The organism is Flagellimonas rhodophyticola, assembly GCF_049332665.1.
In the GTDB taxonomy this organism is placed as follows: Bacteria; Bacteroidota; Bacteroidia; order Flavobacteriales; family Flavobacteriaceae; genus Flagellimonas.
Map to the genome: position 1 here is coordinate 3,551,287 of NZ_CP186326.1, position 115,343 is coordinate 3,666,629.

The following is a 115,343-nucleotide window of genomic DNA, read 5'->3' on the forward strand; positions in this document are numbered from 1 at the left end:
TATTTTGACCTTCCCGAGACTATTCCCACGCATTTTAATTTAAAAGGTGAAGCGGATGGCTACGGGCATAAATCAACACTTTGGATTATTCCTATTATCAGTGCTGCACTGTATTTTGGTCTTGGTTTTTTTGTAACTAAAATGAAGCCTTACAATATGAACTTTCCAGTAAAGGTCACTGAAAAAAATGCTCCGGAATTGTATGCTTTGGGAATTCGTATGATTGCCGTAATGAATCTTGCCTCCGTAGTTGCCTTTTTGTTGACCACACTAATCATCATTTTGCACATAAAAGGGGTTGTTGGCACCTTGGATGTACAACTGTTGCTGGGCTCCTGGATTGTTGTGGCATTACTTCCGTTTCTATATATGTATAAAATGTTTACGCTCCCAAGTCGATGAAAATCTTGCTTACTGGTGCCAACGGATATATTGGTATGCGCTTGTTGCCCGGTTTGCTGGAGTTGGGGCATATGGTAGTCTGCGCAGTAAGAGATGAAAAACGATTTTCCATCGATGCCAGTGTTCGTGCCCAAGTAGATGTGGTTGAAGTTGATTTTCTGAAGGAAGGCGGACTTGCAAACTTACCCAACGACCTTGATGCCGCTTACTACTTGATTCACTCCATGGCCTCCTCTACTTCCGATTTTGACCAAATGGAAGCCCAAGCGGCAAAAAACTTCAATGCGCACATGGCTAAAACTCGGGTTGAACAAGTTATTTACCTAAGTGGAATTGTCAATGAGGAAAAGTTGTCCAAACATCTAAGTTCCCGAAAAAACGTGGAGAACATTTTATATCAAGGAAATTTCAATTTAACGGTACTTCGAGCAGGAATCATTGTAGGTTCTGGCAGTTCTTCGTTTGAAATTATTCGGGATCTCTGTGAAAAATTGCCTATCATGATTACTCCAAAATGGGTATTGACCAAAACGCAGCCCATAGCCATTCGTGATGTTATTCAGTTTTTGACTCAGGTTTTAAGAAACACAGAAACCTACAATCAATCTTTTGATATTGGTGGTCCCAATGTGCTGACGTACAAAGACATGTTAAAACAATATGCCAAGGTCAGAGGATTTACAAATTGGATTCTTACGGTTCCGGTGATGACCCCAAAACTCTCTTCGTATTGGCTATACTTTGTTACTTCAACCTCCTATAAATTGGCAATAAACCTAGTGGATAGCATGAAAATGGAAGTAATAGCTTCCGACAACCGATTACAACAGCTTTTAGGTATAAAACCCCTAAGCTATCCCGAAGCCATTGACAAAGCCTTTAAAAAGATTGCACAAAACCAAGTTGTAAGCAGCTGGAAGGATAGTATTGCCAGTGGTCAAATCAAGGAAGGGTTAACAAAATACATTCAAGTACCCAGATATGGGGTTTTGGTGGATAAACAGTCCAAAAGAACTAAAAACCCAGAGCAGACCTTAGAAAACATATGGAAGATAGGCGGGGAAACGGGTTGGTATTATGGCAATTGGCTTTGGAAAATCCGTGGTTTTCTGGACAAGGTTAATGGTGGTCCCGGACTTCGAAGAGGGCGAACGCATATAGATAAATTGTTCCCTGGTGATGCACTCGACTTTTGGCGGGTACTTTTAGCCGATAAAGAGGCAAAGCGGCTTTTGCTCTTTGCTGAAATGCGCATGCCCGGTGAGGCCTGGCTCGAATTCCATATTGACGAAGACAATATTCTGCACCAAACGGCCACCTTTCGCCCTAAAGGCTTACGCGGACGTTTGTATTGGTATAGTGTGCTCCCCTTCCACTATTTTATTTTCGGCGGAATGATCAAGAATTTGATCAAAAGCTAGCTTCTGGAATGATCCTTGTTACAAATTCCTGTTAAAGTCGTCTGCCTAAATGCAACCCTTTTGTTATTTCGTACGTCTTTAAATAGATAAGCAATCAAAAAACGAACTGATGTCCAAATTCAATACAGCCACAATTCTATGCTTTTTGCTCCTATGTGGTAGTCTTTCAGCCCAGACCATAACTTCTAAATTGATCGATGCAAAAACCCAAAAGGGAATTCCCTATGCAACGGTGCAATATGGCGAGCATCAAGGTGTAATCACCAATGAGGAAGGCCGTTTCAGCTTTATTTTGGATGAAACCTCAACCCAGGACTCTATCTATATCTCTTCCATGGGATATCAAAAAACGGGTTTTGCACTAGGACAGTTACAAGATAGTGTCATTACCATCACTCCCAAAGCCATTGAACTTACCGGAGTGTATTTGTTTGATAAGGAATTGGATGTGGATGAGATTATGGAACGGGTTGAGGAACGCATGCCCACAAACTATAACAAAGCGCCGCTTAAACAGCGTTTCTTTTTACGGCAATCCAGCTTTAATACATTGCAGAAAATGGATATCGAATTTAAAAAATCTACCATTGCGGAGCTGGATGAGCCTTTGATGGACAGTATCATATCCATTCTTCCAAAAAATTCGGCCTACTACACCGAAACTTTGGGTGATTACTACCAAAAGGGAGAGGAAAATAAGTTGGAGATCATAAAAGCGGCCGAACTGTACGATAAAAGCAACGAAGGTTCGATGGAAGCGCTGTCCGACAAAATGGAAGCCATTTTTAAAGCCAATGTAAAACCAGACTCTTATCTAAAGATAAAATCAGGAATTTTTGGCGAGAAGGTGCAACTGGATTCGATTTTTGAAAATGAAGAAGAAACCGATGAACTGGAAGCTGAATTAAAAAAACCTGAGAAAAACTACTTTTTGGGCAACCGAAAGTACATTATGAGCGAGATTACCGATCAGTTCTTTGGAAAGTCCAAATTGGATGTGGCCAAAAAGCTCAACCGTTACGAGTTTGAACTTTTAGGGTATTCTGAGCTGGAAAACCAAGGAGTCTATGTGGTGGGGTTTGCTCCTAAAAGAGGTGCTGATTTTCAAGGCAAGCTGTTTGTGAACATCGAGGATTTTGCAATAATGCGTATGGACTACGAAAATGTAAAGACCATAAAAAGCATAAAACTATTAGGCTTTAGCTACCAAGAACTGAAATACTTTGGCAGCACCATTTTTTCCAAGTTTGATGGAGACAAATACCAGCTGAAGTTTATGAACTTCACCTTTGGGCGTAAAATGGGGGTGGACCGACCCTTAAAAGTGATTGAAAAGAACAAACATGTTAAGGGCCGAAGAAAACAGAACGAACTCTCCCTGGCTCTGGACATTGTTAATTACAATACCGAAAAGTACGAATTGGTGGTATACAACTCGGATAAGGTTTCCAAAACCAATTTTGAGGCCTTGGAAGAGGACGAAACCGTTGAGGCCACCTATTTATCGGCTTATGACCCTGATTTTTGGAAAGGCTATACCATTATGGAGCCCAACCAGGCCATTCGAGAGTTTGTGGTTGAGGGCGAACAATAAATTTTACTGCAAAAGGGTTTTAGCCTGTTGTTGGTATTTACGGCTTAGACCACGAAATTTAGTTACATAAATGTTAGTGCTTTTCCCTGGGAGGCTATCACTGCTGGTGTAATACAATTGTTTCCCATCCTGGGTCAAATAGGGATATAGATCACTCCCTGAGGTGTTTAATTCTTTAATGTTTTGGGGCAACGTCCATTCATTCTCCTCTCTAAAGCTAATATAGAGGTCGCCATAGGGTGAAACATTTGCTTCGCGTTGTGAGGCTTCAAAAATAATCAGGTCACCTGCGCTGTTGATCTCCAGGTTCCATTCCCCTTTAGGGGAATTCAATGTGTTTCCCATATTTACAGGAGGTCCAAACTCTCCATATTTTAATTCTGAAACATACAGATCGCCCTGACCATAGCCTCCGAGTCGGTCCGAGGCAAAATATAGGTTGCCATCGCCATCGGTACGAGGACTATACTCCGTGTTTTCCGAATTTATGGGATAGGATAGTACGGTGGGTTCTTTCCATTGACCGTTTTTATCTTTGGTCACCATCCAAATATCCGCGGAGGTTGATGTATACGATACGGGTCTATTGGAAATAAAGAACAAGGTTTTCCCATCCCTTGACAGGTGCGGGTCGCTATCGTCATAAATACCCGAAAATGGAACGATTTCTGGAGTGGACCACTGGTCATTGTTTTTTACGGAGCGATAAATGGCGCTTTTCATATCGCCACTGCCCCATTCTTGGTTGCTTCGGGCAAAGTAGAGTTCGTTGCCATCTGCCGTAAAGGTGCAGGAATATTCTACAGCGGGTGTGGAAATGTTATCCGGTTCAAATTTGATGATATCTTTTTGCTTGCCGCATCCCAACCAAACGAATCCGACAAAACAGTATAACATCCGTATTCCAAATTTTGAATTTCCCATGTGCAACTAGTGTTTAAAAAAGGGGAACCAAAATGTGCAATACTCTGCCAAGTTTGCAGGTTTTATAAAAGTAATGATAATCTTACAAACCATCATTATGTGTTTCGCTAAAGAAAAAACAGCCCTTTATTGCTTTGGCAATTGTAACCATTCTTTCCATAATTGATAAGACTGGCGCTCATTTCCTTCGCCATCCAACAGGCCATTGTCGCGCCATACTCGTAATATATCCGGTGGTGATGGCGTATTTTCATATAAGAGATCGTAGTCCCTATACACAAACCAAAGGGCGAACTCCGCATTCAGTGCATTAAGCTGATTCATGAGTTTTTCAACATAGCCTCTTTGCCAATCTTCGGTACTTCTGGCGCTCACTCCTAAATTTTCGATAACCAAATCATCGGCAGAAAATCCAGTCTCGGCAACAGCAAAAGGTTTTGAGGGGTCTAAATTTCTGAAGTCCTCCAACCAATTGTCCGCAAACAAATCTGGATTTGCATCACGTGTCAAATCCCCATAGTATAAGAACGGATAGGTACTCATGGCGATATAATCGGAATGTGCTACAAGCATTTCTGAAATCTCCAATACTTCCGCTTTGCTTAGGTCGAAAGCCTGATCTTGTATACTAAGAAAAACGGGCAAATTTGGATAATCAACCTTTAACGCGGTATAAACGGCTTCCATTAAATTCAAAAACTGTGCAAAAGCGGGGTCATCTTTTTTAAAAGATGCATTGGTCTCGATTCCATAACCAAAATAGTCCGGATTCACCTCGTCTATCAACCGTTTGCAATATGTAATGAAAGTGGAAACAACAATGGGATCATCAAAATTCTTTTCCTCCCAAAATGGAGGTAAGGGTTGATGACTACCGGAATTGTTCCAATACTTTGCCAAATTTCCCCTGCTCTGGTCGGTCGGCGTTGTCGTAAGAACAATCTTGGTATCGGGCGATTTAGCATTTTTGGCTACATTGATGGTATTTTGAACCTCTTCTGGAAATGGTAAATCATTCATGACCTCATCCCAAGGAACTCCATAATCCAGGTGATTCAAAAATATATCACCATCCGCAATAACATTCTCAAAAGTCTCGGTGAGGGCGTTCACATCATAATCGTATGGAAAAGCTGTAAATCCCATAAAAAAAGACCTTCCAGTGGGTTCTTCAATATCCTGCTCAGTAGTCTTGTCTTCTGAACAGGAATAAACCAGCAAAATCACTAGAAATATAGAGGTAATGCGCTTTGTTCCAACCATGGTAACAAAACGAATCTCACAAGGAAATTATTGTCGAAAACTTCCTGATTTTCAGCTTTTAAGCCTTGGGTAAAAATACTTCTGCCATCATGCAACGAGCAGAACCTCCTCCACAGGTTTCAATGACATCCAATGGACTGTGAATGATTTCGCAATGCTTGATTATCGCATCCATTTGGTCTGGACGAAGACTTTTATATGCCTGCGAACTCATCACCATAAAACGCTCGTCGTCAGCTCCAATAACCTGAAGCATATTACCAGCAAAGGCATGCATCTGTGCTTCGGTAATGGCAATTACTTCTTTACCATCTTTTTTAAGATGCTCCACCACATTTTTGCGCTCCTTTTTATCATCAATGGTGTCCAAGCAAATAACTGCAAAGGTTTCGGCCATGGCCATCATTACATTGGTGTGGTAAATAGGCAACCGCTGACCGTCAACAGTTTGGTTAGCAGTGAAAATAACAGGGAAACAGTCAAAATCTTCACAGAATTCTATAAAAAGCTCCTCATTGGCACGCTCTGACAACGCACAATATGCTTTTTGATGGACACGGTCCTTTAGAATGCTGCCGGTTCCTTCCAAGAAGACACCTTCCTCCTCAGCAGCTGTGTAGTCTACAATATTATCAATTCGGAATCCTTCCTGCTCTAAAATGTCAAAAATATCTTCCCTTCGTTCATTTCTTCGGTTTTCGGCAAACATGGGATATACGCAAATGGTACCACTATTATGAAACGATATCCAATTGTTTGGAAATATGGAATCTGGAGTATCCGGTTCCTTGGTATCATCGATTACAATAACCTGGACCCCATGGCTCCTTAGTTTTGCCACAAAATCATCAAACTCTTTCTGAGCCTTGGCATTGATTTCGTCATTGCTCACAGTCATTTTCTCTTGAAAATAATTGTTGACAGCCGTCTGTTCGTTCATTCTAAAACCTACCGGCCGAACCATTAAAATGGTATTGGTTACCTGCATTTTTGTGTGTATTACCCCTCGATTGCGCTCGAGATGACGTTAAAACTTATTCTCTTATCAGTGGCATTGTGCTGCATCTAAGCAGCCCTTCTTGCTTTGCAATTTCAGCATACGGAATTTCTTCCACCGTAAAACCTTGTTCCCTAAGCCAGTCGTTCAACCTTTTGAAGTTCCGTTCTGAGACAACGACTTCTGGCGAGATGGAGAACACATTGCTGAACATCTGGTACATTTCATCTTTGGTGATTTCGAAGATGTTTTCTTTCCCAAAATAATCAACCAGCCATTGGTATTCCTCTTCAACTAAAAAACCATTTTTATGCAGAATGGCCTTGTCTTTCCCTACCGGTTGAAAACAACAGTCTAAATGCAAAGCATTGTCCTTGGCATTGGTATTGGATTTCCGAAGTTCAAAGGATTTCACTTTTTTGTTTGGAAATTGAGCCGCAATGAATTCAACGGCCTCCTTGTTTGTTCTCGCGGTAATGTAATCCGGATAGTCCTCTCCAGTGTAGGTCCCGATGAAAATATAATCGTTCCAGGGCATTACGTCCCCACCTTCAATATGAACTTCTTCTGGTGGACGAACGACTTTCTTTGGGTCGATTTTATCTAAAACATGTTGAATGGCCTCAAACTCTCTTTCCCGATCTGGAAGAATATTTGAATGAAACAATGTATCCTCAATCACAAAGGCAATATCCCTGGAAAAAATCTGGTTGCAATCTTTTAGAACAGAAGGACGAAAAACTTGCACTCCATGCTTTTCAAACACCCTGGCGAACGCATCCATTTCTTTGACCATATCCTTTTCCAACGGATAGGTACCCGCCAAAATGTGTTCCAAAGACTTTGGATCATAAGCCTCTTCTGGCTTTGGAGTTGGACCACAGCTTTCGGCTGTACCTAAGATTACAGCTTTCAGAGGGCTTGTTTCGTTTTGAATATGCAATTGCATCATATAACCGTCATTTATTACCGAATTAAGGAATTCAATTGAAGGAAATCCTCACAAATTCTATGGCAAAACTAGCGCTTTGTTATCGATTTTCCATCGACTAAAACAGAAAAAAACTTGAAGCGATTAAGGTTTTCCATCATTTGGCTGTGGTTTTTCCTTTTCACTCATAACTATTTGATTTATAAATAGTTAATACTCAGTTAGTTTTAAAATATCCTTCTAAAAACCATCCAAATTTAGACTATTATCATTACATTTAAGTAAGGAAAAAGCTTTTGGGGATGAAAAAAATTGTTCTTCCATTCTGTTTCATTGCGCTGATCAGTATCGGCCTTTTGTCCATGAACAAGTTTCCGCAAAAATTTGACTTTTCTAAGCCTTTGAATTCAAAAAAGAGCACTCCTCAGGAACATCAGGCTAGATATTCGGATTGTATTAGTCTGAAGGATGTTTCAAACATTGAAGCTAGGGATATTGACATTCCTCTTGAACAAAAGAATATATTGTTTGATGAAGTCAATGCACAGCTTAGAAAATATTCAAGTTCTTTGGATTCCACTATCAAAAACTTAAACACCATTGAAGCCCATAAATTTTTGCACAGTGAATTCCAACGTAGCCAAAAGCAAATCAGTGCAGATTCTTTGTCTGCGATTAAAGTCTATTATCACAGGGGAATCATGAGCATATGCCATGAACGTGATAAGATGTTAAACTCCATATCTGTTGGTAGGGTTGCTAAAAGGTGATAAAAAAAGGGCAATCATAACTGATTGCCCTTTTTTCAATGCTTAATCTTTAAATTATCTTTTCTTTACTTCGACGAATGGTCTGTGGTTTTCTCCAATATATATTTGTCTTGGTCTTCCTATAGGCTCACCTCTTAAACGCATTTCTCTCCATTGGGCAATCCAACCGGGCAATCTACCCAACGCAAACATTACGGTAAACATTTCCGTGGGTATTCCCAAAGCTCGGTAAATAATACCGGAATAGAAATCCACATTTGGATATAGTTTTCTTTTTACGAAGTATTCGTCCTCCAAGGCCTCTTTTTCCAATCCTTTGGCGATATCCAGAATTGGGTCCTCTATTCCTAAGCTTCCCAATACTTCATCGGCTGATTTTTTAATAATCTTGGCCCTTGGGTCAAAGTTTTTATAAACACGGTGTCCAAAGCCCATTAATCTAAATGGATCATTTTTGTCTTTTGCTTTGGCCATATATTTTTTGGTGTCTCCTCCATCTTCTTGAATAGCTTCCAACATTTCCAAAACAGCTTGATTGGCACCTCCATGAAGTGGTCCCCACAAAGCTGAAATACCAGCAGAAAGTGATGCGAACAATCCAGCATGGGAAGATCCTACGATACGAACAGTTGAAGTGGAGCAGTTTTGCTCATGATCAGCATGTAAAATCAACAATTTATCCAAAGCATCAATGGCAATGGTATCCTTTTTGTATTCTTGGTTTGGTTTTTTGAACATCATTTTATGAATGTTCTCCACATAACCGAGGGTATCATCCCCATAATCCAAAGGAAGGCCCTTTTTCTTTCTTTGTGCCCAAGCTACCAATACCGGGAATTTAGCGAGAATCCGTACTATGGAATGGTACATTGCTTCTTCGGATGAAACATCGACTGAAGTTGGATTAAATGCCACCAATGCACTTGTTAGCGAAGACAATACACCCATTGGGTGTGCTGACTTTGGAAAACCATCCAAAATCTTTTTCATTTCTTCATCTACGTGTGACTCTTCCTTAATATCAGCATGGAAAGTCGCAAGTTGCTCCTTGTTTGGTAATTCACCAAAAATCAAAAGGTAAGCTACTTCCAAGAAATCAGCCTTTTCAGCCAAATCCTCGATAGAATAACCTCTGTAACGTAATATTCCTTTTTCTCCGTCCAAAAAAGTAATTGCACTCTCACACGAGCCGGTGTTTTTATACCCCGGATCTATGGTCACCATACCACTGGCAGCGCGCAGGGTTTTTATATCGATGGCCAATTCATCCTCAGTACCTTTTATTACCGGGAACTCGTATTTCTCACCTCCATATTCAAGTATTGCTTTGTCAGACATTTTATGTTTTAAAAGATTAATAAAATAGAACCGGAAATTTACGAAAAAGCATAGGTATTAACAATTTCCCGGCTTCATTTATGGTATTGTTAACTATACTTTTTGTAGGTCGAAAATTAATTGGGCAGTTTACTGCAAATGATATAAATAATTGTAATAATTATCTACGGCTTTTTTCCAAGTGAAACGCTTTTTCTTGGCAGCGGACTGAATTTTCTTCCAGGTGGGTTTGTCGTTTTTGTAAATATCCAATGCCACATCGAAAGTATCGAGCATACTTTGTATTTTTTTGTCGTACGTATCCCCGTCAAAACTAAAGCCTGTTTTCATGTGGTGAACGGTGTCTTTAAGACCTCCAGTATGGTGCACTAAACATGGATTTCCGTTTCGCATGGACAACATCTGGCTTATTCCACAGGGCTCAAAAAGACTGGGCATAAAATACAAATCAGATTCAAGGTAAATGGAATCGATCAGGTTTTCGGATTGTCCATTCGTAAATACAAAGTTTTTATGCTCATAGCTAAGCTTTCTGAAAAGTTCTTCATACTCCGGCGCACCAGTACCTAAAAGCATAAATATACCATCCACTTTTTCCAGTTTTTTCAAAATTTGAACAAAGGCTTCTGGTGACCTCTTGAAGAAGTAAAACTTCTGCTCTGTTAATCTGGCGACGCTTGAGACGATGAATTTTGGTCTATTGTCCACAAACTCCATGATTTTTTCTCCTGTATGCGCCAAAAAGTCGGCCTTATACTTCTTGGATTCTTCTTGCAACCATCTGAAAATTGCTTTTACGGTATTGCGATAGATAAATCCTTTTTCTTCTATATTGATGTTTTTATAGTTACAACCATTCAATATTCCTACAAGCCTGTCTTCCTTATCAGCCCGTAATAAATCTTTTTCCAGCCCTTCACCTCCAATAAATTCAGGCGGGGAACTTGGCAGCATCACATCATCTTTATAGGATGGTGAAACGGTATGTACGGCATCGGCAAAACGAATCCCCACTGCCATCAGATTGATACAATCTTGATAACGATAGTCCATCAACGCTTTATAATCGAAGACAACATCAGGGAACCAATTTTTTAAAGAGGAGTAATTATCATCGAAAGGTCGTATTCCCTGGATGGCTAAATTATGGATACTGTAAACAAACCGAATGTCCTTTAGGTTTTTGTATTCCTTATGGTACTCCCTTAAAAACAGCAACAGACTTGAGTGCCAATCATGCAAATGGATGATGTCCACATTTCCGAAAGAACCTTTTTTAACGGCTTCTGCAACTGCCGTGCAAAAAATGAAATACTTTATAGCATCGGTGTAAAAGGGCTCTTCTGGATCATTGTGATAAATATGGGCTATGTCACCAGCCTCAATTTCAGGATGGTGCAATACATAATGAACAATATTTGGGAATTCTTTCTTGGGTTTTACCTCATAAAGTTCAGCAGTGTATTTTAGCCCCCTAAGCATAAAGCTAAGCTTGGTCTTAAATAATCCTTCTTGGTGCAAACGTCCGTAGGATGGAACTACAACATGCACTTTATCACCATGTTCAGAAATTTGACGGGGAACATCCCGCACTACATCGCCCATTCCACCGGCCTTGCAATTAGCCAGTGCATCATTTTCCGCTGCAACAAAGAGAAAGTTGTTCATACGTTAGGTTAGTTTTTGCTTGATTTTACTTGGTTTGTCAATCAATTTAACCAAAGTTTATTGTTGAAACAAAAAAAAGCCTTTCTCAGTTCGGAAAGGCTTTCTATATACTATTAAATTATCATCAATTAATTTACTTTGAATGCTTTTTCCTGAGGATAGTAGGCTGTACTTCCCAGCTCTTCTTCGATTCTAAGCAATTGATTGTATTTTGCCATTCTATCACTTCGTGATGCAGAACCAGTTTTAATCTGCCCCGTATTCAAAGCTACCGCTAAATCAGCGATGGTGTTATCTTCAGTCTCTCCAGACCTGTGTGACATTACTGAGGTGTATCCTGCATTTTTGGCCATGTTCACAGCGGCAATAGTTTCAGATAATGTGCCGATTTGGTTTACTTTAATTAAAATGGAATTGGCAATTCCGTTTTCAATTCCTCTAGATAACCTTTCCACATTGGTTACAAACAAGTCGTCTCCAACCAACTGTACTTTGTCTCCTACTTTGTCGGTTAACATTTTCCAGCCGTCCCAATCGTTTTCATCCATTCCATCTTCGATGGATATTATTGGATACTTTTCACAAAGGTCAGCTAGGTATTGAGCTTGCTCTTCAGATGTTCTTACTTTTCCTTTATCACCTTCAAATTTGGTGTAATCGTATTTTCCATCAACGTAAAATTCAGCTGAGGCACAATCCAAGGCAATCATTACATCATCACCTAAGGTGTATCCTGCTTTATCAACAGCTTTGGCAATAGTATCCAATGCGTCCTCGGTACCGCCTTCCAAAGTAGGGGCAAAACCACCTTCATCGCCAACGGCTGTGCTCAATCCTCTATCGTGCAATACCTTTTTCAGGTTATGGAAGATTTCAGTTCCCATTTGCATGGAATGACTAAAGTCTTTTGCTTTTACGGGCATCACCATGAATTCTTGAAATGCAATGGGAGCATCTGAATGCGACCCTCCGTTGATGATGTTCATCATGGGCACTGGAAGTGTATTTGCACTTACCCCGCCAACGTAACGATATAAAGGCATTCCCAATTCGTTAGCCGCTGCCTTTGCCGCTGCCAGGGAAACTCCCAAAATAGCATTGGCGCCAAGTTTGGATTTATTGGGTGTGCCATCCAAGGCAATCATGGTCTCGTCTATCTGATTTTGTTCAAAAACCGATGTTCCAACCAACTCTTCAGCTATTATCGTATTTACGTTACTTACAGCTTGGGCAACTCCTTTTCCCATAAAAGAATCTCCTCCATCTCTCAACTCAACGGCTTCATGTTCTCCTGTAGAAGCGCCTGAAGGCACCGCTGCTCTTCCTAAAACCCCATTTTCAGTGATTACATCTACCTCAACGGTAGGATTACCTCTTGAGTCTAAAATTTGTCTTGCATGAATGTTGATAATAATACTCATCTACTTCTATTTATGGTTGAAAATTTAGTTCGGCAAAGATACAAAAGGTGCGCCTTCAAATTTCATGAAAATTGTCATGAAACGTTATGAATAACATAAAAATAACCTACAACGATTTAGTTCCTGCTGGTTTTGATCGCTTCAAAAAACTCGTCGAACAAATAATCTGCATCATGTGGTCCAGGACTGGCTTCAGGATGGTATTGCACAGAGAACACTTCTTTATCCTTCATTTTAATTCCCGCAACGGTATTATCATTTAAATGGGTATGGGTGATTTCCAATTCAGGATTTGCTTCGGTTTCTTCCCGATTTACAGCAAAACCATGGTTTTGGGAGGTTATCTCACCTTTTCCTGTCACTAAATTCAAAATTGGGTGATTGATTCCTCTGTGCCCGTTATGCATTTTATATGTAGATACGCCATTGGCCAACGCTAATACTTGGTGCCCAAGACAAATACCGAACAAAGGTTTATCGGAAGATATCATTTGTTTTGTGGTGGCAATTGCATCTGTCAAAGGCTCTGGATCTCCAGGTCCGTTGGATACGAAATATCCATCAGGATTCCACTTTTGCATTTCTTCAAACGCAGTATTGTATGGAAATACTTTGATATAAGCTCCTCTTTTGGCCAAATTTCTAAGGATGTTCTTTTTTATTCCGATATCCAAGGCTGAAATCTTGAACTCAGCATTTTCTTCGCCAAAATAATACGGCTCTTTAGTAGAAACTTTGGAGGCCAGTTCCAAGCCTTCCATACTAGGCACTTTTTTAAGCTCTTCCTTCAGTGCATCAATTTCATCCACTCGAGTAGAGATCAAAGCGTTCATGGCTCCATTATCACGAATGTAGCTTACCAAGGCCCTGGTGTCCACATCCGATATGGCAAAAAGATTGTTTTTATCCAAAAACTCTTGTAAACTCATATCAGCGCTTGGTCTTGAATATTCATAGCTAAAGTTCTTAACTATAAGTCCTGCAATCTTAATTGAATCAGATTCAACCTCGTCTGCATTGGTGCCATAATTACCAATATGGGCATTTGTAGCAACCATAATTTGTCCAAAATAAGAGGGGTCGGTGAATATTTCTTGATAACCGGTCATTCCCGTGTTGAAACATACTTCACCTACAGCGGTGCCTTCTTTGTCACCCACTGCTTTTCCATAAAAAATAGTGCCGTCGGCCAAAAGTACTAGTGCTCTTTTCTTTGATTGATACTTCATTGCGCTTTTTTTCAATTTTGGTTTAACAAAAAAACATAAAAAAAGGATAAGTTTTCACTTATCCTTTTTTCAGTAATTCAATAGTAATTAACATCTTTTATTCTTCTGAATCGTCCGCTACTTTTGTTTCAGCTACTGGAGCTGCCGCTTCCACTTTTTTACCGCCTCCTCTTCTACTTCTTCGAGTAGTTTTCTTGGCAGGGGCTTTACCGGCGTTGTACAATTCGTTGAAATCGACCAATTCGATCATTGCCATATCAGCGTTATCACCTAAACGATTACCCAATTTAATGATTCGGGTATATCCTCCTGGTCTGTCTCCAACCTTCTCGGCAACCGTGCTGAAAAGTTCAGTAACAGCTTCTTTACTTCTAAGGTTACTAAAAACAACTCTTCTGTTGTGCGTACCTTTTTCGGTAGTTTGATTGTTTTCGGTCTTCGCCTTAGTAATCAACGGCTCTACAAACTGCTTTAAAGCTTTTGCCTTAGCAACGGTAGTATTGATTCTTTTATGTTCTATTAAGGAACTGGCCATATTGGCCAACATTGCCTTTCTGTGGGCTGCTGTTCTTCCTAAGTGGTTAAATTTCTTTCCGTGTCTCATGGTATTTGTTTTATCATCTTGCTACCAAACTCGAATACTATCGAGGAGCAAAATATGATTACTTAATCTTTGTCTAATTTATATTTTGACAAATCCATTCCAAATTGAAGTCCTTTGTTGATAACCAACTCTTCCAATTCGGTCAATGATTTTTTACCAAAGTTTCTAAACTTCATCAAATCGTTTTTGTTGAAGGAAACCAAATCTCCCAAAGTATCTACTTCCGCAGCTTTAAGACAGTTCAATGCCCTTACTGAAAGGTCCATATCAACTAACTTGGTTTTCAACAACTGACGCATGTGCAATGATTCTTCATCATAGGTCTCAGTCTGTGCGATTTCATCGGCTTCCAATGTAATACGCTCATCAGAGAACAACATAAAGTGGTGAATCAAAACCTTAGCGGCTTCTGTCAATGCATCTTTTGGATGGATAGAACCATCGGTGATGATTTCAAAAACCAATTTTTCGTAATCGGTCTTTTGCTCTACCCTAAAGTTTTCGATGCTATATTTTACATTCTTTACAGGAGTGTAAACAGAATCGACCGCAATGCTACCTAAAGGAGCATTGGATTTCTTGTTTTCCTCAGCTGGAACGTATCCACGACCTTTTTCGATAATAACCTCAAGGTTAATACTTACTTTAGGATCCATGTTACAGATAACCAAATCAGGATTCAATACTTGGTATCCTGAGATAAATTTTTGGAAATCTCCAGCAGTCAATTGTTCTTTTCCACTCACTGAAACTGAAACAGTCTCGCTCTCTACATCATCAATCTGTCTTTTGAAACGAACCTGCTTAAGGTTCAAAATCATTTCCGTAACGTCTTCAACAACGCCAGGAATAACAGAAAACTCATGTTCAACTCCATCGATACGCACAGAAGTGATCGCAAAACCTTCCAAAGAGGAAAGAAGTACTCTTCTTAACGCGTTTCCAACTGTTAATCCATAACCAGGTTCCAAAGGGCGAAATTCAAATTTCCCTTCGAAATCTGTTGAATCTATCATTATAACTTTATCGGGCTTCTGAAAATTAAGTAATGCCATATTGGATTAATGTTGATTTTATTTAGAGTATAACTCGACGATTAATTGTTCCTTGATATTTTCAGGAATCTGCATTCTTTCAGGAACAGCTACGTATGTACCTTCCTTCTTTTCAGAGTTCCAGGTAATCCATTCGTAAACGCTACTGTTATTGGCCAATGAATCATTTATGGCCTGAACGGATTTTGATTTTTCTCTAATCGCAACCACATCTCCAGCTTTTAGAGAATAGGAAGGAATATTTACAATCTCACCGTTTACGGTAATGTGTCTGTGTGAAACCAATTGACGAGCTCCTCTTCTTGAAGGGGACACTCCCATTCTGTACACCACATTATCCAAACGTGACTCACATAATTGAAGTAAAACCTCACCGGTAACTCCTTTGCTACGGTTGGCTTTATCAAAAAGGTTTCTAAATTGTTTTTCCAAGATACCATAGGTATACTTGGCTTTTTGCTTCTCCATTAACTGGATTGCATATTCAGACTTTTTACCACGGCGTCTGTTGTTTCCGTGTTGTCCTGGAGGGTAACTTTTCTTTTCGAAGGCTTTATCGTCTCCGAATATCGCTTCTCCAAATTTTCTAGCGATTTTTGATGTTGGTCCTGTATATCTTGCCATCTTCTTTAGTTTTGAAAGTGCGATTATGAATTAAGGCTTATCCTTCGATAATCTACACTGCACCTTCGTGAAGACCCTTGTGGGCCCATTATGATTATTAATTAAACTCTTCTTCTTTTTGGTGGTCTACAACCGTTGTGTGGTAGTGGAGTTACGTCAATGATTTCAGTAACTTCTATTCCTGAATTGTGAATGGAACGAATCGCAGATTCTCTACCATTTCCAGGTCCTTTTACATAAACCTTTACTTTTCTAAGGCCAGCTTCGTGTGCCACTTTTGCACAATCCTCAGCAGCAACCTGGGCAGCGTAAGGAGTGTTCTTTTTAGAACCTCTGAAACCTAGTTTACCTGCAGAAGACCAAGAAATCACATCTCCTTTTTTATTGGTCAAGGAAATGATGATGTTGTTGAACGATGCGGTAACGTGTGCTTCACCTACAGATTCTACAACTACCTTGCGCTTCTTTGTTGTTTTAGTACTTGCCTTTGCCATATTTTTTAGTTTCTAGTGTTAGTTCTTAGTTATTGGAATCCTAGACTTTTACATTTCAAACAGATTCTTCTAACGTCTAAATACTAATGACTATTAATTATTATTTAGTTGCTTTTTTCTTGTTAGCAACTGTTTTTCTTTTTCCTTTTCTCGTCCTAGAGTTGTTTTTGGTACGTTGACCTCTTAATGGTAATCCTGATCTGTGACGAATTCCACGGTAACAACCGATATCCATCAAACGCTTGATGTTCAATTGTGTTTCTGAACGAAGTTCACCTTCGATGGTGTAAGAGGAAACCGCTTCACGGATTTTTCCTATTTCATCATCATTCCAATCAGAAACTTTTGTGTCCTCACTTACTTGGGCTTTTGCCAAAATCTCTTGAGCCCTACTTTTTCCAATTCCGAAAATATAGGTAAGTGAAATTACTCCACGCTTTTGTTTAGGTATATCTACACCTGCAATTCTTGCCATAATTACCCTTGTCTTTGTTTAAATCTAGGATTCTTTTTGTTGATTACGTATAATCTGCCTTTTCTGCGAACTATCTTGCATTCGGCACTTCTTTTCTTAACTGATGCTCTAACTTTCATCGTATTAGTATCTGTAAGTAATTCTTGCTTTTGTTAAATCATATGGACTCATTTCCAATTTTACCTTATCGCCCGGAAGCAATTTGATATAATGCATACGCATCTTTCCAGAAATGTGTGCCGTTACAACATGACCGTTCTCTAATTCAACTCTAAACATTGCGTTAGACAATGCTTCGATTATAGTTCCGTCTTGTTCTATTGCTGGCTGTTTTGCCATAAATTATGCTACTTTTCTATTTTTACCGGTTTTCATCAAACCATCATAATGTCTGTTCAACAAATAAGAATTTACTTGTTGTACGGTGTCAATAGCTACGCCCACCATAATCAATAGTGACGTTCCTCCATAAAACAATGCCCAACCTGCCTGCACATCCATCAACTTAACCACTACTGCAGGTAAAACTGCCAATAGCGCCAAGAAAACTGATCCTGGCAATGTAATCAACGACATTATCTTATCTAAATAATCTCCAGTTTCCTTACCTGGTCTAATTCCAGGAATGAAACCACCACTTCTTTTCAAATCATCGGCCATTTTGTTCGTAGGAACTGTAATCGCCGTGTAGAAATATGTGAATATGATGATAAGTACTGCAAACAATATATTGTAGGCCAATCCGAAAATATCGGCAAATTGAACTTCCATCCATTGTCCAACAGCAGTATTGTTAAAAGTTCTTCCCAATAAACTTGGGGCAAACATAATTGCTTGCGCAAAGATGATCGGCATTACTCCAGAGGCATTCAACTTTAATGGAATGTACTGACGCGACCCCATAACATTCTTTTCATATCCTCCTGAAGCTGTTCTTCTAGCATATTGCACTGGAATCTGTCTTACCGCCATTACCAACAGCACACTAGCCAAAATCACCAAGAACCAGATGATTACCTCAATCAGGATGAACATAATACCTCCGGTATTGTTCGTTGTTCTTGAAATAAATTCTTGAACGAATGATTGTGGCATGGTAGCGATAATCCCAATCATAATTAAAAGTGAGATACCATTTCCTATACCTTTATCGGTAATCTTTTCACCAAGCCACATCGCGAAGACACATCCTGTTACCAAAATAATTACCGCTGGCACAATGAAATCCAAACCTTTACCTAAAATAAAAGCACTATCTGGAACCCCAAGAGCTCCTAAACCAAACAAATACGCCGGTGCCTGAACTATACAAATCGCTATGGTCAACCAACGTGTAATCTGGTTAATGGTTTTTCTACCACTTTCTCCTTCTTTCTGAAGTTTTTGCAAGTAAGGAATTGCTATCCCCATCAACTGCACTACAATAGATGCAGAAATGTAGGGCATGATACCCAAAGCAAAAACAGATGCATTTGCAAACGCACCTCCAGTAAAAGCATTAAGAATTCCCAAGATTCCATTCTCGGTATTTGAGGTCAATTGTGCTAATTGGGAAGTATCTATACCAGGAAGAACAATTTGTGCACCAAAACGGTATACCAATAGTAGACCCAAGGTAATAATGATTCGTTGCCTTAGCTCTTCAATCTTCCAAATATTTGATATGGTCTCAATAAATTTCTTCATGCTTTGTTTTTCCTTATAAGCTTATTGCTTCACCTCCTGCGGCCTCGATAGCCGCTTTAGCAGAAGCAGTAAATTTATGAACAGATATTTTTAGTGCGGCCTTTAATTCACCATCTCCTAAAATCTTTACCAAGTCGTTTTTGTGTGCCAACCTGTTTTCAACAAGTATCTCTAAAGTAACTTCTTTCTTAATCACACCGCTATCGACCAATTCTTGCAATTTGCCCAAATTGATACCTTGGTATTCTTTTCTGTTGATATTCTTGAATCCAAACTTAGGAACTCTTCGTTGCAAAGGCATTTGACCACCTTCAAAACCAATCTTTTTAGAGTATCCAGATCTGGACTTGGCACCTTTGTGTCCTCTCGCAGCAGTTCCTCCTTTTCCAGAACCTTCTCCTCGTCCTAAACGTTTTCCATCTCTGTTTACAGCGCCTTCTGCTGGTTTAAGATTATGTAAATCCATGTACCGTTATATTTTAAGCTTCCTCAGTGGAAACCAAGTGTTTTACCTTATTTATCATTCCAAGGATATTAGGCGTTGCATCGTGTTCAACAACATGCCCAATCTTGCGCAAACCAAGGGCTTCCAAAGTCCTTTTTTGGTTTTGGGTCCTTTTGATAGCGCTCTTTACTTGTTTAACCTTAATCTTTGACATAATATCCTTTATTTATCCCTTAAAGACTTTTTCCAAAGAAATTCCTCTTTGCTTGGCCACAGTGCTCGCATCTCTCAATTGCAATAGCGCATCGAAAGTAGCTTTTACCACATTGTGAGGATTGGAAGATCCTTGTGACTTTGACAATACATCGTGTACTCCAACAGCTTCCAATACCGCTCTTACTGCACCACCGGCTATAACCCCGGTACCATGTGAAGCTGGCTTAATGAAAACTCTTGCTCCACCATATTTTCCTTTTTGCTCATGCGGAAGAGTACCTTTATTCAAAGGAATACGAACCAAATTCTTTTTGGCATCCTCGATAGCTTTAGCGATAGCAGTTGCTACTTCTTTAGACTTTCCTAAACCATGTCCCACAACACCATTCTCGTCACCAACAACAACAATTGCTGAAAAACCGAATGCTCTACCACCTTTGGTAACCTTTGTAACCCTTTGGACACCGACCAAACGATCTTTCAAATCCAGTCCACCTGGCTTAACTATTTCTACGTTCTTGTATTTCTGGTACATAGTTTATTTAGAATTTTAGTCCTGCTTCGCGTGCTCCTTCTGCCAATGATTTTACTCTACCGTGATATAGGTTTCCACCTCTATCGAAAGCTACGTCCTTAACACCTAGTTTAAGTGCTTTTTCCGCAATTGTTTTCCCAACTAGGGTTGCAACCTCACTTTTGGTGCCTTTTGCGTCTACATCCTTATCTCTTGAGGATGCAGCTGCCAAAGTAACTCCCTTGTCATCATCGATCAATTGAGCATATATCTCTTTGTTACTTCTGAAAACAGACAATCTTGGTCTTGCTTCAGTACCAGAAGAAATTTTTCGTATTCTTCTTCTGATTCGTAATCTTCTTTCAGTCTTAGATAATCCCATAGTCCTGCTAATTATGCTGATTTACCTGCTTTTCTTCTTAATTGCTCACCAACAAACTTGATTCCTTTTCCTTTGTAAGGTTCTGGCTTACGAAAAGCTCTGATCTTGGCAGCTACTTGACCTACCAATTGTTTGTCATGAGATGTTAGTTTTACAATTGGATTCTTTCCTTTTTCGGAAATGGTCTCAATTTTTACTTCTGGAGCAATATTCATCACAATGTTGTGTGAAAAACCTAAGGCCAAATCCAACTTCTGCCCTTGGTTGCTTGCTCTGTATCCTACCCCTACTAATTCCAACTCCTTGGTCCATCCTTTAGATACACCTGCTACCATATTGTTGATAAGGGAACGATACAGCCCGTGTCTCGCTTTATGATCTTTTGAATCAGATGGTCTTGCAACATGAACGCCTCCATCTTCAACCTTTACCGCAACTCCTGAAAATTCTTGGGTCAATTCGCCCATCTTACCTTTTACGGTAACTACATTCTCGTTCACTTCAACAGTGACACCTTCGGGAATTGTAATTGGATTGTTACCTATTCTAGACATTTTTCTACTCTTTCTATATTAATAAACGTAGCACAAAACTTCGCCACCAACGTTATCTTGTTTGGCCTGTTTGCTAGTCATTACACCATGAGAGGTCGAAACTATAGCAATACCCAAGCCGTTTAGAACTCTTGGTAATTCCTCTGATCCAGCATATTTACGCAAACCTGGCTTACTTACCCTTTGCAATTTCTTAATGACTGGTTCTTTGGTAAATTTATCGTACTTCAAGGCTATTTTAATATTTCCTTGAAGGTTATCTTCTTCAAACTTATAGCTCAAAATATATCCTTGGTCGAACAATATTTTGGTAATCTGCCTCTTTAGGTTTGAAGCTGGTACGTTAACCACCCTGTGACCTGCTCTACTGGCATTTCTTACTCTTGTCAGATAATCTGAAATTGGATCTGTTAGCATTTTTCTTCTTTATCGGTTTACCAACTTGCTTTTTTAACTCCTGGAATCAAGCCTTGATTGGCCATCTCCCTGAAAGTAACCCTTGAGATACCAAATGTTCTCATGTATCCTCTTGGTCTTCCAGTCAATTTGCAACGATTGCGCATACGTACAGGAGATGCATTTTTAGGTAGCTTTTGCAAAGCTTCGTAATCTCCAGCTTCTTTTAGCGCTTTTCTTTTCTCAGCGTATTTTGCAACCATTTTGGCCCTTTTTCTTTCACGGGCTTTCATTGATTCCTTAGCCATATCAGTTCTTTTTAAAGGGTACTCCCAATTCGGTTAACAATGATTTTGCTTCTTTATCTGTTTCAGCAGAGGTAACGAAAGTGATGTCCATTCCGTTAATTCTGTTGATTCTATCAATATTGATTTCTGGAAAAATAATCTGCTCGGTAACGCCAAGGTTGTAATTTCCTCTTCCGTCAAAACCGTTGGCCTTCACTCCCTGAAAATCCCTAACCCTTGGAAGGGCAGAGGTTATCAATCTGTCCAAAAACTCATACATACGCTCACCTCTTAGGGTCACTTTGGCCCCAATTGGCATTCCTTTTCTCAATTTAAAGGAAGCAACGTCTTTTTTGGAAAGTGTGGCAATAGCTTTTTGTCCGGTAATATTGGTCAATTCTTCCACAGCATGATCAATCAGTTTCTTATCCGAAACCGCTGCACCGACACCACGGCTAACCACTATTTTTTCCAATTTAGGAACCTGCATTACATTTTTGTAACCAAACTCCTCGGATAGTGCTTTAACAACACGCTCCTTATATTCTTGCTTTAATCTTGGAATGTAACCCATAACTAAATTACTTCTTTGGATTTTTTGGCGAACCTTACTTTTTTTCCATCCCTTTCTTCATATCCAACTCTTGTAGTATCACCAGATTTTGGATCAATCAACGAAAGATTGGAAATATGTATAGGTGCCTCTTTCTTTACAATACCTCCCTGAGGATTCTTTGCACTAGGCTTCTCATGTTTAGATACGGTATTGACACCTTCTACGATAGCTTTGTTCTTATCGCTGTCAACTTTAAGCACCTTCCCCTCGGATCCTTTGTGATCTCCGGTGACGACTCTTACTGTATCTCCTGTTTTTATTTTCAACTTCATCTTGCTGATATTTCTTTTAAAGTACCTCTGGAGCTAGTGAAACAATCTTCATGAACTGCTTATCCCTAAGTTCTCTAGCGACAGGTCCAAAAACCCTTGTTCCCCTCATTTCCCCAGTTGGGTTTAACAATACACAAGCATTGTCATCGAAACGAATGTAAGAACCGTCAGGTCTTCTTACTTCTTTTTTGGTTCTAACCACAACTGCAGTTGATACTGAACCTTTTTTTACAGTTCCATTAGGTGCAGCTTCCTTAACGGTTACTACAATCTTATCTCCCAAAGAAGCATATCTTCTTTTTGTTCCCCCAAGTACGCGGATGGTCAAAACTTCTTTTGCACCGGTGTTGTCCGCAACTTTTAATCGTGATTCTTGCTGTACCATAATTATTTAGCTCTTTCAAGGATTTCAACCAATCTCCAGCACTTAGTCTTGCTCAATGGTCGGGTTTCCATTATTTTAACGGTATCGCCTTCCTTGCAATCGTTCTTTTCGTCGTGGGCAACATACTTTTTGGTCTTCAGAACGAACTTACCATACATCGGGTGCTTCACTCTTTTTACCTCGGAAACCACAATTGATTTCTCCATTTTGTTGCTGGTAACAACCCCTATTCTTTCTTTTCTTAAGTTTCTTTTTTCCATAAGGCAGAACCAATTATTGTAATTCCCTTTTTGTTAATTCTGTTGCAAGTCTTGCCACCGTCCTTCTCGTTTTCTTAATCTGTAAAGGATTTTCCAAAGGCGTAACGGAATGTGCCATTTTTAAATCAGCATGTTGCTTTTTTAAATCGGTCAACTTTTCCTTTAGTTCTTCAATTGAAAGTTCTTTTATTTCTGCTTGTTTCATCTTCTTTTCAATTAAAAATTAAGCGGAATAATCCCTAGCTACGATAAACTTGGTTTTCACTGGCAATTTTTGAGCTGCAAGTCTCAATGCTTCTTTTGCAATATCCATAGGAACTCCTGCAACTTCGAACATAATCCTTCCAGGCTTAACAACGGCAACCCAATATTCTGGAGCACCCTTACCTTTACCCATACGTACCTCTAGAGGTTTCTTCGTGATAGGCTTGTCCGGGAAAATTTTTATCCACAATTGACCTTGCCTTTTCATATACCTTGTCGCAGCAATACGCGCAGCCTCTATCTGACGGGAGGTGATGAAGTGAGAGTCCAAGGATTTGATACCGAACATTCCATTGGAAAGCTGGTGTCCTCTTTGGGAATTCCCTTTCATACGTCCCTTCTGGGCTTTACGAAATTTTGTTCTTTTTGGCTGTAACATTTTACCTTTACTTTATCTTATTACTTTCTACGACGTTGTGGTTTTTTACCATCACGCTTGTCGCCTTTACCTTGACCTTTGGACAATCCTACTAGTGGGGAAAGTTCTCTTTTTCCGTAAACTTCACCCTTCATGATCCAAACTTTGATTCCCAATCTTCCGTAGGTTGTATGTGCTTCATGCAAAGCATAATCCACATCAGCACGGAAAGTTGACAGAGGAATTCTTCCTTCCTTGTAAGATTCCGAACGTGCCATTTCAGCTCCGTTCAAACGTCCAGAAATCTGAATTTTGATACCTTCTGCATTCATACGTATTGCAGCTGCAATCGCCATTTTGATGGCACGACGGTATGAAATTCTGCTTTCAATTTGTCTTGCGACACTAGCAGCAACCAAGTTGGCATCCAATTCAGGTCTCTTGATTTCATGAATATTGATCTGAACCTCTTTGTTGGTGATTTTCTTAAGCTCTTCTTTAAGTTTATCAACCTCTTGTCCACCTTTACCAATGATAATACCAGGTCTAGCCGTAGTAATAGTAATGGTGATCAATTTTAGAGTTCTCTCTATAATTACCCTTGACACACTGGCTTTTGCCAAACGTGCATGGACATATTTTCTAATCTTATCGTCCTCTGCAAGTTTATCGCCGTAATCATTGCCTCCGTACCAGTTGGATTCCCATCCTCTGATAATTCCTAAGCGATTTCCTATCGGATTGGTCTTCTGTCCCATATTATACTCTAGCTTTGAACGTTGTTGTTAGATTCCAAAATCATGGTAACATGGTTGGAACGTTTTCTAATTCTGTGTGCTCTTCCTTGTGGCGCAGGTCTAAGTCTTTTCAACATAGTTCCTCCATCCACACGGATTTCCTTAATAAAAAGATCAGCATCCTCAATACTTGCATCTTCATTCTTAGCTTCCCAGTTGGCAATTGCTGAAAGCAATAATTTTTCCAACTTTCTTGAAGCTTCTTTTGGGTTGAACCTTAAAATAGCCAAGGCCATTTCTATCTGCTTACCTCTGATTAAATCAGCGACCAAACGCATCTTTCTTGGTGAGGTTGGGCAGTTGTTCAACTTTGCGATAGCAAGCTGTTTTTTCTCTTCTTTTAACCTTTCGGCCATTTGTCTTTTACGAACTCCCATAGCTTACTTACTTTTTACCTTTGTTTTTAGCTCCTGCATGACCTCTAAAAGATCTTGTAGGTGAAAATTCTCCAAGCTTGTGACCCACCATGTTTTCAGTAACATATACAGGAACAAATTGTCTCCCGTTGTGCACCGCGATGGTCTGTCCTACGAAATCCGGAGTTATCATTGAGGCTCTCGACCATGTTTTGATAACCGTTTTCTTACCTGAATCTATATTGTTCTGGACTTTCTTTTCCAGACTATGATGAACGTAAGGTCCTTTTTTTAATGAACGTGCCATTTACTTTTTCTTTTATTTCTTTCTACGTTCTATGATGTATCTATTGGTGTCCTTGGTCTTAGAACGCGTTCTAAATCCTTTAGCAGGAATACCGTTCTTAGATCTTGGATGACCTCCTGAAGCTCTTCCTTCACCACCACCCATTGGATGATCGACGGGGTTCATAGCTACTGGTCTAGTTCTTGGCCTTCTACCCAACCATCTGCTTCTACCTGCTTTACCAGATACTAACAATTGGTGGTCAGAGTTGGAAACAGCTCCAACAGTGGCCAAACAATTGGCCAAAATCATTCTTGTCTCACCAGAAGGCAATTTGATAGTAACAAATTTTCCATCCTTAGCCATCAACTGAGCAAATGTACCAGCACTACGTGCCATAACAGCACCTTGACCAGGCCTTAATTCGATACACGAAATAATGGTACCCAAAGGAATTTCACTTAATGGAAGTGCATTTCCAATTTCTGGGGAAGCCTTTGGTCCTGAAGAAACCTTCTGACCAACTTGCAATCCGTTTTGGGCAACTACATATCTTTTTTCACCGTCTTTATACTCAATTAGAGCGATAAATGCAGTTCTGTTAGGATCGTACTGGATGGAAACCACTTTGGCATCCATTCCTTGCTTATCTCTTTTGAAATCGATAATACGATACCTTCTTTTATGACCTCCACCTCTATGGCGAATCGTCATTTTTCCTTGACTGTTCCTACCACCTGACTTTTTTAACGGAGCAAGCAAGCTTTTTTCCGGCTTATCAGTAGTAATCGCGTCAAATCCGTTTACTACTCTAAAACGCTGTCCAGGGGTTATCGGTTTTAATTTTCTAACTGACATTTCTAGTCTTTATAGATTACTGTAAAAATCAATAATATCACCTTCCACCACATCTACAATTGCTTTTTTCAAAGCATTGGTTTTTCCGTGTTGGATTCCTGTTTTTGTATAACGACTCTTACGGTTTGGACCATAATTCATGGTTCTCACCTTTTCTACAGAAACACCATAAGTAGCCTCCACAGCTTCTTTAATTTGAAGCTTGTTGGCTGTTGGGTCAACGTAGAAACCATAACGATTGAAAAGCTCGCTATCAGCGGTCATTTTTTCCGTAATGATTGGTTTTATCAACACACTCATGATATTCTTATTTCTTAAGGTTCGATTCTATTCCTTCCAAAGCACTCTCCGTCAACACGATATTGTTTGCATTAACAATTTTGTAAGTACTTAATTCTGAGTTGATTACAACTTCAGAACGCTCCAAATTGCGCGACGACAAATATACATTATTATTGGAACCGCCCAACACTATTAGAGACTTTTTGTTTTCTATACCCAAAGAGCTCAAAAATGCTTTGAAATCTTTTGTCTTTGGTGCCTCAAAATTGAAGTCCTCAACAACTGTGATTGCCTTCTCTTTTGATTTCAATGTCAACGCTGATTTACGAGCCAAACGCTTGACATTTTTATTCAATTTTTGGGAATAATCTTTTGGTCTTGGGCCAAAGATTCTACCACCACCCTTAAAAATTGGAGATTTGATACTACCTGCTCTTGCAGTACCTGTTCCCTTCTGCTTCTTAATTTTACGGGTACTACCGGCAATCTCTGCTCTTTCCTTGGATTTATGAGTACCTTGTCTCTGATGGGCCAGGTATTGCTTTACATCCAAATAGATGGCATGCTCATTAGGCTCTATCCCGAATACATCATTAGAAAGGTCAACCTTTCTACCTGTATCTTTTCCTTTGATATCTAAAACTGCAACCTTCATTACTTCTCAATTGTTACGTAAGCATTCTTGTGACCAGGAACAGCACCTTTTACTACGATAAGGTTTTTCTCTGGAACCACTTTCAATACTCTTAAGTTTTGAACTGTAACTCTATCACCACCCATTCTACCGGCCATTTTCATTCCTTTGAAAACTCGGGCAGGATAAGATGCCGCACCAATGGAACCTGGAGCTCTTAATCTGTTATGCTGACCGTGTGTTGCTTGACCAACACCAGCAAAACCATGTCGCTTAACAACTCCTTGGAATCCTTTTCCTTTTGATGTACCAATTACATCAACAAATTCACCTTCTGCAAAAAGGTCGGCACCAACGGTGTCTCCCAATTTGTATTCTCCTTCAAAATCACGGAATTCAACGACTTTCTTCTTTGGAGAAGCACCTGCTTTTTTTACATGGCCCAATTCGGCCTTGTTTGCACGTTTTTCTGCCTTGTCATCGAAACCCAGTTGAAGGGCATTGTACCCGTCGACCTCTTCGGTTCTGACTTGGGTAACCACGCAAGGTCCAGCCTCAATAACGGTACATGGAATGTTCTTTCCATTTTCGTCGAAGATGCTGGTCATGCCGATTTTTCTTCCTATTAACCCAGACATATATATTAATTAATTGTTTACTTTTTAAAGCGCCAATATCTTGGCAAAAAAATTGGGTCAAAGAAAAATTCTGTGACCCAGATAAGTTTTCTTTTTCCCGTTTTTCCTTCGCACGCAGCTCAGGACATGTTCACCTTTCCTTTAAAAGGCGTGCAAATTTACACTTTTATTTCGACTTCAACACCACTTGGAAGCTCTAATTTCATTAAAGCATCGATAGTTTTTGAAGAAGAGCTATAAATATCCAATAATCTCTTATAAGAACTTAGTTGGAATTGCTCTCTCGATTTCTTGTTCACGTGAGGTGAACGCAAAACTGTAAATATTTTTTTGTGCGTTGGCAACGGAATTGGTCCCGTAACTACTGCACCTGTTGTCTTAACTGTTTTCACAATTTTCTCAGCAGATTTATCCACTAAATTGTGATCATAAGATTTAAGCTTTATTCTAATTTTTTGACTCATCTTGCTGAAAAATTAAGCGGTTACACCTTTAACTGATTTAATAACTTCTTCTGCAATATTCGTTGGAGTTTCTGCGTAGTGTGAAAATTCCATTGTTGAAGTAGCTCTACCTGATGACAATGTTCTTAATGAAGTAACATAACCAAACATTTCAGATAAAGGTACTTCACCTTTTACCACCTTAGAACCAGCTCTATCACTCATATCACTAATAGTTCCTCTACGTCTGTTCAAGTCACCAACAATATCACCCATGTTTTCTTCAGGTGTTAACACCTCAATCTTCATTATAGGCTCCATCAATACTGATCTAGCAGACTTAGCAGCAGCTTTGTACCCCATTTTTGCAGCCAATTCAAAGGACAATGAATCTGAATCCACAGGGTGGAAAGAACCATCCTTTAAAGTAACCTTCATGCTATCCATCTCAAATCCAGCTAAAGGACCATTCTTCATGGCTTCCTTAAATCCTTTTTCTACAGATGGAATATATTCTTTAGGAATATTACCTCCTTTAATTGTGTTTACAAATTCCAATCCTACCACTTCATCACCAGCTGGCTCCATAGTAAAGACGATATCAGCAAATTTACCACGACCACCAGACTGTTTCTTATAAACTTCTCTATGGTCAGCAGATTGTGTAATTGCCTCCTTGTACTCAACTTGGGGCTGTCCTTGGTTCACTTCAACCTTAAACTCACGACGCAAACGGTCAACAATAATATCCAAGTGAAGCTCACCCATACCAGAAATAATGGTTTGACCTGAGGCTTCATCCGTTTTTACCTGGAACGTAGGATCTTCTTCAGCCAATTTTGCCAAAGACATACCCAATTTATCTACATCAGCCTTTGTTTTAGGCTCAACCGCAATACCGATTACTGGATCAGGGAAATCCATGCTCTCAAGAACAATAGGATGTTTCTCAGCAGACATAGTATCACCAGTCTTGATATCCTTAAATCCTACGGCAGCACCAATATCTCCAGCTTCTATGTACTCAATAGCATTTTGCTTATTGGAGTGCATTTGATAGATACGAGAGATACGCTCTTTCTTACCTGAACGATTGTTCAAAATGTAAGATCCAGCGTCCAATCGACCAGAATACGCTCTAAAGAATGCCAAGCGACCAACAAATGGGTCAGTAGCAATCTTAAATGCTAAAGCTGAAAATGGCTCTTTTGGATCTGGCTTTCTTGTAATCTCGTTTCCAGTGTTTGGATCAGTACCTACAATATCATCCTTATCAATAGGTGATGGCAAGTAGCGACAAACAGCATCCAGCAAGAATTGAACTCCTTTATTTTTGAATGAAGAACCGCAAATCATTGGAATGATCGCTCTATCCATAACGGCAGCCCTCAATGCGGCATGTACTTCTTCTTCGGTGATAGAATCTTCATCTTCAAAGAATTTTTCCATCAACTCCTCATCATATTCAGCAACCGCTTCAATTAAAGCAGCTCTATACTCCTTAACTTCGGCTTTCATTTCCTCAGGAATATCGACAACATCAAAAGTAGAACCGAAGCCCTCTTCATGCCAAACGATAGCTCTGTTCTTTGCCAAATCCACGATTCCTTTGAAATCAGCTTCGTCTCCAATAGGCAAAACAATTGGAACCGCATTGGAACCCAACATGGTTTTAACCTGATTACAAACCATTAGGAAATTAGATCCCTGACGGTCCATTTTGTTAACGAAACCAATTCTAGGCACTTTATAGTTATCGGCCAATCTCCAGTTCGTTTCAGATTGTGGCTCAACACCATCAACTGCACTGAACAAGAAAACCAATCCATCCAAAACACGCAATGAACGGTTTACCTCTACGGTAAAATCCACGTGTCCGGGAGTATCAATAATATTAAAGTGATATCCTTTTGCATCAGCTGTAGGTTGACCATTTTCAGTAGGAAACTGCCATGTACAAGTTGTAGCCGCAGAGGTAATGGTAATACCACGCTCTTGCTCTTGCTCCATCCAGTCCATTGTAGCTGCACCATCGTGCACCTCACCGATTTTATGACTTACACCAGTATAGAAAAGAATACGCTCTGTAGTAGTAGTTTTTCCAGCATCAATATGAGCTGCAATACCAATATTCCGTGTATATTTTAAATCTCTTGACATTTTACCAACTAGAATCTAAAGTGTGAGAATGCTTTATTGGCCTCAGCCATTTTGTGTGTATCAACTCTTTTCTTGACAGCAGCGCCTTCTTCTTTTGCAGCGGCCAAGATTTCGGCAGCCAATTTTTGCGCCATAGATTTTTCATTACGCTTTCTTGCGTAGCTGATCAACCATTTCATAGCGGTTGAAATCTTTCTGTCAGGACGAATCTGCATAGGAATCTGGAACGTTGCCCCACCTACTCTTCTACTTCTTACCTCCACGTGTGGCATTACATTGGAAAGTGCATCCTTCCAAAGCTCCAATCCGTTTTTCTCTTCGTCTGTATTTTTCTCTTCAACAACATCAATCGCATCATAAAAGATTTTAAATGCAACTGATTTTTTTCCATCCCACATCATCATGTTCACGAAACGCGTCACCAATTGATCATTAAATCTTGGATCCGGCAACAACGGCCTTTTCTTTGCCTGTCTTTTTCTCATTTCTTCTTCTTAAAAGTGTTAATTACTTTTTAGGACGTTTTGCACCGTACTTAGATCTACGTTGTGTTCTTCCTGCAACTCCTGCAGTATCCAAAGCACCACGGACGATGTGATATCTAACTCCTGGCAAATCCTTTACTCTTCCACCTCTTACCAATACTATCGAGTGCTCTTGGAGGTTATGTCCTTCTCCAGGGATATAAGCATTCACTTCCTTACCATTTGTAAGCCTAACCCTAGCAACTTTTCGCATTGCAGAGTTTGGTTTCTTAGGTGTAGTAGTGTAAACACGCGTACAAACCCCTCTTCTTTGAGGACACGAATCCAAAGCAGCCGATTTACTCTTCTTGGTAATTGTGACTCTTCCTTTTCGTACTAATTGTGAAATTGTTGGCATTAAAAATTTCTATTAAATAAAAATAACCCTCTTTTTGAGGGCTGCAAATGTAGTGATATTTCGGAATAATTCAAATGCCTTGCAATTTTTTTACAAGAATATTCCAACCTCATTGACGATCAAAGGCAAGGTTACATTTATCAGGAATTAACAACAAAGTGAAAAATTATCAATTCTGGATGGAAAACACGCAAAATATGACAATGAAAAAGGAGCTAAATTTCTTACTTATATATTAAGGTATAAACAATAAGTTGAAGAAACACTTAAAATGAGGTTTGTTCATTGGAGTTTACAAAACTCACCAACTTGACCAGATCTTCCTTTTCTTTAAAATTGATATTGTTATCCTTAATAAACTTTTTAACCTCAGTTTGTTTTTCCTTGGAAACGAGTTCCATGAAAGATTTTTTAGAATTCTTGACTCGCTGAGGATTCTTATCACCTATTCCTATATAATAGGAGTTAGAATTCAAAAATTGTGGAGGCACAGGCTCATGGAATGAGGTTTCGGGTTTTTTGCCCTCTTTGAAATTTTTAGCCTTTTTATGATATAAACTATACCGTCCGTTTGATACAAGCTCGGACAGATATCCTTCAATTAAGTTCTTTTCAGTATCCAAAAAACTTCGTAGCACATATATTTCATTTCCAATCTCAAAAGACAATCGAGTGCTTTTAGAGATAGCCTCAACCTCATGCTTTTCAGTTTTCTTTGCCTCTATTTCATCCGCATAGGCATTATACCTCATAAGGTAGCTTCCATAGTATTGATCACCCAAGAATACTTTTCCCATTTGGAAATCTTCATTATAATACATAGAACCCCTTATGTCGGATATTTTAATTGGTTTTCCGTTCCAATTCCTAAGCCTATTTGTCAACTCATTCATATGAGCGGCCATGGTTGTGTTGTTCCAAACAGGTCCAGCTGAACTTAATGCACTTGATCCTTGCTGCGAAAAGCCGTGGCGAGGAAAGAATAGTCCATTGAGTAAAAGCAGTAAACCTAGAAGATGATTGGTTCTCATTATCTTATTTTAGGATCAATCTACAATTATTAAAACTTTAGGAGGTACTTCTAAATCGGGGAGCTTCAAATCATAAAACGATTTTATCAAAACGTTCAACAATGCATATCGAGACACAATCATTCCACCTTCCTAATAAAATTTACAGAATTTGCATTAGTTAAAAACACAGGCTTAAACCCATGGATAGTTAGAAAACCCACAACTTATGGTATTGTTTTATCTATTCTTAACAGCTCCTATAAGCCTGAAATTACATTCTCAACATTTTATCAATACTACAATTAAGACATCAATAAATTTCTATAATCCACATTGAGACCTACGTAATTGCAAAGATCATCTTAAAATTTTAGTAAAATTAGTTTGGATTATTAACATGAAATTATGATTTTAGCGCCTAGCTAATTCAAATAATTTTAAAATGAGAACAAAACTTAATGGATTGTTAACGCTGTTATTGGCGTTTGTTGTGCAAATTTCCTTTGCACAAGACAAGACGATTTCAGGTACAGTTACGGATTCCTCTGGTCTTCCGTTGCCTGGGGTCAACATTGTCGTCGAAGGCACCACTAATGGTACCCAAACAGATTTTGATGGTAACTATTCAATCAGTGCCAGTCAAGGTCAGACACTACTTTTCACCTATATAGGGCAGCGCCCTGCAAGTAGGGCGATCGGCGCGGAGAGCGTTATCAACGTTCAGATGCAGGACGATACCCAGGCCCTTGAGGAAGTTGTGGTAACGGCCCTTGGTATCAAGAGAGAGAAACAAGCATTGGGTTATGCGGTTACCGAGGTAGGTAGCGAGGACCTAGAGCAAAGACCCGATGGCGATGTTGCCAGGGTGCTCCAGGGAAAGGCCGCCGGGGTACAGATAACAAACCAGAGTGGACTTTCCGGATCGGGAACAAATATTATAATCCGTGGTCTATCCACGTTCAGCTCCAGTAACCAGGCGCTGTTCATCGTGGACGGTGTACCTTTCAGTACGGACACCAACTCGCAGGGTAGACAGGGTGACCGTCAGGATTTCATCAACGGTAACAACGGTTCGAGTAGGTTCCTTGACCTTGACCCGAACAGTATCGAGAGCGTGAACGTGCTTAGGGGTCTTGCGGCCGCCACACTTTATGGTTCACAGGGACGTAACGGTGTAATCCTTATCACCACCAAGGGTGGTTCATCAAGCGGTGCCGGTCCAAAGAAGACCGAGGTAACGGTAAACTCCTCCATTTTCTTCAACGAGATAGCATCACTTCCGGATTACCAGAACGAATACGGTAACGGATTTGACCAAGCATTCGGATGGTTCTTCTCCAACTGGGGCCCAAGCTTCAGGAGAGAGGGAGCAGCAGGATGGGGAGGACAAGCTGCCATTGATGACAATGGTACCCTTGCCCACCCATATTCGACATCAACATCTGCTATCCAAGCAGCCTTCCCAGAGTTCCAAGGTCAACGCTATGACTGGAGACCTTATGATAGTGTTGGAAGGTTCTTTAAGACAGGGACCGTGGCCAACACCTCTGTCAACGTAAGGGGAGCCTCCGATGACGGAAAGATAGGGTACAACGTGAACTACGGTTACCTTAAGGACAACGGTTTCACACCGAACAACAGTGTTACGCGTAACACCCTTTCAGTAGGTGGTAGGGCGCAACTCAGCAACAAGTTCTCCGCAACGGGTACATTGAACTATGCAAGGACCAAGTTCACATCGCCACCGGTGGCACTCAGCCAGGGTAACGGTTCAACAGGAACAGGTTCCTCCGTGTTCGGTCACCTTTGGTTCACACCAAGGAGTATCGATGTACAGGGACTTCCTTTCCAGAACCCTATCGATGGAAGCAGTGTCTACTACAGACAGAACAACTCCATCCAGCACCCATTGTGGACGGTGAACAATGCCGGTTCCTTCCAGGAGACCAACAGGGTGTTCGGACAGGCATCCATTATGTATGACATCAACGATAACCTTAACCTTGTATACAGGGCGGGTATCGATATCTATAGCGAGAACAACACCAACTTCCAGAACAAGGGAGGTATCGGTGGTGGAGCCAGAACGGTGAGCGGTTTCTATGAGACCTGGAACAACACCAACACCATCTGGGACCACAACTTCCTTTTGAACGGAGACTATGACATTACCGATAAGATCGGGACCACCTTCAACGTGGGTGCCACTTCAAGACGTGAGATCTTTGACCAGAACGGTGTGGCCAGTGACGGCCAGCAAGTGTTCGACGTGCTCAGACACTTCAATTACCTTAACCAGAACGAGATCCAACTTTTTGTTGAAAGAAACCTCGTAGGTCTTTACGGTCAGGTCGATTTTGACTATGACAGTTGGGTATATGTGACCTTGGCCGGACGTAACGACTGGGTATCCAACTTCTCCCAAGAGAACAGGAGCCAGTTCTACCCATCTGCCAGTGTGTCCTTTATACCGACCGCTGCCATCGATGGCCTAAAGTCGGAGAATGTGCTCAACTACCTTAAGATCCGTGGTGGTCTAGGGGTATCGGCAAACTTTGAGTCGTCCAACTATCCTATTGCAAGTACGCTTATCCTTGACACTCAGGATGTACAGGACGGATCTGGAGCGAACATCGTGACCAACGAAGTGGGTACAAGAACAGGTAACCCTGCACTTAAGCCAGAGACCTTGGAAGAGATAGAGATTGGTATCGAATCCCGCTGGTGGGACGGACGCATCACCTTGGATGCTTCTGTATATCAAAGGAACACCAACGACCTTATCCTTGACAGACCATTGGATCCAGCTGCCGACCTTGGAACAAGAAGGGTAGCTGTGAACATCGGTGAGATCCAGTCGGAAGGTGTCGAAGCCGACCTTGGGATCAACTGGTTCAGGGGCAAAGAAGAAGGTGACTTCAGCTGGAAGACCAACCTTAACTTTACCGCCTACGAGACCACGGTACTTGACCTTGGTGTCGATACCGACCAGGTTGTTTATTCTGGTTTCTCTAACCTTGGTAATGCTGCGATCGAAGGAGAAGCATTAGGTGTATTTTTCGGTAGTCGTATCCTAAGGGATGCCAACGGGGACTTTGTAGTAGGGGCCGATGGTAACTACGTACAGGACCCGAACGATGGTATCATCGGAGATCCAAACCCGGACTGGGTGGCCAACGTAAGGAACAGTATCTCCTACAAGAACTTCACCCTTGGTTTCCAGTGGAACTATACACAGGGCGGGGATGTCTACTCCAGTACAATTTCCACTCTTATGGGTAGAGGATTGATTACTGAGACTGTTAATAGAGAAGATACTTATGTTCTTCCAGGTGTTGATGCCAACGGAAACACTAACAACTTGCAAATAAACAACTCAACCTTCTGGTTCAGTAACATCCTTTTCGGACCAAGTGAACTACAGGTATACGATGCCACGACCGTAAGGTTACAGGAGGCCTCGTTGAGCTATGCGCTTCCAAAGAAGTTCTTGGACAAGACCCCATTTGGAAACTTGACCTTTACCGTTTCAGGTAACAACCTATACTTCAGGGCCATCAATACCCCGAAAGGTGCAAACTTCGACCCCAACACGGCCGGTCTGGGTGTATCCAACGGAGCTGGTTTTGATTTCATCAACGGACCAAGTGCAAGAAGATATGGTCTTAGTGTAAAGGCAACATTCTAAGAACAAAAAATTAAAAGATAATGAAAAGAATAAGTAAAAACATATTTACAGCATTTTGCGCAATGGCGTTAGTGTTGGTTTCCTGTGAGACCACGGAGTTGGATCTTACCGCGAACCCCAACTTCTTGACCCCGGAGCAATCTTCTCCCGATTTCCTTTTGAACTCGATCCAGGAGGATTTCGTGAGACAATTTGAAGGGGATGCGGACAATGATCCCAATGATAACTGGGCATCCGGTGGTAACACAACCGGTGACGGTTTCAACGAGCTCGGGATGGAGCTTACACGTATCGTGAACATGAGCGGTAGGAACTATGTGAGTGTATACCAGGGAAGTGACATGTCGGATGAATGGGACAATGCCTACAGGTTATTGGCCAATATCCGTACCATGGAGCCTTTGGCAACAGAAGCAGGACTTACGCACCACATCGCGATAACGCAGTTCATCGAGGCATATCTTTTTGTGACCATGGTGGACTTCTTCGGGGACGTTCCCTATTCTGAAGCTGCCATCGCGGATGACAACTTCAACCCTGTAGCGGATTCGGGGGCATCCATCTATGATGCTGCTCTTGTTCTGTTGGACCAGGCGATAGCCAATTTTGGAACTGACCCTGCGGCCAAGCCACCGACGGATTTCTATTATGGTGGTGACGAGGATCAGTGGATCAGGGCCTGTAACACCCTTAAGATGAAGATCTACCTTCAGAGAAGGTTGGTCGATGGAAGTGCACTGGCAAGTTTCGATGCAATCGTTACCGGTGGAAACTATATCACCGATACCGCTGATGACTTTCTGTTTGCTTGGGGCGCTACCAGTGCTTCACAGCCTGATAACAGACATCCACGTTATGGGATCAACTATACTGTTTCAGGAGGTGGTGATTATATGTCCAACTGGTTGATGAACCTTATGGACACCACTGACGATCCAAGGATGCGTTATTATTTCTACAGACAGAATGCCACGGTACCTGGTTCAGGAACTACTCCTCCAGATGAAGAGACTTTGAACTGTTCTTTGGAAGCTGCACCGCAGCACTACTTGGACGGAGGCTTTACCTTCTGTAACCTTCCCAATGGATATTGGGGACGTGACCACGGAGATGCTGACGGTATTCCACCAGATGGTCTTCTTAGAACTGTCTATGGTACTTACCCTGTAGGTGGTAAGTTCGATGATGACACTTTTGCTGAAATTGGATTGGTGGCCGGTGCCGCAGGTCTTGGTATCACCAACCTGTTGACCGCTTTCGGTGCCGATTTCATGATCGCGGAGGCCGCAATGGCATCAGGGGATGCCCCAGGTGCAAAAGCTGCAGTGCTTTCAGCACTTGACAAGTCAGTTGCCAAGGTACAGGCTTTCTCATCTACAAGATTGGCGGGTGCGGATGCTTCTTTCGAGCCATCGGCAGCTGACGTTACAGCTTACAGTGACGCCGTTGATGCAGCTTGGGACGCCGCCGATGCGGACGGGCAGTGGAACATCCTTGCAGAGCAGTTGTGGATAGCCAGCTTCGGTAACGGGGTGGATCCTTACAACTTCTATAGAAGAACTGGGTTCCCGACAACACTACAGCCGAACCTTGAGCCGAACCCGGATGTTTTCATTCGATCTATGTACTATCCGACTAACTCGGTGAACAACAACTCGAGCATCAGCCAAAAACCAGATCAGCAACAGCCTGTATTCTGGGATACAGCTGGGGTTCCTGCGGCCAATTAATAAAAGTGCAATGAAAACAAAATTAGAATACATGAAAAATTTAAGATTATATATAGCTCTGGCACTTGTGGCACTTGTGGCTTCGTGTAGCGAGGATGACAAGGTGACTGTAGGAGTTCAGGAGACTGTTGCTAGAGGGGCTGTCCTAAGGACCGTATCCTTTGAGAGCACGACCTTCAACGTTTTCGATCCTGCATCAATCTTCGGTGTGACCATCGAGGAACAGGATCTTGAAGACGGGGACCTATTGTCGAACATCGAGATCTATGTAGGTTTCGTTGACAACACAGATTCCAACGGAACCACTTCGGCAACGGAGACCCTTGTAAGCACTGTTGCGGCCTCAGAATTCACTTCTGGGCCAAATGGGCTGCCAAGGACCAGTTTCTCGGTATCCCTGGGTGATGCGCTTTCAGCGCTTGGTGTTGCAAACACTCCGGCCAATGTGACCGGTGGTGACCAGATCAACATCCGATTGGTGGTAAACCTTACCGATGGAAGATCTTTCACAGATGTGGATGCAACAGGTAACGTATCCGGTGGATCGTTCTTCTCCTCACCATATGCCTATAGGGCGGGAATCAATTGTATCCCAACATCACCAGTAACCGGTGATTATACATTGACCATGGATGATAGCTATGGCGATGGATGGGACGGTGCCTTTATTACGGTGACAATCGATGGTACCAGTACAGATTACACTGTTTCTACCGCGCAAGCGACTACTAACACTGAAGTGATCACCGTACCTGGTGGTACCACTGAATTGGTATGGACGTATACTCCAGGAAACTTTGAGGGTGAGCATTCTTATGAGTTGGAAGCTCCAACAGGTGAAACTGCTGCGGCCGATGGCCCTGGCCCAACTCCTGGTGAGATTGTTTTGAACATCTGTAACTAGTATTTCAGAAAATACATGGCTTTCACAAGCCTTGGAAAAGTTAAAGGGGCATCTATATGATGTCCCTTTTACTTCTTAATCATTTTCTTTAATTAACAAAATACTAAGGTTAGTTTTCAAACTAAAAAGCGACGGTAACCCCAGTGTGTTTTTCTTAAAATTGCTATGAGAAATTCTATGAAACGTATTACACTTATTTCATTTCTATTATGTTTTGGCATGATTCATTATTCATGCAACAACGATGACAATACAACCACTGATGACACACCGCCAATGGACGACAGCGTCATAACTGATGATGATATTGTTACAGACGATGATCCCATAATTCCACCTGACAAAGCTGGTCAGGTTGAATTTTTCAATCCAAGTAAGGTTGACGATGGATATGTACTTATCAATGATGCAGGTAACGACCGGGTATATATTATGGATAAGGAAGCTAACATCCTCCATGAATGGGATTTACCATTTGGCATTGGAAATGATGTAGAACTGCTTTCCGATGGACGTCTTTTAGGAATTATGAAAGCTGAAGACCCGGATATTACCTATGGCGGTCAGGGTGGAAAATTACAGTTTGTGAATCCAGATAGCACAGTCGAATGGAATTTTGACTATTCTTCTCCTGAATATATAACCCATCACGATGTTGAATTGCTTCCCAATGGAAACCTTATTACCCTAGTTTGGGAACAACGGACTGTTGAACAGGCTGAACAGGCAGGTTCAAGCCTTACAATCCCCATTTTCCCTGAAGCAGTCATAGAAATCAATCCAACAACCGATGAAATTGTTTGGGAATGGCATGCATGGGATCATATTATCCAAGATCATGATGATACCAAAGAGAATTTTGGCGTTATCGCAGATAATCCTAGACTTATTGACCTCAATTACGTCACCGATAAAGAGGGGGATATTATGCACGCTAATGGTATTGAATATGATGAAGTCAATGACCTTATTTACATCAGTGTTAATTTTTATCATGAAGTTTGGGTAATTGATCATAGCACTACAACCGAGGAAGCTGCAACAAATGCTGGAGGAAATTATGGCTTTGGTGGAGATTTAGTTTACCGCTTTGGAAACCCCGAAGTATACGGCAATACTATGGGTGAAAGACGTTTTTATAACAATCATCACCCAAGACTACTTTCTGGAACCGATATTGGCAAATTTTCAATTTATATGAACGGTGGGGATTTGAACCAGTCCACCGCATATGAACTGTTATTGCCTAATCCATTTACCTTACTTCCAAATACGGACAATGAGCCCACTGTTGCATGGAGTTTCACGGATACAGATCTATATGCTCCGAGAGTTTCCGGTTTGGTAAAAATCCCTACAGGCAATAGACTTATTACTGAAGGTGATTTTGGGGTTTGGGAAGTCTCAGAACCCGGAGAAATTCTTTGGAAATTTGAAGGCCAGGGCTTTTTCTGGAGAGCCTACCATTATGATAGGGACCATCCCGGCATTATTGCCTTAGGACTTTAGGACTCATTAGCTGTGTTAAAAAGAGGTGCACGAAAGCCATCTCTTAGGTAGGAAGCAATTATTTATAGTATATTTCGTCCATGATTACGTTGGTCAAAAAGAACTCGTTTTTCCTAGTCTCATTTTTATTGGTTTCATTAATAGGTTGTGATACTAGCTCAAAAAATACAGAACCTCGAAAATCGTCTGAAACCAAGTTGCAAGAACAACCCCTGTTCAAAAAAATCGATGCTCAAACAAGTGGTATTCACTTCTCCAATGCACTACAGCATGATGTGGCTACCCTGCACAATCTTTTCGATTATGACTACTTCTACAATGGGGCTGGCGTGGGAGTAGAAGATTTAAACAATGATGGGCTTTTGGATGTAGTTTTCTGCGGGAATCAAGTGGAAAATCAAGTATATTTTAACCAAGGCGAAATGACATTTAAGGATGTCACTCAAACCTCTGGTATTAACCAGGGTAAAAACTGGTCCAATGGCATCACCTTTGTCGATATCAATAGTGACGGTTGGATGGATATCTATATTTCCCAAGGTGGCCCAAATTCTAGAGAAAACCGAAAAAACCTGCTGTTCATCAATCAAAAAGATGGGTCTTTCATAGAAAGTGCCGAAGAATATGGCTTGGCAGATATGGGCATAAGCACACAATCTGCCTTTTTCGATTTTGACAAAGACGGTGATCTTGATTGTATTGTCATGAATGAAAATGAGCTCTATGGTCTTGATCCCATAAGCTTAAGCCGTTATGTGGAAGCAAATGAAGAGAATAAGTATTTCAACTCCTCCCATCTGTACCGAAATGATAATGGGAAATTTGTGGATATAACCCGAACAGCAGGACTTGAGAAACCCATCTTTGGGCTTGGGCTCATGATTTCCGACATTAATGAAGATGGATGGATGGACGTCTACATGGCCAGCGACTATTACCTGCCCGACGCCATGTACATTAACAATAAGAACGGGACATTCTCAGACCGAATAAAAGAAACTACAAATCAAATTTCATTTTACGGAATGGGGATTGATGTGGCTGATATAGACAATGACAACCTTCAAGACATTTTTGTTTTGGACATGGCTGCCAATGACCATGTAAGGTCAAAGACGCTTATGGCTTCCATGAGTACAGGTCGGTTTGATTATTTGGTCAATAAGGCCGATTTTCAATACCAGTACATGTATAATTCGCTGCAAAAAAATATTGGCGGATTAAAATTCAACAACATATCGCAGATGTCAGGTGTTGCCAATACCGATTGGAGTTGGTCTGTTTTGATGAACGATTTTGATCTTGACGGTCAAAAAGAAATTCATGTTACCAATGGATATAGACGCTATGCACTTGACAACGATTTACAAAGACAAGTTTTTGAAGCTAGACAAAAATATGGTGCCAATGTTCCCTTGGATGTAAAAAACAGGCTTTACGAGTCCATGCCTTCTGAAAAATTGCCCAATATCATGTATAAGCAAAAGTCAGAGCTCAACTTTACAGACATCTCTTCTGAATGGGGTTTAGCTGATTTTTCGTTCAGTAATGGAGCTGTTTCAGCCGATTTGGACAATGATGGTGATCTTGACCTGGTGATAAACAATATGGATGACAATGCCTTTGTATATCAAAATCTTTCCGTAGAGGAAAAAAAAGGCAATTATCTAAAGGTTATCGGCAAAGGAGAATCCTCTGAAGAATTTGCAAAGGTTAAAATCGATATTGGCGACAACTCCCAAGTAATCGAAATAAAAAGAGTCCGAGGCTATAGATCATCCCAAGAGAACAGCGCCCTTTTTGGGATTGGAGCAAGTTCCATGGTAGATACAGTCACTATCTATTGGAAGAATGGCAAAATGCAACAGAAATTTGACGTGCCGGCAAATACAACGCTTACTTTGCTTAAAAATGAAGCCAAACAATCTTATAATCCGAAAGATTTCTCTCAGAAGTACTTCAAACAGGTAACCGGTAAACAACTGGGGTTGGATTTTGTTCACAAAGAAAATGCGTACGACGATTTTGAAACGGAAATATTACTCCCCTACAAACAGTCCAACCTAGGTCCATTTATCACAAAAGGTGACATTAACAACGACGGACTTACAGATTTTCATGTGGGTGGCGCTTCTGGGCAGGCGGGGCAGATGTATTTACAAACCACTAGCGGATTCGCCAAAATTAACTCTCCGTCCCTTGCCACTGACAGCCAGTTTGAAGACATGGAGTCCATGTTCTTCGATTTTGACGGAGATAACGACCTGGATCTATTCATAGTTAGTGGCGGCAACGAATTTGCAGAGCATTCCTCATACCATATGGACCGAATCTATTTAAATGATGGAACCGGACACTTCACCAGATTGGAAAGTGATGCCTTGGGCAAATACCCCAAAAATGGGAAATCAGTAAGTTTTATTGATTTCGACAAGGATGGAGACAATGATATTTTAGTGGGCAATAGGGTGACTCCCCGCATGTATCCAAATCACCAATCCTCAGCGCTTTTTGAAAATGTCAATGGAGAACTTATTGAAGTCACAAAGGATATTTCGCCCGATTTTGAAGATTTTGGAATTGTCAACGACATTCAAGTTACCGATGTCAATAATGATGGTTGGCAAGATTTTATTGCGGTTGGTGAATGGACGGGAATTGGTGTTTTTATAAATGAGCAGGGTACCTTCAAAAATATCAGCTCCGAAAATCCAACACTAAAAGAAAAAGGATGGTGGTTTTCGATTCATGAGACTGACATAAACAATGACGGCTTAAAAGATTATGTGGTCGGTAATGCAGGACTCAATATTAAATTCAAAGCGTCTGTAGAGAAACCCTTTAAAATATATGCCACCGATTTTGACAATAACGGCACCAACGATATTGTACTAAGCAAAAAATACAACGGAACCTATGTACCTGTGCGTGGTAGGGAATGTTCATCTCAGCAGATGCCCTTTATTAAAGAAAAATTTGAAACCTATACAGAGTTCGCCAATGCGAGTCTAACCGATATTTATGGTGAAAAACTAAATACCTCCTACGAGAATAGTATAACGCAATTCGAGTCATTCCTTTTAATTAACAAAGGAGAACTAAACTTTGAGAAAAAACCACTTCCCGTGAATGCCCAATCCTATCCCCTACTTGATTGCGCCTTTATCGATTTGAACAACGATGGGTTTGAAGATGTCATCACTGCTGGCAACATCTATGGGACTGAAGTTGAAACTCCTCGATTAGATGCTATTTCAGGGCTTATTTTACTTTCTAATGGAAAAGATGGTTACCAAAGCGTGCCACATCAACAATCGGGTCTCATGCTGGAAGGAAATGTAAAGAGCATAGAACTTATTGAAGGAAAGAATGGTCAAAAATATTTAATCAATACAACCAACAATGGTCCTTTAATGGTACATAAAATTTCTTCTTAGCTAGAAGTGGTTTACATTGCAGGCCGATAATATCATACTATGAGCAACCAAATCTATGGGATTCGAGCAATACTAGAGGCGATTGAGGCTGAGCAACCCATAAATAAGATTTTTCTTCAAAAGGGATTGGGTGGAGAATTGTTTAAATCTCTTGAAACTGTAATTCGTAAAAACGGATTAAGCAGTTCCTATGTTCCAGTTGAAAAGTTGAACAGATTGACGAAAAACAACCATCAGGGAGCAGTTGCCAACATCTCCCCTGTTCAATTTCACAACTTTGAAGAACTGGTTGAAGCCGTTCTTGAAAAAGAAGGAGTACCACTCTTTTTACTATTGGATCAAGTTTCAGATGTTCGAAATTTTGGGGCAATCATGCGTACAGCTGAGTGTTGCGGAGTTGATGGAATTATAATTCCCAAAAATGGGGCTGCGCCAATTACGGATGATACTGTAAAAACGTCAGCAGGAGCAGCATTTAAAGTTCCTATCGCCAAAGTGGATCATTTAAAGGATGCCATATTCTATTTACAATCTTCGGGAATAGAAATTATTGCTGCAACGGAAAAATCGGAAAATGACCTTTATGCAGTAAGTCTTAAAAATCCTTGTGCTATTGTGATGGGGGCTGAAGACAAAGGTATTTCAGCTTCCATACTCAACCTTGCAGACCATAAAGCCAAACTTCCATTATTGGGTGAAATAGGGTCATTAAATGTTTCTGTAGCCTGCGGGGTGTTTTTGTACGAGGTGGTAAGACAGCGTATGCAATAAGCTACCCTTCTTTATCTTTTTTATAATGGTAGGTGATTTCAATCTTGTTATCTGATTCCTCGGAACGGTTTTCAATAAAATTCCCATTTTCATCAAAGTGCTTTAAAAAAGGGTCATCGTCCTCATTGTAGTCTTCCCGCTCCCATGGATATTTCCTTTCATTGGGTATCTTCACTTTCAGTAAAATGGCCAATATCAATCCCACAATAAAGCCAGATAGGTGTCCTTCCCAAGAAATGCCTTCTTCAATAGGAAAAATGTACCAAATCATACTTCCATAGATAAAAACAACCACCAATGATAGTGCCACCAGCCTAAAGTGTTTGGCAAATACTCCTTTAAAAAAAATAAAACTTGCTAAAACATAAATTACTCCACTGGCACCAATATGATAGGAATTCCTTCCAATAACCCATGTCAAAATTCCGGAAATTAACGTTCCCCATATCAATGTTCTTAATGCAACAGGTCTATAGAAATAAAACAGGAAGAATATCAAAACTGCCAACGGGATGGTGTTATTGTATAAATGCTCAATTGAACCGTGGATAAAGGGACTAAAAAGCACACCTCGGAGCCCAGAAAAATTTCTCGGTCTAACCCCGTATTCATTGAAGTTAGCACCAAACTGAAGTTCCAACCAGAAAACTGTCCATATGGATAGCACCGCTACAAGTGGCGCAATCAATACACTATTGGAAAATTTAAAATGATTTGTCTCAGCCATGCTATTTTGCAATCAATTATCCGGCCATGTTATGAAAATACACATTTTGTCAGGTTTTGCTTAAAAAGCATTGAAACAGTCGTAATGGCTCCTATAAAATTATCTTATTTTTATCAGCATGAATGAACCCTTGGCGGAGCGGATACGTCCAAAAACTTTAGAAGATTATATAAGTCAACATCATTTGGTGGGCGAAAATGGATCATTAACCCATCAAATTAAGAATGGCATAATCCCCTCTTTGATATTGTGGGGTCCACCTGGAACCGGAAAAACTACCTTGGCCAACATTATTGCCAACGAAAGTCAAAGACCTTTTTATACATTAAGCGCTATTAGTAGTGGTGTTAAGGATGTAAGGGAAGTTATAAACAAGGCCAAGCAGGCCGGTGGTCTATTTACTTCAAAAAATCCAATTCTGTTTATTGACGAAATTCATCGATTCAGTAAGTCACAGCAAGATTCGTTGCTGGGTGCGGTCGAAAAAGGCTGGGTCACCTTGATTGGAGCTACCACTGAAAACCCAAGTTTTGAGGTGATTCCTGCGCTTTTATCTAGATGCCAGGTCTATATTTTAAATCCGTTTGAAAAAGAAGATTTAGAATCGCTGCTGAATAGGGCCATGAAAACAGATCCTATTCTAAAGTCCAAAAAGATAACGCTAAAGGAAATCGAAGCCCTGCTCAGGCTTTCTGGCGGTGATGGACGTAAACTTTTGAACATTTTTGAACTCATTGTTAACTCTGAGACGGGAGAAAAGGTTACAATTACCAATGACCTAGTGCTTCAAAAAGTGCAAAAGAACACCGTACTATATGATAAGACGGGTGAACAGCATTATGATATTATTTCCGCCTTTATTAAGTCTATTAGGGGAAGTGACCCCAATGCTTCAGTATATTGGCTGGCCCGGATGATAGAAGGTGGTGAGGACGTAAAGTTCATTGCCCGCAGAATGGTGATACTGGCATCTGAGGATATTGGAAATGCAAACCCTACGGCACTTGTGTTGGCAAACTCAGCATTTCAAGCAGTAAATACCATCGGGTATCCAGAAGCTCGGATTATTTTAAGTCAATGTGCTACCTATTTAGCCAGTTCCGCAAAAAGTAATGCTAGTTATATGGCTATAAAAAGTGCGCAGCAAAAGGTACAAGAAACGGGTGATTTATCTGTTCCGTTGGCGATTAGAAATGCTCCAACCAAATTGATGAAGGACATAGGATATGGCAAAGGGTATGATTATGCTCATGACCACAAGAATAACTTTGTGGAATTTGAGTTTTTACCAGATGAAATTTCAGGAACAACTTTTTATAAACCCGGAAAGAATCCAAGGGAAAAAGCCATTAAGGAATTTCTTGAAAAACGCTGGAAGGATAAATACCGGTTTTAGAACTTAATATTCAATTCTTTTGTTTTTCCGTCTCCATCTGCATACTCCAAAATCCATTTTCCATCTTGTTTGGTTAGCATGCCATTTTTACCATCATGGTTTACCAAAAAGATTTCATCTACGGAGGTTTTCATCAATTTCATGACTACTTTGGGAGTACTATCAACAAGCTGATATCCATTCTCTGTGGGTTGTGCATACAAAATACCTTTTTGAATAGGTTTTTCGCTAGTCGACCCCTTTACGTAAGATGATTCTTCTGGTTTGACACTTTTATAGGTTTGATTTTCAGGAGTGGTCTCTTGAATTACAACTTCTTCTTCCGGTTTTTCTGGCAACTGCTTTACATCGTTCTTAAAACTAACAGTAATAGGTTGCTCTTTTTCGGTTTTCTTTTCCTGTTCCTTCGAAGGTGTGTAGACATAATCCATCCCCTGGAACGAGATAAAACATTCGTTTAGGACTTCTTTATAGGCACTTTTATAATCTTTCACCTTACTATGGCCTTCAATAGTACGAAAGACTTCGTTCAATTGGCAATCTTTAAGGACAAGCACCGTTTTGGTTGCGAAAAGTGAGGAATTATCCTCAAGATCAGCAATCAATCCTAAACATCTGTTATTTGCTAAGTCTCCCGGAAGGGCATCATCATAAACAGCATTAAAACCATTTTGTATCAAAAGATGCTTAACCATGGTGCTGGTTTGATGTCGGTTTGGGACTTTGTAAGCATCAAATTGCTTAGGCACAATTATGTACTTATATTTATTCAATTGTGCACTCATCGACATGCTTAGACTTACTGTAAATACAGCTAATATTAATATTCTCAGTTTCATATAATGTGACAAATCAATTATCGTTCCAAGATATAATATTAAATCCGAATTGTAAAGAAGCGTAGTGGCTGTCAGCAATATTTCGGTAACCCAATAGATTATCTCCCAACATGTAAAAGTTAATAGGCCCCAGTTGAAGATTTAGGCCTAACCCTATATTGGTCAATGAGTATTTATCAGCAGTATATGTGGTTTTAAATGAAAATCCCCTGCCCAATCTCTTTTGAAAAAAGCCTGTTACCGCCGCTTGAACGCCACGCGGACGTTTCATAAAAAATAACTGTCCTCCAAGGCTATTTCTGTAGAACGCGTCATTTTGGCCTCCTTGGGCATTGACTCCGCAACCACAGTTCTCATCAAAAACACCTCCTTCGCCAAAATTATATCGTATGGAACCATAAACTTTTAATGGTCTAAAGGAAATGTAACCCTCATCGTTTTCCTCATAAGGCAAGGCCTCCTCCAACTCATCAACCAGATCTTCCCAAAGGTTATTGTTCAGGTCTGGTATATCCTCTGGTAAAAAGACTGTTATTCCTTCGTTGTTCGCACTTCCTCTTACCGTGTAGTTTTTAATATCCTTGGAATTATATATAAATCCAAGATCCAACATACTTCCCGTTATTGTGGTTTGAGGATTTAATTGATATGTAAACCCTGCATCAAATCCAAGCCCTAAATTACCTCCGAAAAGCACTCTTTTCATGAATAATTTGGTCAAATCCCTTTGTGTTGTTCCTGTATCCTCTTCCAAAATATCTATTATGCCTTCCACACCGGATGTTTGGAGCTGCATATCGGCCGTGATACTGGTTGAATAGATATTGTCCTGCCCCTGAGTTGTCCTAAAAGACCCCGAGTTCTGAATGGTTTGAAACTGGAATATACTTGAATAAATCTTCGCTCTAGCTCCCACGGTTAATGTATTGCTAACCTTTCTGTTCACCCCAAAGTGAGTCACATTGACCATTTCCCCACGCAAGCTAAGATCACTGAGGTCAAAACTCCTACCTATATTGTTGCCGCCATTACCTTCAAACGCCAAAATGGCTAAATCTTTTGGCCAATACACAATAATATCGGTCTCTCCGTACATTCCAAAGCTATAATAATCATCTGGTCTGTTCTTCCCTCTAAAGCCAATATTAATTCCATCAATCTGACTTGTTGTACTGAAGTCATCCTTTCTGCTCATTCCGTCTATCAGCCTCTCCCTAACTTTAGTAGTGAAATCGATACCATCATCCGCAAACAGGTCATTTACCGTGACGCCGCTTGTTCCAACCTGAAAAGACAATCCTGACAATACAGGAACTCCAATATGCCATTTCTGAAAGGTCTTGACTCCAGGGTTTACCAACAATGATTGCGGAATCTCATAAAAATCATATAGCAATTGCTTGTTTTGGGCCTGTAAGAACATGCCCATAAACAAAATGGCCCAAAGTATGCTACGCGGAATTCTCATTGTAATCTGAATGTAAATTCTGCGGCGGACCGTAAAATCAATTTGGGGTCTGGCAATGAAGAAACACTTGCTGAGTCGCCAAGATTGCTTGCACTTATCCTGAGTCCCGAAGTTGTAGTCAGAATTTCAATATTTTTACCGCCCGGACCATAGAACACTTCGAGTGAAAATAAGGGTGCCGGAGCTTGGTCTACATCAAATACTTGGGCATCCAGCACATTCCCTTCGGCATCCAAAAATTCAATGGTTATGTTAAGGTCTTTACTTGTCGTATTTTCAATTTCATAGGTGATTGTCCCTTCCAATAAGCGTTCCGCCACAAACTCTTCGTTAAAAGCTTCAAAATTGACAATCTGGGAATAAAAATCAGTAAAGTTTCCAACTGCATTTATGTGCTGTTCTTCGGATTCAAGGTAGAATATGCTCGAAGCAACGGTTGGAGTGACTTCTAAATCGTCAAATTGGTTAAAATCCTGTTTTTCAGCGCATGAAAAAATAAGAAAAAGGGCAATTACCGCCAGCAGAGGTGGAAAAAATAGTCTTCTCATAGGTTAAAAAGCATTTCTAGTATAACAATTGAGGCTGGCTATGCCCTATTATAACTTTATAAAATGCTTTTTATTTCAATAAGACTATCAATCATTTTGCATATATCGTGAACAGGTTCTTTGTGCGCATTAAAGTGCAGAGCGTGCAACCCTGCGGATTGGGCTCCAATAATGTCTGCCTCAAGGCTATCCCCGATCATCAATGCTTTTTTTGGAGCAACATCAGCTTTTTTCAAAGCCAATTCAAAAATATATGGATGTGGTTTTTTGACACCCGCTGTTTCAGAGTTTATTACATGGTCAAAATAATGATGGATTTTAGAACCCTTTAGTTTTTTCTCTTGAATCTCCTGGAATCCATTTGTAATAATATGCAGATTGTAATGGGGTGACAGGTATTCCAAAACATCTTGGGTGTGTGGAAAAAGATGGGTGAAAGAAGACAAATGTTCAATATAATCATCCGCTAACCCATTAATCAATGCATCTGAAACGGGAACATCTATTTTGTCAAAGGTTTTTTTAAGCCTCATATAGCGTAATTCTGATTTGCTTATTCTATCTTCTCGATACAACTTCCAAAATTCCAGGTTAATCGGAATATACGTACTTAGAAAGTCATCCAGTTTCACCTTCAGTTCTTTCTCTTTTAAAATTTTTTGAAATGTGAGGGCCGAATTTTTTTCAAAGTCCCATAAGGTATGATCTAAGTCAAAAAAAATGTCGGTAATATCACTATACATAGTACCGCTTTAAAAAGGCTTGATAAAGTTCGAACCAATTGATTTTATGCTCACTTCCTAGTAATTCGTTGGAAAAAACAGCAATCAAATCTCCCTTTACTTGTTTGACTTGCCTGTACACCTGATCCATGATTTCAAAAATTTCATCTTTTCGCTCATAATTAACAAGGGCATAGTCATGAATTGCAAACGGATGTACTTTCAATGGTTGGCGCACTTCCATGTTGATGTCATAAAAATAAAAAGGGGTGCAAGTGCCTGCCCTAAAACCTATTTCATGAGTATATCCCATAGAAAAATCGTCTGTAAACTCTGTTTCTATTAAATTTCTATAGGTGCTTGGGACATTAACACGGTTGTACCTCAATCGAGAAAAGGTAACAGGTCTATTGATCAAATCGGCCAAAGTCCTCTTCTCTTCTTTCAAAACCTTTTTATCTGTTGAGGACAAAAACGAAGTGCTCAAAGAAACCTCACTATAATCCGCCACCGATTTTATTAGGTAGCGAAATTTGTTATTATTGGCTGAAACATTTTTGTCATGCGCCGAATATTTGGCCAATTGAAAAAAGAACATGGTTTTTATGGGAAACTTTTTGTGGATTTCAATCAACTCATAAAAATTGTTATAAGGGTCCTTTTTAATCCCCAAAAAGACTGAAAATCGTTTTACCATCGATTTCAGTTTAAACTTTCCAAGATCAAGCAAAAACCCACCTAAACTTCTTGTAAATCCTCTTAGAGCATAGCAATGAGAGGTGGTTACATTGATTATAGAGGTAAAGGAATACGTCCTCTTTTTGGTTTGAATATCCGGAAAACGCTCTTTTAGAGCCAACAATAACCTTTGAGCCCACATATCAATAACAGGTTGTTGTAAAAACCCATTTTGATAGGCTATACTTTCCTTGGCAGGAAACCTACCAACACTATCTTTAACATGGGGCAGGTACTCCTCATAGCGACTCAACAGAAAAAAACTGGCCGAAAATATGTCATAAGGAATTGCACTGCGTTCACCGCATGAAAAAAAACAGGGTACCCCATCCCATACGGATACTTTTATCTCCAAATCATTTATTCCTTGCTCAAAAAGTAGATCATTGCTGCGAATAAAAAATTCATTCTGCAAGGGCTGCTTTGAATAAGTGATTTTTGGTCCTGAATGTTTAATAAAGTCTTCAACCTTAGTGGTGAATGTTACCTCAATCCCCAATATCCTATCAAAAAGTTGCCTGGTGGTATAGGTCAACCGATTTGTGATTTTATGTGTGTATATCAATAACATATCTACTAAAGTATTCCCTTATCTGCAAAACTCAGATAGTTGTGCTGTGTCAATATTAAGTGATCTAATACTTTAATATCTAAGGCTTCCCCGGCTTTTTGCAATTTTCTTGTGATTTGTTTATCGGCTGCGCTCGGTTTTATGGTTCCTGAAGGGTGGTTATGCGCCAACAGGATACCAACTGCTCCCAAGTCCAAAGCTTGTTTCAGCACCAATCGCACATCCACAAGAGTACCAGTGATACCCCCTTTGCTCAATTGCGATTTGTGTATAATCTTATTGGAATTGTTCAAATAAACAATCCAAAATTCTTCGTGCTCCAATTCTCCCATTAACGGATATAGCAGTTCAAAAGCGTCTTTACTACTCGATATTCTGTATATTTTTTCTGCATCATCTCCTCTTCTCCTTCTACCTACCTCTAAAGCTGCAGCTATCGAAACCGCTTTGGCTTCGCCAATACCTTTAAATTGTTTGAGTTGATTCACCGAAAGTTTCCCTAGCTCATTTAAATTATGGTTGACCGATGCCAAAATACGTTTAGAAAGTTCTACAGCACTCTCCCTTTTATTGCCAGAGCCTATTAAAATGGCTACCAGTTCGGCATCCGAAAGCACGGAACGCCCCTTTTGCACCAATTTCTCTCTGGGCTTGTCGTCATCTGCCCAATGCTTAATGGAAAAGGATGCGATTTTCTCTTGCATAGTCTAAATATATAAGATTATTTTATGTAATTTATTACAGAAATCATCTCAAATGAAATCACTCTTTGAAACCGAGTCTCATTCTGAAATTTTGAGTCGCATCAATACGTTGAACGAATCTTCAAAAGGGTTATGGGGTAAAATGGAGGTTGGCCAAATGCTTCTTCATTGTCAATTTCCATTGAATTTGGCATTGGGAAGATATGAAATGAAAAAGCCAAACCCAATTATGAAACTAATTTTTAAAAGTTTCAAGAAAGGTCTGTATAACGATTCTGTGTGGAAACCCAATATGCCTACGGCCAAACCATTTAAGGTCGTGGATAAAAGAGAATTTATAACGGAAAAAGAAAAACTAATTACTGCTGTAAACGATTTTCATCAAGAAAAGAGTAAAAAGGAATGGGATCCACATCCAGCTTTTGATCATTTTACTCCCGAACAATGGGGTAAAATGCAGTACAAGCATTTAGACCATCACTTACGACAATTCGGTGTTTGATTTCCTTACTCAACGAGTCTCATCCTCATCTTGAATTTCTTGACGTTCAATTTTAGGGCGGGAATCATTTATCATTCTATCTTCTTCCAAAACAACGTTGGAAATGCCAAGCATAAAAGCAGCTAGCAGAATAGAAGTAAGTCGTCGAAGTCTTTTCGGCAAGGTTTGCATAAAAAAAAGGATAGGCGATTTCACCTGAAATAGGAGTCAATTACCGTTCCACCATGCAATCGACTGACAAATTGCCCCTTAGGGCATCTTACAAGAAAAGTGTTTTGACCTTTTCAAAATCCAATCCCCCATAATTTCCAGAACTCATCAACAGCAATGTAGAGTTGTCGAAATTCTTGGCAAAAAGGTATTCTTGAAAGGCTCCGGGGTCGGTAAAAATTTGAACATCATCTCTTTTTAATGCTTCGGAAATTTGATGCTCCGTTACTTCTGCCAGTTGTTTAATCTTAACCGCATTGGGGGAATAGAAAACCACTGCTTCATCAGCTGCATCCAAGGCACCTTCATATTCCTTTAGGAATTCCGCGTTTAAACTGCTATAGGTATGCAACTCCAAACAGGCTATCAATTTTCTATTGGGGTATTGTTCTTTAACAGCCCCGGTAGTTGCCTTAACTTTACTGGGAGAATGTGCAAAATCTTTAAAAGCAACTTTTTCTGTGTTTTCAGCGATTTTTTCTAAGCGTTTTGATGCTCCTTTGAATGAGCCAATGGCTTCATAAAAATCATCCTCGTCCACACCCATATTTTGACAAATCCATTTAGCACCCGCCAAATTATTGAGGTTATGCTGTCCAAATATTTCAATGGGCATTTCTCCTTCAGGAGTATCTAATAAAGTGACACCATTCTCCACGCGATAAGATGGTGTCGTGTAAGGAAATTTTCGAATTGAATTCTCAGAACGCTCTACCACTGTTTTCACCGCTATATCCTCTTCATTGTAAGTTATTGAACCTCCTCTAACAATTCCATCAACAAAAATTTGGAACTGTTCCACATAATTTTCAAATGTTGGAAACACGTTGATGTGGTCCCAAGCAATCCCGCTCAGCAGTGCTATATTGGGTTGATACAAATGAAATTTAGGCCTTCTATCGATGGGTGACGACAAATATTCATCGCCTTCCAAAACGATAAAATCATTTTCTTCAGTAAGATGTACCATACGGTCAAAACCCTCTAACTGCGCTCCCACCATATAATCCACGGAAATATCATGATAGTCCAACACATGAAGAATCATCGAGGTGATAGTGGTCTTGCCATGACTTCCACCAATCACGACCCTTGTCTTGTATTTGGATTGTTCGAATAGAAACTCAGGATAAGAGTATATTTTTAACTCCAACTCTTGCGCCCTTAGCAACTCTGGATTATCCTGTTTGGCGTGCATTCCCAAAATCACCGCATCTAAGTCCGTTGTGATTTTTTCTGGAAACCAGCCAAATTCCTCGGGCAGTAAACCTTTTTTTTCCAAGCGGCCTTTGGATGGTTCAAAAATAACATCATCACTCCCTGTAACCCTGTACCCCTTATGTTCCAGGGCCAGTGCCAAATTGTGCATAGCGCTTCCGCCAATGGCAATAAAATGGATTTTCATCGCTTCGATTTATCGATCAAAAATAGACATTGACAATGCCAATACAAACTAAGATATAATCTTATTAATTGCTAACTTGGTTTAAAATTAACCACTATGAGACATTTTGTATGTTGTTTATTACTTTCTCTGTCTTCCACTATATCCGCTCAGAATGCTGATTATCCAATCAAATCATTCTTAGAAGAAGGAGTTAAAGCTCCGAATACACATCATTTAGGAGAAGCATGGCTAAACTTCTTACTTCAGGAAGAGGATGGACTGGACTACAATATTACTCAAGCGACATTTAGTCCAAATTCAACTTTAGATTGGCATAAACATAGTACTCCCCAAGTATTGATTGTGTTGGAAGGAAAAGGATATTATCAAGAGAGAGGAAAAGATCCGATAATTATAAAAAAGGGAGATGTTATTCAATGCCAAAAAGACACGGAACATTGGCATACATCATCCAAGGACAGCAAGGTATCCTATCTCGCCATTTACGGAAACTCCCCAACTATTTGGACTGAAAAAGTCACGAGGGAATACTACGACAGCGTAACGAAAAAAATTGACCAGAAATAAAATCAAACAAGTATCTATTAATATGAATTTAGAAGATATTCCTAGCAAAGAAATTATACCCGGCTACCACGGCAAACTCGTCCATGGAGAAAAAATGAGTTGGGTTTTTTGGGATGTGGAAAAAGGCGCACAGGTGCCTGAACATCATCATGTTCATGAACAAATCATGCATGTTGTGGAAGGTAAATTTGAGTTCACTGTTGGTGGGAGCACCAATATTCATGGCCCTGGGGATGTTGTACTAATTCCTTCAAATGTTCCGCATGGCGGAAAAGCATTGACCGCATGCCGACTTATGGATATTTTTAGTCCCGTAAGGGAAGAATATAAGTAGTATGAAGATATCTTTTTTAGGAAAAAATGCCCTTGTCGGGGGAAGTAGCAAAGGTATTGGAGAAGCCATAGCTAGACAGCTTGCTGAAAGTGGAGCCAATGTGACCCTGATGGCCAGAAATGAAGAGCGCCTGAAAACAATTGTGTCAGAATTGCCGGTGGAACCCGGACAAAAGCATCAATATCTGATTGTTGATTTCTCGGATTTTGAAGTTTTCAGTACAAAACTCAGTTTATTTTTTGCTGAAAATGATGTCGATATTCTCATCAACAACACCCAAGGTCCGGAAGCTGGGGGAGCATTGGAAAAAAAGGTGGCCGATTATCAGAACGCCTTTGACCTGATTTTTAAATCAGTTGTGTTTACAACGGAGTTGGCGCTAAAAAACATGCAAAAAAATCAATGGGGCAGAATCATAAATGTGGCCTCAATTTCCGTGAAGGAACCTCTCAACTATTTGGCACTATCCAATTCTATAAGGGCAGCGGTAGTAACTTGGGCCAAAAGTCTAGCCATTGATGTAGCCAAAGATGGTATCACCGTAAACAATATCCTTACCGGATATTTTGATACCGACCGTATTGCCCAACTGAATATCAAAAAGGCTGAAAAAATGGGTGTAACTCCCAAAGAGGTTCGTTCTGCAATGGAAGCACAAGTGCCTATGCAACGTATTGGTGACCCGGCCGAATATGGATATTTGGTCTCATTTTTGGCTTCACAACAGGCAGCGTACATCACTGGCACCAATATTCCTATTGACGGCGGACTATTGAAATCCTTGTGATTATTTTCAAAATAGAAGTGATACCCCTATAAAATTATCGAATTCATAAATTTTAGTTAATTTTATTGCTTAACCACTAAAAATTCAACTTTATGAATTCAAAAGTTTCTATGGTGGCGCGCATCCTTTTAGGTTTGTTCGTTCTTACCTTTGGCTTAAACAAATTCTTTGGGTTTATCCCATTTGGGGAAATGCCTGAAGCCGCCACAAATTATTTTGTTGGTGTTGGCCCCACTCATCTTCTAGAGATTGTAGGGATTATTGAGATTTTAGCAGGTCTTGCCTTTATTTTGAACAAGTATGGCGCTTTGATGGCCGTTATCCTTATGAGTGTATCGGTTAATGCAGTATTGTTTCATGCTACATTGGCTCCCGAAGGCATTATGGGCGCTCTAATACTTATTGTTTTAAACATCGTTGTTCTTATGGGCTATAAGGACCGGTACAAAGAGATTTTACGAGCTTAAATATGATAAAAAGGCCTTCTTTAAGAAGGCCTTTTTTGTTTCTACAACATTCGTTTTTTGATTATAAGCTCATTTTATCCTTGAAGATGTAGGATTGTCTTCGAGAAACTTCAATTTCCTCTCCATTTTTCATTTGGAGTTTTAGTTTACCATTGAACCATGGTACCACTTGATTGATGTAATTGGTATTGACTATCTGTTGACGGTTAGCTCTGAAAAAACACTGATTAGGTAATTTTTCTTCAATTTGGTTAAGCGATTTGTACAACATGGGTTTTTTATCTTTAAAAAATACCCGGGTATAGTTTCCTACAATCTCAAAATGGGAGATTTCACCAATCTTAACCAACCAGCACGCTTCCCCATCTTTTATAAAGATTTGGCTTGTTTCCGATAGTTTTGATGAGTTCTCCTCTTCTTGCTTTTCGTCCAACCTTGCTTTAACCTTATCCAAAGCCATGGCAAAGCGCTTTTCATTTATAGGCTTCAGTAGATAATCCAAAGCATTGTATTCAAAGGATTTTATCGCATACTCATCAAATGCAGTTGTAAATACAGTTATTGGCACATTGTCCAACATTTCCAGTAATTCAAAACCATCCTTTTCGGGCATATTGATGTCCAAGAAAATTAAATCTGGGGTTTGCTTTTTAATAAGCTCAAACCCCATGTCCACATTTTCCGCCTCACCTACAAGCTCAATCTCATCGTGTTTTTTAATGAGTTCTTTAAGCTCATTGCGGGCCAACCTGGAATCTTCTACAATAACCGTCCTAATTTTCATTCCAATGGTATTTTAATATCCGCCACTACTTCACCATCAATTTCTTGCAAACTGAATGATGCTTTATCCGCATATAGCAACTTTAACCTTTGCTTAATATTTTTAAGCCCTAATTGGGTGGTGTTTTTTTGAATTCTTAGCCTTCCTGTATTCTTTACTTTAATTTTTATGAGTCTATCCTCCTGTTTTGCCTCCAAAACAATTCTACCTCCATCTTTTAAGTTCGAAATTCCGTGCTTGGTGGCATTTTCTACTAGCAACTGAATGATCATCGGTGGAATTTGAAGTTGCAATACACTTTGATCAATGTCCTTTATAAACTCCAAACGGTCTTCGAATTGAATTTTTGACAGGTCAATATAATTGTCCACAATTTCCAACTCTTCTTGTAATGAGATGGAATTCACATTATTCTTGGTAAGTGAATACCTCAAAATCTCCGAAAGTTTGGTCAACATATCCCTTGATTTTTCCACATCTTCCAACATCAACCCTCTGATATTATTCAAGCTGTTGAACATAAAGTGTGGATTTATCTGGCCCTTAAGGGTATTTAATTGTGCTTGTTTTAGATTGGTGCTCAATTCAAGTCGTTCAATTCGGTCTCGATTAAGTTTCAGGAGCAGCTTAATGACCAAATAGGTAATTGTCCACGCTCCTACTATAAACAGCGAGTTGATGATATGTATAAACACCCCATCGTACATTTTAAACATTTGAATTTCTTCCTCGGTAAGACCTGGTCCGTATTTGGCGTATACATACCCAAACATGAAATTCAATCCGCCAAAAATGATACAGGTAATCAAGAGCGACACAACTATTTTCGTCAACTCCTTTATCCCAAAAGCCTCAAAACTTATGTTTCGTTTTAGATACCACCTTAATATCGAAGTGGAAAAGACACCGATTAAAATTCCAAAAATTATGGAGTAGACAATAAGCTCAGTGCTTATTTTTCTCATTATAAAAATGGAGAGGCAATTGATAAATCCCCAACCTAAAAATTGGAGTATCCAAAAAGAATAGTTGTTTTTTTTTCTACTAAGATCCATTCGTCAAATCGTCAATTATCCAAAAATAGTTTTTGTTGGAAGAAGTGAATTTAGGGATTTGCGTCTATTCTTTTCTTTTTCAAGTCAGTGCAACAGCTTTTTTCGGGTTTTAAAAATGCTATCCACATAAAGGTCGAGCCTGTGTAAAAGAATGGAAAAAAGTCAATATCCCAGTTGTTCCATTTACCTAAAAGAGCAAAAGTGGTCAATAGGACTCCAATAATAAAAATAAACTTCTGTGTTTTATTTAGTTTTTTCATCTGTATGGTTTTTAAACTGCTAATTCTTAAACAAGAATGCTGATAAGTAATGTGATCAGTAATTTGGCTAAAGTTATCATCGTAACCGTCTTTTGATATTTATACACCAAAAATACACTGCTAACACGCGTAGGGAAAGAGGATTATGACCAGTGGTATATTTGACATTATGAACGGTAAGCATAAAAAAAGGAGCCTAAAAAGGCTCCTTTTATTGTTTAGTTTTAACCAATTAGTCTTTGAGTGGTGTTGGTATTTCTTGTTTGTTCAGATGCTTGGCATAGAAGCCCATCATGGCTTTATAGAGCTCTAATCTGTTTTCTTCCTTTCCAAAACCGTGACCTTCATCATATTTGACCATATAAGGAACATCGTATCCTTTTCCACGCAAGGCACTTACGATTTGGTCGGATTCATCAATATTAACCCTTGGGTCATTCGCTCCTTGAACTACAAATAGTGGTTTCTTAATTTTATCTATTTGATATACTGGAGATACTTCCTCCATAATCTTTTTTTCCTCGGGGTTATCCTCATCATACCAAATTTCTTTGATGATCTTTAAATAAGGCTTCCAATATGGAGGAATGGTTTTCATAAAGGTGAAAAGATTGGAAACACCCACATAGTCTACTCCACAGGCATATAGGTCCGGCGTTTTGGTTAGTCCCCGAAGAACGGCATAGCCTCCATGACTACCTCCATAAATGGCGGCTTTACTACCATCTACCCATCCTTGATCTATTACATATTGTAATCCATCTTCAACATCATCCATTGCTTTTCGTCCAATTTGCTTAAATCCTGATTCCAGGAACTCTCTTCCATACCCTCCGGAAATACGGAAATTAACTTGTAGCGTGGCATACCCTCTACTCGCAAACAATTGTGACTCTGGATTGAAACCCCATGAGTCCCTTATTCCTTGTGGACCACCATGAGGATTTACAATAACAGGTACTTTTTGCCCGGCCAAGGCAGCCTTTGGTAAGGTAATATAACCGTGCAAAGTAATTCCATCCCTGCTTTGAAAAGTGATAGGTCTCATTTCAGACATATCCTCTTCTCGCAATTGAGGCATGGTGTTATAGAGCTCCTTAAGCTCATTTTTAGCTACATCATACGCATAATATACCCCATATAGACGATCACTATCCACATAGACCATAAAGAGATTTTCATCTTCGGTGGTGTCTAACACACGATATTGTTTCCCCGGAAGTTCCGTTTTCATTTTAGCGTCCAACTTTTTGTAAGGTGCGCTTATTGGGACCACAATACTTTTTTCTCCCTCAAAGGAAAAATAATCGATGGAATAGTTCCCGGTACGTGATAGTCCCAAACCTTGAACATCATAATAATCGTTGGTAAAAACTTTCTCTATAACCTTGTCCTCTTTTAGGTCGTAAAGTACTATTTCGGCCTTATCACTTTGCAAGTTTGAAAGTACATAGGCATCGTGTGGATTTTCCGTTGCATAGTTAAAATCCAAAATGTTGAAGTTATCTTTCCAGTTAAGGCTTTTCAGCAACCTATATGCTCCGTTTCCATCTTCATAATAGACATCTTGCTCAACACCATCCCTAATCTTGACATAGCCTTTTAAGTTTCCGTCCTTATCAAAGTTGTATCCAAAAATGGGGTTGTTTGGATCATCATTGCTAAAAATCTGATTTAGCTCGCCCGTATTCAAATTAACTTTGTAGGGTTCAAAGACCTGAGGGTTGTTTTTATTCATGGAAACAATGATGTTATCCTTGTCCTCTCTCAATAGCTCAGTAAACTGGGCACGGACTCCATCAAAGGGAGTAAGGTCTTTTAAATTGCCTCCGTCAAGGTCAACGGCATAAATATGGTAATTTTCATCACCGCCCTTGTCCATGGAATAATAGAGTCTACCATTGTTAAGCCATCCGTAACCTCTTACCAATTCATCCTTTTCTTCTATAGCTCTTTTTGATACTCCTGTTGCAATATCCTTCACATAGATATGCTGTTTCCCGTTTTCATCGCTTTCTCGGTACGAAAGGTATTTTCCATCAGGAGAAAATCTGAAAGTAAAGGCCTTGGGATTGGCAAAGTAATCTTCTACAGTATATCTGTAATCACCTTCATCTAAAGATGCTAAAGAAATAAGTTCATCATTGGAGCTGACCAATTCTGGTTTGCCCGGTAAGCTTTGTTCTTCTTCAGGACTACTTGTTTGTTCCTGTCCATAAGTGGTCAATCCTGTAAACAAGAACAGCAGGGAGCCACAAAGAAGTTTAAAATTCAATGTTGTTTTCATAAGTGTTGAATTAATCGTTTTTGATTGAAATTTGTATTTAATCTTTAATATGACCGTTTTTTTGAGCTTTTGTTACAAATTTTAACGGTAAGTAAATGTAGTATGATATGCTCCAAGGTACAATTAGCTTATGATAAGCGGTAAATTAGCTTTGATAAATGGAATTATCTTTTTTCGGGTGGAAACTTGGAAAATACTTTTTTTACAACCGCTCTTAATCTATCTTCCCGAACACTCGGAGAAGCATTCTCGCGATATCCACTTTCACTTGTTGCCTGCCAGAACAGGGCATCTCTTTGTGCATCGACAAAATCAAATTGTATTTGACGTTGAATTCCGGAATTCCCTAAAGGCAATCCAACCGAAATGCCACCCCCTACGTTACGGCCGGTTCCGCCTACTCCAACGCCAACTGCATTGTTAGGTGCATTGCGATACTCGCTGCTAAGGATATTTACGAAAAAATCGGGCTCCTCCGCCAGTAAATACCCTTTGGATTGCAATGTTGAGTCCAAAGCACGAATCAAACGCTTTTCATCAAGTTCGCTCAAACCTGATTCAATATCGGAGAAGTAATTGTAACTGGCATAACTTGAAAAGTTCGTTTTCTTGTCATAGTCATAGTTCACCCTCACACCTGCACATGAGAGCAATAGACCGCATACCCCTATCAAAAAAAAGCACCGCATGATCAATTTTCAAATACCTTTAAAATTAATCAATATTCACATTCAAAAAAGAAATGGAAGGGGTTATTCGTTCAACAGCTTCCAGAGCCCATCTTTAAGCTCCTGTATTCCTTGTTGGGCAACGGAAGAAATAAAAAGATAGGGAATGTCTTCCAAATCCTTATCAAGTTCAATCATCATTTCGGCGATGAGTTCATCATCCAGCATATCGCTTTTGGAAATAGCAACCAATCTTTCCTTATCTAAAAGCTCTGGATTGTACCGTCGTAGTTCGTCCAGCAAAATCTCATATTCCTTTGAAATGTCATTGCTGTCCGCTGGAATCAGGAAAAGTAAGGTGGCATTTCTCTCGATATGACGCAAAAAATAATGCCCCAACCCTTTGCCTTCGGCAGCTCCTTCTATGATTCCGGGAATGTCTGCCATCACAAAACTCTTAAAATCACGATGCTCTACAATACCTAGATTGGGCTTTAATGTAGTAAACTCGTAATCCGCAATTTTAGGTTTAGCAGAAGTCATTACAGAAAGTAATGTAGACTTTCCGGCATTGGGAAATCCGACCAAACCAACATCTGCCAATACTTTTAACTCAAGGGTGACCTGGGATTCTTGTCCTGGAATACCAGGTTGTGCGTATCGTGGAGTTTGATTCGTAGGGCTTTTAAAGTGCCAGTTGCCCCTGCCACCTTTTCCGCCTTCGGCTACAATCTTTTCTTCTTGGTCTTCAGTAATCTCAAACAGCACTTCGTTGGAATCAGTATCTCGAATTACTGTTCCGAGCGGTACCTCCATATAGACATCGGCTCCATCGGCACCGGTACTTCGATTTTTGCTTCCGTGTTCTCCGTGACCAGCCTTAAAATGCTTTTTGAACCTATAATGCACCAAGGTCCAAAGATTCTTATTCCCTCTTACAATAACATGTCCTCCGCGACCACCATCTCCACCGTCAGGTCCGCCTTTAGTGATATACTTTTCGCGATGAAGGTGCACAGAGCCTTTACCCCCATTTCCGGAGGCTACATTTACTTTTACATAATCAACAAAATTACCCTCGGTCATTGTTCCAACTATTTAGCTTTTTTGAATTATGTAGATGATATTTTCCTCTTCAGGTTCACTTTTTTTATTCATGCAAAGTGGAAAGTCATTCATCGCTGTTAATTTTTCAACTGCTTTTTGAGAACGAAAATTATCCTTTGCCACAAAAAACAAAATTCTATTCACATGTCGAAACGCATATTCCATCATCAATCTTTTCACCGCCATGTTATAGTTCCCTCCCCAATACTTTCGGATTAAAAATGTCCATCCAATTTCCACAGCATCCTCAAAATTGGCTCGCACTTTAAATCTTGAGCTACCGATAATCGTATTTGCCACTTTATCCTGAATAACCAAACATCCTTTTGAATTCAAAGAATCCTCAAAAAAATCCTTAAAACCCGGCATAGTGCATCTTTTTTTATCAGGATGCTGTTCCCAGATACTTGGGTCGGAAGCCGCGTTGAAAAGCGCGTCAAAATCTTCAGCCAGTAAGGGTCTTAAATCAACTAAGTTGTTGCTCAAGTGAGGCTGTAGATCAAAACCCATCGGTACGTTTAATTTAGAAAATCAAGAAAGCACATCGATTACCTTGCCCAACCGGTCGGTAATCTCTGTAATCTCCCCAATTCCATTTACAGAATGGAATTTCCCTTGTTTTTCATAATAGGCTCTTAAGGGAGCTGTTTTTTGATTGTATTCATCAAAACGGTTGCGAATTTTACCCTCATCTTGATCATCTGGGCGTCCACTATCCTTTCCTCTTTCTAACAACCGATTCACCAAAACATCGTCATCAGCCTCTAGAGCGATTGTCGCATCTACCTGCATGCCTTTGGATTCCAAAAAGTTATCCAAGGCTTCGGCTTGCGCTGCCGTCCTAGGAAAACCGTCAAAAATAAAACCAGCAGCCTGCGGGTTTTTCTCCACTTCATCCTTCAGCATGTCTATGGTAACCTCATCTGGCACCAAATCTCCTTTGTCCATATAGGATTGGGCCAATTTGCCCAGCTCCGTTCCATTTTTTATGTTGTATCGGAACACATCTCCGGTAGAGATATGTTTCAAATTGTATTTTTCTTTTAAAAATCCCGCTTGGGTACCCTTGCCAGCGCCCGGCTTTCCAAAAAGCACTAGGTTGATCATATGTGTTTGGTTTAATTGGTATACTTCTCTCAAATTTCTTCCTAATTCATTATAATCCAGACCATATCCTACTATAAAGGTATCTGGGATTTCAAGGCCAACATAATCTATTGCATATTCCCCATTATAGACTTCTGATTTGTAAAACAATGAAGCTATCTTAAATTCCTTCACATTGGTTTGGGAAAACAAGTGCACCAGCTTCTTTAGAGTTCGTCCGGTATCAATGACATCTTCTAAAATGATAACACTTCTACCCTCAATATTCTCAGGCACATCCAATAAGGTCTCCACAATACCTGTTGATGTCAAGCCCTGATACGAGCTCAACCGAACAAAAGATACTTCGCAAGGGTGCTGATAGGCCTTTAGAAAATCGGAAACAAACATAAAAGCCCCGTTAAGGACACCAACAAAAATTGGCACCTCATCTTTATAGTCATTAGCGATTTTGGCGGCCATTTTATCAACGGCTTCCAAAATCTGACTCTCCCCTAAATAGGGTTTGAACACCTTGTTATGAAGCTTTATCAACTTGTCGTCCATTTAAATAGGTTGGCAAAGATAACATTTTTAGGGTCTCTAATCCCTTTGGTTTTTTATCCCTTCGCGGAATTCATGTATTTTTGCTTTCATTCCAAATCACGGACCAATGCGTTTTTTTTCTTCCAACTTTAAACTTGGAATTTTAGGAGGAGGTCAATTAGGCAAAATGTTGCTTTATGAGACCCGAAAATGGGATATTCAAACCAAGGTTATGGATGCTTCAGATGAAGCTCCATGCAAAATAGCTTGTGACCATTTCGTTAATGGAAGTTTGCTTGATTTTAATGCTGTTTATGCTTTTGGAAAAGATGTTGATGTACTTACCATCGAAATTGAAAATGTAAATGTGGACGCGCTTGAAAAACTGGAAGATGAAGGCGTGAAAGTGTTTCCACAAACCAAAGCACTACGTATTATTCAAAACAAAGCAACCCAGAAGCTTTTTTATACGGATAACGATATTCCGACCTCACCCTTTACTCGATTTGCCTATACTTCTGAAATTGAGGATAGCATTTCCAATGGAGGGCTACAATTTCCTTTCGTATGGAAAAGTGCCCAGTTTGGATACGATGGACAAGGCGTAAAAGTGGTACGGCAGCTTGACGATTTAAAAGGATTGCCAAATGTAGAGTGCATTGCTGAGGAAATGGTCCATTTTAAAAATGAATTGGCCGTGATCGTTGCACGAAGCGAAAAAGGAGAAGTGGTAACCTATCCCGTGGTAGAAATGGAATTCCATCCGGAAGCCAATCAGGTGGAATACGTTATTTGCCCCGCTAGAATTGAAGATCATGTTTCTCGGAAAGCGCAGGAAGTAGCGCTTATGGTCTCGGAATCCATTCAACATGTAGGATTGCTTGCTGTCGAAATGTTCCAAACCCAAGATGATGAAATTTTGGTGAACGAAGTAGCGCCGAGACCACACAATAGTGGACATTACAGTATTGAAGCAAGCTATACCAATCAATTTGAACAGCATATCCGCGCCATTTTAGGATTACCTTTGGGCAAAACAGACAGTAAAGTGGCTGGGGTGATGGTAAATTTGGTGGGAGCAGAAGGACATACCGGAAATGTTGTTTATGAAAATATAGAATCCATATTAGAAATGGAGGGCGTTACTCCGCACATTTATGGCAAAAAACAAACACGTCCTTTCCGAAAAATGGGACATGTGACCATTGTAGACCAAAACATGGCGCGAGCAAGGGAAATTGCGCAAGAAGTAAAGCAAACAATTAAAGTTATAGCAGAAAAATCATGAGCAAAGTAGCAGTTATTATGGGAAGTACCAGTGACCTCCCGGTTATGCAAGATGCAGTTGATATTTTAAAAGGATTTGACATTGAGGTTGATGTGGACATTGTATCGGCACATAGAACTCCTGAAAAACTGTTCGATTTTGGAAAGAATGCCCACAAAAATGGATATTCCGTTATTATAGCTGGTGCCGGAGGTGCTGCGCACTTACCCGGAATGGTTGCATCTCTTTCGCCGTTACCCGTAATCGGAGTTCCCGTAAAAAGCAGTAATTCCATTGATGGGTGGGATTCCGTCCTTTCCATTCTTCAAATGCCCGGAGGTGTTCCCGTTGCTACAGTGGCGTTGAACGGAGCAAAAAATGCAGGAATCTTGGCTGCTCAAATCATCGGCAGTGCCGACAAATGTGTTTTGGACAAAGTGGAAGTCTATAAACAGGGGCTTAAAGAAAAAGTCATTAAAGGGGCTGAAGAAGTCAGAAATAAAAAATAAAGCCTCCTAACAGGCTATTCCAAGCAAACAAAAACTAGTTATCCCAAAAATATATAATGAGCAACCCGCTATTAAACTCATTTGACCAGGCTCCTTTTGAGCAAATAAAAAACGAGCATTTTAAGCCAGCTTTTATTTCAGCAATTGAAAGTGCAAGAAAAGAGATTGATGCTATTACAAACAATTCAGATGCGCCCACATTTGAAAACACTTTGGAGGCTCTAGATTTTTCAGGAGTGCAATTGAATAGGGTTTCAAGCGTGTTTTTCAACCTAAATTCAGCAGAGACGAATGCCGAAATTCAGAAAATAGCGCAAGAAGTATCGCCTTTGTTGTCGGAATTCAGTAATGACATTACATTGAATGAAAAGCTTTTCCAGCGCATAAAATCTGTCTATCAGCAAAAGGATAGTTATGAACTGTCACCTGAACAACGGACCCTTTTGGAAAAAAAATATAAAAGTTTTAGTCGCAACGGAGCGAATTTGGCCGAAGCCGAAAAAAAGCGATTGCGTGAAATTGACGCTGAACTCTCCAAACTAAAATTGAAATTTGGAGAAAACATACTCGCCGAAACCAATAAATATGAGTTGTTATTAACCAATGAATCAGATTTGGATGGATTGCCCGAAGGGGCAAAAGAAGCAGCCGTCCAACTTGCAAAATCAAAAGGCAAAGAAGGCTGGCTGGTAACGTTGGACTACCCCAGTTATATTCCATTTATGAAATATGCCAAAAACAGGGAATTGCGCAAGCGATTAGCGCTTGCTTTCGGCAGTAAAGGATTTCACGGCGACGAATTGGACAATCAAAAAAATGTGCTTCAAATTGTTTCTTTGAGGCATGAAAGGGCCAATCTTTTAGGGTACAATACCCATGCTGACTTTGTTCTGGAAGAACGTATGGCAGAAACTCCAAAAAAAGTGTTGGGGTTTTTGAATGAATTGCTTGAAAAAGCAAAGCCAGCTGCTCAACGAGAATTTGCAGAGCTTGAAACCTACGCAAAAGACTTGGACAATATTGATCAATTGGAAAAATGGGACAGTGCTTATTATTCAGAAAAATTGAAACAAAAATTGTTTGATTTGGATGATGAAAAGCTCAAACCCTATTTTAAGCTTGAAAATGTCATAGATGGGGTTTTCAAAGTAGCTGAAAAGTTATTTGGACTGACTTTCAAAGAAGTTTTTGATATCGAGAAATACCACGAAGAAGTTAAAACTTTTGAGGTATATGATTTGTCCGATAATTTTATTTCACTGTTTTATGCCGATTTTCATCCTAGGCCTGGTAAACGAGGTGGGGCGTGGATGACATCATACAAATCGCAGTATCAGTTGAATGGTAAAAACAGTAGGCCGCACATCTCCAATGTTTGCAATTTTACCAAACCCACGGAAACCAAACCTTCATTACTTACCTTTAATGAAGTAACCACATTATTTCACGAGTTCGGGCATGCTTTACATGGTATGCTAGCCAACACCACCTATCCTAGTTTGTCGGGCACTTCGGTTTATTGGGATTTTGTAGAATTACCTAGTCAGATCATGGAAAATTGGTGCTACGAAAAAGAGGCACTCGAACTGTTTGCTTTCCACTATGAAACAGGTGAATTGATTCCTATGGAATTGGTCAAAAAAATAAAAGATTCTGCCACCTTCCAAGAGGGCTTGGCAACCTTGCGTCAATTAAGTTTCGGTTTCTTGGATATGGCATGGCATGGAACGAATCCTTCGGACATAACTAACGTCAAAAAATATGAGACCAAGGCATTCGAGGGAACCAATCTATTTCCAGAAACAAAAGAAACCTGCATGAGTACGGCTTTCGCTCATATTTTCCAAGGCGGTTATTCCTCTGGGTATTACAGCTACAAATGGGCCGAAGTTTTGGATGCTGATGCATTCGCTTTCTTCAAAGAAAATGGCATTTTTAATAAAGATGTAGCTGACAAATTCAAAGACCATGTACTCTCCAAGGGAGGAACAGAAAATCCGATGGTTCTATATAAACGTTTCAGGGGAGCTGAACCTAAAATTGAACCTTTGTTGGAAAGAGCTGGGTTGATTAAGAAAGCAGATTAGACTGTTTTTAACTCGTTTTCATAGTGTTAATCTTTATTTAAAGTCTAAGATCATGAACTTTTCGTGATACTTTTTAAAGTCGTTTGTAATGGACAAAACATCGAATCATTAACTAAAATCCATTACTTTTGGTACTTCTTGAAAAAAAAATGGTGACGCACGAACTTCAACCTGAAAACTGGATAGATCAATATGCAGATTATCTCTTTAATTATGCGGTAGCTCGTGTAAGTGATGCAGAAATTGCAAAAGATTTAGTACAAGAAACTTTTTATGCCGGCTTAAATTCGGCAAAAAATTATAAAGGTGATGCCGCCGAACGCACATGGTTAATCGCTATTCTAAAGCGAAAGGTTATCGATCATTATCGAAAGATAAATTCAAAAAAAGGTAAGGCGGAAGTTAGGGTCAATTACAATGCTAGCTCCGACTCAGAAGGAGATTGGCTCGAAGAACAAGTTGCTGACCCGTTCGGCAAAGGTGGTGATGACACCATTGAAAACGAAGAACTCGGTCTGGCAATTCAAGAATGCATTTCAAAACTTCCAAAAAAACAATCCTTGGTTTTTAAGATGAAGACTATTCAAGGAATGAGTACGGAAGATATTTGTAATGAACTCGGAATTAATCCGTCCAACCTATGGGTAATGATCCATAGAGCCCGAACTGCTCTTATGGGTTGCCTGAATCAAAATTGGTATTAGTTATGAAGATTTCATGCGAGGAGGCCTCGAACATATGCAATAAATCGCAATACAAAGAAGCTGGTTTTTGGGAGATTTTAAAACTACGTGCACATATTCTCATGTGCAAGACCTGTGCAAAATTCACCAAGGAAAACACCGCTTTTACCTCGCTCTGCGAACGTGCAGGACTTAATGTTCTTTCCGAAAACGAAAAAGACGCCATGAAAAAGGATTTGGAAAAACATCTTTAGCCAAAGCCGATAAGCAGCCATAATATTCCGCACCATATAATTGGAATACCTTCTACCCAAAAAGAGACTAAATAGTTTTTTTGCATATTTTTCCCGTAAAAGAACACTACAAGTAAAATAAGGCTCACTACGAATCTTGACCAAATTTCTGTTTGGTATAATTCATCCTTTAGAAATGTAAAAAGGAACCATAAAATAGTCAAAAAGATACCTAGTCTTTTGGTCCTTTCGATTCCAATTACCTGGGGCAAAGTTTTCAATGCCTTACTATCCCATTTAAGGTCCCTAATCTCGAAGGGCAGAAGCAGCACAATCACCAACACAAAACGTTGGCAAAACAACACCCAGATATCCCATGTCAGGGCCGCCTGTTGGTCCAAAATTGGCAGAAATACGGTAAATCCCACCCAAACTAGGGCCACTATGTAGATTTTGAACCCACCAAGGCTTCGCAAGTTCTTTGCGTTTGGTAAAAATGGTATGGCATAAAGTGCAGAAATCAAGGATAATATTAATAGAACCATCCAAATTTCCTGGTCAAGTTGAAATAGAAAATATAAAGCTGGTACAAAGCAAACAAAGCTAAAAACTTGGATACTTCGGTGATAGGTGTTGGAAACTATCAGATACTTTTCTGCTTCTACCCCATATTTTACAAAATTATAGCATACAATAGTTCCAAAAAACGTAAACCCAAGTAGTGAACTATTTGGTGATATCCCTAGCAGAACTATTGTGGACAATATCAACGAAACCACTGCAAAAGCCACATGCACACTAGCATTAAGGTAAAAATCAAATAACGTTTTTAATAGTTTCATTCTAAGGAAATCCGGCCTTACACTAAAAGGTTGATTATTGGTTAACAACTTTGGCCCTGCTGTTTTCAAAATTGCCGATTTTCATCGAATTAATCCCTAATTTTGTGCACTTTATTGGATTGAACTATGAATACAGATGTGTTTGCCTTACGGCATATCGGTATTACCGAAAAAGACCTTCAATCGATGTTCGAAATCGTTGGAGTAAACAACATGGAACAGTTAATCAATGAAACTATTCCTGATGAAATTCGATTAGAAAAACCTTTGGACGTTCCACAAGGTATAAGCGAACATGAGTTTCTTACCCATATTCAGCAATTAGCAGATAAAAACAAGGTTTTTAAGTCCTATATCGGGCTGGGTTACCACGAAAGCTTAACTCCTTCGGTTATAAAGCGAAATATTCTTGAAAACCCTGGTTGGTATACGGCCTATACACCATATCAAGCAGAAATAGCACAAGGAAGACTGGAAGCTTTATTGAATTTCCAAACCATGGTAAGTGACCTTACCGGGATGGAATTGGCCAACGCCTCGCTTTTAGACGAAAGCACTGCCGCTGCAGAAGCTATGACCATGTTGTTCGATGTTCGCTCTAGACAGCAGAAAAAAGAAGGAACTACCAAGTTTTTTGTATCCGAAGAGGTGCTACCGCAGACCCTAAGTCTACTTGAAACCAGATCTACTCCGTTAGGCATAGAATTGGTTATAGGAAATCATGAAGAATTTGATTTTTCTTCCGATTTCTATGGCGCCCTTCTGCAATATCCAGGAAAACACGGTCAGGTAAATGATTATGCCAGGTTTGTGGAAAATGCCAAGGCCAGTGATATCAAGGTTGCCGTTGCCGCCGATATTTTAAGTTTGGTTCTACTCACCCCTCCAGGAGAATGGGGAGTCGATGTTGTTGTCGGCACCACCCAACGTTTTGGCATTCCTTTGGGGTACGGTGGTCCGCATGCCGGGTTTTTTGCTACAAAAGAAGATTACAAAAGAAGTATTCCGGGCAGAATTATAGGCGTCACTAAGGACACCGACGGCAATAGGGCATTACGTATGGCTTTGCAAACCCGGGAACAACATATAAAAAGAGATAAAGCAACTTCCAATATCTGTACCGCTCAGGTCTTATTGGCTGTAATGGCTGGAATGTATGCTGTTTATCATGGACCGGAGGGACTTAAGTATATTGCCAATAAAGTGCATAATTATGCCAAAATGGCCTCTGATTTCCTTTCAGAAGTGGGCTTCGAGCAACTTAATGCGGTTTACTTCGACACCGTCAAATTCAAAGTAGATGATGTTCAAAAGTTGAAGGAGACGGCAGAAGCTAGTCAAATCAACCTGAATTATATTGATAACGAAACCGTTTCTATCTCTATAAACGAAGCTTTTTCAGAAACAGATTTTAAGCAACTGATAGGTTGTTTTATGCAGAGTCAAGGCAAAAAACCCGATGCTTCGTTCACAAAATCTACAGAACAGATTCTTCCTGCTTTATTGGAACGTAAATCACCTTTCTTAGAACACGAAGTTTTCAATTCGTATCACTCTGAAACAGAATTGATGCGTTACATCAAAAAGTTGGAGCGAAAAGATTTGGCTTTGAACCATTCCATGATTTCATTGGGAAGTTGCACCATGAAGCTGAACGCAGCATCCGAAATGCTACCATTGAGTTGGGCCAACTGGGGGAATATCCATCCGTTTGTACCCCTGAACCAAGCCCAGGGTTATCAACTGGTTTTAAAAGAACTGGAATCTCAACTAACAACAATTACCGGCTTTGCAGCCACCTCCTTACAGCCTAATTCTGGTGCACAAGGTGAATATGCAGGCTTAATGACGATTCGAGCCTATCATCAATCTCGTGGTGAAGGGCATAGAAATATTTGCATTATTCCTGCTTCAGCGCATGGAACCAATCCAGCTTCAGCTGTTATGGCGGGAATGAAGGTCATCGTCACCAAAACCGACGAAAAAGGAAATATCGATGTAGCTGACCTTGCGGATAAAGTAGTTCAGCATTCAGGAAATTTAGCTGCTTTGATGGTAACATACCCATCCACACATGGTGTATTTGAATCTTCTATTGTTGAAGTGACGAAATTGATCCATGAACATGGCGGACAGGTATATATGGACGGTGCCAACATGAATGCCCAAGTCGGATTGACCAATCCAGCTACGATTGGAGCCGATGTTTGCCACCTCAACCTTCATAAGACCTTTGCTATTCCGCATGGCGGAGGTGGTCCTGGAGTAGGCCCAATATGCGTTGCAGAACAGTTGAAACCTTTCTTACCGTCCAATCCGGTTATTAGTACTGGAGGTGACCAAGCTATTACCGCTATTTCAGGAGCACCGTGGGGAAGCGCACTGGCCTGTCTAATTTCGTATGGATACATTAAAATGTTAGGGACGGAAGGTTTGACTGAATCTACAAAAATTGCCATCCTAAATGCCAATTACATCAAAGACCGTCTTAAGGGAAAATACGATGTGTTATATACTGGGGAAAGAGGTCGCGCCGCACACGAAATGATTGTTGATTGCAGACCTTTTAAGGCTCACGGAATCGAAGTAGTGGATATCGCCAAAAGACTAATGGATTATGGTTTTCATGCCCCGACCGTTTCTTTTCCAGTGGCAGGAACTATGATGATTGAACCTACGGAAAGTGAAAGTCTTCCTGAATTGGACCGGTTTTGTGATGCAATGATTGCTATACGAGAGGAAATCGATGAGGTAAGCGCAGAAGAACCCAATAACGTTCTAAAAAATGCACCACATACGTTGGAAATGCTAACTACCGATAATTGGAACTTCCCATACAGTAGACAAAAGGCTGCTTTCCCATTATCTTTTGTAGGAGAAAACAAGTTTTGGCCATCCATCAGAAGAACCGATGAAGCCTTTGGGGATCGTAATTTAATCTGTACCTGTGCTCCGATAGAGGCCTACGTAGAGGCATAGGCAAACAATGATATTTATTGATAAAAAGCTCCGGTTTTGCTTTAAATTCTGGAGCTTTTTTTATTGAACACCCATCAAAACTTTAGTTGAACATCGTAGGGTATTTTCTAGAGAAGAAATTAAATCGACCTATGCCAACTATCTTAAATCTGTAAAATCTCAACTATGAATATCGGTATCACGGGCACTGGATGTTATATTCCGTCCATCATCACTAAAAACGAAGACTTTTTAGAACATGAGTTTTTAGGAACTGATGGTGAAAATTTCACACATGAAAACACAGTTATCATTGAAAAATTCAAAGCCATCACAGGGATTTTGGAGCGAAGGTATGCTTCATCGGACCAGAATACATCAGACCTTGGGTATTTAGCTTCAAAAAAAGCAATTCAGGATGCCGGAATCGACAAAGAAGAATTGGACTATATCATATTTGCCCACAATTTTGGAGATGTTACATCTGGAAAAGTGCAAGGAGACACACTCCCCAGTCTCGCTACTCGGGTAAAGCACCTGCTCCAAATAAAAAACCCCAAATGCGTCGCTTACGATATGCTTTTTGGATGCCCTGGCTGGATAGAAGGGGTAATTCAAGCGAATGCTTTTATAAAAAGTGGATTGGCCAAGAAGTGCTTGGTTATTGGGGGAGAAACCCTTTCTAGAGTCATTGACCAACATGACCGTGACAGTATGATTTATTCAGACGGCGCCGGTGCTGCCATAATCGAAGGCAATAGTGCCTCCGGTGAAATATTGAGCCATGCATCCGTCACACATGCAAATGGTGAGGCTTACTATTTATTTTTCGACAAGACCTATAAAAATGATGGCTGCCAAAATACCAGATATATAAAAATGCATGGGCGTAAAATCTACGAATTTGCCTGTACCCATGTCCCACAAGCCATGAAAGATTGCTTGGATGATAGTGGAATTGGCATTGAGGAAGTGAAAAAAATCTTCATTCATCAAGCCAATGAGAAAATGGATGAGGCCATTATCAAAAGATTCTATCGACTATACGGCAAGCAAGCCCCTGAAGACATCATGCCTATGAGCATTCATAAATTGGGGAATAGTTCCGTTGCGACCATTCCAACATTGTTTGATTTAGTCCGCAAAGGTGAATTGGAAGATCATCAAGTTAAACAAGGAGATGTTGTTATCTTTGCAAGTGTTGGTGCCGGAATGAACATCAACGCCATTGTATACCGATATTAAATGTACGAGAATAATTTTCCCAACAAAAGATACAAGCACACCCTAGCATTTTTACAAAAGCATATCCATACGACCGAATCTATTTTAGATTTAGGAGTGGAAAACCCATTTTCCGAAATCATGAAGGCCAATGGGTATAATGTAGAAAATACTGGTGGTGAAGATTTGGATGTTGATTTTCAAAAAATAGCTGAATCCAAAGCAGATGTGGTTACGGCATTTGAAATTTTTGAGCATTTAGTGGCCCCTTTCAATGTATTACGGGAAATAAAAGCTGACAAGTTGGTAGCTAGTATCCCAATGCGGCTTTGGTTTTCTTCTGCCTATAGAAGTAAAACAGATCCATGGGACAGGCATTACCATGAATTTGAAGATTGGCAGTTCGATTGGGTGCTTGAAAAAGCGGGGTGGAAAGTTTTGGATTCGGCCAAATGGACCAATCCGGCAAAAAAAATTGGTGTAAGACCATTGCTTCGGCTATTTACCAACCGATACTACATTGTGTATGCAGAGAGAAATTCCAAATAGCGAGAAATAATATTGTTATTTGTAATTTACTGCTCGGAATTTTTTTGAATGAATATTAGCATCGTCATCCCTGCCCATAACGAAGCATCGTTTCTGAAGGATTGTTTGAATTCATTCATTACTCAAACCCATACCCCTAATGAACTTATTATAGTTGATGATAATTCAACTGATAGTACTTACCAAATTGCAAAAGATTATTCCACCAAATATGAGTGGATTCAAGTAATCCAAAGAAAGTCCTCTGATGAACATATTCCTGGAAAAAAGGTGATTGATACCTTTAATTTTGGGTTATCCCATTCTTCCGGATATGATGTAATAGGAAAGTTTGATGCCGATATTATCCTTCCAACGAATTATTTTGAAGTAATGCTCAACCATTTTCAATCCAATTGGAAATTGGGCATGTGCTCTGGATTACTCCATATCAAGAAGGGAAACGACTGGGTTTATGAGCAAATCGCTGATAAAAACCACATCCGTGGCCCCATAAAACTGTACCATAAAGCCTGCTTTGAAAAGATAGGAGGACTGCGCGCTGGTGTGGGATGGGATACAGTAGATGTTTTGCTGACTAAATATCATGACTTTGAAACACTGACCGACACATCTTTGATGGTAAAGCATTTACGCCCAACTGGACACGGTTACAGCAAAAGAAGTTATAGTTCCAAAGGAGAAGCCCTCTATAAAATGCGCTATGGCATTATACTTGCTAAGATTGCGGCTTTAAAAATGGCATGGCAGGCCAAAAGCCTCAGACTATATCCTCAAACAGTTTTGGGCTATTTAAGAGCAGTATTCAGTGGGCTTCCAAGATTTGTTACCAAAGATGAAGGTTCTTTCATTCGAAAATATCGTTGGAAGGGAATTTTGAAGAAACTTTAGTTAAAGCCCGTAATTTCAAATCCATCAAAAATATGAGTAAGAAAAAGGTCTTTTTGACAAGAGTTTTCCCCAAATTGGCAACACAGCTTTTGGAAGAGGCAGGTTTTGAAGTGACCGCTTGGGACAAAGAACATCCAATGCCGCACGAACAAATGGTAGAAGTTGCCCAAAACTATAATGCCTTGTTTTGCACACTCACGGATAAAATTGATGCGGCTTTTTTAAACAAATGCTCCCACTTGGATATCATAACTCAATTTGCAGTTGGATATGACAATATTGACATTAAAGTAGCAACAGAACTAGGTATTCCAATAGGATTTGCTCCTAATGCAATGAACGAAGCCACTGCGGATGCAGCTTTTGGTTTAATGATTGCCACAGCTCGAAAGATGTTCTTTATGAATCAGAAAATCAAAGATGGAAAATGGGGATATTTTGACCCTGTAGGGCATTTGGGGCTAGAACTTAAAGGCAAAACCCTTGGTATTTTAGGCCTTGGTCGAATTGGTATGGAAATGGCCAAAAGATGCAAAGGAGCCTATGATATGGACATCATATATCACAATAGAAACACCAACAAAAAAGCAGACGAAGCATTGGGTGCCCAACGTGTAGACTTCGAAACATTGATTACCCAAAGCGATGTAATTTCAGTTCATTGTGCATTGACCCCTGACACCAAAGGTATTTTTGACAAATCGGTTTTCGACAAAATGAAATCCACAGCTCTATTCATCAATACAGCACGGGGTGCAGTCCACGACGAACAAGACCTCATTGAGGCTTTGCAAAATGGCAATATTTGGGGAGCTGGTTTGGATGTTACCAATCCTGAACCCATGAAACCCGACAATCCATTACTAAAAATGGAAAATGTCTGCGTACTCCCCCACATCGGCTCCGCAACAATTACCGCCAGAAACGAAATGGCCAGAATGGGTTCAATCAATATTATTAGTTTTTATGAAAATGCGGAGGTTCCAGATATTGTAAACCCAGAAGTATTGTAAGTCTTTCTTCTAAAAAGCACCCCTCCTGATCCTGATATCATTAGTCCAACACTTCAGCAATGGGTTCACCAGTGGCTCCATTTGGGAATGCAATCCCGAGTAATGCGGATATGGTCGGTGCTATATCTGGAATCTCAGTTCTATTCACCGTGCTTCCATTTTTTATACCCTTACCGAAAAGCAAAAGAGGCACATGGGTATCATAAGCCAATGGTGATCCATGGGTAGAGCCAGTAGGGCGGTACTCAACATATCCCGGTTGCTTTACTAAAAGTACATCACCAGAACGTTTTTGGTTCCAGCCATTTTGAAGTAAATAAGGAACACCAGAGGAGTACTCATTTTGCCACAATTGATAAGCGGTATAGGTCTCGTTGACACCTTCGTAATCTAAAAGTTCCTGAGCGATTTCCTCCTGAACCTTCTGTAAATCCATATCCAAATTGGCTATAATCTTATGATCCAAAAAGACCTGTGAAGCTGAGAAGTGTTTTATCATATCAGTAGTACCGTACTGATATTTTACAAACTCCAAAAACTTCTTTCGCATTGCTTCAACATCTAAATAACCGGCTGGTATCTTTTGATCTTTTAAATATGCAGGTACATCTATAGCTCCGTGATCGGCAGTGAGAAAAACTGTGTATTGTCCAACACCTACTTTTTGATCCAATTGATTTAATAGTCGTTCCATATCCAAATCCAATCGTAGGTAGGTATCTTGTATTTCTTTGGAATTCACCCCGAATTTATGCCCAATATAATCTGTACTTGAAAAGCTGATGGCCAAAAAATCGGTTATTGCATCCGTTCCCAAACTTTCATTTTGCAATGCCTCCAAGGCAAAATCCAAGGTAATAGTGTTTCCATAGGGAGTATACTTCAGTATTTCAAAATCTCTGTCCTTGGCCAATAAATTTGGAGTGTTATGAGGAAATGTTGGTGTGGTTTCGTCTTCAAATAGACCTTCATAGGCATTATTATCCGAACCGCTTTCTTGGTACAATGCCATGTCTTTAAGAGTTGTCCATGGTTTTTTATACGCTTCTACCCTATCAGATGTATTGAAATCCTTTACCCATTGTGGCAAATCTTGCATATAATAAGAGCTACTAACCCATCGGCCCGAATCTTCTCCTTCAAACCAATAGGCAGCATTCGCTGTATGCCCGCCAGGTAAAATTGCTCCTCTATCTTTTAAAGCTACCGCGATAACTTTTCCCTTTTGTTGCGTAAACAATCTCAGTTCATCGGTAATCGTAGTTGTCAACATACGATGTGGAGACATTTTTCCAGCACCCGAGTTGGTGCCAACTGATGTTTGATTGTCATCCGAAGCACAATACACTTCTTTATCCTCAACCTTATCATACCAATCGTTGGAAATAATACCATGGGTTGCAGGCGTAGTACCTGTATATACCGAAGCATGGCCCGGTCCAGTTTTGGTTGGAGCGTAGTTAAAATGATGATTTTTGCAATTGAAACCATCATTCACCAATCTTTTAAATCCGCCTTCTCCATAATGACCCCAAAAACGGGTCAAATAATCATAACGCATCTGGTCCACAATAATCCCCACAACCAATTTTGGAGATTGAGCTATTTGTTTGGACTGTTGTTGTGGTTCTACATTTTTCTTTCCTCTTCGCTGACCTAGAGTAAGGTTTACGGTCAAAATCAAGGATAAAACAAGGATCAGGTTGATGTTTTTCATGAATCTTATTTGATTAACGACGACAAAACTATTCATTTATCCCTTTTAATAATTTAAATGATGGTTAAATGCACTTCAATATTGTTATTTTTATGCCTGCAAGTCTATTTATAGTACATGAAATACCTTGAAGCGATTGGGAAATACTTCATCATGATTTGGGAAGTATTTAAAAAACCAACCAAATGGCCCATCATGAGATCCCTTATTCTAAAGGAAATCGATGAGTTGATCTATGGTTCTTTAGGTATCATCATATTTATTTCCTTTTTTATCGGCGGGGTGGTTACCATTCAAACCGCATTGAACTTAAACAGTCCTTTGATTCCAAAAAGTCTTATTGGCTTTGCTACTCGACAATCTGTAATTCTAGAATTCGCACCAACTTTTACTTCCATTATTATGGCTGGAAAAGTAGGTTCGTATATTACATCGAGTATTGGGACAATGAAGGTAACCGAACAGATAGATGCCCTGGAGGTAATGGGGGTAAATTCGGTCAATTATTTAGTATTCCCCAAAATCATTGCAATGCTTGCCTATCCTTTTGCGGTTGCCATCGCCATGTATGTAGGTATTTTGGGCGGATGGATTGCCGGATCTTTTGGTGGGTATGCTCCCAGCGGGGAGTTTATAAAAGGACTTCAGTTGGATTTTATCCCATTCCACATTACCTATTCTTTCATTAAAACTATTGTTTTTGCATTTGTTATAGCTACCATACCATCTTTTCATGGGCTTTACATGAAGGGCGGCGCCCTTGAAGTTGGCAAGGCCAGTACCACGGCATTTGTCTGGACAAGTGTGGTAATCATCATACTTAATTATATTCTAACACAATTAATGCTAGGCTGATGATTGAAGTTGAAAACATACATAAATCGTTTGGTGACGCGCATGTTCTTAAGGGAATCAGTACCTCTTTCGAAGATGGAAAAACCAATTTGGTCATCGGGCAGAGCGGTTCCGGAAAGACTGTTTTTTTAAAGTGTTTATTAGGGCTTTTTGAACCGGAGGAAGGTCAAATTTGTTATGACGGTCGTTTTTACTCGGAACTTTCAACCAGTGAAAGGCGTGATTTGCGTCAGGAAATGGGCATGGTGTTCCAAGGAAGTGCCCTGTTCGATTCCATGACTGTTGAAGGAAATGTCATGTTTCCATTAGGTATGTTTACCAATCAATCCAAGGCCGAAATGAAAGATCGGGTTGATTTTGTTCTCGAACGGGTAAATCTCATTGACGCACATAAAAAGTTTCCTTCGGAAATATCTGGTGGAATGCAGAAAAGGGTCGCCATTGCTAGGGCCATTGTCATGAATCCCAAGTACTTATTTTGCGACGAACCTAATTCAGGTTTAGACCCAAAAACAGCCATTTTGATTGATAATCTGATTCAAGAAATCACCAAAGAATACAACATTACCACCATCATTAATACTCACGATATGAATTCTGTGATGGAAATTGGGGAAAAAATTATCTTTTTAAAGGATGGCTATAAGGAGTGGGAAGGCACCAACAAGGAAATCTTTAAAACGGACAATGATGCAGTAACAAATTTTGTCTATTCTTCAGAGCTTTTCAAAAAAGTCCGTCAGATGTATATTGAGGAAAGAAATTAAGAAATGTCTGAAGTCTGAAAAACAATTAATTTACTTCTTTCACCACTATTGTGCTGTCTTGTAACCTTACCTTAAGCCAGTTCAACATCTTCGTAGCATCCGCATTTTTCTGATTGGGCTTTACTTCATTTTTCCATTTCACCTCAAACACAGGTACGGTATCCTGTTTTTTAAAGTCGGTCTGAATTTGATATGAAAAACCCAATCCTTCGATATTTTGATAATTGGCTTTTGCTTCCGCACTGATATTATTAAAAGGTATTTGCCTACCGGCATTTTTGGTCAGGGTGGCCACCTCTTCCTCCAATAATCTAATTTGCTCATCCTTGTTTAAAAGTTCAGCCTTATTTTTTTCATAAAGTTCACTTACATAATTGAACTTTTCCTCTGAATCATCTTTTCCTCCCTGTAAAATTCGAAACTCGGCATCTTTTAATCTTGAGTGCTCGTTTTTCTGAACACGCCATGTGTTTATAATATTTTCTGGAATTAACTCATCTCCCATACAAACCAATTCTATCAGAGGAGTTTCACCTTCATTGAAGTCTATTTTGGTGAGATTGTCCACATATCTACCAGAGGTAGTAAATTGATAGACCTCTATCGTTTCTCCTAAAAACTGTTGCGCTTGCTTTTTAAACAAAGACTCTTGGAACACCTGATAAAATGTAATTCCAGCAGGAATCATTACCGCGATCCCAGTTACAGAAGCCACGCGAGCTATAAAGCGTCTTCGCTGCGAATTGGCATATCTCACCATGGGAAATCGCAGAAACTTAATGACCAAAAAGGTCGCCAAGCCAATAAACATGGTATTGATAATGAACAAATACATTGCCCCCCAGGCATATTCCAGTTTTCCAATGGCCAAACCAAAACCTACTGTGCATAAAGGAGGCATCAGTGCCGTGGCAATTGCAACGCCGAAAATAACACTAGCAATGGTTCCTTTTTTGGCTCGGGCAATCACAAGAGCCAAACCTCCAAAAAACGCAATCAATACATCGCGGATATCGGGTTTTGTTCTTGCCAAAAGTTCAGAAGATTCATCACGCAGTGGAAATAGGTAGAAAAATAAGAAGGCTGTAATTACGCTCAAAACCACCATTACGGTAAAATTTTTGAGAGATCTTCTAAGGGTGTCAATATCATTTATCGCCAGGGATAGGCCCATTCCTAAAATGGGACCCATTAATGGTGAAATTAACATCGCACCGATAACTACTGCCGTTGAATTCGCATTTAACCCTACCGAAGCTATAAATATGGAGCAAATTAAAATCCAAGAGGTATGCCCCTTAAATGGGATATCTGCAATAATGGATTCTTTAGTGGCCGCAGCATCGGTATTGGTTCTAATCTCCAACAATTCGGAAAGAAACTTCCGTACACTGCCCAAAAGCCCCTTAAAGTCCTTTTTTACTTCATCACCACTGTCTTGATTTGGCGTGTTTTCCCCTCCTGTAAATAAATGTTCACTCATATGTTAAGCGTACTCGTCACCGAACTTCTCTTTTACTTGATTCAGGACTTCTTTGATATTTTGTTGTTTGGATTTGGGATAAATCAACAATACTTCCTCTTTATCCACAATTATATAATCGTCCAAACCATCTACAACCACAATTTTACCTTTTGGTGAACGAATCATATTTCCTTTGGAACCTTCCAATAATACCCGACCGTTTACCACTGCATTGTCTGCCTCATCCTTATCCAACTTATCGTATAAAGCACCCCAAGTTCCCAAATCATTCCAATCGAAGGTAGCGGGTAACGTAAAAATGGACTTCGATTTCTCCAAGATAGCATAATCTATGGAGATGTTCTCGGCCTTAGGATAGTTTTCCTTTATAAAATCCTGTTCTTCACTAGTGTTATAGCAAGAAACCCCGTCTTCAAACAAACTATATTGTTCGGGCTGATAATTTTTAAACGCATTCACAATAGTGTTCACACCCCACATAAAAATTCCCGCATTCCAAAGGAAATTTCCTTGAGCCAAAAACTCTTTGGCAGTTTCATAATCAGGTTTTTCTCTGAATTGTGACACCCTTTTTAGGTTTTCGTCACTGTCTTTTTCAAATTCAATATATCCAAAACCGGTATTGGGAAATGAGGGTTGAATACCCAAAGTGCACAGTACTTCTTCTTTTTCGCATTTATCAAAACATGCTTTTACATTGTCTTCAAAAGCTTGTTCATCCTCTATCCAATGATCGCTTGGAGCCACAATCATTACCGCGTTTGGGTTCATCTTTTGAATTTTCAACGAAGCATACAAAATACATGGAGCGGTGTTACGCATTGCCGGCTCCAACACCACCTGTTCTTGCTTTACCTTTGGTAATTGCTCCAGAACCAAATCATTGTATCTCTCATTGGTAAGAATTAAAATGTTTTCGGTAGGAATAAATCGATTTAACCGGTCAAATGTTTTTTGAATCAAAGTCTTTCCCGCACCCAACATATCGTGGAATTGCTTAGGGTTTGATGAAGTACTTACAGGCCAAAAACGGGAACCTACCCCTCCGGCCATTAGTATAGCATAATAGTTTTTGTTCATTTAATCAATTTTCTAAGTTAAAACGGTGGTTCAATCCGTGTTTCCTTGACCAATTCCACTTCAGCGTTTGGCTGAAACAAATATAACCTGCCTGAAGTCAATTCTACACATTCATATCGTTTTACCCTTTTTTTTCCTTTTTTAAATAGCTTACCATTATATAATCGAAAGGTACTGCCCTGGGGCAATTCGTATACATAGCTGTTTTTTCGCTCTTTGGTGTCAAAAGTCTTGAGCGCAATGGACAAGCGGGCATCGGTACTACTACTTGCTTTTGGGTTTTTAAAATGATTGGCAATTATGGGCAATAATTGGGATGGGAAAATCTCTGGTCGAATAAATGGAATCATTAAATGTTGAAAGGTTCTTTTCCACTCCAAGCCATGCGGTTTGATTCTACGCCCGTATTTTTCAAAAGCTACCAAATGGGCTATTTCATGAACCAGGGTTATTAAGAATCGGTATTTATTCAAAGAGGCATTCACCGTTATTTGATGCAACCCGTTGGGTAATCTCCTATAATCGCCATGTCTAGTGACCCGATGGTTTACCACCTTTAAATGCACTGCATGGGTCTTGATGAGTTCAAAACAAGGTTCAACCGCACGTTCGGGCAAATATTTTTGTAAAGTTTCGCTCACTCAAACAAAGTTATAAGTTGATTTCTTTTGCACGGAAAAATCTGAAATTATTTTCCAAAGAGTTTTAAAAACTCTAAACTTTGATTTGTAATTGTTGAATCAAATTCTCGACTATATGGTTTGATTCGTAAGTTAGTTATCCCAACAACACTATACCAACTTCTTTAAAATGATATTTATATTTCTTTTTATAGCCGCTGGATTTCTTGCGTACAGCAATGGTGCCAATGATAATTTTAAAGGTGTTGCCACCTTATTCGGCAGTGGCACAACCAATTATAAAAAGGCTATAAATTGGGCTACCATAACCACATTTTCCGGTTCTCTTGCGGCAATCTTTTTGGCAAGTACCTTGGTAAAGAATTTTTCAGGGAAGGGCCTAGTGCCCGACACTTTGATTCAGACTCCTGAATTTGCCATTTCCATTGCTTTGGGAGCCGCGCTTACTGTTTTTATCGCAACAAAAATTGGAATGCCCATCTCTACAACACACAGTTTGGTGGGAGCTTTGTTTGGGAGTGGCGTTGTAGCAGTAGGCAGTGCATTTAATTTTGCCAAATTGGGCAATACCTTTTTAATGCCGTTGATTGTGAGTCCATTAATGGCTGCTGTGGTAAGTTTAATTGTGTACGTTATTTTCAGGCGTATACGGATTGCATTAGGCGTGACCAAAGAAACCAGCGCCTATATTGGGGAAGAAAAAGTTGCGATTGCAAAGCTCCTACCTGCGGACAGTTATAATTCCTTGGAGACTAAAACAACAAAAAAGTTGCACATAGTCAAAGAACAAGAATTTCTTGACAAATATGAGGGGAGCTTTATTGGAATAAATGCGCAGAAAGCATTGGATGTCGCCCATTATTTGAGTGCTGGGGTGGTTAGTTTTGCCCGCGGGCTTAACGACACTCCCAAAATTGTTGGCTTACTTATCGTAATCAACACCTTGGATATTAAATGGGGGATGATTGTTGTTGCATTGGCCATGGCCATTGGTGGACTACTAAATGCTAAGAAGGTAGGACAAATGATGAGCAAAAAAATTACCCCAATGAACAGCGGTCAAGGGTTTACGGCCAACCTTGTCACCGGAATTTTGGTCACCACAGCCAGTGTCCATGGATTGCCGGTTTCCACTACCCATGTGAGTGTAGGTTCTATTTTTGGAATCGGAACTGTAACCAAAAAGGCCAATGTTAAAGTGGTAGGGAATATTCTTTTATCCTGGTTGTTAACCTTGCCTATAGCAGCATTATGTAGCGCTTTTATCTATTGGCTGCTTCTTACTTTTAATTAGACGATAAAATAAAGTTGTCCAAGTTGGATAATCAACCGAATCAAGGGGTACTACTGCTCACTTGTAGTAACTTTCCATTGTAAAGCTTGTTTCCTGTTAAGGCAAAATCTTTGATGTAAGTTGCCATCTGGTTGGCAGTTACGGGAGCTTGATATCCAGGAAAGGCTTCAGCCAACATTTCAGTTTGTACGGCACCAATTGCCAAAACATTAAAGCTTGGTCCGGTTTCCTTAAATTCTTCTGCCCAAAGTTCCGTCAACGTAATCACTGCTCCTTTACTGGAGCTATAAGCGGAAAGACCAGGAAATTTCATGCTTCCTTGCACCCCGCCCATGGAACTTATAGTAACCACATGCCCTTTCTTTCCCATTTTTGGGATTGCCATGCGTGTCATTTCAGCAACACCAAAGACATTTACTTTGTAAACGGCCTCGAATTCCGATGGAGATGTTTCTAAAAAAGGTTTGTTCAACAAGCTTCCGGCATTGTTGACCAACACATCTACCTGTTCCCATTGTTGAAGAAAATCAGTTGCCTTTTCAAAATCTTTCTGATTTGCCAAATCAAATGACAAGGTCTGTACATTGGGTAGATTCAGTTCTGCAACCGGTTTTTCATTTCTGGACAAAGCCAGCACTTGGTGTCCTTCTTTTGCAAAAAGCTGTACTAGTTCAAAACCAATACCTCTGCTAGTTCCTGTTACAATAATATTTGCCATATGCGAATCTCTAGCCTACCCTCGAGATGATTTTATTGGGTTATTTTAACTTCTTGTGTTGATGCATTGGCAATTCCTTCCAAAACTGGAATCATTTTGTTCACTAAAGCGGCCATATGCGGAAAATCCATCAAATCGTTTTCGTCTCCTACCTTATGATAGTGTCCAAAATTGGTAAAGTCAAAGGTGCAATAGGTATGTGACGGCACCCCGAATTCTTTATGAAATGGATAATTATCGGAGCGTTGGAACAGGTTATATTCTTTTGCGGTAGGCAAAAATCCAACCAAATTCTCTTTTGCATAGGCGTTGCTTACTTCCGCTAAATTAGAATTGTCATATCCTGTGATATAAACAAAATAATCTTTGCCTTGTAGAGGAACCCCTGTCATTTCAAAGTTGAGCATTGCATACAAATTCAGGTCTTGTTCTTTCATTTTTTTTGCTAGATGTTCAGACCCCAACAGGCCTTTTTCCTCTGCGCTGAACAAGGCAAAAATCAGACTACGCTTGTTGTTCTTATTGGTTCCAAAATACCGAGCCAATTCCATTACAGTGGTAGTCCCTGATGCATTGTCATTGGCTCCATTGGCAATATAATCCCCATTTTCTGGAGCAATAGTTCCGATATGATCGTAATGTGCCCCAATCACAATGTATTCGTTCTTCAAATCCGGGTCATTCCCTTCCACAACTCCTACGATATTATAGGAAGGTTTTTTATAGTTGGAAAGTGTATCCCTATAGGATTCGAAATAAGGTTTTACGTGATAACTTTTGAAATAGTTTTCGATGTACTTAGCTGCCATCTCGATGCCCTCACTTCCCGAATCCCGGCCTTTAAGGTCATCAGAGGCCAGATAATTCATGATATCTGCCACCCGTTCTGCATCGGTAAAAGTAGCTTCTGACACACCGGTCGCTTTTACCGTGGATGTGGCTTCAACAACACTTCCTTTTACACCTTCTGGTCCTGCAGGGTCTATAGTATTCGTTCGTGTCTCCACCATCTGGGTAGACCCGCAGCCTATAGCTAAAAGGATTGCGAAAGCACAGCATAGTTTTTTCATGGTATTCGTTTTTTGAATTTTTTAAAGATAAAAAAAGTATCCTAAAAGGATGCTTCTAAATTATATGTTCTGTGATTCAAATTGCGCTTTATCAAGTTCAGCGTGAATGCTCCAACTGATATCTTACGCCAACATAGTCACAGGGTTTTCCAAATAAGCTCTTAATGTCTGTAAAAATTGAGCTCCTACAGCACCATCAACTGTTCTGTGATCACAAGCCAAGGTTACCTTCATTGTATTACCAACAACAATTTCACCATTTTTCACCACGGGTTTTTCGACAATGGCTCCAACGGATAAAATTGCTGAATTAGGCTTATTAATAATCGAGGTGAATTCCTGGATACCAAACATTCCCAAGTTAGAAACGGTAAAGGTACTCCCCTCCATTTCGTCTGGTTTTATCTTCTTGGTGCGAGCTCTACCAGCTAAATCTTTGACAGAAGCACCAAGTTGAGTCAAACTTAATTGATCAGCAAATTTCACTACCGGAACCACCAATCCTTCATCAACCGCAACTGCTACACCCATATGTATATGGTGTTTGAAAATGGTTGCATCATCTGTCCATGTTGTGTTTACCTGCGGATGTTTCTTCAATGCCATCGCACAAGCTTTTAACACCATATCATTGAATGACACCTTGGTATCTGGCAAATTGTTGATTTGCGCCCTTGAAGCCTTGGCGTTATCCATATCCACCTCAATAGTAAGATAGAAATGAGGTGCGGTAAACTTGGAAGCACTTAAGTGTTTGGTTATTGCCTTGCGCATGTTTGAGTTTTTCACCTCTTCCATGCCTTCCTCACCAACAGGTAAGTTTATTGGAGCAGCCGCAACAGGCGTCGAAGCTTCAACAGGTGCGGAAACTGCAGGTGCCGAAGCTGGTGCTTGCGATGGCTGGAAGTTCTCCACATCTCTCTTAACGATTCTGCCGTGGTCTCCTGAACCTTTTACATCAGCCAAATTAATGCCTTTTTCCCCGGCTATCTTCTTTGCCAATGGGGAAGCCAAAATACGCTGCCCATTCTGTGAGGTTGCCACTTCTGGAGCAGCCTCTTCAACTTTAGGGCTCTCGGTTACTGCTTGGGCCACAGGGGCACTTTCTGAAACCGAACTGGTAGGAGCACTTAAAACAGCACCTACATCGGTTCCTGCTGGACCAATAACGGCCAATACATCATCGACTGGAGCTGACTCTCCTTCTTGTATTCCAATATGCAAAAGGACTCCTGAGTAAAAGGACTCAAATTCCATTGTTGCCTTATCGGTCTCAATTTCGGCCAAGATATCACCCTCTTCTACTTCATCTCCCACTTTTTTCAACCAAGAAGCAACGGTTCCTTCTTCCATGGTATCACTTAACCTGGGCATTTTAATAACCTCAACTCCTGCCGGAATCTCAGCACTTGCTGCAGCTGGAGTCGCTGGAGCCTCAGGTGCACCTTCCGGTTCAGCTGGAGCTTCGGCCGCAGGTGCTGCACCACTTCCATTTAACAAAGCAGCAATATCCTCTCCTTCTTCACCAATAATGGCCAAAAGTGAATCAACTGGTGCGCCATCGCCTTCTTCTATACCTATATGAAGTAATGTTCCTTCATGAAAGGATTCAAATTCCATGGTGGCTTTGTCCGTTTCGATTTCAGCCAAAATATCACCTTCCTCTACTTTATCTCCTACTTTTTTGAGCCATTTTGCCACGGTTCCTTCCTCCATGGTATCACTCAATCTAGGCATGTTGATTACTTCTGCCATCTACTTATAATTTATGTTGTAAAAATGGATAGTCTTCTTGCTCGTATACCGTATCGTACATCTGCTCTATCGGTGGGAAATCCGATTCTTCGGCAAACTTTTCACATTCGGCCACTAAATCCTTTACACCTTTATCAATTTCCTTGATCTGATCTTCTGTTGCCCATCCTTTTTCGAAAATGATATCCTTTACTTGGGTAATTGGATCAATCTTTTTGTATTCTTCCACTTCTTCCTTGGTCCGATACTGCTGCGCATCAGACATGGAATGTCCGCGATAACGGTATGTCTTCATTTCCAAGAAAGTTGGACCACCACCCGTACGTGCACGCTCAATGGCTTTATCCACTTCTTTAGCAACTGTAGCGGGGTCCATGCCGTCAACATCGGTACATGGCATTTCATAACCCAACCCTAATTTCCATATTTCTGTGGAATAAGCTGTGCGAGCTACAGATGTTCCCATGGCATAACCATTGTTCTCACAAATAAATACAACGGGTAATTGCCAAAGCATGGCCAAATTGAACGCCTCGTGTAAGGATCCTTGACGAACAGCACCATCACCCATGTAGCATAATGTTACGGAATCTCTTTTAAAGTATTTATCAGCAAAGGCCAATCCCGCACCTAATGGAATTTGTCCTCCCACAATACCATGTCCTCCATAAAAGCGGTGCTCTTTAGAGAAAATGTGCATTGAACCTCCATTTCCTTTGGAAGTACCTGTAACTTTTCCAAAAAGTTCAGCCATAACTTTTCTGGGATCTACACCCATTCCGATAGGTTGAACGTGGTTACGATAAGCAGTGATCATTCTATCCTTGGTCAAATCCATGGCGTGCAACGAACCTGCTAAAACAGCTTCTTGTCCATTATATAAGTGGAGAAACCCCCTTACTTTTTGTTGAATATATACTGCAGCCAGTTTGTCCTCGAATTTTCTCCAGAACAACATGTCTTCATACCATTTCAGGTAAACTTCTTTGGTGATTTTTTTCATCAACGATTGTATTATTTGAAATTCCCCAACTTCGGAGAAAAGCAAAAATACATATATATCTGTTTTGGGAAAAGGTTTGGTTTAAGAATCACCCAAAAATGAACTGCTAAATGCCAAAGGAAGAATATCACTTACAGCATCGCATTTGAAAATAGGTCCAATTTGACCTCGCAAAAGAATAGCTATCGGGGATTCTTGTTTTTGTTCGTATTCAATAATGGATTGCCTACAATTCCCGCATGGTCCTGCGGGTTTGTCAACCACATAATTTTGAGAAGTGGCACTAATGGCAATGGTATTTATTGCTACTCCCGGGAATTTGGCACCAGCTTGAAAAATTGCTACGCGCTCTGCACAAAGTCCGGATGGGTATGATGAATTTTCTTGATTATTCCCAATTACAATCTCGCCATTTGCCAAAAGCACCGCGGCGCCGACTTTAAAGTTCGAATATGGGGAGTACGCATTTTCTCGCGCATCTTCAGCTTGTTCTAACAATTTTTGTTCGATTTGTGACAGTTCGTTGGGGTTATCGTAAACGGCAAGTTCGAAGCTAATTTGTTTTTTCTCCATCGTGGGTGTTAGGTGTTGACCAAAAATAAGAAAACCTGTCAATTGACAGGTTTTCTTTAAATTCTTATTACGCTTTACTTAGTCATTGACATATTCCTCACCAAAATTAAAGGTAAGTGAAAAACGAAGTGTGTTTTCTAATGGATTTCTGACTTGTGATGTCGAGAAAAGATACGAAAGGTCTATTTGGGCAGATTTAAACTGAAATCCAGCTCCCAAAGTAAAGAACTTTCTTGAACCTTTTTCTTCACTTTCGTTGAAGTATCCAGTTCGAAGCATAAAGGCATCCATGTATTTATATTCGGCTCCTAGAGCCCAAGTAACTTCTTTTAACTCCTCGCTAAATCCATCAGGAGCATCTCCTAACGATTCAAAAGCACCACTAAAAAAGCCTATTTGCTGATATTCGTTATTGTCTTCTGCGGTAATCTGGCCATCTCCTGTAAAATCCCGCGGGGTTGGCACCAATAATTTATTGAATTCGGTATGCAGTCCCAAGACATTGTCTTGATCAAAAATAAAGTCAAAGCCCGTTCCAAATTTTAAGTTGGTTGGCAAAAAGTTTTCTTGGCCACCGGCATCATACTGAATTTTTCCTCCAAGATTGGAAATATTGAATCCGGCTCTCCATCTACCATCAAAACTGTTGTAGGCAATTTCCCTTGAACGGAAAAAACCAGCAATATCCACCGCAAAAGCATTCGCGGCCTGGGAATCCTGAGAACCTTCTTGAAATCTTAGGTTAGAACTTATAAACCTACCACCAACGGCCATGGAAAAGGTCTCGCTGAGTTTTAAGGAATATGAACCGTCGATAGAAAACTCATTTGGTTTTACCAAAGTCGGGTCTAACTGATCAAAGGTTTGGCGCAATTCTATTTCACCCAAACCGAAATATCGCAAACTAAAGGCAAATGCACTTCGATCATTAAATTTATTGTAATAGCTGGCGTTCAACAGAGAAACATCGTTAACGATACTTTCTAAGTAAGGGGTATAGCTGACCCCAATTCCAGATTTTTGGTTTGCAAAGGCAAATTTAGCAGGGTTCCATTGTTGAGAGTAGGCATCAAAAGATGTTGCCACCCCCATATCTCCCATCCCAGATGCCCTAGCATCCGAAGCAATGGTCAAAAATGGAACTGCTGTTGTAATTACTCTTTCTTGCTGTGCGCTCATCTTTGGGGCAAGAACAAGCAACACTACCAGTATTAGTAACTTTTTCATTTTAAGCGTTTAGCGTTTAGTTAAATTACGTCCATGGTATAGCATATAAATATGACGTATTACATGTAAACGAACTTTTCCATCAATTCTTATAATACACACCTATTTTTTTAACCAAATTTTTGGAAAAAGGAGAGAATGCTGTACTTACCGTTAGTTCGGAGCGGAATTAAAACCGTTAAAACTTCCTTGTTTCATACTATTTCGACTTCCTTATCGTTTAAAAAAGTAGATTGGGCCCGCAGATTAATTTTGCAGGCACAAAATATAATGGCCAAAACATCGTTTTAATGCCATCAATGGATTTTAAGTAAAATCAAAACAAGTTAAAGTTACTAAGGAAAAACCCTTAGTTATAAAGTACTCAAGCCCAAATTATGAAAAAACACTTTATCAAAGTTGTACTTTCTTGCGCTGTTGTGGTAGGAAGTTTTTCAAGTTGTAAAAATTCCTCCTCCGGTTCTTCAAAGAACGTTTCCCGAGCCACAGGTTGGAAAATAAATGCCAAGGAAGGAGGATTTCAACACAATTCTGATTTTAAAGAGCAGGAAACTCCTCCGGGAACCGTGTTTATTGAGGGTGGAACCTTTACTAAAGGTAAGGTTCAAGATGATATCATGCATGATTGGAACAATACACCGACTCAGCAGCATGTACAATCCTTCTACATGGATGAGACTGAGGTGACCAATGTAATGTACCTAGAGTACTTGGATTATCTTAAATCAGTTTATCCCCCTGAAAATCCAAATTATAAAAACATTTACAATGGAGCCCTTCCTGACACCTTGGTATGGAGAAACCGATTGGGCTTTAATGAGACTATGACCAATAATTACCTAAGACATCCGGCCTATGCGGAATATCCGGTGGTGGGTGTTAACTGGGTTCAGGCTTCGCAGTATGCAGAGTGGAGAACCGATAGGGTAAACGAGGCCATGCTGGAAAGAGAAGGGTATATAGCCCAGGATGCAAAATACAAAGTTCTAAACGGTGATATGAGCGGGACTTTTAGCACCGAAGCATATTTGAACAATCCAGAATCTGTTTATGGAGGACAAATAGATTCACTACAAGGAAAGCAAAAGAGAGATTCAATAAACACTTTTGCGAAAAGAAGTAGTGGAGTTATCATGCCAGAATATCGTTTACCTACCGAAACTGAGTGGGAATATGCAGCGCAGGCTTTGATCGGATCAAGGGAATACAATAATTATAGAGGAAGAAAAAAATACCCATGGGAAGGTGATTACACCCGTAACGGCCAACGTGTAGGTCGTGGAGATCAATTAGCCAACTTTAAGCAAGCTAAAGGTGATTATGGTGGTATTGCAGGATGGTCCGATGATGGTGCTGACATCACTGCAGAAGTAAAGTCATACAAACCAAACGATTTTGGTCTTTATGATATGGCTGGTAACGTATCTGAATGGGTGGCCGATGTATACCGTCCCATTGTTGATGACGAAATCAGTGATTTTAACTACTACAGAGGAAATATCTTTTTGAAAAAAGCCATTGGTGATGATGGTAAAGTAAAAGTTTTACGTGAAGAAGAGATAGTCTATGACACCTTGCCGAATGGAAAAATTATAGCCATGAACTTACCTGGTGAGATTGAAATGGTTGCGGTAACTGAGGAAGAGACTTATTTAAGAACCAATTTTGATTCTAGTGATAACCGAGGTTATCGTGATGGAGACCCAGGTTCATCAAGATTCTTTGAAAGATTTAGTGATGAAGCGGACAATAGAAAAATGTACGATTCTCCGAAGCACAATGTGGAACGTGATTCTACTGGCAAACTTATTAGACAGTATGACACATCCAACTACCGTACCTCACTTATAAACGATGAAGTTAGAGTATATAAAGGTGGTTCTTGGAGAGACAGAGCATTTTGGTTAGATCCTGCACAGCGTAGGTATCAACCCCAATATATGGCCACGGATGATATTGGATTCCGTTGCGCTATGTCAAGAGTTGGATCTAAATCCAAATCCAAAAACAAGACCATAAGACACAAAAAAGCCAAATAAAATTATATTTCTAGACAAAAAGGCCTCGATAGTTATCGAGGCCTTTTTTTTTGCTTAAACCTTCTATGCTGGTTTTTATCCATCTATTTGTATACAGAATGTAAGTCAAGTTCTGTTAAAAATTTAACAATTTGGAAGTGCAGGTATATTTTTTTTTCCATAATTTTAGCGATAGCATTTCTAATTTTCGAATTTGATAATTTCGAACTTTTTGGCGCTACAAAACTCTAGCTTTAATTCAAACTTAAGAAAAATGAACACTTACTCTAACGGACTGTATTTATCAGCCCATTCTCCTTAGACCTCGTAAATAGTCATCTTACCTGACGTGATTTTCACGGTCACATTTATTTTGATCTTTTCGCAAGTATTTCTTGATTTATTCTCTTTTCAAGAAAAATTATTCGGCGACCCTTTAATTAACACTAAACGGTAATAAAAACTGTTTTGAGCACCCAAAAAAAAGAAGAATTAATTCTCTGGAACGAAATCAAAAAAGGCAATGTCATTGCTTTGGGTCAAGTCTATGACCTATATATAAAGCTGCTTTTTTCCTATGGTTTCCAACTATCCAACGATAAAAATTACGTTATGGATTGTATCCATGATTTGTTTTTGGATTTGTATAAATACAGAGAAAGACTTTCCGCAACTGATAATATCAAGTATTACCTCATAACTTCATTACGAAGAAAAATCAACAGAAAATACAAACATTCCTTAGTACATTTTTCAGAAAGGGAAAACATTGAAAATCAGATGGATGCCCTTCAACATGTATTATCTCCTGAAGAAAGACTGATTGCTTTGGAAAATGACTCCAAAAAAGTTGGTATTTGGCAAAAGGCCAATAATTTTTTAACCAAAACGCAATTAAGAGGTCTCCAGCTTAGATTTATGGAAGAGAGACCTTATGAGGAAATTGCCGAAATTATGGATGTTTCCGTCGGAACATCAAGAACAATAATATATCGGGCAATCAAATCACTTCGAAAAAACATGATCTTGCCTACGATATTATTCGGAAAAACCATCCTTACCCTCTTTCTTACTTAAATAATCATCCTATTGATTGCGCAAAGGTGAAAACGCCATAACGACCAGTCGAAATTGAGTTTTCTTCAAAATAGAAACGTCAAAATTAGAGCCTTAATAAAAAAAGTTTAAAAAAATTGTCTATAAACCAAAAAATGTGCGCTTATACTATTATGTGCACGTCGTACACCTTTTAAATAGTTTACTGTTTTAGGTTAATCAACTGCATAAAAACCAACCATGGAACACGAAGAAAATAGTCACGAATTGAACACTAAAGAACGTGAGCATTTGAAAAAAAGGATAACAACATCCATTTTCAAATATCGCCGTCAAAAGAAAGCCATAAGCTACGTTGCTGGAATTGCCTCAGTAGCAGTCGTGGCTTTTTTCTCTTTTGGAGTTTACCTCGACAACTCTCAAAATCCATCTATAGAAGCCTTTGTTGAATCATCTACAACCACGATTGATCCAAAATCAGATAAAGTCACGCTGGTATTTGAAGAAGGGAAAAGCATAAATATTGATGGAGACAGTTCCAATATCGCATATTCCAGTAGTGGTGAAAAAGTTACAATTGGCAAAAATGATCAACTCAAACAGTCCAATAAGAAAAATAATGAAGTTGTATACAACACATTGATTGTACCTTACGGAAAGCGGTCTACCGTTCAATTATCAGACGGCACCACAGTTTGGTTGAATTCAGGATCCAAATTGGTTTACCCTGTTACTTTTAACCAGAATAAAAGAGAAGTTTTTTTGGAGGGTGAGGGTATTTTTGATGTAGCCCATAACAAGAAACAACCCTTTTTGGTCCTCTCAAAAGACCATGAAATTGAAGTACTGGGAACTGTTTTTAATATCAGTAGCTATTCCGACGACAATACGGTTAGCACTACGCTTAAAAGCGGTAGTGTTCAAATAAAGTACAAAGTCGATTCTTTTTTCAAGAGTCAGGAGGTGTTAAAAATTACTCCGGGAACTCAATCTGTTTACGGCAAAAATTCTAACACCATATATTCCAAAAGTGTTGATGTAGAAAAATATTTTTCATGGAAGGATGGAGTTTTCATCTTTAAAAATGACAACCTCAAGCATATCATGAAAAGACTTTCGCGGTACTACAATGTGGATATATCCGTGGACAATAAAGAATTGGAGAATCAGACTTTCTCCGGATACCTTGATTTAAAGGAAAATGTTGAAAATGTGATTAGTATAATCAAGGAAACATCAGATTTTGAGTACACCACAAATGACAACCAAATATTGATTAACTAAAACTACTAACTATATGAAATGACAACCTAAACCAAAAAAACCAGAAGATGCGCCAACACCTTCTGGCAAGCTACGAACATTGCTGAAAATGCCTCTCAGCAACATTAACTAATAAAAAAACTAAATTATGAATAAAATTGCTAACCCTAAACCTTTAGGGAGAATAATATCCTTGAGGTCTTATCTCTGGACTATTATGAGAATTTTTCTTCTTTTTATTGCCATCGGACTTAGTTCAGGTTATGCCAACTCGAGCTATGCGCAAACTAAAATAAACCTTGACGTCAATGATGTTACCCTTGAGGATTTGTTTAAAGAAATACAAGCCAAAAGTGAGTTTATCTTTTTCTATAAAGATGATATCATTGATCCTAAACAGAAAGTAACACTTCAGCTTGAAGATGCTATGCTTTCTCAAATTTTGGAGCAAGTATTTAGTAAGACGAACTTAAGCTTTAAAATCGATGATCGCCAAGTAGTCATTGTCGAGAAACCAGTTTCCATACCGATCAATGTTGATTCGGAAAAAGAAGTTCAGGTTACCATCACGGGTACAGTAAACGATAATCTTGGTTCACCTCTACCCGGTGCCAACGTAATCGAAAAAGGAACTTCAAATGGTACTCAAACAGATTTTGATGGAAATTATTCCATTACTGTAGGTGCCAATGCCACATTGGTGTTTAGCTACGTAGGTTTCGCTACGCAAGAAGTTACAGTAAACGATCAAACTTCAATCAGTATTTCTATGGTTGAAGATGCAGGGCTTTTAGATGAAGTTGTAGTATTGGGTTACTCTACTCAAACAAGAGGTGACTTAACAGGTTCTGTTGCTTCGGTTGACTTGACCGAGGCTACGAAAGCTCCTTTAGTAAATGCCGCTGAAGCATTAGAAGGTAGAGTTACCGGTGTATCCGTAATCAACGGTGGTGCTCCAGGTAGCGCACCTACCATTAGAATTCGTGGATTTGGATCTACCAACGCCAATGGACCCCTATTTATTATTGATGGTGTTCAGACTACGGATGCGTCCATATTAAACGCTATAAACCCAGAGGACATTGCTCAGATGAACGTACTTAAAGATGGTGCAGCTTCTATTTATGGTGCTCGTGCCTCAAACGGTGTTGTTATTATAGCCACAAAAAATGGTGGTTACAACCAAGATTCGGCATCGGTCTCTTTGGATATGTATGTAGGATTTTCAAGAGCTACAAACCTTCCTGAAGTGCTTAATGCACAGCAGCATGGCCAAATGCTTTTTGATAGCTTTGCTAATGACGGCTTAGCTCCAACCCACCCGCAATACGGTGATGGTGCCAGCCCAGTAGTTCCATCTACAATTTTGGGAGCCCCAACTCCCGTTACTACAAGAAGTGGTGGTAGTTGGTTGGACGACGTATTCCAAAATGCACCTACTCAAAATGTATCTTTAAGCATGGAGAACGGGACGGAAAATGCCAAGTACAATGTTTCCATAGCTTATCTCAATAGAGAGGGCGCACAATTAGAATCTTTCTTCAAAAGAGGACTTTTACGCGCCAATTCAGAATTTAAGATTGGCGATAAAATACGTGTGGGAGAACACTTAAACGTTTCTTTTGCAAATAGTAGTACAGCAAGAATTCCTGACGCCTCTTTTGGGAACAACCCAGTATTGTTAGCACAACGAAACAGTCCATTATTGCCCGTCAGAGCAGATGACGGAAGTTTTGCAGGAACATATTCCAATGCACTCGGACTCTCGAACCCAACTAACCCCGTGGCGGATTTGACCAGGGCTTCGGATGACTTTTACAAGACCATTCGTATTTTGGGAGATGTTTATGCGTCTTATGAGTTTATTGATGGAGTTACCTTTAAGACCTCAATTGGAGGTGATTTGGATTTGCAAAATTCAAGGCAATTCCTACCTACCAACCCTGAGCACTCCGAAGCTAGGGGAACCAATACAATGACCGAATTTGATTTTGATTCATACAATTGGATTTGGACCAACACGGTTAACTTCAACAAAACCTATGACAAGCATAGCATTAATGCTCTTGTAGGTTTAGAGGCTGTAGAGAATAGAATAAAGCAGAAAACTATCAACGTTACCGGTTTCTTATTCGAATCACCTGATTTTTACCTATTAGATAGAGGTTCAGGTACACCAAACTTTGGTTTTGTAGGTGACGTTACCAACTCACTTTTCTCTGTATTCGGTAGTTTAAATTACTCGTTTGACAGCAAGTATTTCATTACCGCTACATTGAGAAGAGATACTTCGTCCAACTTCTTGGGTGATAACCGAAGTGATGTATTCCCTGCAGTAAGTGCAGGATGGTTGCTTAGTGATGAGGATTGGTTTGAAAGTGGTTTCTTTGATCGTGTTAAGCTAAAGGCCTCTTGGGGACAATTGGGTAACCAAGCTGTACCAGCTGCAAATCCAACCATTAACGTTTCTTCCATTAATCCTGCACAGTCAAACTATGCCTTTACCGGATCAGGAACGCCAACAACAGGTGCTATTGTAGGTGCCATTGGTAATCCAGACTTAAGATGGGAGACCTCCGAATCTACAAACATTGGTGCTGAATTTACCATATTGGACAACAAATTGAATTTCGGTATTGAATATTTTAATATTGAGACCAATGATTTGATTGCACAAGATTTACAAGTAATCAGTACAACAGCTATCGATGCCAATGCTCCGTTTGTTAATCTTGGTAATATTGAAAACAAAGGATTTGATATTACTTTAGGGTATCAAGACCAAACCGATTCTGGATTCTCCTATGGGATTGATGTAAATGTATCTACCTATAAGAATGAGGTAACCAACCTAAGTTCAGAATTCCAAACTGGGGATACCCGATTTAGAGGTGGTGCAGTTACTCGAACACAAGTAGGAAGACCAATTTCATCATTTTTCGGATTGCAAGTGGATGGTATTTTCTCCAGCGAAGCTGAAGTTGGTAGTGCAGCAAGCCAAGGTTTTGCTTCCAACGCTGATGGTGTAGGTCGTTTCAGATATCGTGATATCAACGGTGATAATGTGATCGATGATGATGATAGAACTTTTATTGGTTCTCCTCACCCTGATTTCAGCTATGGTATCAATTTGACTTTGGGATACAAAAATTGGGATCTTTCAGCATTCTTCTCTGGTGTTTCTGGAAAAGACGCATACAATTACAACAAAATCTTTACGGATTTCCCAACGTTTGTAAATGCCAACAGAAGTACAAGAGTATTGGATTCATGGACTCCAAGCAATACAAACGCCATCTTACCGGCTTTGAGTACTTCACTGACCAATGGTGAAACAAATCCAAACTCATATTTTGTAGAAGACGCATCTTATTTAAGATTAAAAAACCTTCAAATAGGATATACACTTCCTGAAGATGTCTTAAACAAAATAGGAATTGATAATATTAGACTATATGTTCAAGCTTCCAATTTGTTCACGATTACTGATTACAGTGGTCTAGATCCTGAAATTCCTATTATCACAAGGAATGGAGCTGTTGACAACCTTACCCAAGGCGTAGACGTTTCAGCTTTCCCGCTGGCCCAGATTTTCACCTTCGGTACTAATTTTAAATTCTAAAAAAATGAAAAAGAAACTATTAATTTGCGTATTAGCATTTTTAGCACTTATTATTTCGTGCAGTGATGATTTTACCGTTCAGCCAGCAGTAGGTCAGTTGACAGATGAAGCGGTTTCCAATGCCACTGGGGTTGGTTTGCTATTGACTGGGGCTTATTCAGCACTTGATGGAGTTAGGCTTAACCAGACTGGTAGCGGTTTTTCCTATAGCCCGGACAACTGGTGGCTAGATGTGATGTCTGATGATGCTCACAAAGGAAGTACTGATGGTGACCAAGGAGATTTGTTCTCTCTTGAAACGTATGACATCCAAACAAGTAACCCTTATCTTTTGGGTAAATGGTTATCCTTGTATGCAGGAGTAAACCGTTCAAATGCTGTAATTGCTTTGATTGCCACTATTACCGAAGGTGATTTTACTGCACAGCTGGCAGAAGCTAGGTTTTTGAGAGGATATTATAATTTTGAACTTCAAAAAATATATGGTAATCCTGCCTATATCTCCGAGGAAAATTATGCTGCAACAGAATTCAACCAGCCTAATCCAGGTCCTATATGGGATCAAGTTGAAGCGGATTTACAGTTTGCGATTGATAATTTACCAGCGTCTCAACCTGAAGCAGGTAGACCAAATTCTTGGACTGCTAAAGCTTTTATGGGTAAAGCCCATTTATACCAAGCTGAATGGAGCGCTGCATTAACGCAATTGCAAGATGTAATCAACAATGGGCCATATAGTTTGAACGCTGAGTTTTTGGATAACTTTACCGCTGCAGGTGAAAATTCAGGAGAATCTATATTCGCCATTCAATTTGCCACTGATGGTGGTCAATCGCTAAACGGTAATCTTGGAGGTACTTTGAACTTCCCTGGAGGAGGTCCATTTGAGTCTTGCTGTGGTTTTTACCAGCCTACTCAAGATTTGGTTAATGCGTACCAAACGGATGGTACGGGACTTCCATTACTCGATACTTTCAACCAGACGGATGTTACAAATGATCAAGGTATTCCAACTGCAGATGCTTTTACCCCTCACACGGGGCCGTTAGATCCAAGATTGGATTATACAGTGGGCAGAAGAGGTATCGATTATAATGGTTTTGGTTTAATGGTCGGAGCTGATTGGATCAGAGCTTTGCCCTCTGATATCTCAGGACCATATTTACCAAAGAAGAACATCTATCAATCCGACGAATTGGGTGCCAATCAAGGAAATGGAGCTTGGGGACAGCAGCATTCAGGTATCAACTATAATGTAATGCGTTATGCAGATGTTCTTTTGATGGCTGCTGAAGCAGCAATTGAATCTTCTGGCGACATAACAACAGCTTTGAATTATGTAAACCAAGTTCGTGCAAGAGCGGCAAATATGACCCCGGTCATGAATGAAGCTGGCGACGCACCCGCGGCAAATTATGATATAGCAGAATATGCAAGCTTTCCTGATGTTGATTTCGCGAGACAAGCTGTTCGTTTCGAAAGAAGACTTGAGCTAGGTATGGAAGGTCACAGATTATTCGACCTTAGAAGATGGGGCGCAGCGGCCATAATCAATGCTTATGTTGCCAACGAAGATAGAACTATTCCAAATTTTGACACAAAAGTAAATACTTACGAACCCTTTATGGATTTACTAGCAATACCAGTAAATGCAATCGATTTAAGTGGTAATGTACTTGATCAAAATCCTGGATACTAAGATTTAGTAGTTTGGTTAGTTTAAATAGTTAATTAAGTTTAAGTTAACGAAGAAAACAGGGTGTAAAAGCCCTGTTTTCCCATTTATATATAATGTTCGATGAAATATAATTGTAAGGTATTGTTCCATTTAATTTTAGCAGGAATTTTGTTTCTATCTTGTTCGGAACAAAAAGAAAGTAAAGAAGCACTTTTGTTTTCAAAAATTGATGCCAAACAATCTGGAATTGACTTTGCAAACAATCTCATTGAGAACGATTCACTCAATTATTTCACCTATTCCTATATCTATATGGGTGGAGGTGTTTCAGCGGGAGACATCAACAACGATGGTCTGGTAGATTTGTACTTCACAGGAAATATGGTTTCGAACAAACTGTATCTGAACAAAGGAAACCTACAATTTGAAGACATTTCCGAAGCTGCAGGCGTTGCCGGTGATGATAGATGGTATACGGGAACAACCATGTCCGATGTAAACAATGATGGCCTATTGGATATCTATTGCTCCGTTGGAGGAAAATTCGGTCCTAAAGAGAATCAGTTGTTCATCAATAATGGTGATAACACATTTAGCGAGAGAGCCGAAGAATTTGGCATTAACGACCCAAGCAACAGTGTTCAAAGTACTTTCTTTGATTATGACAGGGATGGTGATCTTGACCTATATGTAGCAAACTATCCCCCAACCCCTTTTAACGCGCCCAATTTTTTATATGCCTTCAAACAAAAATTTCCAAAACCTCTGGAAACCGATAGACTTTTTAAAAACGAAAACGGAAAATTCATTGACGTAACCGAAGAAGCAGGTCTAAAAACCTTCGGTCTTTCCTTAAGTGCTACGGTTGGAGACCTTAATCAAGATGGATGGCCAGATTTATATGTCTCCAATGATTTTAGCTCCCCGGATTATATGTTCATCAACAACAAGAACGGAACCTTTTCCGAACAAGTAAAAAACACTACAAAAAATAACTCCTTCTACGGAATGGGCACCGATATTGCCGATTTCAACAACGACTTGTTGTTGGATATCATGCAAGTTGATATGACCGCTCAAATCAATAGAAGGGCAAAAGCCAATATGGCAAGCATGAATCCTGATTTATTCTGGAGTACGGTCAATGCAGGATTCCATTACCAATATATGCAGAACACACTGCAGTTGAACAATGGCAACTTAAAAGATTCCCTTCCTGATTTTAGCAATATTTCAAGATTTGCAGGAGTATCCTCCACAGATTGGAGCTGGGGACCCTTATTTGCAGATTTGGACAATGATGGTTGGAAAGATCTTTTTATTTCCAACGGTACAAGACGCGAAATAAATAACAGGGATTATTTTTTAGAAATAGAAAAAAAAGGACTTCCAAAGGATAGTACACTTGCTAAAAGTTTGGCCATACCCTCCGAAAAAATAGACAATTATGTATTTCGAAACAATGGAGATCTAACTCTATCCCGTATGAACAGTGAATGGGGTATCGAACACAAAGGTTTTTCCAATGGTTGTGTCTATGTAGATTTAGACAATGACGGTGATCTTGAAATCATCACAAACAATATTGATGACCACGCCTCAGTTTTTGAAAATAAAAGTTCCGAAAAAAACAATTACACCACTCTTCAATTTAAAGGTCCTGACAAAAACCTATTGGGTTTAGGCACAAAGGTCAAACTATATGCAAATGGAATCTCCCAATACCAAGAAATGACATTGACAAGAGGATTTCAATCCTCCGTGGCTCCAAGACTTCATTTTGGTCTTGGGAATGCAGAAAAGGTGGATTCTATAGTAATCCAATGGCCTGATGACAAAAAAGAGTTTATCACAGACGCTAAAATCAATACTAGTCTGGTAATCGAGTATTCAAAAGCTGCATTCCCTAATGAAACTGCTCCTCAGTTACCAGAAAAGCTTTTCCAAACAGAAACGGATTCTTTAAAAATTGCAAAGCATATCCATATTGAAAATTATTTCGACGATTTCGAAAAAGAAATTTTACTGCCACATCAAACCTCTCTGCTAGGTCCAAATATTGCAACTGGAGACCTGAACAATGACGGCTTGGATGATCTTGTTGTGGGCAGTTCATCTCAAAATACTACAGCTTTGTATTTTCAAAGGAGAGATGGAAGTTTTCAAAAAATAGATTCCGATCCATTTGCTATGGACAGTGGATCCGAAGATATGGGCATCCATATTTTTGATGCCGAGGGAGATGGCGACAACGACATTTACATTGCAAGTGGTGGAAACGAGTTTTCTCCTGACTCAGAACAATTACAAGATAGATTGTACCTGAACAATGGCAAGGGAGTTTTAACCAAATCGGAGAATGCATTGCCCAAAATGATTACCAGTAGTTCACGCATACATAGTCATGATTTTGATAAGGATGGTGATTTGGACCTGTTTGTGGGAGGACGTCTTGTTCCTGGCAATTATCCTTCACCAGCCAATAGCTATATTCTTGAAAATAGAAGTAATTCAGATAATGTTCGGTTTGTAGATGCTTCGGAAAAAGTAGCCCCAATGCTCAAGAAGATTGGTATGGTAACCGACGCAGTTTGGACCGACTTTGATGGTGATTCTTGGACCGATTTAATTTTGGTAGGCGAATGGATGCCTATCACACTTTTAAAAAATGACAGTGGATATTTTACCGATGTTTCGAATGATATGGGCACAGATGACACCGCTGGGTGGTGGTTCAGTATAAATGGAGGGGACTTTGACAATGATGGTGATATGGATTATATCGTCGGAAACTTGGGTCAGAACTTCAAATATAAAGCAACGGAAAACGAAACTTTTGATATTTACTTCAATGATTTTGATAGTAACAACACCAACGATATTGTTTTAAGTTATTACAATTATGGCGAAAAGTTTCCGCTTAGAGGACGGGAATGCACCTCGCAGCAAATGCCCGGAATCAAGAAGAAATTCAAAAATTATGAATCTTTTTCCAATGCTACGTTAGAGGATGTATACGCTAAGGAAACTTTGGATAATTCTTTGCATTATCAAGTCAAGTCTTTTGCAAGTATTTATCTCGAAAACAAAAAGGGTAAAATGATTCCGCATCAGCTTCCAAATGTTGCCCAGTTGTCTTCTATAAATCAAATTACGATTCGGGATTTTGATAATGACCAAAATTTGGATGCATTGATTGTTGGTAATTTATACAATTCTGAGGTGGAAACTCCCAGAAATGACGCAAGTCACGGACTTCTTCTAAAAGGAGTTGGAAATGGTTCCTTTGTTCCAATTCCAGCTAAAACCAGTGGCTTTTATACACCCGGAGATGTAAAGGACATGAAAACCATGAAAATAGCAGAAAAAGAATATCTGGTGGTTGCTAAAAATTCCGATGCATTGCAATTTGTCAAAATCAACTGATTCACTTTCCTTCTGTCAATAAATGACGTATACAATTTGACTCAAGCCTTGACTTAACATCAGGGCTTTTTTATATCTTCGATTTATGACATTGGAACAGCTTCATGCGATTTTCTTATCGCATCCCACAGTTTGCACAGATACACGAAAAATTACCAAAAATTGCCTTTTCTTTGCTTTAAAAGGCCCCAATTTTAATGGCAACGAATTTGCCAAACAAGCTTTGGAACAAGGTGCAGCATACGCCATAGTTGACGAAAGCCAGCATGAAACATCTGATAAATGTTTGCTTGTAAAAGATGTTTTGCAAACACTTCAAAACCTGGCAACATTCCATAGAAATTATTGTAGTGCAAGGGTTGTCTCCCTAACAGGCAGTAATGGTAAGACCACAACCAAAGAACTGATTCATGCTGTCTTGTCAAAAAAATACAAAACTGTCGCCACAAAAGGTAACCTCAACAACCACATAGGAGTGCCCCTTACCCTGCTATCTATAAAAGCAGACACCGAACTTGCGATAGTGGAAATGGGCGCCAACCACAAAGAAGAAATTGCTTTTTTGTGCAATATTGCCCAGCCTGATTTTGGCTATATAACCAATTTTGGAAAGGCCCACCTTGAAGGTTTTGGCGGTATTGAAGGGGTTATTCAAGGTAAAAGTGAGCTTTACCAATATTTAATTCCTAATGGAAAGTATGTCTTTTTAAATGCAGATGACCCTATACAAGTTGAAAAGCTAGCTTCTTATATTAAGAAAATTGGATTTAGTACGAACAACCCTGAATATTTCAATATTAAACTCCTTCATACGAATCCTTTTGTTGTCATTGAAGTCGAAAACACTACGATTTCAACAAAACTTATTGGTAGTTATAATTTTCCAAATTGTTGTTCCGCTATCACAATGGGTAAATATTTCAATGTCCCTTTAGAGGAAATTAAAACAGCCCTTGAATCCTATGTGCCGGCAAATAATCGTTCTCAAATTATTGAGAAAAACGGGTTCAAAATCATTTTGGATGCCTATAATGCCAATCCAACTAGTATGCAAGCTGCTATCCACAATTTCAAAAGTATGCCGGGAACTGAAAAGACATTGATTTTGGGTGACATGTTCGAGCTTGGCCCTGAGGCTATGGAAGAGCATCAACACATATCTGATCTAGTCTTAGACCATGGTTTTTCCGAAGTGTACCTGGTAGGAGAAAATTTCTTTCATACAGCATCCAACTTCAAAAAAATGGAATCTTTTAGCCATCTAAAGGAATACCTTGAGAAGAATCCTTTACAAAAGGGCACACTTCTGATTAAAGGCTCTAGAGGAATGGCTCTGGAAAGGGTTTTGGAGCTACTTTAGGTGAATAATTTTCTTAAAAAAAGCATAATGTCAAAATGGGGAAACATTTTGTTCGACAAACTGAACATCAATGTTTCCAATCATGAAGAAAAATGTAATTGTTTTTGACGGAGAATGTAACCTATGTAATGGTGTAGTAGGCTGGCTGTTGAGGTTTGCACCTAATGACCAATTTCATATGGTAGCTTTTCAATCGCCGCATGGCCAAGAACTGCTATTACAGCATAACTATCCTACACAACAATTGGAAACCGTTATTTTGTTTGACGAACAGGGCAAGCATACACATTCAGACGGATTTCTTCGTATTCTTGCCAAAATTCCCAAATGGCAACTGGTTGGGGCAATCCTTACTTACGTACCCAAAATCATAAGAGATAATATTTACACCCTAGCCGCAAAGAATAGAGTTAAATGGTTTGGCAAATCCCAAACCTGTGCGATAAGTTTTTAGGTAAATGTGGGATATACTGGATTCGAACCAGTGACCTCTGCCCTGTCAAGGCAGCGCTCTAAACCAACTGAGCTAATATCCCATAAAATTGGAGTGCAATATCGTAAAATTGTTACCAATCTCCATATTCTGCCGAGTTCTTTTGAGTCTCATATAGCGTTATATGAAGTAAATGGTCTTTATCCACCATAGGTTTAAGAATATCATATATCACCTTTACAAAATATTCTGTTGTTGGATACAAGTCATCGAATTCAGGACAGTCTAGATTTAAGTTCTTATGGTCAAATCTTTCCTCAATTTCATCATGAATCAGATTTCCTAACACTGCTAAATCCATTACAAAACCAGTATCTGGATTTACCGCGCCTCTAACTCTAACTTCTAAATCAAAGTTGTGTCCGTGAACATTGTTGCACTTACCAAAGGTCTCAATGTTTTTTTCATCGCTCCAATTTGGGTTATGCAATCTGTGCGCGGCGTTAAAATGAGCTTTGCGACAAATGGTAGTTATCATTCAGCATTAGATTTGTGCAAAGATACTTCTTAAGCATTCATCTTTCCAAAATAAAGATCTAGATATAATCCGACCGAAGACCAATAAAAAAAGCCATCCATTTAGGATGGCTTTCTGGTCGTAAAACGACCTCACTTTTTGAACTTGACGGTTATTGTATAGAAAGTTCAAAAGGGTGTGCTTTCTAGTGGGAAACATAAAATGCACTCCCAATGTAACCTACTTCTGGAGCGTTAAGAAGTTAGGGATAAATCCATCAGAATCTATCTGGATATCAATCCTACCAATACATGTAAACACCAAACCGTTAACAGCTCCATATGTTCCTGGACCAAATGTGTTAAAATGAATCTGGCCCGCTTCTCCCCCATAGGAGACTCCACTGGAACCTGTATCAATGTCAAGCACTAAATCATCGGCACCATCAAGAGGTAACCCTCCACCAATAATTGTAATTTGATTTGCCCCGGGACCAGCAATAACTGTTCTAGTGTCACCTTGAGGTCCAAAAAAGGCATCAAAAGCATGGTTCACTACATTATAGGTTCCTGGCAGTTCTGCCAAATCAACAGAAGGACATAAGATGATAAATCCAAATTCAAAGGCTTGTCGATAACCCGCTTCATCAAGCAAATCATCGGTTACTGACCCCCCTGTTTGTACATAAAGGGTACCATCTGCACCGGAACGTATATCGTCCTCAGGACCAACTGCCACCTCATCACCATCTGCATCTAAATATACACCACCTTCCAAAGTAACTTCTGTCAAATTTAGTCTTGTGCTTCCACTAAACTTATTTCCTTCAGTATTGGTTACTTCAGCTGTGAAGAAAAAACTATCTCCAAAGCTTATGTCGTCTACCGTTACACCAACCAATGAAGCTAATTCATCGGCATTGAAAGCGAAGGAAGCAGGAAAGCTGGTTACCATCTCTACAGATAAAGTATCGGTTCTAACACCACCTAAATCTGCATAGACTCTTAAATCATATGATACCGCTGTTCCATTTGCATCCTCAACGGAGAATGAATAACTCAAATCAGAAATTTGCTCAACACCGATTGCCGCTGCAGGATTTTGATCTACAAATCGCACAAAACCACCAGTTGCAAGAAAATCGTTAAGTTGATTTTTGTCATCGTCCTCACATGAAACGAGGGTTACGCTGACTATTGTCAGCATAGCCATAAAGGCTACATTTATTTTCGAAAAGATTTTATTACGTATTTTCATTTTTATTTCTTTTTGAGTTAATCCAATACTGCTGGATTTGCATCCCAGAATGTTTTCACTGAAATCTCCTTTTGGTCAATGCTGGAGTTTGTGTTTACCACCGTTGCAGGATAAAGGAAAGTACGAGGAAAAGCTCCGGGAGTTCCAACGTGATCAGAAATATCACTTGGTAATCCAGTTCTCCTATAGTTATTATACGCTTCCAATCCATTCCCCCAAAGGGCGATGTAGTACTCTTTCATGATAACATCCAATCTAGCTGTATCATCTGCTGCGGCATCGTATTGCCCTAAAACAAAGGTCACGTAGTCATCCACGTCAGTACTGGTGGCTGCAAAGGCAGGTACCACCTGTCCTGGGATAAAGTTCAATACTTTGTCCATGGATTCTCTAACGCCTTCTTCCAATAAAGTTCTTGGGTTTCCGGTTGTTCCAGACACCAAAGAAGACTCAGCCTGCATGAACTTGACATATGAGGAAAGCAAGAATGGGAATATACCAGCTCCTCCACCTCCAGTATTAACGGCTACTGATTGGAAGTTGTCAGCATCAAAAGCTCCTCCAATTGGATACAATCCATAGGTAGACCTCTTCAATCCGTCTGGTGGAACACCATCGTCATCTCCATGATCACGGGTCCAATAGAAATCACCCAAGTAACAGAAGTTTACAACTGTGTTATCTTCACAAGGTAAATCATCTCCGGAAGGCACTTCATTCACCTGGCGGTAGAAATAATATCTCAACCTAGGGTCTTCAAATCCTTTGTCTGCCTTTAACAAGTTCACATAATAGCTCACTAGGTAATCATCAGCACCATCTGCATCATAGTTGAGTGCATAATAAGGGTGTCTACTTTCACCTGTTGTACTAGCTGTAGATGAGTATTTAAACTCGAAATCATCAGCCGCATCGGTAATCAATCCAGCACTAATAAGGCCATTAATCTCGCTACTAAAGTCGCCTATCAAACGCATTTGCAGATACATCTTAAACTTAAGGGTATTCGCCATTCTGGTCCACTGGGCTTTGTCGCCGCCATAAAACAGGTCATTGGGCATAACGGATCCTGGTGCATTTATAGATGCAATTCCTTCATCGATAATATCAAGCATCGCATTGTATATAGATTGACCACTATCAACAACAGGATTAGCATTGTCATTTCCTTGAAGAGCTTCCGTAAAGGGCACATCTCCAAAAACATCTACCAAAGTAACATAGATGTATGCCTGGATTAATTTGGCCACACCAATGAATCCTTCCAATTCTCTTTCTTCCGCCAATGGGATAAGAACATTTATATCCTGAAGTGATTCTCTGTACATATCTGTCCAAAGATCATCCAAGTTACCTGAACTCAGCGAAAATGGCCCTACATAAGCCCCAAATAAGTGTTGCATTCTTGCAAATTCCGCCGCACGAACGTTAATACCATCTTCATTGTCTTCGTTGTAGGCAATAGCATTAACAAAACGTAATTGCACATTGTTCAATAACAACTCTGGGTCAGCACTCGAAGGTGTCAACTCACTCGGATCATTAAGCTGATTTAGATCTATCGTTTCACAGCTTACACCTAACATCAGCAAAAGTATGCCTATGATGCTTATTTTATTATAGTTTTTCATTGTCCTATTTTTTTTCTTTTCCATTGATTAGAATGTTGCTTTGATACTAAATCCATATTTCTTGGAAGTAGGGGTAGTTTGAAGATCTAGTCCCAAACCGTTTCCAACACCTGTACTGATCACTTCAGGGTCAAAATTGGTTCCTGAAGGCACGTTGGGAGCCCAGTACCACATGTTCTGACCTAGTAGTGTAAAGGAAAGTGATCCAAATGGAGTTTTTTCCAATAGTTTTCTTGGCAAAGCATAGCTTAAGGACACTTCCCTAAGTCTTACTACAGACCCGTCATATATACCTTGTCCACTAGGGTCAACAAAGTTCAAGAAGTAAATCTCGTTAGCACCTTGCTGTATGGTATTAGGAATTGGATTACCTGAACCATCCAATAACACTTGACCAGAATTTGGATCTGCAAGTACGCCAGGAATAATCAAGGAGCCTTCCCTGTCCTGAGTATCGGTAGTTACACCTCTACGTATAAGGTTTCCAATTGTGTTAGAACTAAAATCCCCTCCGTGGGTATATTCAAACTGGGTAGATAAGCTCAATCCTTTATATGAGAATGTGTTGCTGGTAACCAATCTCCAATCCGGATTCGGATCACCAATAACTTCGTTATCTAAACCTAAGGCATCACTATCAATGATATTACCATCTTGAGGGTTAATCAAAAGGTTGCCTTGATCATCCCTTACGGCAAAACTTCCTCGTAGAACACCTAAGGGTTGTCCTTCTATAGCATAGTTACCCAAGTTGGAGAAACCAGCAATAAATACATCATCCCCACCTGGGAGGTCAATTACTTCATTCTGATCAGCGGTAAAGTTTATGTTGGCACTCCACTGGAATCCATCGCTATTTCTAAATGGGTTGAACCCTAAATCAACCTCAATTCCTTTGGTATCAATTTGACCTGCGTTAATTGTGGTTCTATCAAAACCAGTTGATGGATCCAAAATCTTTCCAAGAATCTGATCTTTGGAATCTCTTTTATATACACTGACCTCAAGGTTAATTTTATTGTCCCAAAGGTTCGCTTCCACACCTGCCTCAAACTCTCTGTGTAACTCAGGTTTTAAGTCAGGGTTAGGAAATACGTCCAAACCAGTTCCTAAACCTCCACTTGAGTTTACATTCACCAAAGTTCCTGTTCGAGTCGTAAACTGAGCAGTACCTAAAGCTAATGTTGGTCTTGTATTGTATGGACCAGGGAAACCTGCAGAAGTTCCATAACCAAATCTGAACTTAAGGAAGTTTAAGAAGTTACCCTTCAATTCAGGTATTGCCGAAGTTGGAACAAACGACATCGATGCACTTGGATAGAACAAAGATCTGTTAGCTCGCTCAACTGTTGATGACCAATCATTTCTTCCTGCCAGTGTGAGGTAAAGGAAGTTCGAGTAGTCAAAACCAAGAGATCCGTACAGACCAAGTGTATTCACAGTTTGTCTAAAGTCAAGATTAGAACCTAGTGGATCTGCGTTACTTTGAGTAGCAAAATTTGTATGGTCAATGAAGTCGAACACTACTTGACCGGTACTTACCTGACCAAATTTTTCATAGGTCTCCGAGTTGGAATTAAAACCAACCGTTCCCGTAAATCCAAGTTTTTCAGTTAATTGAACACTATTGACATTCAAAATTAAACTGTGATCCCAAATAGTGTTTACGGCAGAAGTAGTCTTTAAGAAACCTTGTTGTGCCAATAAGCTGGAAACACCACCTTTATTTACATAAAACTGCTGATTCTCATTAAATGTATCCAACCCTACTCTATAGGTAAGTGCCACCTTATCGTTGAAGTCGTAAGTTGAGCTCACGGAGTTGTAAAAACGGTTTGTCTTTATTTGCTCCTGAGAATTGGCAACAAGCCATCTCGGGTTTTCCTGATCTGCGCGATAATATACATTAGATCCATCTAAAGGGTTTTGGAACGGAAGTCCATTTAGGTCCAAGTTTCTTGGAATGAACATTGTTCTAAAGAAAACCGAAAAGTTTCCAACACCATTACTGGCGGAAACTGGAGGCGTTGTAAAGTTACTGGTGGAAAAATTAAAAGATCCGTTGATTCTGAACTTGTTGCTCAGTTTTATGGAACCTCCTAATCCAAAGTTGGTTCTGTTAATATTGTTTCCAGGAACAAACCCATCTTCATCCGTATGGCCAAAATTTACATTGTAAGCCAAATCTTCCGTGCTTTTAGAGGCATTGATAGAAGTTGTTCTTCCTAAACCTTTTCTAAAAAAGTTCCTTACATTATTTTCAAACGCTCTATATGGAACATTGACACCTTGAAATTCAGGGAAAGGCTCTGCAAACTGAGCTTGGTTGTAATGATGCCTAACTGTGGAGTTAGTATCAAATCTTCCTCCCCAGTTACCTACGAATCCGACGTTTATCGAGTTATCACCACCCTGTCCGTAAATATTCTGATAATCTGGTAAGCTGGCTATTTCATTGACAAACACAGATTGGTTAACGCTGATTTCAAATCCTTTGTCAACCAAATCGGATGTTCCAGTTTTGGTGGTTATTAAAATAACCCCGTTCCTACCTTGGTTACCATATAATACTGTTGCACTCAAACCTTTAAGGATACTGATATCCTCAATATTGTTTGGATCAAGGTCTAAAAACCTACTTGAAGCTGAAACAGAACCATTACCTGTGGTAACGTTACTTTCAGCATTTGTGTCCGTGTTAAATGGAACACCATTTACCACAAACAAAGGTTGGTTGTTACCAGTAATGGAAACATTTCCACGAATTCTGATGTTAGTACCACTACCGGCTAAACCACCAGTTCCTACTACGTTAACACCAGCGGCTTTACCACTTAAGACCCGTGCGATATCGGCTTCTGGTCTGTTTTCTACTTTGTCAGAGCCCAAATTGGTAACGGCATAACCCAAGGCTTTCTTTTCCCTTCGGATACCTTGTGCTGTAACCACAACCTCTTCCAGAGCTTGAGCATCCTCTTCCATTTGAACGTTAATCAAATCGGCTGCACCGACGACTCTTCGTGCGGTTCTCTGGCCAAGATAGGTGTAAAGCAATGCTTGTCCTTCACTTGCTGCAATGGAATAGTTCCCATCAAAATCGGTCTGGGTTCCGTTAGAAGTGCCCTCAACAATAATGTTGACCCCGGGTAATGGTACACCCGTATGGTCAATAACCGTACCCGTAATTGTTTTTTCTTGGGACAGTACTGTCGTTGTACACAACAGTAGGGCTAGAATCCCAAACAGTTTCAATACTTTCATAGAATTAAAAGTTTTGTTAGTAATTAATGAGTTAGCGCAACTGAGAAAGGTAGGCGGGAGAAGATGTTTTGATAGCTAATTCAAATAATACTCCCTAGTACGAAAACAAAACTTAATGGAAAGTCTCTATTTTTAAGGTAGTAAGGCCTCTCACCGCCTTACCTTTACAATTGCAAGAACAAAAGAATCGCAAGTTGTACTACCATAGGTACTTTTAAAACGGGAAGTACCCTAAAAAGAGAAGTCCCAAACGGGACGAACTCTTTTTAACTTTTTCTTAGCGAGGTTCGATAGCATAAAAGGTTTCTTAAATTTTAACAGTTGATTATGGATTTAAATCCCATTTAACGTATCAAGGGTTTAACCTTAACCTTGATTTCTCCATGAATTTGAAGTCATAAATGAATACTGGCCTAATAAAAGCAAATCCTACATCTAGGCGCAAGCGGAAACATTTCGAGTAGTGGAATGGAAGTGGAGGGTAATTTAACTATAAAATACAAATTGCCCTTTACGAGGCGTGCAAAGCGAAGCTTCTGAAATCGTTTGGACTTAAACCAGTCTCTTTTTTAAATGCACCATAAAAGCTAGTCTTGCTATTAAAACCAACTTCATACATAATAGCCTTCACACTTAAAAATGGTTGGGATAGCAATAAGTCCTTTGCTTCAGTTATTCTATATTGATTAAGCAAAGCATAGAAGTTTTTGGACATATACTCATTAAGCACTTGAGAAACCTTGTATCTGTCTCTACTAATATGTTTAGAAAGGTCTCCCAAGCCTACAGCATTGTTTTTGTACAACTTATCATGCTCGAAAGCAGTTTTAATTTCATTGGTAATTTCAACCGCTTCTCGAAGACTGAGCCCGGACTTTTCATATTTTAGTGAATTCAAACTATTATAACTCGCTTGATTCATTAGAACATTTCCCGAAGAAAAAAGATATTGAATAAGTTTTTTCATGGCAGCTAGGTTATTAACTACTACCATAGTTAAGACAAAACTCCGTTGTTAAGGTTCCAGCCGATAAGGATTAACGTAAAGTATCTTCGGGACGCCTTTACCTTAAGGGCTAATTATTAAAACACCATCCGGTCAAAGACAAACGCTGATTGATAAAAAAGTTGGCGCACTTTCCTAAAGCACAAACCAATAAGACAATTTGAAGATATTGGCGCATCTTACCATTGGCAGGAAAATGTAGCGCCAAATTATACACTAAAATCGAAAGCAATCTTTGTAGTAATCCAGGAAGTTTTAAGAAACAAAAAAACCTCAGCAATTGCTGAGGTTTTTTTTCTGTGGGCGCGAAGGGATTCGAACCCCTGACCCCCTGGGTGTAAACCAGGTGCTCTGAACCAACTGAGCTACGCGCCCATTCCAGTTTCCTAAATGGGAGTGCAAATATAGCATCATTTTTTGTTTACCAAAAAGAAAAAACACAAAATATCTAAACAACTTCAGCCACCACAAAAGTGCTACCTCCTACATATATGAGGTCGTTCTTGTGAGCCTGAGACAATGCTACCTCATATCCGTTCTTTACGGTATTGAAAATCTCGCCCTTTAATCCAAATTCCAATGCTTTGCTCCATAATTCTTCAGCTGCTAAACCTCTAGGAATATTTGGTCTTACAAAATAATATTCGGCATTTCCCGGAAAAAGACCCAATACCCCATCCAAGTTTTTATCATTTACAAATCCCAAAACAAAATGTATATTATTTGGCTCTAACTTCTTTACCTGATCCAAAACAATTTGTAATCCTTCTTTGTTATGAGCAGTATCACATACAATTGTTGGATTTTCTCCCAGAAATTGCCATCTACCTAAAATACCGGTATTTTTTACGCAATCCTGAAGTCCCTTGCTTATATGGTTTTCTTTTATTTTAAAGTTTTTCAATTGAGCGATGGCACCCATAACACCTTTCATGTTTTTTTTCTGATAGGACCCTAACAAGTCCGTTTCATGGTCGTTATGAGCTAACTGATCCGCAAAAACTATCTCACTTCCTTTTTGAGCTGCAATAATTTTAAAGATTCCTTCTGTCTCCGGCTGTGTTTCGCTAATAACCACAGGAACGTCCTTTTTAATAATCCCAGCCTTTTCCAAAGCAATTTTTTCCAACGTATCTCCTAAAATTTGAGTATGATCGAGTCCAATATTTGTAATCAATGACACTTCAGGCGTAATAATGTTGGTAGAGTCCAATCTTCCACCCAAACCTACTTCTACAACGGCTATATCTACTTTTTCAGTCTCAAAACAAGCAAAGGCCATCCCTACAGTCATTTCAAAAAACGAAAGTTGATTTTGCTCTAAAAATGGCTTGTGAGTTTGAATGAATTCATTGACAAATTCTTTGGAAACTGGAATTCCATTAATTCGAATGCGCTCGCGAAAATCTTTAAGATGGGGTGAAGTATATAACCCCACTTTATATCCTGCTTCCTGAAGAATTGAAGCCAACATATGACTACTAGACCCTTTGCCATTGGTACCCGTCACATGTATGCTTTTAAACTTTTGATGTGGATTCCCCAATACCTCAGAAAAAACAAGAATATTGTCCAATTTATTTTCAAGAGCTTCAGGCCCTTTTTGTTGATACATCGGAAGTTGTTCAAACATCCAATCCAAAGTCTCTTGATATGTCATTAGATTATTGTCCTAACTTAAAGTTGACAACCACAAAACCAATCTGCTGAGATGGTGCTTTGGAATCTAAATTCCATTTATGAAGAAATGCAGTTTTGCGAGCGGGTTCGAGTAAGCAGGGGGCATTGTTTGTTGTTCCCTTAACGCCAGGCGTGGCCTGAACCACCCTTCCGTTTTTATCCACTACAATTCGAACCACCACGCGTCCATCTTCATTGCATTCTTGCTGAACTTTTCCTTTGCTTACCAGTGAACGTCCATTCAATCCATAACCTCCGCCACCACTGCCACTTCCTGGAGCTCCATAATAACTTGTTGCATATGGGTTCCCTTCAGGACTTCCTTTGTCGCCTGATCTGGTATCGTCTCCTTCACTGCCAGTTGTTGTGCCATCCGATTTACCTATTCCTCCAATCAAAGCGTCCAAACTCTTCTTTTTCGCTTCTTGTTCTTGTCTTTTTCGATTTTCAGCTTCTCTTTTTTCGCGAACTATACGTTCGGCTTCAGCCTTGGCCTTTTTTTCAGCCTCATCCGCTTTTCGTTTGGCTTCTTTTTGCTGATTGATTCTTATGGTCTCCTCATTATCCGTGGTTAAGACTTTTTCTACAGGCTCCTCTGGAGCAGTCTGCTTGGGAACAACTTGTTCTTGTACTTGTTCAACCGGCTTGGGTTCAATCTTTTTGGGTTCGGAGCGTACTT

The 115,343-nt window shown here is 39.8% G+C and carries 113 protein-coding genes and 2 tRNA genes (2 of these 115 only partly in view); 37 read left to right on the forward strand and 78 right to left on the reverse strand.

Annotation, left to right across the window (positions count from 1 at the left end):
- From ACOKFG_RS15965 to ACOKFG_RS15975, 3 genes are all read left to right on the forward strand, one after another.
- On the forward strand, positions 1–402 hold the 3' portion of the coding sequence (locus ACOKFG_RS15965) for a DUF1648 domain-containing protein (RefSeq protein ID WP_422861603.1). 111 nt of this gene lie to the left of the window's left edge; 402 of the gene's 513 nt are visible here — the last part of the coding sequence; the start codon falls outside the window, past its left edge; its stop codon occupies positions 400–402.
- Positions 399–1,823, forward strand: coding sequence for an SDR family oxidoreductase (locus ACOKFG_RS15970; RefSeq protein ID WP_422861604.1), 1,425 nt, complete (start codon positions 399–401; stop codon positions 1,821–1,823). Before ACOKFG_RS15965 ends, ACOKFG_RS15970 begins: the two co-directional genes overlap by 4 nt.
- 109 nt (positions 1,824–1,932) lie before the next feature.
- Entirely contained in the window at positions 1,933–3,417 is a 1,485-nt protein-coding gene (locus ACOKFG_RS15975) for a carboxypeptidase-like regulatory domain-containing protein (RefSeq protein WP_422861605.1), read from the forward strand.
- Positions 3,418–3,420: 3 nt separating this feature from the next.
- Here ACOKFG_RS15975 and ACOKFG_RS15980 read toward each other — a convergent pair whose 3' ends face one another.
- The 4 genes from ACOKFG_RS15980 to ACOKFG_RS15995 form a co-directional block, all read right to left on the reverse strand.
- Positions 3,421–4,341 carry a hypothetical protein gene (locus tag ACOKFG_RS15980; RefSeq protein ID WP_298791385.1) on the reverse strand — a complete coding sequence of 307 codons (921 nt, stop codon included), beginning with the start codon at positions 4,339–4,341 and terminating at the stop codon, positions 3,421–3,423.
- A 126-nt stretch (positions 4,342–4,467) separates the two neighbouring features.
- The gene (locus tag ACOKFG_RS15985; protein ID WP_298791387.1) at positions 4,468–5,604 is read right to left on the reverse strand and encodes a hypothetical protein; all 1,137 of its coding nucleotides are present in this window, start codon (positions 5,602–5,604) and stop codon (positions 4,468–4,470) included.
- 58 nt (positions 5,605–5,662) lie between these two features.
- Complete coding sequence (gene ctlX / locus ACOKFG_RS15990) at positions 5,663–6,592, reverse strand: citrulline utilization hydrolase CtlX (protein WP_298791388.1); 930 nt, start codon at positions 6,590–6,592, stop codon at positions 5,663–5,665.
- A gap of 46 nt (positions 6,593–6,638) precedes the next feature.
- Positions 6,639–7,553: an arginine deiminase family protein gene (locus tag ACOKFG_RS15995; protein ID WP_298791391.1), complete on the reverse strand. Its 915-nt coding sequence runs from the start codon at positions 7,551–7,553 to the stop codon at positions 6,639–6,641.
- A gap of 281 nt (positions 7,554–7,834) precedes the next feature.
- On the opposite strand from ACOKFG_RS15995, the gene ACOKFG_RS16000 reads away from it, so the two are divergent.
- The gene (locus ACOKFG_RS16000) at positions 7,835–8,302 is read left to right on the forward strand and encodes a hypothetical protein (RefSeq protein ID WP_298791393.1); all 468 of its coding nucleotides are present in this window, start codon (positions 7,835–7,837) and stop codon (positions 8,300–8,302) included.
- 54 nt (positions 8,303–8,356) lie between these two features.
- Here the strand turns inward: ACOKFG_RS16000 and ACOKFG_RS16005 are convergent, their stop codons facing one another.
- From ACOKFG_RS16005 to ACOKFG_RS16185, 37 genes are all read right to left on the reverse strand, one after another.
- A complete protein-coding gene (locus ACOKFG_RS16005; RefSeq protein ID WP_298791394.1) occupies positions 8,357–9,640 on the reverse strand; it encodes a citrate synthase in 1,284 nt (427 codons plus the stop codon).
- Positions 9,641–9,769: 129 nt separating this feature from the next.
- A complete protein-coding gene (locus ACOKFG_RS16010; RefSeq protein ID WP_299486386.1) occupies positions 9,770–11,308 on the reverse strand; it encodes a glycogen/starch synthase in 1,539 nt (512 codons plus the stop codon).
- 128 nt (positions 11,309–11,436) lie between these two features.
- On the reverse strand, positions 11,437–12,729 hold the full coding sequence (gene eno, locus ACOKFG_RS16015; RefSeq protein ID WP_299486387.1) for a phosphopyruvate hydratase: 1,293 nt from the start codon (positions 12,727–12,729) through the stop codon (positions 11,437–11,439).
- Positions 12,730–12,845: 116 nt separating this feature from the next.
- A complete protein-coding gene (gene carA, locus ACOKFG_RS16020; protein WP_299174773.1) occupies positions 12,846–13,958 on the reverse strand; it encodes a glutamine-hydrolyzing carbamoyl-phosphate synthase small subunit in 1,113 nt (370 codons plus the stop codon).
- 97 nt (positions 13,959–14,055) lie between these two features.
- Positions 14,056–14,562 (reverse strand): 50S ribosomal protein L17, encoded by a 507-nt coding sequence (gene rplQ / locus ACOKFG_RS16025; protein WP_298791401.1) that lies wholly within the window; start codon positions 14,560–14,562, stop codon positions 14,056–14,058.
- A 62-nt stretch (positions 14,563–14,624) separates the two neighbouring features.
- Positions 14,625–15,617 (reverse strand): DNA-directed RNA polymerase subunit alpha, encoded by a 993-nt coding sequence (locus ACOKFG_RS16030; protein ID WP_097047045.1) that lies wholly within the window; start codon positions 15,615–15,617, stop codon positions 14,625–14,627.
- Positions 15,618–15,635: 18 nt separating this feature from the next.
- Positions 15,636–16,241, reverse strand: a complete 606-nt coding sequence (gene rpsD / locus ACOKFG_RS16035; RefSeq protein WP_298791404.1) for a 30S ribosomal protein S4 — start codon at positions 16,239–16,241, stop codon at positions 15,636–15,638.
- Between the two features lie 101 nt (positions 16,242–16,342).
- A complete protein-coding gene (rpsK, locus tag ACOKFG_RS16040) occupies positions 16,343–16,735 on the reverse strand; it encodes a 30S ribosomal protein S11 (protein WP_298791405.1) in 393 nt (130 codons plus the stop codon).
- 100 nt (positions 16,736–16,835) lie between these two features.
- Positions 16,836–17,210, reverse strand: coding sequence for a 30S ribosomal protein S13 (gene rpsM / locus ACOKFG_RS16045; RefSeq protein WP_298791407.1), 375 nt, complete (start codon positions 17,208–17,210; stop codon positions 16,836–16,838).
- Between the two features lie 2 nt (positions 17,211–17,212).
- Positions 17,213–17,329, reverse strand: coding sequence for a type B 50S ribosomal protein L36 (ykgO, locus tag ACOKFG_RS16050; protein WP_073370549.1), 117 nt, complete (start codon positions 17,327–17,329; stop codon positions 17,213–17,215).
- Positions 17,330–17,333: 4 nt separating this feature from the next.
- Complete coding sequence (gene infA, locus ACOKFG_RS16055) at positions 17,334–17,549, reverse strand: translation initiation factor IF-1 (RefSeq protein ID WP_014031991.1); 216 nt, start codon at positions 17,547–17,549, stop codon at positions 17,334–17,336.
- Positions 17,550–17,552: 3 nt separating this feature from the next.
- Positions 17,553–18,896 (reverse strand): preprotein translocase subunit SecY, encoded by a 1,344-nt coding sequence (gene secY / locus ACOKFG_RS16060; protein WP_298791412.1) that lies wholly within the window; start codon positions 18,894–18,896, stop codon positions 17,553–17,555.
- A gap of 13 nt (positions 18,897–18,909) precedes the next feature.
- Positions 18,910–19,362, reverse strand: a complete 453-nt coding sequence (rplO, locus tag ACOKFG_RS16065) for a 50S ribosomal protein L15 (protein WP_298791414.1) — start codon at positions 19,360–19,362, stop codon at positions 18,910–18,912.
- Positions 19,363–19,375: 13 nt separating this feature from the next.
- A complete protein-coding gene (gene rpmD, locus ACOKFG_RS16070) occupies positions 19,376–19,555 on the reverse strand; it encodes a 50S ribosomal protein L30 (protein ID WP_055397075.1) in 180 nt (59 codons plus the stop codon).
- 12 nt (positions 19,556–19,567) lie between these two features.
- Positions 19,568–20,092 (reverse strand): 30S ribosomal protein S5, encoded by a 525-nt coding sequence (gene rpsE / locus ACOKFG_RS16075; RefSeq protein ID WP_298791420.1) that lies wholly within the window; start codon positions 20,090–20,092, stop codon positions 19,568–19,570.
- A 7-nt stretch (positions 20,093–20,099) separates the two neighbouring features.
- Entirely contained in the window at positions 20,100–20,453 is a 354-nt protein-coding gene (gene rplR, locus ACOKFG_RS16080; protein WP_298791422.1) for a 50S ribosomal protein L18, read from the reverse strand.
- 11 nt (positions 20,454–20,464) lie between these two features.
- Positions 20,465–21,007 (reverse strand): 50S ribosomal protein L6, encoded by a 543-nt coding sequence (gene rplF, locus ACOKFG_RS16085; RefSeq protein ID WP_298791424.1) that lies wholly within the window; start codon positions 21,005–21,007, stop codon positions 20,465–20,467.
- 18 nt (positions 21,008–21,025) lie between these two features.
- Positions 21,026–21,424 carry a 30S ribosomal protein S8 gene (gene rpsH, locus ACOKFG_RS16090; RefSeq protein ID WP_298791427.1) on the reverse strand — a complete coding sequence of 133 codons (399 nt, stop codon included), beginning with the start codon at positions 21,422–21,424 and terminating at the stop codon, positions 21,026–21,028.
- Between the two features lie 17 nt (positions 21,425–21,441).
- Complete coding sequence (gene rpsN / locus ACOKFG_RS16095; protein ID WP_116218582.1) at positions 21,442–21,711, reverse strand: 30S ribosomal protein S14; 270 nt, start codon at positions 21,709–21,711, stop codon at positions 21,442–21,444.
- Between the two features lies 1 nt (position 21,712).
- Positions 21,713–22,264 carry a 50S ribosomal protein L5 gene (gene rplE, locus ACOKFG_RS16100; protein ID WP_298791431.1) on the reverse strand — a complete coding sequence of 184 codons (552 nt, stop codon included), beginning with the start codon at positions 22,262–22,264 and terminating at the stop codon, positions 21,713–21,715.
- 2 nt (positions 22,265–22,266) lie between these two features.
- The gene (rplX, locus tag ACOKFG_RS16105) at positions 22,267–22,578 is read right to left on the reverse strand and encodes a 50S ribosomal protein L24 (protein ID WP_298791433.1); all 312 of its coding nucleotides are present in this window, start codon (positions 22,576–22,578) and stop codon (positions 22,267–22,269) included.
- Between the two features lie 16 nt (positions 22,579–22,594).
- Complete coding sequence (gene rplN, locus ACOKFG_RS16110; protein WP_298791435.1) at positions 22,595–22,963, reverse strand: 50S ribosomal protein L14; 369 nt, start codon at positions 22,961–22,963, stop codon at positions 22,595–22,597.
- 2 nt (positions 22,964–22,965) lie between these two features.
- Positions 22,966–23,223 (reverse strand): 30S ribosomal protein S17, encoded by a 258-nt coding sequence (gene rpsQ, locus ACOKFG_RS16115; RefSeq protein ID WP_109661651.1) that lies wholly within the window; start codon positions 23,221–23,223, stop codon positions 22,966–22,968.
- Positions 23,224–23,236: 13 nt separating this feature from the next.
- Complete coding sequence (rpmC, locus tag ACOKFG_RS16120) at positions 23,237–23,428, reverse strand: 50S ribosomal protein L29 (RefSeq protein ID WP_298791440.1); 192 nt, start codon at positions 23,426–23,428, stop codon at positions 23,237–23,239.
- A gap of 18 nt (positions 23,429–23,446) precedes the next feature.
- Entirely contained in the window at positions 23,447–23,866 is a 420-nt protein-coding gene (rplP, locus tag ACOKFG_RS16125) for a 50S ribosomal protein L16 (RefSeq protein WP_055397052.1), read from the reverse strand.
- Between the two features lie 20 nt (positions 23,867–23,886).
- Positions 23,887–24,603 carry a 30S ribosomal protein S3 gene (gene rpsC / locus ACOKFG_RS16130; protein ID WP_298791445.1) on the reverse strand — a complete coding sequence of 239 codons (717 nt, stop codon included), beginning with the start codon at positions 24,601–24,603 and terminating at the stop codon, positions 23,887–23,889.
- A gap of 8 nt (positions 24,604–24,611) precedes the next feature.
- Positions 24,612–25,019, reverse strand: a complete 408-nt coding sequence (gene rplV / locus ACOKFG_RS16135; RefSeq protein WP_190809626.1) for a 50S ribosomal protein L22 — start codon at positions 25,017–25,019, stop codon at positions 24,612–24,614.
- A gap of 7 nt (positions 25,020–25,026) precedes the next feature.
- Entirely contained in the window at positions 25,027–25,305 is a 279-nt protein-coding gene (gene rpsS, locus ACOKFG_RS16140) for a 30S ribosomal protein S19 (protein WP_097047030.1), read from the reverse strand.
- Positions 25,306–25,317: 12 nt separating this feature from the next.
- Positions 25,318–26,142 (reverse strand): 50S ribosomal protein L2, encoded by an 825-nt coding sequence (gene rplB / locus ACOKFG_RS16145; RefSeq protein WP_299174785.1) that lies wholly within the window; start codon positions 26,140–26,142, stop codon positions 25,318–25,320.
- A 9-nt stretch (positions 26,143–26,151) separates the two neighbouring features.
- Positions 26,152–26,442, reverse strand: a complete 291-nt coding sequence (gene rplW / locus ACOKFG_RS16150; protein WP_298791456.1) for a 50S ribosomal protein L23 — start codon at positions 26,440–26,442, stop codon at positions 26,152–26,154.
- A 7-nt stretch (positions 26,443–26,449) separates the two neighbouring features.
- A complete protein-coding gene (rplD, locus tag ACOKFG_RS16155; RefSeq protein WP_298791458.1) occupies positions 26,450–27,079 on the reverse strand; it encodes a 50S ribosomal protein L4 in 630 nt (209 codons plus the stop codon).
- Positions 27,079–27,696 (reverse strand): 50S ribosomal protein L3, encoded by a 618-nt coding sequence (rplC, locus tag ACOKFG_RS16160; protein WP_298791461.1) that lies wholly within the window; start codon positions 27,694–27,696, stop codon positions 27,079–27,081. The genes rplD and rplC overlap by 1 nt, the downstream gene beginning before the upstream one ends.
- Positions 27,697–27,854: 158 nt before the next feature.
- Entirely contained in the window at positions 27,855–28,160 is a 306-nt protein-coding gene (rpsJ, locus tag ACOKFG_RS16165) for a 30S ribosomal protein S10 (protein ID WP_007094989.1), read from the reverse strand.
- 12 nt (positions 28,161–28,172) lie between these two features.
- Complete coding sequence (fusA, locus tag ACOKFG_RS16170; protein ID WP_422861606.1) at positions 28,173–30,299, reverse strand: elongation factor G; 2,127 nt, start codon at positions 30,297–30,299, stop codon at positions 28,173–28,175.
- An 8-nt stretch (positions 30,300–30,307) separates the two neighbouring features.
- Positions 30,308–30,784: a 30S ribosomal protein S7 gene (gene rpsG, locus ACOKFG_RS16175; protein ID WP_298791466.1), complete on the reverse strand. Its 477-nt coding sequence runs from the start codon at positions 30,782–30,784 to the stop codon at positions 30,308–30,310.
- A 22-nt stretch (positions 30,785–30,806) separates the two neighbouring features.
- Positions 30,807–31,181, reverse strand: a complete 375-nt coding sequence (gene rpsL, locus ACOKFG_RS16180; protein ID WP_031445118.1) for a 30S ribosomal protein S12 — start codon at positions 31,179–31,181, stop codon at positions 30,807–30,809.
- A 266-nt stretch (positions 31,182–31,447) separates the two neighbouring features.
- Positions 31,448–32,212 carry a hypothetical protein gene (locus ACOKFG_RS16185; protein ID WP_422861607.1) on the reverse strand — a complete coding sequence of 255 codons (765 nt, stop codon included), beginning with the start codon at positions 32,210–32,212 and terminating at the stop codon, positions 31,448–31,450.
- A 424-nt stretch (positions 32,213–32,636) separates the two neighbouring features.
- Between ACOKFG_RS16185 and ACOKFG_RS16190 the strand changes: the two genes are divergently transcribed.
- The 6 genes from ACOKFG_RS16190 (at position 32,637) to rlmB (ending at position 44,233) form a co-directional block, all read left to right on the forward strand.
- On the forward strand, positions 32,637–35,882 hold the full coding sequence (locus ACOKFG_RS16190; RefSeq protein ID WP_298791475.1) for a SusC/RagA family TonB-linked outer membrane protein: 3,246 nt from the start codon (positions 32,637–32,639) through the stop codon (positions 35,880–35,882).
- A 20-nt stretch (positions 35,883–35,902) separates the two neighbouring features.
- Positions 35,903–37,612, forward strand: coding sequence for a SusD/RagB family nutrient-binding outer membrane lipoprotein (locus ACOKFG_RS16195; RefSeq protein ID WP_298791477.1), 1,710 nt, complete (start codon positions 35,903–35,905; stop codon positions 37,610–37,612).
- Between the two features lie 31 nt (positions 37,613–37,643).
- A complete protein-coding gene (locus tag ACOKFG_RS16200) occupies positions 37,644–38,516 on the forward strand; it encodes a hypothetical protein (protein ID WP_298791479.1) in 873 nt (290 codons plus the stop codon).
- A 165-nt stretch (positions 38,517–38,681) separates the two neighbouring features.
- Positions 38,682–40,025 (forward strand): aryl-sulfate sulfotransferase, encoded by a 1,344-nt coding sequence (locus ACOKFG_RS16205; RefSeq protein ID WP_422861608.1) that lies wholly within the window; start codon positions 38,682–38,684, stop codon positions 40,023–40,025.
- 80 nt (positions 40,026–40,105) lie between these two features.
- Complete coding sequence (locus ACOKFG_RS16210) at positions 40,106–43,462, forward strand: VCBS repeat-containing protein (RefSeq protein ID WP_299486398.1); 3,357 nt, start codon at positions 40,106–40,108, stop codon at positions 43,460–43,462.
- 39 nt (positions 43,463–43,501) lie between these two features.
- Positions 43,502–44,233: a 23S rRNA (guanosine(2251)-2'-O)-methyltransferase RlmB gene (gene rlmB / locus ACOKFG_RS16215; protein WP_299486400.1), complete on the forward strand. Its 732-nt coding sequence runs from the start codon at positions 43,502–43,504 to the stop codon at positions 44,231–44,233.
- Position 44,234: 1 nt separating this feature from the next.
- Here rlmB and ACOKFG_RS16220 read toward each other — a convergent pair whose 3' ends face one another.
- Positions 44,235–44,960, reverse strand: a complete 726-nt coding sequence (locus ACOKFG_RS16220) for a rhomboid family intramembrane serine protease (RefSeq protein ID WP_299486402.1) — start codon at positions 44,958–44,960, stop codon at positions 44,235–44,237.
- Positions 44,961–45,078: 118 nt separating this feature from the next.
- Here ACOKFG_RS16220 and ACOKFG_RS16225 point away from each other — a divergent pair, with 118 nt between their 5' ends.
- Positions 45,079–46,356 carry a replication-associated recombination protein A gene (locus tag ACOKFG_RS16225; RefSeq protein WP_298791487.1) on the forward strand — a complete coding sequence of 426 codons (1,278 nt, stop codon included), beginning with the start codon at positions 45,079–45,081 and terminating at the stop codon, positions 46,354–46,356.
- On the opposite strand, the gene ACOKFG_RS16230 is transcribed toward ACOKFG_RS16225, so the two are convergent.
- From ACOKFG_RS16230 to radC, 6 genes are all read right to left on the reverse strand, one after another.
- Positions 46,353–47,051, reverse strand: a complete 699-nt coding sequence (locus ACOKFG_RS16230; protein ID WP_298791489.1) for a hypothetical protein — start codon at positions 47,049–47,051, stop codon at positions 46,353–46,355. The two genes, ACOKFG_RS16225 and ACOKFG_RS16230, sit on opposite strands and share 4 nt — an antisense overlap.
- A gap of 157 nt (positions 47,052–47,208) precedes the next feature.
- Positions 47,209–48,663, reverse strand: coding sequence for a DUF5723 family protein (locus ACOKFG_RS16235; protein ID WP_298791491.1), 1,455 nt, complete (start codon positions 48,661–48,663; stop codon positions 47,209–47,211).
- Entirely contained in the window at positions 48,660–49,211 is a 552-nt protein-coding gene (locus tag ACOKFG_RS16240) for a hypothetical protein (RefSeq protein WP_299486404.1), read from the reverse strand. The genes ACOKFG_RS16235 and ACOKFG_RS16240 overlap by 4 nt, the downstream gene beginning before the upstream one ends.
- Positions 49,212–49,267: 56 nt before the next feature.
- On the reverse strand, positions 49,268–49,954 hold the full coding sequence (locus ACOKFG_RS16245) for a YjjG family noncanonical pyrimidine nucleotidase (protein WP_299486406.1): 687 nt from the start codon (positions 49,952–49,954) through the stop codon (positions 49,268–49,270).
- Positions 49,947–51,242, reverse strand: a complete 1,296-nt coding sequence (locus ACOKFG_RS16250) for a polysaccharide deacetylase family protein (protein WP_422861609.1) — start codon at positions 51,240–51,242, stop codon at positions 49,947–49,949. Before ACOKFG_RS16250 ends, ACOKFG_RS16245 begins: the two co-directional genes overlap by 8 nt.
- A 5-nt stretch (positions 51,243–51,247) precedes the next feature.
- Positions 51,248–51,946, reverse strand: a complete 699-nt coding sequence (gene radC, locus ACOKFG_RS16255; protein WP_298791499.1) for a RadC family protein — start codon at positions 51,944–51,946, stop codon at positions 51,248–51,250.
- A 52-nt stretch (positions 51,947–51,998) separates the two neighbouring features.
- On the opposite strand from radC, the gene ACOKFG_RS16260 reads away from it, so the two are divergent.
- Complete coding sequence (locus ACOKFG_RS16260; protein WP_299486410.1) at positions 51,999–52,448, forward strand: DUF1569 domain-containing protein; 450 nt, start codon at positions 51,999–52,001, stop codon at positions 52,446–52,448.
- A gap of 9 nt (positions 52,449–52,457) precedes the next feature.
- On the opposite strand, the gene ACOKFG_RS16265 is transcribed toward ACOKFG_RS16260, so the two are convergent.
- Together ACOKFG_RS16265 and ACOKFG_RS16270 are read right to left on the reverse strand one after the other, a co-directional pair.
- Entirely contained in the window at positions 52,458–52,619 is a 162-nt protein-coding gene (locus ACOKFG_RS16265; protein ID WP_299486412.1) for a hypothetical protein, read from the reverse strand.
- An 88-nt stretch (positions 52,620–52,707) separates the two neighbouring features.
- Positions 52,708–54,063, reverse strand: coding sequence for a UDP-N-acetylmuramate--L-alanine ligase (locus ACOKFG_RS16270; protein WP_422861610.1), 1,356 nt, complete (start codon positions 54,061–54,063; stop codon positions 52,708–52,710).
- Positions 54,064–54,159: 96 nt separating this feature from the next.
- Here ACOKFG_RS16270 and ACOKFG_RS16275 point away from each other — a divergent pair, with 96 nt between their 5' ends.
- The 4 genes from ACOKFG_RS16275 to ACOKFG_RS16290 all read left to right on the forward strand — a co-directional run bounded on the left by ACOKFG_RS16275 (position 54,160) and on the right by ACOKFG_RS16290 (position 56,221).
- The gene (locus ACOKFG_RS16275) at positions 54,160–54,633 is read left to right on the forward strand and encodes a cupin domain-containing protein (protein WP_422861611.1); all 474 of its coding nucleotides are present in this window, start codon (positions 54,160–54,162) and stop codon (positions 54,631–54,633) included.
- Positions 54,634–54,655: 22 nt separating this feature from the next.
- A complete protein-coding gene (locus ACOKFG_RS16280; RefSeq protein ID WP_422861612.1) occupies positions 54,656–54,967 on the forward strand; it encodes a cupin domain-containing protein in 312 nt (103 codons plus the stop codon).
- A gap of 1 nt (position 54,968) precedes the next feature.
- Entirely contained in the window at positions 54,969–55,754 is a 786-nt protein-coding gene (locus ACOKFG_RS16285; protein WP_422861613.1) for an SDR family oxidoreductase, read from the forward strand.
- 92 nt (positions 55,755–55,846) lie between these two features.
- A complete protein-coding gene (locus ACOKFG_RS16290) occupies positions 55,847–56,221 on the forward strand; it encodes a DoxX family membrane protein (RefSeq protein WP_299175603.1) in 375 nt (124 codons plus the stop codon).
- Between the two features lie 61 nt (positions 56,222–56,282).
- Here the strand turns inward: ACOKFG_RS16290 and ACOKFG_RS16295 are convergent, their stop codons facing one another.
- The 8 genes from ACOKFG_RS16295 to ACOKFG_RS16330 form a co-directional block, all read right to left on the reverse strand.
- The gene (locus ACOKFG_RS16295) at positions 56,283–57,005 is read right to left on the reverse strand and encodes a LytR/AlgR family response regulator transcription factor (protein ID WP_299175605.1); all 723 of its coding nucleotides are present in this window, start codon (positions 57,003–57,005) and stop codon (positions 56,283–56,285) included.
- Entirely contained in the window at positions 57,002–57,970 is a 969-nt protein-coding gene (locus ACOKFG_RS16300; RefSeq protein ID WP_422861614.1) for a sensor histidine kinase, read from the reverse strand. The genes ACOKFG_RS16295 and ACOKFG_RS16300 overlap by 4 nt, the downstream gene beginning before the upstream one ends.
- A gap of 140 nt (positions 57,971–58,110) precedes the next feature.
- Complete coding sequence (locus ACOKFG_RS16305) at positions 58,111–58,320, reverse strand: hypothetical protein (protein WP_298791519.1); 210 nt, start codon at positions 58,318–58,320, stop codon at positions 58,111–58,113.
- A 232-nt stretch (positions 58,321–58,552) separates the two neighbouring features.
- Entirely contained in the window at positions 58,553–60,607 is a 2,055-nt protein-coding gene (locus tag ACOKFG_RS16310) for a prolyl oligopeptidase family serine peptidase (protein ID WP_422861615.1), read from the reverse strand.
- Positions 60,608–60,771: 164 nt separating this feature from the next.
- Positions 60,772–61,296, reverse strand: coding sequence for a DUF4136 domain-containing protein (locus tag ACOKFG_RS16315; RefSeq protein WP_299486420.1), 525 nt, complete (start codon positions 61,294–61,296; stop codon positions 60,772–60,774).
- 63 nt (positions 61,297–61,359) lie between these two features.
- Entirely contained in the window at positions 61,360–62,361 is a 1,002-nt protein-coding gene (gene obgE, locus ACOKFG_RS16320; RefSeq protein ID WP_422861616.1) for a GTPase ObgE, read from the reverse strand.
- Positions 62,362–62,373: 12 nt separating this feature from the next.
- Positions 62,374–62,892, reverse strand: a complete 519-nt coding sequence (locus ACOKFG_RS16325) for a GNAT family N-acetyltransferase (RefSeq protein WP_422861617.1) — start codon at positions 62,890–62,892, stop codon at positions 62,374–62,376.
- A gap of 21 nt (positions 62,893–62,913) precedes the next feature.
- Positions 62,914–64,023, reverse strand: a complete 1,110-nt coding sequence (locus tag ACOKFG_RS16330; protein WP_422862197.1) for an adenylate kinase — start codon at positions 64,021–64,023, stop codon at positions 62,914–62,916.
- Positions 64,024–64,141: 118 nt separating this feature from the next.
- On the opposite strand from ACOKFG_RS16330, the gene purK reads away from it, so the two are divergent.
- From purK to ACOKFG_RS16355, 5 genes are all read left to right on the forward strand, one after another.
- Entirely contained in the window at positions 64,142–65,302 is a 1,161-nt protein-coding gene (gene purK, locus ACOKFG_RS16335; protein ID WP_299486424.1) for a 5-(carboxyamino)imidazole ribonucleotide synthase, read from the forward strand.
- Positions 65,299–65,790: a 5-(carboxyamino)imidazole ribonucleotide mutase gene (gene purE / locus ACOKFG_RS16340; protein WP_298791530.1), complete on the forward strand. Its 492-nt coding sequence runs from the start codon at positions 65,299–65,301 to the stop codon at positions 65,788–65,790. The genes purK and purE overlap by 4 nt, the downstream gene beginning before the upstream one ends.
- 56 nt (positions 65,791–65,846) lie before the next feature.
- Positions 65,847–67,877 (forward strand): M3 family metallopeptidase, encoded by a 2,031-nt coding sequence (locus ACOKFG_RS16345; protein WP_422861618.1) that lies wholly within the window; start codon positions 65,847–65,849, stop codon positions 67,875–67,877.
- A gap of 149 nt (positions 67,878–68,026) precedes the next feature.
- Complete coding sequence (locus tag ACOKFG_RS16350) at positions 68,027–68,581, forward strand: sigma-70 family RNA polymerase sigma factor (protein WP_298791651.1); 555 nt, start codon at positions 68,027–68,029, stop codon at positions 68,579–68,581.
- 2 nt (positions 68,582–68,583) lie between these two features.
- The gene (locus ACOKFG_RS16355) at positions 68,584–68,814 is read left to right on the forward strand and encodes a hypothetical protein (RefSeq protein WP_299486428.1); all 231 of its coding nucleotides are present in this window, start codon (positions 68,584–68,586) and stop codon (positions 68,812–68,814) included.
- On the opposite strand, the gene ACOKFG_RS16360 is transcribed toward ACOKFG_RS16355, so the two are convergent.
- Entirely contained in the window at positions 68,811–69,635 is an 825-nt protein-coding gene (locus tag ACOKFG_RS16360; RefSeq protein ID WP_422861619.1) for a hypothetical protein, read from the reverse strand. The genes ACOKFG_RS16355 and ACOKFG_RS16360 overlap by 4 nt on opposite strands.
- A gap of 126 nt (positions 69,636–69,761) precedes the next feature.
- On the opposite strand from ACOKFG_RS16360, the gene gcvP reads away from it, so the two are divergent.
- From gcvP to ACOKFG_RS16385, 5 genes are all read left to right on the forward strand, one after another.
- A complete protein-coding gene (gene gcvP / locus ACOKFG_RS16365; RefSeq protein WP_299486432.1) occupies positions 69,762–72,614 on the forward strand; it encodes an aminomethyl-transferring glycine dehydrogenase in 2,853 nt (950 codons plus the stop codon).
- A 165-nt stretch (positions 72,615–72,779) separates the two neighbouring features.
- Positions 72,780–73,838 (forward strand): 3-oxoacyl-ACP synthase III family protein, encoded by a 1,059-nt coding sequence (locus ACOKFG_RS16370; protein WP_422861620.1) that lies wholly within the window; start codon positions 72,780–72,782, stop codon positions 73,836–73,838.
- Entirely contained in the window at positions 73,839–74,366 is a 528-nt protein-coding gene (locus ACOKFG_RS16375; protein ID WP_422861621.1) for a methyltransferase, read from the forward strand.
- Between the two features lie 48 nt (positions 74,367–74,414).
- Positions 74,415–75,257 (forward strand): glycosyltransferase family 2 protein, encoded by an 843-nt coding sequence (locus tag ACOKFG_RS16380; protein WP_422861622.1) that lies wholly within the window; start codon positions 74,415–74,417, stop codon positions 75,255–75,257.
- 32 nt (positions 75,258–75,289) lie between these two features.
- Positions 75,290–76,270 (forward strand): 2-hydroxyacid dehydrogenase, encoded by a 981-nt coding sequence (locus ACOKFG_RS16385; protein WP_422861623.1) that lies wholly within the window; start codon positions 75,290–75,292, stop codon positions 76,268–76,270.
- Between the two features lie 40 nt (positions 76,271–76,310).
- On the opposite strand, the gene pafA is transcribed toward ACOKFG_RS16385, so the two are convergent.
- A complete protein-coding gene (gene pafA, locus ACOKFG_RS16390; protein WP_422861624.1) occupies positions 76,311–77,987 on the reverse strand; it encodes an alkaline phosphatase PafA in 1,677 nt (558 codons plus the stop codon).
- A 117-nt stretch (positions 77,988–78,104) separates the two neighbouring features.
- On the opposite strand from pafA, the gene ACOKFG_RS16395 reads away from it, so the two are divergent.
- Together ACOKFG_RS16395 and ACOKFG_RS16400 are read left to right on the forward strand one after the other, a co-directional pair.
- Positions 78,105–78,842, forward strand: coding sequence for an ABC transporter permease (locus ACOKFG_RS16395; RefSeq protein ID WP_298791548.1), 738 nt, complete (start codon positions 78,105–78,107; stop codon positions 78,840–78,842).
- Entirely contained in the window at positions 78,842–79,609 is a 768-nt protein-coding gene (locus tag ACOKFG_RS16400; RefSeq protein ID WP_422861625.1) for an ABC transporter ATP-binding protein, read from the forward strand. Before ACOKFG_RS16395 ends, ACOKFG_RS16400 begins: the two co-directional genes overlap by 1 nt.
- 25 nt (positions 79,610–79,634) lie before the next feature.
- Here the strand turns inward: ACOKFG_RS16400 and ACOKFG_RS16405 are convergent, their stop codons facing one another.
- From ACOKFG_RS16405 to ACOKFG_RS16415, 3 genes are read right to left on the reverse strand one after another with little or no spacing between them, the layout of a single operon-like run.
- Positions 79,635–81,092 (reverse strand): DUF389 domain-containing protein, encoded by a 1,458-nt coding sequence (locus ACOKFG_RS16405; RefSeq protein ID WP_298791553.1) that lies wholly within the window; start codon positions 81,090–81,092, stop codon positions 79,635–79,637.
- Between the two features lie 3 nt (positions 81,093–81,095).
- The gene (locus ACOKFG_RS16410) at positions 81,096–82,175 is read right to left on the reverse strand and encodes a mannose-1-phosphate guanylyltransferase (protein WP_422861626.1); all 1,080 of its coding nucleotides are present in this window, start codon (positions 82,173–82,175) and stop codon (positions 81,096–81,098) included.
- A 17-nt stretch (positions 82,176–82,192) separates the two neighbouring features.
- Positions 82,193–82,816, reverse strand: coding sequence for a SprT-like domain-containing protein (locus tag ACOKFG_RS16415; protein WP_422861627.1), 624 nt, complete (start codon positions 82,814–82,816; stop codon positions 82,193–82,195).
- Between the two features lie 169 nt (positions 82,817–82,985).
- Here ACOKFG_RS16415 and ACOKFG_RS16420 point away from each other — a divergent pair, with 169 nt between their 5' ends.
- The gene (locus ACOKFG_RS16420; protein WP_422861628.1) at positions 82,986–84,110 is read left to right on the forward strand and encodes an inorganic phosphate transporter; all 1,125 of its coding nucleotides are present in this window, start codon (positions 82,986–82,988) and stop codon (positions 84,108–84,110) included.
- Positions 84,111–84,150: 40 nt separating this feature from the next.
- On the opposite strand, the gene ACOKFG_RS16425 is transcribed toward ACOKFG_RS16420, so the two are convergent.
- The 6 genes from ACOKFG_RS16425 to porV form a co-directional block, all read right to left on the reverse strand.
- A complete protein-coding gene (locus ACOKFG_RS16425) occupies positions 84,151–84,828 on the reverse strand; it encodes an SDR family NAD(P)-dependent oxidoreductase (protein WP_422861629.1) in 678 nt (225 codons plus the stop codon).
- A 32-nt stretch (positions 84,829–84,860) separates the two neighbouring features.
- Positions 84,861–85,898, reverse strand: a complete 1,038-nt coding sequence (locus ACOKFG_RS16430; RefSeq protein ID WP_422861630.1) for a M28 family metallopeptidase — start codon at positions 85,896–85,898, stop codon at positions 84,861–84,863.
- 123 nt (positions 85,899–86,021) lie between these two features.
- On the reverse strand, positions 86,022–87,653 hold the full coding sequence (locus ACOKFG_RS16435) for a 2-oxo acid dehydrogenase subunit E2 (RefSeq protein ID WP_422861631.1): 1,632 nt from the start codon (positions 87,651–87,653) through the stop codon (positions 86,022–86,024).
- A gap of 4 nt (positions 87,654–87,657) precedes the next feature.
- Positions 87,658–88,656, reverse strand: a complete 999-nt coding sequence (pdhA, locus tag ACOKFG_RS16440) for a pyruvate dehydrogenase (acetyl-transferring) E1 component subunit alpha (RefSeq protein ID WP_298791566.1) — start codon at positions 88,654–88,656, stop codon at positions 87,658–87,660.
- An 81-nt stretch (positions 88,657–88,737) separates the two neighbouring features.
- Positions 88,738–89,229, reverse strand: a complete 492-nt coding sequence (gene cdd / locus ACOKFG_RS16445) for a cytidine deaminase (RefSeq protein ID WP_298791570.1) — start codon at positions 89,227–89,229, stop codon at positions 88,738–88,740.
- Between the two features lie 78 nt (positions 89,230–89,307).
- The gene (porV, locus tag ACOKFG_RS16450) at positions 89,308–90,456 is read right to left on the reverse strand and encodes a type IX secretion system outer membrane channel protein PorV (protein ID WP_298791572.1); all 1,149 of its coding nucleotides are present in this window, start codon (positions 90,454–90,456) and stop codon (positions 89,308–89,310) included.
- 377 nt (positions 90,457–90,833) lie between these two features.
- Here porV and gldJ point away from each other — a divergent pair, with 377 nt between their 5' ends.
- The 8 genes from gldJ (at position 90,834) to ACOKFG_RS16490 (ending at position 105,333) form a co-directional block, all read left to right on the forward strand.
- Positions 90,834–92,495 carry a gliding motility lipoprotein GldJ gene (gene gldJ / locus ACOKFG_RS16455; RefSeq protein WP_298791574.1) on the forward strand — a complete coding sequence of 554 codons (1,662 nt, stop codon included), beginning with the start codon at positions 90,834–90,836 and terminating at the stop codon, positions 92,493–92,495.
- 447 nt (positions 92,496–92,942) lie between these two features.
- Entirely contained in the window at positions 92,943–93,551 is a 609-nt protein-coding gene (locus tag ACOKFG_RS16460) for a sigma-70 family RNA polymerase sigma factor (protein ID WP_298791576.1), read from the forward strand.
- Between the two features lie 219 nt (positions 93,552–93,770).
- A complete protein-coding gene (locus ACOKFG_RS16465) occupies positions 93,771–94,814 on the forward strand; it encodes a FecR domain-containing protein (RefSeq protein WP_298791577.1) in 1,044 nt (347 codons plus the stop codon).
- 196 nt (positions 94,815–95,010) lie between these two features.
- Positions 95,011–98,415: a TonB-dependent receptor gene (locus tag ACOKFG_RS16470; protein ID WP_422861632.1), complete on the forward strand. Its 3,405-nt coding sequence runs from the start codon at positions 95,011–95,013 to the stop codon at positions 98,413–98,415.
- Between the two features lie 4 nt (positions 98,416–98,419).
- Positions 98,420–100,114 (forward strand): RagB/SusD family nutrient uptake outer membrane protein, encoded by a 1,695-nt coding sequence (locus ACOKFG_RS16475; RefSeq protein WP_299175663.1) that lies wholly within the window; start codon positions 98,420–98,422, stop codon positions 100,112–100,114.
- A 99-nt stretch (positions 100,115–100,213) separates the two neighbouring features.
- Entirely contained in the window at positions 100,214–103,519 is a 3,306-nt protein-coding gene (locus ACOKFG_RS16480; RefSeq protein ID WP_422861633.1) for a VCBS repeat-containing protein, read from the forward strand.
- Positions 103,520–103,604: 85 nt separating this feature from the next.
- The gene (locus ACOKFG_RS16485; protein WP_298791585.1) at positions 103,605–104,879 is read left to right on the forward strand and encodes a UDP-N-acetylmuramoyl-tripeptide--D-alanyl-D-alanine ligase; all 1,275 of its coding nucleotides are present in this window, start codon (positions 103,605–103,607) and stop codon (positions 104,877–104,879) included.
- 82 nt (positions 104,880–104,961) lie between these two features.
- Entirely contained in the window at positions 104,962–105,333 is a 372-nt protein-coding gene (locus ACOKFG_RS16490; protein ID WP_298791587.1) for a DCC1-like thiol-disulfide oxidoreductase family protein, read from the forward strand.
- Between the two features lie 7 nt (positions 105,334–105,340).
- On the opposite strand, the gene ACOKFG_RS16495 is transcribed toward ACOKFG_RS16490, so the two are convergent.
- The 9 genes from ACOKFG_RS16495 to ACOKFG_RS16535 all read right to left on the reverse strand — a co-directional run.
- Positions 105,341–105,415, reverse strand: a tRNA-Val gene (locus ACOKFG_RS16495).
- A gap of 30 nt (positions 105,416–105,445) precedes the next feature.
- Positions 105,446–105,850: a 6-carboxytetrahydropterin synthase gene (locus ACOKFG_RS16500; protein ID WP_298791588.1), complete on the reverse strand. Its 405-nt coding sequence runs from the start codon at positions 105,848–105,850 to the stop codon at positions 105,446–105,448.
- Positions 105,851–106,069: 219 nt separating this feature from the next.
- The gene (locus ACOKFG_RS16505) at positions 106,070–107,086 is read right to left on the reverse strand and encodes a hypothetical protein (RefSeq protein ID WP_298791590.1); all 1,017 of its coding nucleotides are present in this window, start codon (positions 107,084–107,086) and stop codon (positions 106,070–106,072) included.
- Positions 107,087–107,103: 17 nt separating this feature from the next.
- On the reverse strand, positions 107,104–108,717 hold the full coding sequence (locus tag ACOKFG_RS16510) for a SusD/RagB family nutrient-binding outer membrane lipoprotein (protein WP_298791592.1): 1,614 nt from the start codon (positions 108,715–108,717) through the stop codon (positions 107,104–107,106).
- A gap of 27 nt (positions 108,718–108,744) precedes the next feature.
- Entirely contained in the window at positions 108,745–111,978 is a 3,234-nt protein-coding gene (locus ACOKFG_RS16515; RefSeq protein ID WP_298791594.1) for a SusC/RagA family TonB-linked outer membrane protein, read from the reverse strand.
- Between the two features lie 511 nt (positions 111,979–112,489).
- Complete coding sequence (locus ACOKFG_RS16520) at positions 112,490–112,945, reverse strand: helix-turn-helix domain-containing protein (RefSeq protein ID WP_298791596.1); 456 nt, start codon at positions 112,943–112,945, stop codon at positions 112,490–112,492.
- A 339-nt stretch (positions 112,946–113,284) separates the two neighbouring features.
- Positions 113,285–113,359: transfer RNA gene (locus ACOKFG_RS16525), tRNA-Val, on the reverse strand.
- Between the two features lie 73 nt (positions 113,360–113,432).
- Positions 113,433–114,644 (reverse strand): bifunctional folylpolyglutamate synthase/dihydrofolate synthase, encoded by a 1,212-nt coding sequence (locus tag ACOKFG_RS16530; protein WP_298791598.1) that lies wholly within the window; start codon positions 114,642–114,644, stop codon positions 113,433–113,435.
- A gap of 4 nt (positions 114,645–114,648) precedes the next feature.
- On the reverse strand, positions 114,649–115,343 hold the 3' portion of the coding sequence (locus ACOKFG_RS16535; protein ID WP_298791600.1) for an energy transducer TonB. It continues 184 nt past the right edge of the window; the window shows 695 of its 879 coding nt (coding positions 185–879); the start codon falls outside the window, past its right edge — the gene reads right to left on this strand; the stop codon is at positions 114,649–114,651.

Bases quoted from the DNA above. Each gene is read 5' to 3' on its own strand.
- ACOKFG_RS16000 (WP_298791393.1), top strand. From the start codon at position 7,835: ATGAAAAAAATTGTTCTTCCATTCTGTTTCATTGCGCTGATCAGTATC.
- rpsH (WP_298791427.1), bottom strand. From the start codon at position 21,424: ATGCTAACAGATCCAATTTCAGATTATCTGACAAGAGTAAGAAATGCC.
- rpsC (WP_298791445.1), bottom strand. From the start codon at position 24,603: ATGGGACAGAAGACCAATCCGATAGGAAATCGCTTAGGAATTATCAGA.
- ACOKFG_RS16505 (WP_298791590.1), bottom strand. From the start codon at position 107,086: ATGAAAATACGTAATAAAATCTTTTCGAAAATAAATGTAGCCTTTATG.
- ACOKFG_RS16385 (WP_422861623.1), top strand. From the start codon at position 75,290: ATGAGTAAGAAAAAGGTCTTTTTGACAAGAGTTTTCCCCAAATTGGCA.
- ACOKFG_RS16510 (WP_298791592.1), bottom strand. From the start codon at position 108,717: ATGAAAAACTATAATAAAATAAGCATCATAGGCATACTTTTGCTGATG.
- ACOKFG_RS16290 (WP_299175603.1), top strand. From the start codon at position 55,847: ATGAATTCAAAAGTTTCTATGGTGGCGCGCATCCTTTTAGGTTTGTTC.
- ACOKFG_RS16245 (WP_299486406.1), bottom strand. From the start codon at position 49,954: ATGTATAGTGATATTACCGACATTTTTTTTGACTTAGATCATACCTTA.
- ACOKFG_RS16480 (WP_422861633.1), top strand. From the start codon at position 100,214: ATGAAATATAATTGTAAGGTATTGTTCCATTTAATTTTAGCAGGAATT.
- ACOKFG_RS16380 (WP_422861622.1), top strand. From the start codon at position 74,415: ATGAATATTAGCATCGTCATCCCTGCCCATAACGAAGCATCGTTTCTG.
- ACOKFG_RS16325 (WP_422861617.1), bottom strand. From the start codon at position 62,892: ATGGGTTTTGATCTACAGCCTCACTTGAGCAACAACTTAGTTGATTTA.
- radC (WP_298791499.1), bottom strand. From the start codon at position 51,946: ATGCAAGAGAAAATCGCATCCTTTTCCATTAAGCATTGGGCAGATGAC.
- ACOKFG_RS16470 (WP_422861632.1), top strand. From the start codon at position 95,011: ATGAGAATTTTTCTTCTTTTTATTGCCATCGGACTTAGTTCAGGTTAT.
- rplX (WP_298791433.1), bottom strand. From the start codon at position 22,578: ATGAAGTTGAAAATAAAAACAGGAGATACAGTAAGAGTCGTCACCGGA.
- ACOKFG_RS16315 (WP_299486420.1), bottom strand. From the start codon at position 61,296: ATGCGGTGCTTTTTTTTGATAGGGGTATGCGGTCTATTGCTCTCATGT.
- ACOKFG_RS16520 (WP_298791596.1), bottom strand. From the start codon at position 112,945: ATGAAAAAACTTATTCAATATCTTTTTTCTTCGGGAAATGTTCTAATG.
- ACOKFG_RS16270 (WP_422861610.1), bottom strand. From the start codon at position 54,063: ATGAAAATCCATTTTATTGCCATTGGCGGAAGCGCTATGCACAATTTG.
- carA (WP_299174773.1), bottom strand. From the start codon at position 13,958: ATGAAGTATCAATCAAAGAAAAGAGCACTAGTACTTTTGGCCGACGGC.
- gcvP (WP_299486432.1), top strand. From the start codon at position 69,762: ATGAATACAGATGTGTTTGCCTTACGGCATATCGGTATTACCGAAAAA.
- rplV (WP_190809626.1), bottom strand. From the start codon at position 25,019: ATGGGAGTTCGTAAAAGACAAATGGCCGAAAGGTTAAAAGAAGAGAAA.
- ACOKFG_RS15980 (WP_298791385.1), bottom strand. From the start codon at position 4,341: ATGGGAAATTCAAAATTTGGAATACGGATGTTATACTGTTTTGTCGGA.
- rplO (WP_298791414.1), bottom strand. From the start codon at position 19,362: ATGGATTTACATAATCTTAAACCAGCAGAAGGCGCTGTAAACAGAGAT.
- eno (WP_299486387.1), bottom strand. From the start codon at position 12,729: ATGAGTATTATTATCAACATTCATGCAAGACAAATTTTAGACTCAAGA.
- rplQ (WP_298791401.1), bottom strand. From the start codon at position 14,562: ATGAGACACGGAAAGAAATTTAACCACTTAGGAAGAACAGCAGCCCAC.
- gldJ (WP_298791574.1), top strand. From the start codon at position 90,834: ATGAAAAAACACTTTATCAAAGTTGTACTTTCTTGCGCTGTTGTGGTA.
- ACOKFG_RS16200 (WP_298791479.1), top strand. From the start codon at position 37,644: ATGAAAAATTTAAGATTATATATAGCTCTGGCACTTGTGGCACTTGTG.
- rplR (WP_298791422.1), bottom strand. From the start codon at position 20,453: ATGGGATTATCTAAGACTGAAAGAAGATTACGAATCAGAAGAAGAATA.
- ACOKFG_RS16490 (WP_298791587.1), top strand. From the start codon at position 104,962: ATGAAGAAAAATGTAATTGTTTTTGACGGAGAATGTAACCTATGTAAT.
- rplN (WP_298791435.1), bottom strand. From the start codon at position 22,963: ATGGTACAGCAAGAATCACGATTAAAAGTTGCGGACAACACCGGTGCA.
- rpmD (WP_055397075.1), bottom strand. From the start codon at position 19,555: ATGTCAAAGATTAAGGTTAAACAAGTAAAGAGCGCTATCAAAAGGACC.
- rplE (WP_298791431.1), bottom strand. From the start codon at position 22,264: ATGGGTTACATTCCAAGATTAAAGCAAGAATATAAGGAGCGTGTTGTT.
- ACOKFG_RS16220 (WP_299486402.1), bottom strand. From the start codon at position 44,960: ATGGCTGAGACAAATCATTTTAAATTTTCCAATAGTGTATTGATTGCG.
- ACOKFG_RS16405 (WP_298791553.1), bottom strand. From the start codon at position 81,092: ATGAGTGAACATTTATTTACAGGAGGGGAAAACACGCCAAATCAAGAC.
- ACOKFG_RS16275 (WP_422861611.1), top strand. From the start codon at position 54,160: ATGAGACATTTTGTATGTTGTTTATTACTTTCTCTGTCTTCCACTATA.
- porV (WP_298791572.1), bottom strand. From the start codon at position 90,456: ATGAAAAAGTTACTAATACTGGTAGTGTTGCTTGTTCTTGCCCCAAAG.
- ACOKFG_RS16305 (WP_298791519.1), bottom strand. From the start codon at position 58,320: ATGAAAAAACTAAATAAAACACAGAAGTTTATTTTTATTATTGGAGTC.
- ACOKFG_RS16265 (WP_299486412.1), bottom strand. From the start codon at position 52,619: ATGCAAACCTTGCCGAAAAGACTTCGACGACTTACTTCTATTCTGCTA.
- ACOKFG_RS16030 (WP_097047045.1), bottom strand. From the start codon at position 15,617: ATGGCATTACTTAATTTTCAGAAGCCCGATAAAGTTATAATGATAGAT.
- ACOKFG_RS15975 (WP_422861605.1), top strand. From the start codon at position 1,933: ATGTCCAAATTCAATACAGCCACAATTCTATGCTTTTTGCTCCTATGT.
- ACOKFG_RS16435 (WP_422861631.1), bottom strand. From the start codon at position 87,653: ATGGCAGAAGTAATCAACATGCCTAGATTGAGTGATACCATGGAGGAA.
- ctlX (WP_298791388.1), bottom strand. From the start codon at position 6,592: ATGCAGGTAACCAATACCATTTTAATGGTTCGGCCGGTAGGTTTTAGA.
- ACOKFG_RS16195 (WP_298791477.1), top strand. From the start codon at position 35,903: ATGAAAAGAATAAGTAAAAACATATTTACAGCATTTTGCGCAATGGCG.
- ACOKFG_RS16465 (WP_298791577.1), top strand. From the start codon at position 93,771: ATGGAACACGAAGAAAATAGTCACGAATTGAACACTAAAGAACGTGAG.
- ACOKFG_RS16210 (WP_299486398.1), top strand. From the start codon at position 40,106: ATGATTACGTTGGTCAAAAAGAACTCGTTTTTCCTAGTCTCATTTTTA.
- ACOKFG_RS16420 (WP_422861628.1), top strand. From the start codon at position 82,986: ATGATATTTATATTTCTTTTTATAGCCGCTGGATTTCTTGCGTACAGC.
- ACOKFG_RS16240 (WP_299486404.1), bottom strand. From the start codon at position 49,211: ATGAGAAGACTATTTTTTCCACCTCTGCTGGCGGTAATTGCCCTTTTT.
- ACOKFG_RS16395 (WP_298791548.1), top strand. From the start codon at position 78,105: ATGAAATACCTTGAAGCGATTGGGAAATACTTCATCATGATTTGGGAA.
- obgE (WP_422861616.1), bottom strand. From the start codon at position 62,361: ATGACCGAGGGTAATTTTGTTGATTATGTAAAAGTAAATGTAGCCTCC.
- ACOKFG_RS15995 (WP_298791391.1), bottom strand. From the start codon at position 7,553: ATGATGCAATTGCATATTCAAAACGAAACAAGCCCTCTGAAAGCTGTA.
- ACOKFG_RS16515 (WP_298791594.1), bottom strand. From the start codon at position 111,978: ATGAAAGTATTGAAACTGTTTGGGATTCTAGCCCTACTGTTGTGTACA.
- ACOKFG_RS16300 (WP_422861614.1), bottom strand. From the start codon at position 57,970: ATGAGAAAAATAAGCACTGAGCTTATTGTCTACTCCATAATTTTTGGA.
- ACOKFG_RS16005 (WP_298791394.1), bottom strand. From the start codon at position 9,640: ATGTCTGACAAAGCAATACTTGAATATGGAGGTGAGAAATACGAGTTC.
- ACOKFG_RS16375 (WP_422861621.1), top strand. From the start codon at position 73,839: ATGTACGAGAATAATTTTCCCAACAAAAGATACAAGCACACCCTAGCA.
- ACOKFG_RS15970 (WP_422861604.1), top strand. From the start codon at position 399: ATGAAAATCTTGCTTACTGGTGCCAACGGATATATTGGTATGCGCTTG.
- ACOKFG_RS16225 (WP_298791487.1), top strand. From the start codon at position 45,079: ATGAATGAACCCTTGGCGGAGCGGATACGTCCAAAAACTTTAGAAGAT.
- secY (WP_298791412.1), bottom strand. From the start codon at position 18,896: ATGAAGAAATTTATTGAGACCATATCAAATATTTGGAAGATTGAAGAG.
- ACOKFG_RS16310 (WP_422861615.1), bottom strand. From the start codon at position 60,607: ATGAAAACAACATTGAATTTTAAACTTCTTTGTGGCTCCCTGCTGTTC.
- ACOKFG_RS16360 (WP_422861619.1), bottom strand. From the start codon at position 69,635: ATGAAACTATTAAAAACGTTATTTGATTTTTACCTTAATGCTAGTGTG.
- ACOKFG_RS16475 (WP_299175663.1), top strand. From the start codon at position 98,420: ATGAAAAAGAAACTATTAATTTGCGTATTAGCATTTTTAGCACTTATT.
- ACOKFG_RS16235 (WP_298791491.1), bottom strand. From the start codon at position 48,663: ATGAGAATTCCGCGTAGCATACTTTGGGCCATTTTGTTTATGGGCATG.
- pdhA (WP_298791566.1), bottom strand. From the start codon at position 88,656: ATGAAAAAAATCACCAAAGAAGTTTACCTGAAATGGTATGAAGACATG.
- rplC (WP_298791461.1), bottom strand. From the start codon at position 27,696: ATGTCTGGGTTAATAGGAAGAAAAATCGGCATGACCAGCATCTTCGAC.
- rpsK (WP_298791405.1), bottom strand. From the start codon at position 16,735: ATGGCAAAGGCAAGTACTAAAACAACAAAGAAGCGCAAGGTAGTTGTA.
- ACOKFG_RS16250 (WP_422861609.1), bottom strand. From the start codon at position 51,242: ATGTTATTGATATACACACATAAAATCACAAATCGGTTGACCTATACC.
- ACOKFG_RS15985 (WP_298791387.1), bottom strand. From the start codon at position 5,604: ATGGTTGGAACAAAGCGCATTACCTCTATATTTCTAGTGATTTTGCTG.
- ACOKFG_RS16260 (WP_299486410.1), top strand. From the start codon at position 51,999: ATGAAATCACTCTTTGAAACCGAGTCTCATTCTGAAATTTTGAGTCGC.
- rplB (WP_299174785.1), bottom strand. From the start codon at position 26,142: ATGTCAGTTAGAAAATTAAAACCGATAACCCCTGGACAGCGTTTTAGA.
- ACOKFG_RS16190 (WP_298791475.1), top strand. From the start codon at position 32,637: ATGAGAACAAAACTTAATGGATTGTTAACGCTGTTATTGGCGTTTGTT.
- rpsM (WP_298791407.1), bottom strand. From the start codon at position 17,210: ATGGCAAGAATTGCAGGTGTAGATATACCTAAACAAAAGCGTGGAGTA.
- rplF (WP_298791424.1), bottom strand. From the start codon at position 21,007: ATGTCTAGAATAGGTAACAATCCAATTACAATTCCCGAAGGTGTCACT.
- ACOKFG_RS16010 (WP_299486386.1), bottom strand. From the start codon at position 11,308: ATGAACAACTTTCTCTTTGTTGCAGCGGAAAATGATGCACTGGCTAAT.
- ACOKFG_RS16350 (WP_298791651.1), top strand. From the start codon at position 68,027: ATGGTGACGCACGAACTTCAACCTGAAAACTGGATAGATCAATATGCA.
- purE (WP_298791530.1), top strand. From the start codon at position 65,299: ATGAGCAAAGTAGCAGTTATTATGGGAAGTACCAGTGACCTCCCGGTT.
- ACOKFG_RS16280 (WP_422861612.1), top strand. From the start codon at position 54,656: ATGAATTTAGAAGATATTCCTAGCAAAGAAATTATACCCGGCTACCAC.
- cdd (WP_298791570.1), bottom strand. From the start codon at position 89,229: ATGGAGAAAAAACAAATTAGCTTCGAACTTGCCGTTTACGATAACCCC.
- ACOKFG_RS16430 (WP_422861630.1), bottom strand. From the start codon at position 85,898: ATGAAAAAACTATGCTGTGCTTTCGCAATCCTTTTAGCTATAGGCTGC.
- ACOKFG_RS16425 (WP_422861629.1), bottom strand. From the start codon at position 84,828: ATGGCAAATATTATTGTAACAGGAACTAGCAGAGGTATTGGTTTTGAA.
- ACOKFG_RS16530 (WP_298791598.1), bottom strand. From the start codon at position 114,644: ATGACATATCAAGAGACTTTGGATTGGATGTTTGAACAACTTCCGATG.
- rpmC (WP_298791440.1), bottom strand. From the start codon at position 23,428: ATGAAACAAGCAGAAATAAAAGAACTTTCAATTGAAGAACTAAAGGAA.
- rplW (WP_298791456.1), bottom strand. From the start codon at position 26,442: ATGAGTGTGTTGATAAAACCAATCATTACGGAAAAAATGACCGCTGAT.
- rpsD (WP_298791404.1), bottom strand. From the start codon at position 16,241: ATGGCAAGATATACAGGACCAACATCAAAAATCGCTAGAAAATTTGGA.
- ACOKFG_RS16230 (WP_298791489.1), bottom strand. From the start codon at position 47,051: ATGGTTAAGCATCTTTTGATACAAAATGGTTTTAATGCTGTTTATGAT.
- pafA (WP_422861624.1), bottom strand. From the start codon at position 77,987: ATGAAAAACATCAACCTGATCCTTGTTTTATCCTTGATTTTGACCGTA.
- rpsJ (WP_007094989.1), bottom strand. From the start codon at position 28,160: ATGAGTCAAAAAATTAGAATAAAGCTTAAATCTTATGATCACAATTTA.
- ACOKFG_RS16400 (WP_422861625.1), top strand. From the start codon at position 78,842: ATGATTGAAGTTGAAAACATACATAAATCGTTTGGTGACGCGCATGTT.
- rpsL (WP_031445118.1), bottom strand. From the start codon at position 31,181: ATGCCAACAATTTCACAATTAGTACGAAAAGGAAGAGTCACAATTACC.
- ACOKFG_RS16295 (WP_299175605.1), bottom strand. From the start codon at position 57,005: ATGAAAATTAGGACGGTTATTGTAGAAGATTCCAGGTTGGCCCGCAAT.
- rpsQ (WP_109661651.1), bottom strand. From the start codon at position 23,223: ATGGAAAAAAGAAACTTAAGAAAAGAAAGAATAGGGGTTGTTACCAGC.
- ACOKFG_RS16500 (WP_298791588.1), bottom strand. From the start codon at position 105,850: ATGATAACTACCATTTGTCGCAAAGCTCATTTTAACGCCGCGCACAGA.
- ACOKFG_RS16205 (WP_422861608.1), top strand. From the start codon at position 38,682: ATGAGAAATTCTATGAAACGTATTACACTTATTTCATTTCTATTATGT.
- ACOKFG_RS16370 (WP_422861620.1), top strand. From the start codon at position 72,780: ATGAATATCGGTATCACGGGCACTGGATGTTATATTCCGTCCATCATC.
- infA (WP_014031991.1), bottom strand. From the start codon at position 17,549: ATGGCAAAACAGCCAGCAATAGAACAAGACGGAACTATAATCGAAGCA.
- rlmB (WP_299486400.1), top strand. From the start codon at position 43,502: ATGAGCAACCAAATCTATGGGATTCGAGCAATACTAGAGGCGATTGAG.
- rpsS (WP_097047030.1), bottom strand. From the start codon at position 25,305: ATGGCACGTTCATTAAAAAAAGGACCTTACGTTCATCATAGTCTGGAA.
- ACOKFG_RS16185 (WP_422861607.1), bottom strand. From the start codon at position 32,212: ATGAGAACCAATCATCTTCTAGGTTTACTGCTTTTACTCAATGGACTA.
- rpsN (WP_116218582.1), bottom strand. From the start codon at position 21,711: ATGGCTAAGGAATCAATGAAAGCCCGTGAAAGAAAAAGGGCCAAAATG.
- fusA (WP_422861606.1), bottom strand. From the start codon at position 30,299: ATGTCAAGAGATTTAAAATATACACGGAATATTGGTATTGCAGCTCAT.
- rpsE (WP_298791420.1), bottom strand. From the start codon at position 20,092: ATGTACCAGAAATACAAGAACGTAGAAATAGTTAAGCCAGGTGGACTG.
- rplD (WP_298791458.1), bottom strand. From the start codon at position 27,079: ATGAAGGTTGCAGTTTTAGATATCAAAGGAAAAGATACAGGTAGAAAG.
- rpsG (WP_298791466.1), bottom strand. From the start codon at position 30,784: ATGAGAAAAAGACAGGCAAAGAAAAGGCCGTTGTTGCCGGATCCAAGA.
- ACOKFG_RS16285 (WP_422861613.1), top strand. From the start codon at position 54,969: ATGAAGATATCTTTTTTAGGAAAAAATGCCCTTGTCGGGGGAAGTAGC.
- ACOKFG_RS16355 (WP_299486428.1), top strand. From the start codon at position 68,584: ATGAAGATTTCATGCGAGGAGGCCTCGAACATATGCAATAAATCGCAA.
- purK (WP_299486424.1), top strand. From the start codon at position 64,142: ATGCGTTTTTTTTCTTCCAACTTTAAACTTGGAATTTTAGGAGGAGGT.
- ACOKFG_RS16485 (WP_298791585.1), top strand. From the start codon at position 103,605: ATGACATTGGAACAGCTTCATGCGATTTTCTTATCGCATCCCACAGTT.
- ACOKFG_RS16345 (WP_422861618.1), top strand. From the start codon at position 65,847: ATGAGCAACCCGCTATTAAACTCATTTGACCAGGCTCCTTTTGAGCAA.
- rplP (WP_055397052.1), bottom strand. From the start codon at position 23,866: ATGTTACAGCCAAAAAGAACAAAATTTCGTAAAGCCCAGAAGGGACGT.
- ykgO (WP_073370549.1), bottom strand. From the start codon at position 17,329: ATGAAAGTTAGAGCATCAGTTAAGAAAAGAAGTGCCGAATGCAAGATA.
- ACOKFG_RS16410 (WP_422861626.1), bottom strand. From the start codon at position 82,175: ATGAACAAAAACTATTATGCTATACTAATGGCCGGAGGGGTAGGTTCC.